The organism is Ruegeria sp. HKCCD7303 (genome assembly GCF_013111185.1).
Classification (GTDB): domain Bacteria; phylum Pseudomonadota; class Alphaproteobacteria; order Rhodobacterales; family Rhodobacteraceae; genus Ruegeria.
The window spans coordinates 226,385-339,825 of sequence record NZ_WVRE01000004.1 but is presented as its reverse complement, the minus strand read 5'-3'; the positions used below and the strand labels follow the sequence as shown (position 1 = coordinate 339,825).

General features: G+C 57.5%; 112 protein-coding genes and 1 tRNA gene (2 of these 113 running past the window's edge). 45 read left to right on the top strand and 68 right to left on the bottom strand.

Going from position 1 to position 113,441, the window contains the following annotated elements; translation table 11 throughout:
• A protein-coding gene (locus GS630_RS13505; protein WP_170388062.1) for a DUF1214 domain-containing protein crosses the window boundary here: on the top strand, window positions 1-1,163 show its 3' portion. The gene continues 826 nt to the left of window position 1, outside the view; 1,163 of the gene's 1,989 nt are visible here — the last part of the coding sequence; its start codon lies beyond the left edge, outside the window; the stop codon is at window positions 1,161-1,163.
• A 184-nt stretch (window positions 1,164-1,347) separates the two neighbouring features.
• Here GS630_RS13505 and GS630_RS13500 read toward each other — a convergent pair whose 3' ends face one another.
• Complete coding sequence (locus GS630_RS13500) at window positions 1,348-1,764, bottom strand: helix-turn-helix domain-containing protein (RefSeq protein ID WP_170343053.1); 417 nt, start codon at window positions 1,762-1,764, stop codon at window positions 1,348-1,350.
• 73 nt (window positions 1,765-1,837) lie between these two features.
• Between GS630_RS13500 and GS630_RS13495 the strand changes: the two genes are divergently transcribed.
• The 3 genes from GS630_RS13495 to GS630_RS13485 all read left to right on the top strand — a co-directional run bounded on the left by GS630_RS13495 (window position 1,838) and on the right by GS630_RS13485 (window position 3,596).
• Window positions 1,838-2,476 (top strand): cation transporter, encoded by a 639-nt coding sequence (locus GS630_RS13495; protein ID WP_170343051.1) that lies wholly within the window; start codon window positions 1,838-1,840, stop codon window positions 2,474-2,476.
• Window positions 2,477-2,541: 65 nt separating this feature from the next.
• Window positions 2,542-3,009: a DUF411 domain-containing protein gene (locus tag GS630_RS13490; RefSeq protein ID WP_170343049.1), complete on the top strand. Its 468-nt coding sequence runs from the start codon at window positions 2,542-2,544 to the stop codon at window positions 3,007-3,009.
• 41 nt (window positions 3,010-3,050) lie between these two features.
• Window positions 3,051-3,596 (top strand): cytochrome c, encoded by a 546-nt coding sequence (locus GS630_RS13485; protein ID WP_170650554.1) that lies wholly within the window; start codon window positions 3,051-3,053, stop codon window positions 3,594-3,596.
• Window positions 3,597-3,883: 287 nt separating this feature from the next.
• On the opposite strand, the gene terL is transcribed toward GS630_RS13485, so the two are convergent.
• The 3 genes from terL to GS630_RS13470 are packed head-to-tail and all read right to left on the bottom strand — an operon-like array spanning window position 3,884 to window position 7,167.
• Window positions 3,884-5,362 carry a phage terminase large subunit gene (gene terL / locus GS630_RS13480; RefSeq protein WP_171620708.1) on the bottom strand — a complete coding sequence of 493 codons (1,479 nt, stop codon included), beginning with the start codon at window positions 5,360-5,362 and terminating at the stop codon, window positions 3,884-3,886.
• Window positions 5,349-5,780, bottom strand: a complete 432-nt coding sequence (locus GS630_RS13475; protein WP_093964947.1) for a DUF5681 domain-containing protein — start codon at window positions 5,778-5,780, stop codon at window positions 5,349-5,351. The genes terL and GS630_RS13475 overlap by 14 nt, the downstream gene beginning before the upstream one ends.
• A complete protein-coding gene (locus GS630_RS13470; protein ID WP_245223230.1) occupies window positions 5,773-7,167 on the bottom strand; it encodes a DNA methyltransferase in 1,395 nt (464 codons plus the stop codon). The genes GS630_RS13475 and GS630_RS13470 overlap by 8 nt, the downstream gene beginning before the upstream one ends.
• Before the next feature lie 448 nt (window positions 7,168-7,615).
• Here GS630_RS13470 and GS630_RS22620 point away from each other — a divergent pair, with 448 nt between their 5' ends.
• The 3 genes from GS630_RS22620 to GS630_RS13455 are packed head-to-tail and all read left to right on the top strand — an operon-like array spanning window position 7,616 to window position 9,935.
• Window positions 7,616-7,846 carry a DUF3489 domain-containing protein gene (locus GS630_RS22620; protein WP_093964945.1) on the top strand — a complete coding sequence of 77 codons (231 nt, stop codon included), beginning with the start codon at window positions 7,616-7,618 and terminating at the stop codon, window positions 7,844-7,846.
• Window positions 7,843-8,259 (top strand): DUF2924 domain-containing protein, encoded by a 417-nt coding sequence (locus GS630_RS13460; protein ID WP_093964944.1) that lies wholly within the window; start codon window positions 7,843-7,845, stop codon window positions 8,257-8,259. Before GS630_RS22620 ends, GS630_RS13460 begins: the two co-directional genes overlap by 4 nt.
• Window positions 8,256-9,935, top strand: a complete 1,680-nt coding sequence (locus GS630_RS13455) for a recombinase family protein (protein ID WP_093964943.1) — start codon at window positions 8,256-8,258, stop codon at window positions 9,933-9,935. The genes GS630_RS13460 and GS630_RS13455 overlap by 4 nt, the downstream gene beginning before the upstream one ends.
• A gap of 375 nt (window positions 9,936-10,310) precedes the next feature.
• Here the strand turns inward: GS630_RS13455 and GS630_RS13450 are convergent.
• Window positions 10,311-10,400: transfer RNA gene (locus GS630_RS13450), tRNA-Ser, on the bottom strand.
• Between the two features lie 202 nt (window positions 10,401-10,602).
• Here GS630_RS13450 and GS630_RS22615 point away from each other — a divergent pair.
• From GS630_RS22615 to GS630_RS13410, 8 genes are all read left to right on the top strand, one after another.
• Entirely contained in the window at window positions 10,603-11,907 is a 1,305-nt protein-coding gene (locus GS630_RS22615) for an SPOR domain-containing protein (RefSeq protein WP_171712057.1), read from the top strand.
• 16 nt (window positions 11,908-11,923) lie between these two features.
• On the top strand, window positions 11,924-13,090 hold the full coding sequence (locus GS630_RS13440) for a D-alanyl-D-alanine carboxypeptidase family protein (protein ID WP_171092109.1): 1,167 nt from the start codon (window positions 11,924-11,926) through the stop codon (window positions 13,088-13,090).
• Window positions 13,087-13,713, top strand: a complete 627-nt coding sequence (gene tmk / locus GS630_RS13435; protein WP_171620704.1) for a dTMP kinase — start codon at window positions 13,087-13,089, stop codon at window positions 13,711-13,713. Before GS630_RS13440 ends, tmk begins: the two co-directional genes overlap by 4 nt.
• A 3-nt stretch (window positions 13,714-13,716) precedes the next feature.
• Complete coding sequence (locus tag GS630_RS13430) at window positions 13,717-14,838, top strand: DNA polymerase III subunit delta' (RefSeq protein WP_171620702.1); 1,122 nt, start codon at window positions 13,717-13,719, stop codon at window positions 14,836-14,838.
• A complete protein-coding gene (locus GS630_RS13425; RefSeq protein ID WP_171175095.1) occupies window positions 14,835-15,641 on the top strand; it encodes a TatD family hydrolase in 807 nt (268 codons plus the stop codon). Before GS630_RS13430 ends, GS630_RS13425 begins: the two co-directional genes overlap by 4 nt.
• Entirely contained in the window at window positions 15,638-16,435 is a 798-nt protein-coding gene (locus tag GS630_RS13420) for an MBL fold metallo-hydrolase (protein ID WP_171620700.1), read from the top strand. The genes GS630_RS13425 and GS630_RS13420 overlap by 4 nt, the downstream gene beginning before the upstream one ends.
• A 54-nt stretch (window positions 16,436-16,489) precedes the next feature.
• Complete coding sequence (locus tag GS630_RS13415; protein ID WP_171175100.1) at window positions 16,490-17,422, top strand: AEC family transporter; 933 nt, start codon at window positions 16,490-16,492, stop codon at window positions 17,420-17,422.
• Between the two features lie 61 nt (window positions 17,423-17,483).
• Entirely contained in the window at window positions 17,484-18,182 is a 699-nt protein-coding gene (locus GS630_RS13410) for a CbiX/SirB N-terminal domain-containing protein (protein ID WP_171620698.1), read from the top strand.
• A gap of 3 nt (window positions 18,183-18,185) precedes the next feature.
• Here the strand turns inward: GS630_RS13410 and GS630_RS13405 are convergent, their stop codons facing one another.
• From GS630_RS13405 to GS630_RS13385, 5 genes are all read right to left on the bottom strand, one after another.
• Complete coding sequence (locus GS630_RS13405; protein ID WP_171175111.1) at window positions 18,186-19,178, bottom strand: GGDEF domain-containing protein; 993 nt, start codon at window positions 19,176-19,178, stop codon at window positions 18,186-18,188.
• Window positions 19,175-19,762, bottom strand: coding sequence for a heme NO-binding domain-containing protein (locus tag GS630_RS13400; RefSeq protein WP_171237301.1), 588 nt, complete (start codon window positions 19,760-19,762; stop codon window positions 19,175-19,177). Before GS630_RS13400 ends, GS630_RS13405 begins: the two co-directional genes overlap by 4 nt.
• Window positions 19,763-19,880: 118 nt before the next feature.
• The gene (locus GS630_RS13395; RefSeq protein ID WP_171175116.1) at window positions 19,881-21,440 is read right to left on the bottom strand and encodes a trimethylamine methyltransferase family protein; all 1,560 of its coding nucleotides are present in this window, start codon (window positions 21,438-21,440) and stop codon (window positions 19,881-19,883) included.
• Between the two features lie 109 nt (window positions 21,441-21,549).
• Complete coding sequence (locus GS630_RS13390; protein WP_171620695.1) at window positions 21,550-22,251, bottom strand: HAD family hydrolase; 702 nt, start codon at window positions 22,249-22,251, stop codon at window positions 21,550-21,552.
• A gap of 24 nt (window positions 22,252-22,275) precedes the next feature.
• Window positions 22,276-22,560, bottom strand: coding sequence for a DUF3572 domain-containing protein (locus GS630_RS13385; protein WP_171175120.1), 285 nt, complete (start codon window positions 22,558-22,560; stop codon window positions 22,276-22,278).
• An 88-nt stretch (window positions 22,561-22,648) separates the two neighbouring features.
• Between GS630_RS13385 and GS630_RS13380 the strand changes: the two genes are divergently transcribed.
• A complete protein-coding gene (locus GS630_RS13380) occupies window positions 22,649-24,049 on the top strand; it encodes a diguanylate cyclase (protein ID WP_171620693.1) in 1,401 nt (466 codons plus the stop codon).
• Window positions 24,050-24,055: 6 nt separating this feature from the next.
• On the opposite strand, the gene GS630_RS13375 is transcribed toward GS630_RS13380, so the two are convergent.
• The 4 genes from GS630_RS13375 to GS630_RS13360 are packed head-to-tail and all read right to left on the bottom strand — an operon-like array spanning window position 24,056 to window position 25,963.
• Entirely contained in the window at window positions 24,056-24,529 is a 474-nt protein-coding gene (locus GS630_RS13375; RefSeq protein WP_171620691.1) for a periplasmic heavy metal sensor, read from the bottom strand.
• Entirely contained in the window at window positions 24,526-24,879 is a 354-nt protein-coding gene (locus tag GS630_RS13370) for a hypothetical protein (RefSeq protein ID WP_253285902.1), read from the bottom strand. The genes GS630_RS13375 and GS630_RS13370 overlap by 4 nt, the downstream gene beginning before the upstream one ends.
• The gene (locus GS630_RS13365) at window positions 24,869-25,486 is read right to left on the bottom strand and encodes an RNA polymerase sigma factor (RefSeq protein WP_171620687.1); all 618 of its coding nucleotides are present in this window, start codon (window positions 25,484-25,486) and stop codon (window positions 24,869-24,871) included. Before GS630_RS13365 ends, GS630_RS13370 begins: the two co-directional genes overlap by 11 nt.
• Window positions 25,487-25,492: 6 nt before the next feature.
• A complete protein-coding gene (locus GS630_RS13360; protein WP_171175136.1) occupies window positions 25,493-25,963 on the bottom strand; it encodes an EF-hand domain-containing protein in 471 nt (156 codons plus the stop codon).
• A gap of 220 nt (window positions 25,964-26,183) precedes the next feature.
• Here GS630_RS13360 and GS630_RS13355 point away from each other — a divergent pair, with 220 nt between their 5' ends.
• Both GS630_RS13355 and GS630_RS13350 read left to right on the top strand, forming a co-directional pair.
• Window positions 26,184-26,582, top strand: coding sequence for a DUF983 domain-containing protein (locus tag GS630_RS13355; RefSeq protein WP_171175139.1), 399 nt, complete (start codon window positions 26,184-26,186; stop codon window positions 26,580-26,582).
• Between the two features lie 25 nt (window positions 26,583-26,607).
• Window positions 26,608-27,309: an NUDIX hydrolase gene (locus GS630_RS13350; protein ID WP_171175141.1), complete on the top strand. Its 702-nt coding sequence runs from the start codon at window positions 26,608-26,610 to the stop codon at window positions 27,307-27,309.
• Between the two features lie 10 nt (window positions 27,310-27,319).
• Here the strand turns inward: GS630_RS13350 and GS630_RS13345 are convergent, their stop codons facing one another.
• From GS630_RS13345 to GS630_RS13195, 32 genes are all read right to left on the bottom strand, one after another.
• The gene (locus tag GS630_RS13345) at window positions 27,320-28,987 is read right to left on the bottom strand and encodes a ribonuclease J (RefSeq protein ID WP_171175143.1); all 1,668 of its coding nucleotides are present in this window, start codon (window positions 28,985-28,987) and stop codon (window positions 27,320-27,322) included.
• On the bottom strand, window positions 28,984-29,763 hold the full coding sequence (locus GS630_RS13340; protein WP_171620685.1) for a type III pantothenate kinase: 780 nt from the start codon (window positions 29,761-29,763) through the stop codon (window positions 28,984-28,986). The genes GS630_RS13345 and GS630_RS13340 overlap by 4 nt, the downstream gene beginning before the upstream one ends.
• 12 nt (window positions 29,764-29,775) lie before the next feature.
• The gene (locus GS630_RS13335) at window positions 29,776-30,525 is read right to left on the bottom strand and encodes a biotin--[acetyl-CoA-carboxylase] ligase (protein WP_171175147.1); all 750 of its coding nucleotides are present in this window, start codon (window positions 30,523-30,525) and stop codon (window positions 29,776-29,778) included.
• Between the two features lie 54 nt (window positions 30,526-30,579).
• The gene (gene nuoN, locus GS630_RS13330) at window positions 30,580-32,022 is read right to left on the bottom strand and encodes an NADH-quinone oxidoreductase subunit NuoN (RefSeq protein WP_171620683.1); all 1,443 of its coding nucleotides are present in this window, start codon (window positions 32,020-32,022) and stop codon (window positions 30,580-30,582) included.
• 15 nt (window positions 32,023-32,037) lie between these two features.
• The gene (locus tag GS630_RS13325; protein ID WP_171620681.1) at window positions 32,038-33,582 is read right to left on the bottom strand and encodes an NADH-quinone oxidoreductase subunit M; all 1,545 of its coding nucleotides are present in this window, start codon (window positions 33,580-33,582) and stop codon (window positions 32,038-32,040) included.
• The gene (gene nuoL / locus GS630_RS13320) at window positions 33,582-35,759 is read right to left on the bottom strand and encodes an NADH-quinone oxidoreductase subunit L (RefSeq protein ID WP_171620679.1); all 2,178 of its coding nucleotides are present in this window, start codon (window positions 35,757-35,759) and stop codon (window positions 33,582-33,584) included. The genes GS630_RS13325 and nuoL overlap by 1 nt, the downstream gene beginning before the upstream one ends.
• Before the next feature lie 7 nt (window positions 35,760-35,766).
• Complete coding sequence (gene nuoK / locus GS630_RS13315) at window positions 35,767-36,072, bottom strand: NADH-quinone oxidoreductase subunit NuoK (protein WP_005984024.1); 306 nt, start codon at window positions 36,070-36,072, stop codon at window positions 35,767-35,769.
• A 4-nt stretch (window positions 36,073-36,076) separates the two neighbouring features.
• Window positions 36,077-36,679 carry an NADH-quinone oxidoreductase subunit J gene (locus GS630_RS13310; protein WP_170615376.1) on the bottom strand — a complete coding sequence of 201 codons (603 nt, stop codon included), beginning with the start codon at window positions 36,677-36,679 and terminating at the stop codon, window positions 36,077-36,079.
• Window positions 36,676-37,086, bottom strand: a complete 411-nt coding sequence (locus GS630_RS13305) for a carboxymuconolactone decarboxylase family protein (RefSeq protein WP_171175155.1) — start codon at window positions 37,084-37,086, stop codon at window positions 36,676-36,678. The genes GS630_RS13310 and GS630_RS13305 overlap by 4 nt, the downstream gene beginning before the upstream one ends.
• Window positions 37,083-37,577 carry an NADH-quinone oxidoreductase subunit NuoI gene (gene nuoI / locus GS630_RS13300; protein ID WP_170343788.1) on the bottom strand — a complete coding sequence of 165 codons (495 nt, stop codon included), beginning with the start codon at window positions 37,575-37,577 and terminating at the stop codon, window positions 37,083-37,085. Before nuoI ends, GS630_RS13305 begins: the two co-directional genes overlap by 4 nt.
• 1 nt (window position 37,578) lies before the next feature.
• Entirely contained in the window at window positions 37,579-38,616 is a 1,038-nt protein-coding gene (nuoH, locus tag GS630_RS13295) for an NADH-quinone oxidoreductase subunit NuoH (RefSeq protein WP_171175157.1), read from the bottom strand.
• 204 nt (window positions 38,617-38,820) lie between these two features.
• Window positions 38,821-40,842 (bottom strand): NADH-quinone oxidoreductase subunit NuoG, encoded by a 2,022-nt coding sequence (gene nuoG, locus GS630_RS13290; protein WP_171175161.1) that lies wholly within the window; start codon window positions 40,840-40,842, stop codon window positions 38,821-38,823.
• Window positions 40,843-40,845: 3 nt separating this feature from the next.
• Complete coding sequence (locus tag GS630_RS13285; protein ID WP_245223228.1) at window positions 40,846-41,250, bottom strand: DUF5333 domain-containing protein; 405 nt, start codon at window positions 41,248-41,250, stop codon at window positions 40,846-40,848.
• A gap of 101 nt (window positions 41,251-41,351) precedes the next feature.
• Window positions 41,352-41,702 (bottom strand): hypothetical protein, encoded by a 351-nt coding sequence (locus GS630_RS13280; protein WP_171175163.1) that lies wholly within the window; start codon window positions 41,700-41,702, stop codon window positions 41,352-41,354.
• A 37-nt stretch (window positions 41,703-41,739) separates the two neighbouring features.
• Window positions 41,740-42,156 carry an MAPEG family protein gene (locus GS630_RS13275; RefSeq protein WP_171092171.1) on the bottom strand — a complete coding sequence of 139 codons (417 nt, stop codon included), beginning with the start codon at window positions 42,154-42,156 and terminating at the stop codon, window positions 41,740-41,742.
• Between the two features lie 5 nt (window positions 42,157-42,161).
• Window positions 42,162-43,460, bottom strand: coding sequence for an NADH-quinone oxidoreductase subunit NuoF (nuoF, locus tag GS630_RS13270; RefSeq protein ID WP_170400329.1), 1,299 nt, complete (start codon window positions 43,458-43,460; stop codon window positions 42,162-42,164).
• Between the two features lie 12 nt (window positions 43,461-43,472).
• Complete coding sequence (locus tag GS630_RS13265) at window positions 43,473-43,694, bottom strand: DUF5337 domain-containing protein (RefSeq protein ID WP_171092174.1); 222 nt, start codon at window positions 43,692-43,694, stop codon at window positions 43,473-43,475.
• A 30-nt stretch (window positions 43,695-43,724) separates the two neighbouring features.
• Window positions 43,725-44,843 carry an NADH-quinone oxidoreductase subunit NuoE gene (gene nuoE, locus GS630_RS13260; protein ID WP_171620677.1) on the bottom strand — a complete coding sequence of 373 codons (1,119 nt, stop codon included), beginning with the start codon at window positions 44,841-44,843 and terminating at the stop codon, window positions 43,725-43,727.
• 39 nt (window positions 44,844-44,882) lie between these two features.
• On the bottom strand, window positions 44,883-45,512 hold the full coding sequence (locus tag GS630_RS13255) for a hypothetical protein (RefSeq protein ID WP_171712055.1): 630 nt from the start codon (window positions 45,510-45,512) through the stop codon (window positions 44,883-44,885).
• A complete protein-coding gene (locus GS630_RS13250; protein ID WP_171237288.1) occupies window positions 45,512-46,735 on the bottom strand; it encodes an NADH-quinone oxidoreductase subunit D in 1,224 nt (407 codons plus the stop codon). Before GS630_RS13250 ends, GS630_RS13255 begins: the two co-directional genes overlap by 1 nt.
• On the bottom strand, window positions 46,735-46,860 hold the full coding sequence (locus tag GS630_RS22520) for a hypothetical protein (protein ID WP_256368700.1): 126 nt from the start codon (window positions 46,858-46,860) through the stop codon (window positions 46,735-46,737). Before GS630_RS22520 ends, GS630_RS13250 begins: the two co-directional genes overlap by 1 nt.
• Before the next feature lies 1 nt (window position 46,861).
• Entirely contained in the window at window positions 46,862-47,038 is a 177-nt protein-coding gene (locus tag GS630_RS13245) for a hypothetical protein (protein WP_170422563.1), read from the bottom strand.
• 2 nt (window positions 47,039-47,040) lie between these two features.
• Entirely contained in the window at window positions 47,041-47,643 is a 603-nt protein-coding gene (locus GS630_RS13240) for an NADH-quinone oxidoreductase subunit C (protein WP_171175171.1), read from the bottom strand.
• Window positions 47,644-47,654: 11 nt separating this feature from the next.
• Window positions 47,655-48,188: an NADH-quinone oxidoreductase subunit B family protein gene (locus GS630_RS13235; RefSeq protein ID WP_171175173.1), complete on the bottom strand. Its 534-nt coding sequence runs from the start codon at window positions 48,186-48,188 to the stop codon at window positions 47,655-47,657.
• Window positions 48,179-48,544: an NADH-quinone oxidoreductase subunit A gene (locus GS630_RS13230; RefSeq protein WP_050602775.1), complete on the bottom strand. Its 366-nt coding sequence runs from the start codon at window positions 48,542-48,544 to the stop codon at window positions 48,179-48,181. Before GS630_RS13230 ends, GS630_RS13235 begins: the two co-directional genes overlap by 10 nt.
• A gap of 192 nt (window positions 48,545-48,736) precedes the next feature.
• On the bottom strand, window positions 48,737-49,519 hold the full coding sequence (locus tag GS630_RS13225; protein WP_171620673.1) for a crotonase/enoyl-CoA hydratase family protein: 783 nt from the start codon (window positions 49,517-49,519) through the stop codon (window positions 48,737-48,739).
• A 1-nt stretch (window position 49,520) separates the two neighbouring features.
• Window positions 49,521-50,372, bottom strand: coding sequence for a hydroxymethylglutaryl-CoA lyase (locus GS630_RS13220; RefSeq protein ID WP_171237286.1), 852 nt, complete (start codon window positions 50,370-50,372; stop codon window positions 49,521-49,523).
• 78 nt (window positions 50,373-50,450) lie between these two features.
• Window positions 50,451-52,382: an acetyl/propionyl/methylcrotonyl-CoA carboxylase subunit alpha gene (locus GS630_RS13215; protein ID WP_171712053.1), complete on the bottom strand. Its 1,932-nt coding sequence runs from the start codon at window positions 52,380-52,382 to the stop codon at window positions 50,451-50,453.
• A 3-nt stretch (window positions 52,383-52,385) separates the two neighbouring features.
• Window positions 52,386-52,811: an ASCH domain-containing protein gene (locus tag GS630_RS13210; RefSeq protein ID WP_171620669.1), complete on the bottom strand. Its 426-nt coding sequence runs from the start codon at window positions 52,809-52,811 to the stop codon at window positions 52,386-52,388.
• A gap of 1 nt (window position 52,812) precedes the next feature.
• The gene (locus GS630_RS13205; RefSeq protein ID WP_171620667.1) at window positions 52,813-54,420 is read right to left on the bottom strand and encodes a carboxyl transferase domain-containing protein; all 1,608 of its coding nucleotides are present in this window, start codon (window positions 54,418-54,420) and stop codon (window positions 52,813-52,815) included.
• Window positions 54,421-54,422: 2 nt separating this feature from the next.
• Window positions 54,423-54,791: a hypothetical protein gene (locus tag GS630_RS13200; protein WP_171620665.1), complete on the bottom strand. Its 369-nt coding sequence runs from the start codon at window positions 54,789-54,791 to the stop codon at window positions 54,423-54,425.
• Window positions 54,784-56,313 carry an AMP-binding protein gene (locus GS630_RS13195; RefSeq protein ID WP_171620663.1) on the bottom strand — a complete coding sequence of 510 codons (1,530 nt, stop codon included), beginning with the start codon at window positions 56,311-56,313 and terminating at the stop codon, window positions 54,784-54,786. Before GS630_RS13195 ends, GS630_RS13200 begins: the two co-directional genes overlap by 8 nt.
• Before the next feature lie 136 nt (window positions 56,314-56,449).
• Between GS630_RS13195 and GS630_RS13190 the strand changes: the two genes are divergently transcribed.
• Window positions 56,450-57,052 (top strand): OmpW family protein, encoded by a 603-nt coding sequence (locus GS630_RS13190; protein ID WP_171175189.1) that lies wholly within the window; start codon window positions 56,450-56,452, stop codon window positions 57,050-57,052.
• A gap of 50 nt (window positions 57,053-57,102) precedes the next feature.
• Here the strand turns inward: GS630_RS13190 and GS630_RS13185 are convergent, their stop codons facing one another.
• The 3 genes from GS630_RS13185 to GS630_RS13175 all read right to left on the bottom strand — a co-directional run bounded on the left by GS630_RS13185 (window position 57,103) and on the right by GS630_RS13175 (window position 60,326).
• Window positions 57,103-58,266, bottom strand: a complete 1,164-nt coding sequence (locus GS630_RS13185) for an isovaleryl-CoA dehydrogenase (RefSeq protein ID WP_171175191.1) — start codon at window positions 58,264-58,266, stop codon at window positions 57,103-57,105.
• Between the two features lie 158 nt (window positions 58,267-58,424).
• The gene (locus GS630_RS13180; RefSeq protein WP_171175193.1) at window positions 58,425-59,615 is read right to left on the bottom strand and encodes a DegT/DnrJ/EryC1/StrS aminotransferase family protein; all 1,191 of its coding nucleotides are present in this window, start codon (window positions 59,613-59,615) and stop codon (window positions 58,425-58,427) included.
• Between the two features lie 39 nt (window positions 59,616-59,654).
• Window positions 59,655-60,326: an HAD-IA family hydrolase gene (locus GS630_RS13175; protein ID WP_171237278.1), complete on the bottom strand. Its 672-nt coding sequence runs from the start codon at window positions 60,324-60,326 to the stop codon at window positions 59,655-59,657.
• Between the two features lie 134 nt (window positions 60,327-60,460).
• Between GS630_RS13175 and glmU the strand changes: the two genes are divergently transcribed.
• The 4 genes from glmU to GS630_RS13155 are packed head-to-tail and all read left to right on the top strand — an operon-like array spanning window position 60,461 to window position 64,892.
• Window positions 60,461-61,813 carry a bifunctional UDP-N-acetylglucosamine diphosphorylase/glucosamine-1-phosphate N-acetyltransferase GlmU gene (glmU, locus tag GS630_RS13170; RefSeq protein WP_171175198.1) on the top strand — a complete coding sequence of 451 codons (1,353 nt, stop codon included), beginning with the start codon at window positions 60,461-60,463 and terminating at the stop codon, window positions 61,811-61,813.
• A gap of 3 nt (window positions 61,814-61,816) precedes the next feature.
• Window positions 61,817-63,640, top strand: a complete 1,824-nt coding sequence (glmS, locus tag GS630_RS13165; protein ID WP_171175200.1) for a glutamine--fructose-6-phosphate transaminase (isomerizing) — start codon at window positions 61,817-61,819, stop codon at window positions 63,638-63,640.
• Window positions 63,637-64,206 (top strand): GNAT family N-acetyltransferase, encoded by a 570-nt coding sequence (locus GS630_RS13160; RefSeq protein ID WP_171620661.1) that lies wholly within the window; start codon window positions 63,637-63,639, stop codon window positions 64,204-64,206. Before glmS ends, GS630_RS13160 begins: the two co-directional genes overlap by 4 nt.
• Window positions 64,203-64,892, top strand: coding sequence for a DNA alkylation repair protein (locus tag GS630_RS13155; protein ID WP_171175204.1), 690 nt, complete (start codon window positions 64,203-64,205; stop codon window positions 64,890-64,892). Before GS630_RS13160 ends, GS630_RS13155 begins: the two co-directional genes overlap by 4 nt.
• Here GS630_RS13155 and GS630_RS13150 read toward each other — a convergent pair.
• A complete protein-coding gene (locus tag GS630_RS13150; RefSeq protein WP_171712051.1) occupies window positions 64,880-65,311 on the bottom strand; it encodes a hypothetical protein in 432 nt (143 codons plus the stop codon). The genes GS630_RS13155 and GS630_RS13150 overlap by 13 nt on opposite strands.
• 91 nt (window positions 65,312-65,402) lie before the next feature.
• On the opposite strand from GS630_RS13150, the gene moaA reads away from it, so the two are divergent.
• Both moaA and GS630_RS13140 read left to right on the top strand, forming a co-directional pair.
• Window positions 65,403-66,410 (top strand): GTP 3',8-cyclase MoaA, encoded by a 1,008-nt coding sequence (moaA, locus tag GS630_RS13145; RefSeq protein WP_171620747.1) that lies wholly within the window; start codon window positions 65,403-65,405, stop codon window positions 66,408-66,410.
• A 1-nt stretch (window position 66,411) separates the two neighbouring features.
• Window positions 66,412-67,734 (top strand): 3-deoxy-D-manno-octulosonic acid transferase, encoded by a 1,323-nt coding sequence (locus tag GS630_RS13140; RefSeq protein ID WP_171620659.1) that lies wholly within the window; start codon window positions 66,412-66,414, stop codon window positions 67,732-67,734.
• A 42-nt stretch (window positions 67,735-67,776) separates the two neighbouring features.
• On the opposite strand, the gene GS630_RS13135 is transcribed toward GS630_RS13140, so the two are convergent.
• Genes GS630_RS13135 through GS630_RS13115 form a run of 5 tightly spaced genes read right to left on the bottom strand, consistent with a single transcriptional unit; the run spans window position 67,777 to window position 74,339 of the window.
• A complete protein-coding gene (locus GS630_RS13135; protein ID WP_171620657.1) occupies window positions 67,777-68,940 on the bottom strand; it encodes a M20 aminoacylase family protein in 1,164 nt (387 codons plus the stop codon).
• A gap of 17 nt (window positions 68,941-68,957) precedes the next feature.
• Window positions 68,958-70,121 carry a M20 aminoacylase family protein gene (locus GS630_RS13130; protein ID WP_171620655.1) on the bottom strand — a complete coding sequence of 388 codons (1,164 nt, stop codon included), beginning with the start codon at window positions 70,119-70,121 and terminating at the stop codon, window positions 68,958-68,960.
• Window positions 70,122-70,136: 15 nt separating this feature from the next.
• Window positions 70,137-71,303: a M20 aminoacylase family protein gene (locus GS630_RS13125; RefSeq protein ID WP_171620653.1), complete on the bottom strand. Its 1,167-nt coding sequence runs from the start codon at window positions 71,301-71,303 to the stop codon at window positions 70,137-70,139.
• Between the two features lie 43 nt (window positions 71,304-71,346).
• Complete coding sequence (gene argE / locus GS630_RS13120; RefSeq protein ID WP_171235556.1) at window positions 71,347-72,513, bottom strand: acetylornithine deacetylase; 1,167 nt, start codon at window positions 72,511-72,513, stop codon at window positions 71,347-71,349.
• A gap of 5 nt (window positions 72,514-72,518) precedes the next feature.
• Window positions 72,519-74,339 (bottom strand): ABC transporter ATP-binding protein, encoded by a 1,821-nt coding sequence (locus GS630_RS13115; protein WP_171175217.1) that lies wholly within the window; start codon window positions 74,337-74,339, stop codon window positions 72,519-72,521.
• A 284-nt stretch (window positions 74,340-74,623) separates the two neighbouring features.
• On the opposite strand from GS630_RS13115, the gene GS630_RS13110 reads away from it, so the two are divergent.
• The 3 genes from GS630_RS13110 (at window position 74,624) to GS630_RS13100 (ending at window position 78,405) form a co-directional block, all read left to right on the top strand.
• On the top strand, window positions 74,624-76,330 hold the full coding sequence (locus tag GS630_RS13110) for a peptide ABC transporter substrate-binding protein (RefSeq protein ID WP_171235555.1): 1,707 nt from the start codon (window positions 74,624-74,626) through the stop codon (window positions 76,328-76,330).
• A 94-nt stretch (window positions 76,331-76,424) separates the two neighbouring features.
• Window positions 76,425-77,432: an ABC transporter permease gene (locus tag GS630_RS13105; RefSeq protein ID WP_170375080.1), complete on the top strand. Its 1,008-nt coding sequence runs from the start codon at window positions 76,425-76,427 to the stop codon at window positions 77,430-77,432.
• A complete protein-coding gene (locus GS630_RS13100) occupies window positions 77,425-78,405 on the top strand; it encodes an ABC transporter permease (RefSeq protein WP_171620651.1) in 981 nt (326 codons plus the stop codon). The genes GS630_RS13105 and GS630_RS13100 overlap by 8 nt, the downstream gene beginning before the upstream one ends.
• A gap of 6 nt (window positions 78,406-78,411) precedes the next feature.
• On the opposite strand, the gene GS630_RS13095 is transcribed toward GS630_RS13100, so the two are convergent.
• The 6 genes from GS630_RS13095 to GS630_RS13070 form a co-directional block, all read right to left on the bottom strand.
• The gene (locus GS630_RS13095; RefSeq protein ID WP_171620649.1) at window positions 78,412-79,509 is read right to left on the bottom strand and encodes an MFS transporter; all 1,098 of its coding nucleotides are present in this window, start codon (window positions 79,507-79,509) and stop codon (window positions 78,412-78,414) included.
• 108 nt (window positions 79,510-79,617) lie between these two features.
• On the bottom strand, window positions 79,618-80,895 hold the full coding sequence (locus tag GS630_RS13090; protein WP_171620647.1) for a DUF3422 family protein: 1,278 nt from the start codon (window positions 80,893-80,895) through the stop codon (window positions 79,618-79,620).
• Window positions 80,896-81,002: 107 nt separating this feature from the next.
• A complete protein-coding gene (locus GS630_RS13085; protein WP_171235551.1) occupies window positions 81,003-81,359 on the bottom strand; it encodes a VOC family protein in 357 nt (118 codons plus the stop codon).
• A 148-nt stretch (window positions 81,360-81,507) separates the two neighbouring features.
• Window positions 81,508-82,959 carry an NAD(P)(+) transhydrogenase (Re/Si-specific) subunit beta gene (locus GS630_RS13080; RefSeq protein WP_171237267.1) on the bottom strand — a complete coding sequence of 484 codons (1,452 nt, stop codon included), beginning with the start codon at window positions 82,957-82,959 and terminating at the stop codon, window positions 81,508-81,510.
• A 13-nt stretch (window positions 82,960-82,972) separates the two neighbouring features.
• On the bottom strand, window positions 82,973-84,544 hold the full coding sequence (locus GS630_RS13075) for a Re/Si-specific NAD(P)(+) transhydrogenase subunit alpha (protein ID WP_171175231.1): 1,572 nt from the start codon (window positions 84,542-84,544) through the stop codon (window positions 82,973-82,975).
• Window positions 84,545-84,671: 127 nt separating this feature from the next.
• Window positions 84,672-85,121 carry an isoprenylcysteine carboxylmethyltransferase family protein gene (locus GS630_RS13070; protein ID WP_171175233.1) on the bottom strand — a complete coding sequence of 150 codons (450 nt, stop codon included), beginning with the start codon at window positions 85,119-85,121 and terminating at the stop codon, window positions 84,672-84,674.
• 174 nt (window positions 85,122-85,295) lie between these two features.
• On the opposite strand from GS630_RS13070, the gene kynU reads away from it, so the two are divergent.
• A complete protein-coding gene (gene kynU / locus GS630_RS13065) occupies window positions 85,296-86,489 on the top strand; it encodes a kynureninase (protein ID WP_171175235.1) in 1,194 nt (397 codons plus the stop codon).
• On the opposite strand, the gene GS630_RS13060 is transcribed toward kynU, so the two are convergent.
• Entirely contained in the window at window positions 86,482-87,060 is a 579-nt protein-coding gene (locus GS630_RS13060) for a TetR/AcrR family transcriptional regulator (protein WP_171620645.1), read from the bottom strand. The genes kynU and GS630_RS13060 overlap by 8 nt on opposite strands.
• 99 nt (window positions 87,061-87,159) lie before the next feature.
• Between GS630_RS13060 and GS630_RS13055 the strand changes: the two genes are divergently transcribed.
• Together GS630_RS13055 and GS630_RS13050 are read left to right on the top strand one after the other, a co-directional pair.
• Window positions 87,160-87,624, top strand: a complete 465-nt coding sequence (locus GS630_RS13055; protein ID WP_171620643.1) for a (2Fe-2S)-binding protein — start codon at window positions 87,160-87,162, stop codon at window positions 87,622-87,624.
• Window positions 87,625-87,627: 3 nt separating this feature from the next.
• Complete coding sequence (locus GS630_RS13050) at window positions 87,628-89,868, top strand: xanthine dehydrogenase family protein molybdopterin-binding subunit (protein ID WP_171620641.1); 2,241 nt, start codon at window positions 87,628-87,630, stop codon at window positions 89,866-89,868.
• A gap of 45 nt (window positions 89,869-89,913) precedes the next feature.
• Here the strand turns inward: GS630_RS13050 and GS630_RS13045 are convergent, their stop codons facing one another.
• The 3 genes from GS630_RS13045 to GS630_RS13035 form a co-directional block, all read right to left on the bottom strand.
• Entirely contained in the window at window positions 89,914-90,687 is a 774-nt protein-coding gene (locus tag GS630_RS13045) for a gamma-glutamyl-gamma-aminobutyrate hydrolase family protein (protein WP_171175243.1), read from the bottom strand.
• Window positions 90,688-90,906: 219 nt separating this feature from the next.
• Window positions 90,907-91,332: a heme-binding protein gene (locus GS630_RS13040; protein ID WP_171235546.1), complete on the bottom strand. Its 426-nt coding sequence runs from the start codon at window positions 91,330-91,332 to the stop codon at window positions 90,907-90,909.
• 79 nt (window positions 91,333-91,411) lie between these two features.
• Window positions 91,412-93,547, bottom strand: coding sequence for a malate synthase G (locus GS630_RS13035; RefSeq protein WP_171175247.1), 2,136 nt, complete (start codon window positions 93,545-93,547; stop codon window positions 91,412-91,414).
• Window positions 93,548-93,756: 209 nt separating this feature from the next.
• On the opposite strand from GS630_RS13035, the gene pepN reads away from it, so the two are divergent.
• The 7 genes from pepN to GS630_RS13000 all read left to right on the top strand — a co-directional run bounded on the left by pepN (window position 93,757) and on the right by GS630_RS13000 (window position 103,024).
• Complete coding sequence (gene pepN / locus GS630_RS13030) at window positions 93,757-96,309, top strand: aminopeptidase N (RefSeq protein ID WP_171620639.1); 2,553 nt, start codon at window positions 93,757-93,759, stop codon at window positions 96,307-96,309.
• Window positions 96,306-96,734, top strand: a complete 429-nt coding sequence (locus GS630_RS13025; protein ID WP_171175252.1) for a hypothetical protein — start codon at window positions 96,306-96,308, stop codon at window positions 96,732-96,734. The genes pepN and GS630_RS13025 overlap by 4 nt, the downstream gene beginning before the upstream one ends.
• Before the next feature lie 129 nt (window positions 96,735-96,863).
• Complete coding sequence (locus GS630_RS13020) at window positions 96,864-98,123, top strand: hypothetical protein (RefSeq protein ID WP_171620637.1); 1,260 nt, start codon at window positions 96,864-96,866, stop codon at window positions 98,121-98,123.
• An 81-nt stretch (window positions 98,124-98,204) separates the two neighbouring features.
• Window positions 98,205-99,716 carry an Asp-tRNA(Asn)/Glu-tRNA(Gln) amidotransferase subunit GatB gene (gatB, locus tag GS630_RS13015; RefSeq protein WP_171175256.1) on the top strand — a complete coding sequence of 504 codons (1,512 nt, stop codon included), beginning with the start codon at window positions 98,205-98,207 and terminating at the stop codon, window positions 99,714-99,716.
• A gap of 148 nt (window positions 99,717-99,864) precedes the next feature.
• The gene (gene pepT, locus GS630_RS13010; RefSeq protein WP_171712049.1) at window positions 99,865-101,121 is read left to right on the top strand and encodes a peptidase T; all 1,257 of its coding nucleotides are present in this window, start codon (window positions 99,865-99,867) and stop codon (window positions 101,119-101,121) included.
• 80 nt (window positions 101,122-101,201) lie between these two features.
• Window positions 101,202-101,621 carry a DUF4177 domain-containing protein gene (locus tag GS630_RS13005; RefSeq protein ID WP_171620633.1) on the top strand — a complete coding sequence of 140 codons (420 nt, stop codon included), beginning with the start codon at window positions 101,202-101,204 and terminating at the stop codon, window positions 101,619-101,621.
• Window positions 101,622-101,947: 326 nt separating this feature from the next.
• Window positions 101,948-103,024 carry a PLP-dependent cysteine synthase family protein gene (locus GS630_RS13000; RefSeq protein WP_171175263.1) on the top strand — a complete coding sequence of 359 codons (1,077 nt, stop codon included), beginning with the start codon at window positions 101,948-101,950 and terminating at the stop codon, window positions 103,022-103,024.
• Window positions 103,025-103,036: 12 nt separating this feature from the next.
• Here GS630_RS13000 and GS630_RS12995 read toward each other — a convergent pair whose 3' ends face one another.
• Complete coding sequence (locus tag GS630_RS12995; protein ID WP_171175265.1) at window positions 103,037-103,291, bottom strand: BolA family transcriptional regulator; 255 nt, start codon at window positions 103,289-103,291, stop codon at window positions 103,037-103,039.
• A 108-nt stretch (window positions 103,292-103,399) separates the two neighbouring features.
• Between GS630_RS12995 and GS630_RS12990 the strand changes: the two genes are divergently transcribed.
• The gene (locus tag GS630_RS12990; RefSeq protein ID WP_171175272.1) at window positions 103,400-104,026 is read left to right on the top strand and encodes a J domain-containing protein; all 627 of its coding nucleotides are present in this window, start codon (window positions 103,400-103,402) and stop codon (window positions 104,024-104,026) included.
• A 137-nt stretch (window positions 104,027-104,163) separates the two neighbouring features.
• Window positions 104,164-104,712: a hypothetical protein gene (locus GS630_RS12985; protein WP_171175275.1), complete on the top strand. Its 549-nt coding sequence runs from the start codon at window positions 104,164-104,166 to the stop codon at window positions 104,710-104,712.
• A gap of 166 nt (window positions 104,713-104,878) precedes the next feature.
• Here GS630_RS12985 and GS630_RS12980 read toward each other — a convergent pair whose 3' ends face one another.
• Window positions 104,879-105,712, bottom strand: a complete 834-nt coding sequence (locus GS630_RS12980) for a Hint domain-containing protein (RefSeq protein WP_171235538.1) — start codon at window positions 105,710-105,712, stop codon at window positions 104,879-104,881.
• Window positions 105,713-106,091: 379 nt separating this feature from the next.
• Here GS630_RS12980 and cobS point away from each other — a divergent pair, with 379 nt between their 5' ends.
• From cobS to GS630_RS12960, 4 genes are all read left to right on the top strand, one after another.
• Window positions 106,092-107,078 (top strand): cobaltochelatase subunit CobS, encoded by a 987-nt coding sequence (cobS, locus tag GS630_RS12975; protein ID WP_171175278.1) that lies wholly within the window; start codon window positions 106,092-106,094, stop codon window positions 107,076-107,078.
• 123 nt (window positions 107,079-107,201) lie between these two features.
• Window positions 107,202-109,079 (top strand): cobaltochelatase subunit CobT, encoded by a 1,878-nt coding sequence (gene cobT / locus GS630_RS12970; RefSeq protein ID WP_171235537.1) that lies wholly within the window; start codon window positions 107,202-107,204, stop codon window positions 109,077-109,079.
• A gap of 138 nt (window positions 109,080-109,217) precedes the next feature.
• Window positions 109,218-111,008: an aminopeptidase P family protein gene (locus GS630_RS12965; protein WP_171620629.1), complete on the top strand. Its 1,791-nt coding sequence runs from the start codon at window positions 109,218-109,220 to the stop codon at window positions 111,006-111,008.
• A 63-nt stretch (window positions 111,009-111,071) separates the two neighbouring features.
• Window positions 111,072-111,413, top strand: a complete 342-nt coding sequence (locus GS630_RS12960) for a DUF427 domain-containing protein (RefSeq protein ID WP_171175282.1) — start codon at window positions 111,072-111,074, stop codon at window positions 111,411-111,413.
• Between the two features lie 194 nt (window positions 111,414-111,607).
• Here GS630_RS12960 and GS630_RS12955 read toward each other — a convergent pair whose 3' ends face one another.
• The gene (locus GS630_RS12955) at window positions 111,608-112,906 is read right to left on the bottom strand and encodes a TAXI family TRAP transporter solute-binding subunit (RefSeq protein WP_171712046.1); all 1,299 of its coding nucleotides are present in this window, start codon (window positions 112,904-112,906) and stop codon (window positions 111,608-111,610) included.
• Between the two features lie 329 nt (window positions 112,907-113,235).
• Between GS630_RS12955 and GS630_RS12950 the strand changes: the two genes are divergently transcribed.
• Window positions 113,236-113,441, top strand: the 5' portion of a protein-coding gene (locus GS630_RS12950) for a DUF3179 domain-containing protein (RefSeq protein WP_171712044.1). 1,162 nt of this gene lie beyond the right edge of the window; the window shows 206 of its 1,368 coding nt (coding positions 1-206); it begins with the start codon at window positions 113,236-113,238; the stop codon falls past the right edge of the window.

The following is a 113,441-nucleotide window of genomic DNA, read 5'->3' as shown; positions in this document are numbered from 1 at the left end:
TCTGGCTGACGCCTAATACAACGACTATTTACGTTGGTTCCAACGTTGATATCTCCGAAGGTCCTATGGTCATAGAGGTGCCCGCTGGCATGTTGGGCCTGTTGGACGACGCAGGGTTCGACTACGTCGCAGACATTGGCGCGCTTGGTGCAGACAAAGGCGAAGGCGGGAAATACCTGTTGATGCATCACGACGATGAAACTGCAGTGCCAGAAGGATATTTTGAACTTCGTACAAGAACAAATGAACACTGGTTGCTGCTGCGTCGCTCCCCCGGGGCAGATGGTGACACAACAGGACCAGTTGCAGAGATCAAGGCAGGGCTGAACATCTATCCGCTCAGCGCAGCCGACAATCCGCCATCGGAGAACTTCATCAATATCTCCGGCGTTCAGCACAACACAGTCCATGCCAACAACGAAGACTTCTTCGAGGAGATTCATGTAGCCTTGGATAACAATCCGGTCGGCGCTTTTGATCCAGAAATTGTTGGGACATTTGCTTCCATTGGCATCAAAAAAGGCGAACCGTTCGAACCGGACGCCAGAATGAAGGGAATCTTCAAAGAAGCAGCAGCCATCGCAAACGCGACAGCGCGTGCGATCACATATGCCTCACGGGATCCGGGGGTGTACTTCTATGAAGATCGACAATGGAACTCGCCGTTCCAACGCCAGAGCTATCTGTTCCTTGAGGATGGCGCGCGTATTCTGGATGATCGGACATACTTCTTTTACATGGCGACAGGTATCACACCTGCAATGACTGCGCCGCCGGTTGGCACCGGGTCGGTGTATGCAATGACGGCCCGCGACAAAGATGGGGAGTATCTGGATGGTTCAAAGACCTATAAGGTAACGCTTCCCGCGCCGGTCCCTGCCAAGAACTTTGCGTCATTCATGCTCTATAGTGGGCAGACTCGTTCGATCTTGGAAACAGACCAACAATCCGGAGGGATCGACTCCAACCGGCCCGGAATAAAGCCGAACGACGATGGTAGCTTCAGCATCTATTTTGGACCGGAAGCGCCGGAAGGTTGGGAAAACAACTGGGCGCAAACAGTTCCCGGTCGAAGCTTCAATGTTATGATGCGCCTTTACGGGCCGCTTGAACCATGGTTCGACAAAAGCTGGCGGCCCGGTGATTTGGAACTCGTGGAGTAGTCTTGGAAGTTTAGGCTAGACGAGCAAATGTCTTATGGCGAACATGGACGCTCCAAGAAATTGGGGCGTCTCCAAAACCGGCCGCTTTGGGCTCGAAGCAGTCGTTCGCCGTGCGGTACAGCAATGACCGCTCTGCGGACGAAGCTGCCGATTATGATCACTTAATTGATGTCCGCTTTTGGGATCAGTGATCTTGATCACACAGGTCGTGGTCTGCAAGCGAAGCCAAGACATAACAGTCTTCTACTACGCCACGACCGTCGCATCCTTGAGCAATACGCTTCAGTTCATTCTCCAGCGCCTTTAGCCTTTTGATCTTCGCTCGCACTTCGGACAACTGACCTTCGGCAATCTTGGTGGCGGCTTCGCATGACCGGTCCGGATGATTTTGCAACTCGATCAGCGAAGAAATCGCTTCTATGGAGAAGCCAAGATCACGCGCATGACGGATGAAGCTCAGGCGTTCCAGACCCTCATTTGTGTAACGCCTCTGGTTGCCAGCTGTACGTTCCGGCTCTGCCAGCAGCCCCATTTCTTCGTAGTAGCGGATGGTCGGAACTTTGACTTTCGTGCGCTTTGAAAGCTCTCCGATGGAAAACATGAAAATACCTCTTGAACCTCTAGTCACTAGAGGCACTACACTATGATCAAGACAGATTCAAAAAGGCTTTCCAATGTCAGGATGTTGTGGGCATGACGCCAAGTTCGATGGCGTGTCAGATGATTACAAAAGGCGGCTATGGATCGTCATTGCGTTGAACGCGACGATGTTCGTAGTCGAGATGACCGCTGGTCACTACGCAAAGTCACAGGCGCTTCAGGCTGATGCTCTCGACTTCCTCGGCGACGCACTGACCTATGGTATCTCGCTCGCTGTGATCGGTGCCTCAGTTCGCGCCCGCACCAATGCAGCTTTGGCCAAAGGGGTGAGCTTGCTTTTGATGGGCCTTTGGGTATTCGGATCGACCGTATACCGCGTCTTCTATGTCGGCGTCCCTGAAGCTGAGATCATGGGCATAATCGGAGCTCTTGCACTGGCTACAAACCTTGCCAGTGTGTTGTTGCTTGTCAGCTACAAAGACGGCGATGCCAATGTCCGCTCTGTCTGGCTCTGTTCGCGGAACGATGCCATCGGCAATGTGGCCGTTATGTTTGCGGCCTTGGGCGTCTGGGGAACGGCAAGCGGTTGGCCAGATCTGATTGTCGCAGCGATCATGGCAACGCTGTTTCTTTCTTCTGCTTTCCAGATCGTGCGCCAAGCGCTCGCCGAGCGCCGGGAAGTTGGAGAACATCAGCATGCTTACCGGGGATGAAGACAACCTATCACGAATGATGCGAAATTTGCTCAATTGAGTCGCAAGTAAAGAGGACTCTCACTATGCACCTGAAACGCCGCCAAATACTGACTTACGCCGCAGGCTTCGCCAGCACAGCACCATTTGCCACGTTTGCGCAAAACACACCTTCCATCCATGTTCTCAAGGATCCGAATTGCGGCTGTTGCAGTGCTTGGATCGATATCCTTCGGCAGGAAGGCTTTCGCGTTACCGAGGAGCGCAGCTTTGGAACACTGCTCGTCCGCCACAAATTGGACAACGGCATTCCCGAAAAAATGATCTCCTGCCATACAGGCGAGATCGATGGCTACATGATCGAGGGGCACGTACCGGTTGCCGACATTCGTCGTCTGTTGGAGGAGCGACCTAGCGCCATTGGACTTGCTGTTCCTGGGATGCCTTTCGGTTCGCCTGGGATGGGGCCGGAAGATCGTCGTGAGGCTTACGATGTGTTTTTGTTCCGTCGGGACGGCGCTACCGAGGTATTCACGAGTTACGAAGCGGCCTGAGGCGACAGTCATCGAGCGGAAACAGTACGAAGGAGGAGAAGATGACACGGAGTCGATTACGCATTCTTGCCTTAGGCGTTTTGTCTATCACTATCGCCGGAGTGGCCATTGCCCAACAGCATCGAGGAGACTGGTGGGGTCATGGGCCAATGGGACCGGGCCACATGTGGTCTGAACGCATGGATGGCTGGGGACATGGCAACATGGGACCGGGCCAGCAGCAACGCATGCAGCGACACTGGACATACATGAACGAGGGTGTGCCCGCAGCCTATCGCGGGGCTCGGAGCACCATTCGTGCAACGCCCAGCAATGTTTCGGAGGGCAGGACGCTATACACGGAAAACTGCGCAAGCTGTCATGGAGCAGAGGGCTTGGGCGACGGTGAAGCCGGACGTTCGCTCGTGCCCTCTCCCGCCCTCCTTCGATGGTTCGTTCAGATGCCTATGTCGGGGGACGAGTATCTTCTTTGGACAATTTCCGAGGGCGGCGAACGCTTCGGAACAGACATGCCAGCCTTCAAGGAAGTGCTGAGTGAAGAAGACATCTGGAAGATCATCGCCTACATGCGCGCGGGGTTCCCTTGAACTGTCATCAATCTGCTGGTCGTCAAAGAGATTTTTTGCTGTCGATACGCCACGACAATTCTCAGCGGACATAAATCTATCAACGCGCCATTCTGATAAGTTTCACGGAAGCAGACCTTTAAGTAAGTCGCAGCACTAGCAGGTTAGGGCTCAAAGCCGTCATCCGACGGCATTAGCGATTAGACCGGTTTGTGGTTGCGAGCGGTCATTGGGGCCGCTCTCAGGATTGGTCCGACATCGGCCCTCCCAGTACTATTCAACGAGTTTTCAAGCTCAACTCCGAGATCCTACCGTCGCCTGACCCTCTCTCGATTACGCTCCCGACGTTCGATGTTGATCCGGTGGTCGCGGCCCAATGCCCGGTAGAAGCCCGGTCCCTTGGACCAGTTCAGAAAGTGGGCAAAGCTGTCGACCTGATCGTCGTTGCGTCCGCGTGGAAAGGACTGAAGCTCCCGTTTGAATACCGGCAGCCAGGGTGCATCTGCAGGCAGATAAACCTTGCCCTCTTCGACAGGACCGCAAGCGGACTGGAACCGGGTTTCCTTGTCCTTGTCGGGTTTAATGCGTTCGTAGCGCCGACGGTCATCACGAAACAATTCGTCCAAAAGAGGTTTGCCGGAGGCCGCATCTTCGATCAGGACACGATCGGGATCCCAACGGCCGACAAGTTGCAGTGCCTTGGCTTTCAGGTCTGGGTAGTCTACCTGCCCGCGCCAGACGTCGATAAGATGCCACGCATTTTCGCGGAACCCCCAGGTTGTACAGACAGAGAAATCAGACCGGGGGTCTGCCGACATGCCCGTATCCCAGCTCTGAACCACCAGTTGGAACCAGCGGCGATCTTCGATGGTCTCGTAGGTGCCAAACCACTCCCAGCGCAAGGGCGACCCGTCGGGAGCAATGGGGTTCTGCTGATACTGGCAATTGAACACGGCCGCGCCCATTTCGCGACGCTTGGTATCCAGCGTTTGCTGATCCAAACGGGACGGGCACAGGAGATCACCCGGTTTGCGGCGCATGACCCTTCCACGCCCAAGAGGAACCACCTCGTGGCCTTCTGCGATGGCAGGCAGATTCAGATGCCGGTAGGTCCCGCGTTCGAGCAGATAACCCGGCGGATCCATCTCGTGCAACCGTTGCGCAACCATAACCACACGCCCTTCGGCCGGATTGTCGAAGCGCGACAACAAGGTCCCCTCAATGAACTCCTGCGCCTTGACCAGCTCGGCTTCGGAGCCGGCATCTCCGGCTTTCAGCAGGTCATCGATGATGATGTAATCGGCGCCATGACCGGTGACAGAACTTCCAATGGAGACAGCCTTACGGCTGCCTCCCTTTGTGGTGCGGATTTCTTCTGAGGTGTTGCCCTTTTTAGCCAAGACCGTTTCAGGGAACATTTCCCGGTACCAGCGCGCAGACATGATCCGACGACAATCTTCGGAATGTTTGCGCGCCAGATCCAACCCATAGCTGGCAACGATGATCTTGGCGCTGGGGTTATGACCGAAAAGATAAGCGACATATGCAACGGCCACGGTGACCGATTTCAGGCAACGTGGCGGGATGTTGATGATCAGTCGCTTGTTTTCGCCTCGACGGACATTGTCCAACTCATGGCACATGGCCCGCACATGCCAGGCCGGATCAAAGCTGCGGTCAGTTCCCTGGTGCAGCGTGCCAAACACACGCCAAACGAAGGGAAAGAAATTGTCCCGGCAAACCTCGCGAGCGGCTTGCACGACGATTTTTGGATCAGGAGTCGTCATCTTCCGCCTCCTCGTTTTCCAGATCACCGTCACCGTCCAGTTGGCTGGAAAAGAAATCCCGGAGGATGTCGTAGTCGACAGCGTCGGGCTCAACCGTACGGACGCTTTCTTGCGCGTCCAATTCACTTGCGTTGAACAGATCTGTGTCCAGCTTAAGCAGCGCCATCAACAATTTCGTGTCGCCCTTCAACGCGCCTGCCGTGAACCGCTTGGCAATTGCCTCAGCCTTGGAAATCCGGATTTCGTGGCTGCCTTCGCGAACCGTAATCTTGGTTTCCAATTCACGTTTCAAGCTGGCATTCACCCCCTTGGCACCTTTCGGCCGCCCTTTCGGATTGCCGGATCGGCCTTTTTTGAATTGGGTCGCTTTGGGCGGTTTGCCGTAGCCGACCTCATACTCTTTCGTATCGTCAGACATGACCCACCTCCTGTTCTGAAGTGGTATCGTTGGCCGCAAAACGCGCATCGAACGTCTGGCCTGTTACCGCGTGCACGGCGCTATCACCGGTCATCTCCTGCCAACGGCGGATGGCCACATCGACATAAGCCGGGTCGAGCTCAATAAGCCGCGCTTGGCGCCCGGTTTTCTCAGCTGCCAGCAGAGTCGCGCCGGACCCGCCAAAGGCGTCCAGCACGACATCGCCGCGGTGGCTCACATCCATGATGGCATCTGCAACCAGAGCTGTCGGCTTCACCGTGGGATGATCCGCGAGATCCGCCTCGCGCCCTGCCCCAAAGCTGTTCACACCGGCGTAATCCCAGACGTTGGTCCGGTTGCGCCCGTGTTTGCCCAGCTCGACGTTGTTGATGTGCGGCGCACCAGGCTTCTTGAAAATGCAAATCAGCTCATGCTTTGAGCGATAAAGGCTGCCCATGCCTCCGTTCGTCTTGTTCCAGACGCAGAGATTGATGAGGTCCAATCCAGCTGCTTTGCCCGCCGTAATCAGTTCTTCGATATGACGCCAGTCCATGCAGATCATCGCGATGCCTCCGTTCGGCAGGCAGTCAAACAACTGCGTGATCGCGCCTGAAAGAAAGCCGCGGAACTCGCTATCCGTCATTTCTCCCGACGCCATGGCAAACTCGCGGTGTTCGGCGCTATTGCCGGACCGCACATGCCCATTGACAGGCACGTTGTAAGGCGGATCGGTGAAGACTATCTGCGGGGTCTCGCCTTCCAGCAAGGTGTCGTAGCTCTGGGCTTGAAGGGCGTCCCCGCAGAAAATGCGATGATCTCCGAGAACCCAGAGGTCGCCCGGCTCCGTGACTACGGGTGCCGCAGGGTCCGGCGTCTCAACAGTTTCCGCTACAGATACCGTCACCTCACCGACGCTGTCGATAATGATGTCGATCTCCGGTGTTTCGAACCCTGTGATGTCCAGATCAAAGTTCAACTCGCCATCAAGGCTGAGGTCCATCAGCTCGGCAAATTCGATCTGCAACGCCGCTTCATTCCAGTCCGACAATTCCGCCAGCTTATTGTCCGCAATGCGCAGAGCGCGCACTTCCGCTTCTGACAAATGATCCGCGACAACAGTCGGTACGGAATTCAACCCCAGGGCCTTAGCGGCCTCATAGCGGCCATGACCCGCGATGATTGTGCCCGAACCATCCAACAGGATCGGAGTGACAAAGCCAAACTGGGCCACCGATGCTTTCAGTTTGTCGACATTCTTGGCCGCGTGCACGCGGTTGTTGTTGGCGTAGGGCTTGATCTGGCTGATCTGGGATTGGATAACTTTTTCGGCCATCCAGATAGGCGTATTGGACGCCCGAACGTCGCTGTGTGTGTTTTTGGCAGGCATAACCGCCTCCTTTTGCGTGACGCCGCGCGGACGTCGAGATGGAGGGATCGCGCTGGAAAATCGGAGAGAGCACAAATCGCAACTCCCCGGACCAATCGATCCGAGACGTTGCTCCTTTGAATGCTCTCTGCGGAAACCTGTGTTTCCAATGAGTGCTGCCTGCGGGAGCAGTTTCCCGCCCTGATAGTCCGGGCGATTAGGTCGAATGTAGGTGCCATCAATACGAGACGCAACCCCCCAAACTAAAAGTAACCAATTAAGATTGTTGACGAATAATCGGGGGTACGCCAGCAACGCCCTTCAAAACACACGCCTCAAGTAATCGCTTCAGAAAGAGCTGGACTGTTGCCGTCAACCACGCATCACTGAACCCACGCCCGAGCCATTCGGGCGCTCCTCGGTACCGGGGTTCGGCATCTAGCCAGCCCCAAATCAGAGGAGACAATACATGTCCAAGCGGAAGCAAACCAAAATTGACAAAGTGCAACACTTGTTGCGCCGCCCGAGCGGCGCCAGCCTTGAGGCGCTCTGCAAAGCAACGGGATGGCAGCCTCATTCGGTCCGAGCAGCTCTAAGCGGTCTGCGGAAAAAAGGCGTCACAATTGAACGGCGGACATCCGACAAACCAAATGGACCATCCACATATCATCTGGCGGCGGGAACTGGAGAAGCGTCATGACCAAGACGAGCGATGTCGCCGATCTCGCCGCCATGGGTCGATCGGATCTGGTCACGCTTTGGCAGCAACTGTTTGATCAACCCGCCCCCGCCATGCTCAGCCAACCCTTTCTGCGCCGCTTTATCGCCTTTGAGATGCAGTCCCGCCGTCATGGCAGGCTACCCCGCCAGGTCAAAGCCACGCTGGAAAAGGGCTCTGGGAAGAAACCCCGGCCTACATGCCCTGCCCTAAAACCCGGCGGGCGCCTGCTACGCGAGTGGAATAGTGTGACCCATGTAGTCGACGTTACAGAAGACGGCTTCACTTGGAACGGTCGGTCCTATCGCTCACTCTCGGCCATCGCCCGAGAGATTACCGGCGCGCATTGGTCAGGGCCGCGTTTCTTTGGGCTCACCGGCAAGGCGGCCAAATGAGCCCGCGCCGTAAAATCCGATGCGCCATCTACACGCGCAAGTCCTCAGAAGATGGTCTGGATCAGGACTTCAATTCGCTGGATGCGCAATATGAGGCCTGCGCGGCCTATGTCGCAAGCCAGCGACATGAAGGCTGGACCCTGTTGTCCGGGCGCTACGATGACGGTGGCCTGTCGGGCGGCACCCTAGAGCGACCCGCCCTTCAGCGCCTTCTTGAAGAGATCGATGCCGGGCGTATTGACATGGTGGTGGTCTACAAGATTGACCGGCTGACCCGGTCGCTTGCCGACTTCTCTAAGCTGGTCGACCGGCTGGAACAGGCAAACTGTTCTTTTGTGTCCGTCACGCAGGCCTTCAATACCTCATCTTCCATGGGCCGGTTAACGCTGAATGTGCTGTTGTCCTTTGCTCAGTTTGAACGGGAAGTCACCGCCGAACGTATTCGCGACAAGATTGCAGCGTCGAAGAAGAAGGGGCTTTGGATGGGTGGCAACCTGCCTCTGGGCTATGATCGCCACCCCGATCCGAAGGCAAGAACGCTGGTGGTGAATGAAGAGGAGGCCAGAACGGTCCGGCATCTCTTTGGGCTTTATGACGAGCTTGGTTGCCTGCGCAAAGTAGAAGAACGGGCAACGGCAGAAGACCTGCGGTCAAAACGGGTTGTTCGGACAGATGGCAGTGTGAAGGGGGATTGTCCGCTGTCACGGGGTCAAATCTATTACCTGCTGCGCAATCCGGTCTATCTCGGAAAAATCCGCCACAAGGATAAGATCTGGGACGGACAACATCCGGCGATCATCGATCAGGACATCTGGGACCGGGTGCAGGAAAAAATGCGACAGGCCTCCAACCGCTCGCGGGCACGCGGCGACTCCGATGCGCGCCAACACTCCACTGACCCCGGGGCCTGGCTCACCGGTCTGCTGTATGACGAAACTGGTGATCGGTTGACGCCGACCCACACCACGCGCAAAGGCCGACGGTTGCGCTACTATATCTCCAATCGACTGATCTCAGGCGGCAAGGATATCTCTGGCTGGCGACTGCCCGGCCCAGCGCTGGAAAACGCGGTCATTGATGTCATCGTCAGACATTTGCAAGACGCCGCCGCGGCGCACCAAGTACTGGCGCAGCCGGAGGCCGGGTCAGCCGAGGCAGTTCAGACTTCAGTTGCGGATTTAGTAACCCGGCTTCTAGGCCATGGCTGTCAGATCGGCGCTGCTCTTCTGGCCAAAGGCAAACTTGCACGAGGACAGATCGACCTCGAATTTAACCCCAAAACTCTGGCAAGCGCACTTGGCATCGCGGCCGATCATCTGCACCCGGATCTCACCCACGTCACCGCATCTTTCGATCTGTGCCGCCGCGGCGTCGAGGCCAAGGTCATCGCCGGAGACATGGCACCCCAACCTGATCCCCACCTCCGGTCCATGCTGATCCGCGCCCATGGCTGGGCCCGTGATCTGAAGGCCGGAGTTCAACTGATGGAGATTGCCCGCCGCGAAAGCGTCCCTGACGCCTTCATCCGCACCCGTGCTCAGCTCGCCTTTCTCTCACCAAAGATTCAAACGGCGATTCTCGACGGGAGCCAGCCGCCCGAACTCACACTCAAGCGTCTGGTCAGCGTGACCCACCCACTTGAATGGTCCGAACAGGAACGCCTGTTCGGCTTCTGACATCTCCAGCTCCTGCGTCCCTGATACAGACTTCGCCCTCCCTGATCCGGCGGAACAATTCCCTGTTCGCACGAGGAAATTCCCTGTTCCACCTTTTAGGGAATTTGCAACATAAACCTCTGAGAAACATACAGTTCTGATAGAAGAAATGACGGAAGTCAGTCCCGGTTTGCGAATATTCCCTGTAAATTGCAGGTTATCAGGGAAATCCAGCCCAAAGCGACCCCGCTAAAATGCGACACTGAGACTCGCGCCTGAATTGTCCTCTGAATGTACGGTTTGCTTCGTCTCTGATTGAAAGCGCATGCGCCAACGCGCGGGAATTGCGTAACAATTCCGGATCAGAAAATACAACTGAAGTGAGACAGGTATGAGTGGCGGGGAGACAGGGATTCGAACCCTGGGGACGCTCTCACGCCCAACGGTTTTCAAGACCGCCGCATTCGACCACTCTGCCACCTCCCCGTTGAAGGCAGGGTCTAAGGCCAAGTTTGATCAGAGGCAAGTCGAAAACGGGAAATCTTGCCGAAGACTTTTCAGCGGTCTTTCCATGACACTTCAGCCACGTTATGATCGGCGTGAAAGACCGCAACAGGCTGGCATCCAGAACCAGCAGATCGGCAGCGGGGTTCGGAAAACGAAACCCCTTCAGGCAAGGGATAAGCAGATGAAGCGAGCGATCGAGACACGCCCGGGGCCCAAGAGGCTGGCGTTTCTAGCGTTATCTTTAACGATTTTGGCCGGATGTGAAGAGGCCTTGGGAACCGCGGAAACAGCGGAAAAGCCCGACGAGAATGAGAGCAAAATCGAGCTTTTTCCCCAAACGACCAGTGAGTCGCAACGCGATGTCGAAGCGCCCAACGTGTTCGGTGTGACCGAAGCGGGGCTTTGGGACGGGCGGCCCTCGCTGGGTGGGATTTGGGTTGCGCATCCAGACGTGACCCAACCCGAGCGCGTGGTGATCAAAAACACGGCCAACAACAAATCGGTAACTGGAGCCCTGTTCCGTCGCGAACGCAACTTGCCTGGCCCGGCGCTTCAGGTTTCGTCCGCGGCAGCTGAACAGCTTGGATTGTTGGCCGGTGCCCCCACAAAACTTAGTGTTGTGGCGTTGCGTCGTGAAAAGATAGAAGAACCCCCAGCTGACGAGACCCCACAGGCCGAAGATTCCGCAGAAGAAACCGTCACAGCCTCGGCCGATACGGCAACCGATGGCCAAAGCACAGGTGATCCTGAAAAGCCTGCCAAACGCAAGTGGTGGCAGAAGAAAGAAACCGCTGTGGCCGCGGCAGGTACAACGGCTGTTGTCGCGAGTGCCGCCGGCACAGAAGATGACGCCGCAGCAGACGCAGATACCACCAGCGACTCCGCTGAGGCTTCAACATCAGCGAGTGAACAGACAGAAACCCCGGCTGAGAAACCTGCCAAACGGAAATGGTGGCAGAAGAAAGCACCAGCCGCAGCCGCTGCGGGAACCGCTGTGGCAGCGGCGGATGCAGCCACGGATGGCGCAGAAGTAACAGCCGAAGCTGCAGCTTCTGTGTCCTCTCCGGCCTTGTCGGATGCGCCGGTCGAAGCCCCGGCAGAGAAACCCGCCAAGCGGAAATGGTGGCAAAAGAAAGATCCAGCCGCGATAACTGAAACACCACTGGATCCGATTGATGGCGCAGCCGCCGCTATTGATGCGACCGAAGCGACCCCAGCAGCAGCGGCAGCCACCACAACCGCGACTACACAACTGAGCAAACCATTTGTTCAGATTGGAACCTTCAGCGTCGAGGAGAACGCGAACTCCGCTGCTCAAAAAGTGCGCAGGAACGGCATGTCCGCAGTTGTTCGGGAACTGAAAACAGCAAATAACACCGTCTGGCGGGTGCTGGTTGGACCTGCCGCAACCCGGGCCGAACGCAAAGCCATTCAGAAGGACGTAAAAGACCTTGGCTTCAAAGACGCGTTCACCGTATCCGACTGAAACAGGGAGACGCAGCATGTTAGCCTCGATGCGCACATCCGTTCTGGCCATGGGGATTGCCCTCATGGGCCTGCCCGCACACGCTTTTGATACTACAGCCCGCGCGGCTTATGTGATTGATCAGACCACCGGCACTGTTCTTCTGTCAAAAGACGCCGACCAGCCCCTGCCGCCCGCGTCGATGTCTAAGCTGATGACGCTCTATGTGGCGTTTGAAGCCCTGCGGGACGGGCGCTTGACGCTAAACGAAACCCTGCCTGTGTCTGAACACGCGATGAGCTATGGCGGCTCGACCATGTTCCTGAACACTCAGGATCGGGTCACGGTCGAAGACCTGCTGCGCGGCATCATCGTTTTGTCGGGCAACGATGCCTGCGTCGTTATCGCCGAAGCACTTAGCCCCGACGGAACCGAGGCCGGGTTTGCGCGGTACATGACCCAACGCGCGCAGCAGATGGGCATGAACAATTCCAATTTTGCCAACTCAAACGGCTGGCCTGCCGCCGGTCATATGATGTCAGTGCATGATCTGGCCGTTCTTGCGGATCGCTTGATTTCGGACTTCCCCGAATATTACCCTCTTTTCGCCGAGGAAGTTTTTGAATTCGACGGCCGCGCGCCGTCAAATGCCCGCAATCGCAACCCGCTGCTGAAGCTGGATATCGGCGCGGATGGTTTGAAAACCGGCCACACGCAAGAGGCCGGCTATGGCCTTGTCGGTTCTGCCAAACAGGGTGATCGGCGCGTTATCTTCGTGCTAACCGGCCTCGACACCACCGGCCAGCGTGCAGAGGAGGCTGAGGCCGTGGTTAACTGGTCGTTTCGAAATTTTGTCGAGAGGACAGTTGCCAACGCGGAAACGCCGATAGCCGAAGCCCAACTGTGGATGGGTGAGAAAAAGACCGTCGGGCTTGTGGCCGAAGGTGATCTGAACGTGCTCTTCCCGGTTCTGGGCACCCAAAATGTCGAGGCCGAAGTTGTGTATGACGGCCCAATCAACGCGCCAGTCCAAAAAGGACAGCAACTGGCTGAACTGGTGATCAAGCCCGAAGGGCTGCCTGAAATCCGACGCCCGCTGGTGGCTGCTGAGGACGTAGCTGTTGGCGGCTTTGTCGTGCGGATGTTGACGGTTGGCGGCATCGTATTGAAAGACGTGATCAACAACCCGCTGGAGTCGATGTGACGAAAACGGGGTTATTTCTGACCTTCGAAGGCATTGACGGATCAGGCAAGTCGACCCAAGCGCGGATGCTGGCGGATCAATTACGCCTGCAGGGCCATGAAGTCGTGTTGACGCGCGAACCCGGCGGCTCTCCGGGGGCCGAGGAAATTCGCCGGCTTGTTTTGGAGGGCGATCCGGATCGGTGGTCGGCCGAGACAGAGTTGCTGTTGTTCACTGCGGCCCGCCGTGACCACCTGGAGCGTACCATCGAACCCGCCCTTGCGGCGGGGAAGGTAGTGATCTGCGACCGTTTCGCAGACAGCACGCGCATGTATCAGGGCTTGTCACGCGGCGACCTGCGCAGTCTGGTAGACCAATTGCACAACCTGATGATCGGGCGCGAGCCGGATATGACGCTGCTGATCGATATGGATCCGGAAACGGGCTTGTCGCGCGCTAAAGGCAGGCAAGGCACCGAAGAGCGGTTTGAAGATTTCGGCCCCGATCTGCAAAAGAAAATGCGCGCAGGCTTTTTGGCGCTGGCTGACGAATTCTCGGACCGGTTTCGCGTTGTAGATGGCAACAGAGACGTGGACAGCGTAGCGCAGGATGTGACAGATATCGTTCAAGCAGCTTTGCGGTAAACGATGAGTGACGACACCCCTTCCCCGGATCAGGTGCCGGGTGCACCGCATCCGCGCGAAACCGCGCGGCTTTTTGGCCAGGACGCAGCCGAACAGGCGTTTCTGACGGCCTACAATTCCGACAGGCTGCATCACGGTTGGTTGCTGACCGGGCCGCGCGGCGTCGGCAAAGCAACGCTGGCGTGGCGGATCGCGCGATTTTTGCTGGCCACACCCCCGGCAGATGACGGCGGCTTGTTCGGAGCACCTCCTCCGCCCGAAACGCTCGGCATTGATCCCGATCACCCCGTGGCGCACCGAATACAGTCCGGGGCTGAGCCCGGGCTGGCCACTATCACCCGGTCACTCAACGAGCAGGGGCGATTACGCGGCGAGATTGTCGTGGATGATGTCCGCAAGCTAGGAAAATTCTTTGGTCTGTCTTCTGCCGATGGAGGCCGCCGCGTGGTCATCGTCGACTCTGCGGATGAAATGAACGTCAGTGCTGCCAACGCGCTGTTGAAGATGCTGGAAGAGCCGCCTGCGCGCACCACACTTTTGCTCGTATCGCACCAACCTTCGCGCCTGCTGCCAACCATCCGGTCGCGCTGCCGCACGCTGCGCCTTGGCCCACTGAGTCCGCAGGACATGCAAACCGCCCTGTCGCAAACCGGAACAGAAGTTCCCGCCCAGACTGAACACCTGGCCGCACTTGCGGCAGGATCAGTTGGGGATGCTGTGCGGTTAATCAATCTTGGCGGTCTGGACATTTATGCCGAGCTGGTCGCCATTCTGGGTACCCTGCCCCGTATGGACCGGCAACGCGCACTGGCGTTGGCCGAAGCCGCAGCACAACGCGGTGCCGCTGATCGTTTCGAGTTGTTGCTAACGCTAATCGACGTCGCCTTGTCACGGCTGGCCCTAACTGGGGCGACCGGCACACCACCCGTACCCGAAGCGGCCCCAAACGAAGGTGAAACGCTGATGCGTCTTTCGGCTTCCCCCGATCAAGCCCGCCGCTGGGCAGAAGTCGCCGCGACAATCACAGCACGCGCACGGCATGGTCAGGCGGTGAACCTTGACCCTGCCGCTCTGGTCCTAGATACGGTGTTCAAGATACAGGAAACCGCCGGTCAGAACAGATGAGCGACACCCCCCAGATTACCGACAGCCACTGCCATCTGGACTTCCCGGATTTCGACGGCCAGTTGGACGAGATCATCACGCGCGCAGCCGAGGCTGGCGTGACCCGTATGGTCACGATTTGCACCAAGCTACGCAACGAACCCAGCGTACGCGCGATTGCCGAGGCCTTTGCGCCCGTCTTCTATGCCGCAGGCACGCACCCGATGAGTGCGGCGGATGAGCCGATAGCGTCGGTCGACGAACTGGTTGCCTTGGCCCAGCATCCGAAATTCGTCGGTATTGGAGAGTCTGGTCTGGACTACCACTATACCGCTGACAGTGCGGAAGTGCAGAAACAATCCTTGCGCATCCATATCGAAGCGGCCCAGCGCACTGGCCTGCCCCTGATCATTCACGCCCGCGCAGCGGATGATGACATGGCCCGAATTCTGGCAGAGGAGTATCGCAACGCACCCTATTCCTGCGTTATGCACTGTTTCTCTTCTTCTGCCGAATTGGCCAAGGCCGCGCTGGATCTGGGCTTTTACCTGTCCATGTCCGGCATCACCGCCTTCCCCAAAAGCCAGGAGTTGCGCGATATTTTCGCAACTGCACCGGTAGACCGCATTCTGGTGGAAACAGACGCGCCCTATCTGGCCCCCCCACCCTATCGCGGCAAACGTAACGAACCCGCCTACACCGCCCACACTGCCCGGAAAGGGGCTGAGGTTTTCGGCATGGACTATGCCGCTTTTGCAGCTCAGACACAGGCCAATTTTGACCGCTTGTTCACCAAGGCCGCGCTGTATAAGGCCGCTGCATGACCGGGACGCGCTTTACTATTCTGGGCTGCGGTTCCTCGGGCGGCGTTCCACGGCTGGGCGGACAATGGGGTGATTGTGATCCCGAGAATCCGAAAAACGTGCGCCGCCGCTGCTCGCTGCTGATTGAACGCGAGGGTCCGGATGGAACGACCTCGGTTCTGGTCGATACCACGCCGGATATGCGCAGTCAGTTGCTGGACACGGGCACCGGGCGGTTGGACGGTGTGGTCTATACCCATTCACACGCGGACCATGTGCACGGGATCGACGACTTGCGCATGATCGTGTTCAATATGAAAACGCGCGTGCCGGTCTGGGCAGACGGTGACACACAGAACGCGTTGCTGGGCCGTTTCGGATACGCCTTCATTCAGCCCGAAGGATCCCCTTATCCTCCGATCCTGGACCTCAAATCCATTGATGGCCCGTTCGACATCGATGGTCCCGGAGGACCCATTTCACTGCGCCCGTTCAAAGTGAACCACGGTTCGATCGACTCTCTTGGCTTCCGCATCGGCCAGCTTGCCTATCTGCCGGATGTCGCAGAGATTTACGACGACGCCTGGCCCGAGATGGAAGGGCTGGACTGCCTGATCATCGACGCCCTTCGCCGCTCCCCGCACCCGACCCACGCGCATCTGGAAAAGACACTGGGTTGGATCGACAAGCTGCAACCGAAACGCGCGGTGCTAACCAACATGCATATCGACCTCGACTATGCCACGGTTGACGCTGAAACTCCGGACTACATCACCCCCGCTTTTGATGGGATGGTGATCCATCAGGCGCACTAGACCCCTGCCCCGCGCCATCGCAATACCGCAATACGCGCGCCGCATGGGGGCCATATGCTTCAGAGCCTGATCGATGTCATTCTTCCGGTCTTTCTGGTGATCGGTGCCGGGTACACGGCAACTCGGACAGGCTATTTCAAACAAGAGCATGTCGATGGGTTGATGAAATTCACCCAAGGCTTTGCGATCCCCTGCCTGCTTTTTCTGGCCATCGCACACCTGGACCTTAGCGCCAGTTTCGACCCCCGGCTGCTGGCGAGTTTCTATTCCGCTGCAGCGTTGTGCTTCACCGTGGGCCTCTTTGGAGCACGGATCATTTTTGGCCGAGACTGGGAAGACTGCGTCGCCATTGGCTTTTGTTGCTTGTTCTCCAACTCGGTCCTGCTGGGCCTGCCGATTACCGAGCGTGCCTATGGCCCCGAGAACCTGACAGGCAACTACGCGATTATCGCCTTCCATTCTCCGTTTTGTTACGGCGTTGGGATCACGGTGATGGAGGTCGTGCGCAATCGCGGCAACGGCGGTGTACATATGGCACGCTCGGTTCTGTCCGCAATGTTCAAGAACGCATTGATCCTGGGAATTGCGCTTGGTTTCCTGGTCAACCTGACAGGTTTGGTCATCCCTGCGGTGGTCGACGAAGCCCTTGGGCTTGTCACCCGCGCGGCTTTACCGGGCGCGTTGTTTGCTTTGGGCGGGGTCTTGGTCAAATACAAACCGGAAGGCGATCTGCGTACCATTGGTTTCGTTTGCTGCATCTCGCTGATGGTCCACCCCAGCCTAGTGTGGTTATTCGGAGCATCTACTGGCCTCCCACAGGATCTGTTCCGATCGGGTGTGTTGAATGCTGCAATGGCGCCGGGCTTTAACGCCTATATCTTTGCCAATATGTATGGCCGCGCCAAACGTGTTGCCGCTTCATCCGTCCTGATCGGAACAGCGACGTCCATTCTGACCGTCTGGCTTTGGCTGACCCTTCTGGGTTAACTGTGGTGTTGACTTCAGGTCGTGCCGTAACACTTATCGCAGAAAACAGCGGGAGTACCGAATGTCACACGCCATTATTGTCGCCCATGGCCAGCCTTCCGAACCGGATCCGGCAGAAGCGGCACTGGCTGCTTTTGCAGCCAAGGTCGACGCGTTGACAAGCTCTGTGACCGTGCATTCGGCAACACTTGCTAAACCCGGCGCGCTAGAGGCGCAACTGGACGGCCTACCCGAAAACACAGTGATCTATCCGCTTTTCATGGCAAAGGGTTGGTTTGTGACCAGTGCCTTGCCGAAACGGGTCGGGGACCACGCCGCGCGAATTCTTGACCCTTTGGGCATTGATCCGGATCTGCCCACGCTTACTGCGCAGGCGTTGCATGCAAAACTGCGGGAACGGAATTGGAAAGCTTCGACAACTGACCTGGTGATCGCGGCGCACGGGTCAGGCCGCAGCCGCAACCCTTCGGCGGTGGCCAACGAATTTGCAAGACAGCTTGGCACGCAAGTTGCCTTCCAATCCATCCGCGTTGGTTTTGTCGAAGAAGCGCCCTCGATTGCCGAGGCAGCACACGATGCGTCAGATCAGGCGATTTGCCTGCCGTTCTTTGCCTGTACCGGCGGGCATGTCCTAGAGGACGTCCCCGATGAGCTGGCGCGCGCCAAGTTTAACGGAACCGTTATGCCCGTCGTCGGGGAGCTTGCACCCATCCAGCACCAAATTGCAAAGAAGGTGACTGAGGCGTTCGCGTCAGTCTAACGCTCAGGGTCGCGCGTTGGTCAGTGTCGAATACAAACGATGACAGGACCGACCGTCGCGTTTCGCTTGGTACAACGCTAAATCAGCGGCATGCAGAATATCCGCCGCTTTAAGCACTTGGAACTGAGTGGACAAAGCTGTGCCAATACTGGCCGACACACTGCATTTCTGGTTTTGAAAAAGCATCGGTTCGTTCAAACGCTGGATGAGGCGGCCTGCAATTGCCTCCAACGTGTCTTCCCGCGTCAGGCCTTTGAAAACGATAACAAATTCGTCTCCTCCGACACGGGCAACCGTATCGTCATCGCGCGTTTCCTCAAGCATGATGCGGGCCGCTTGCTGCAAGACAAAATCACCTGCCGCATGGCCCAGCCTGTCATTCACGGATTTGAAGAAATCAAGATCCAGATGCATCAGAGCAAAAGCCGAATTTGCAGAGATCATATGTGCCAGCACGTGATCCATGGCCCTACGGTTTTTTAATCCGGTTAGTGTGTCGGTGTAAGCCTGCTCTTCAGCCGCCAGCATAGCGCCTTGAAGCCTCAGGTTTAGCGACCTCGACGCCTCCATTGCGGCAGATTTGGCCTCGACCAGATAAAGTAATTCAATCGCAAGGTCGGTACCTGAGAAATCCGCACTTGTCAGCGCGTAGTCCCGCACCGCATCCAGAATTGAAATTCCGAATGACAGGTTGATGACAGCGCCACCAGAATGCGGCAATGGGGCGACCAACCCCTTGAGAGCAGTTCGGGGCTCATCATGGAATTTCAGGTGAAGTTTCGCCCTGGCCATCGACATCAATGCCGGAATGGTTGTGACTGTTCTGGGACGGATCAGTTCAAAAACGTCCAGAAACCCTTGGCCCACCAGCTGCAAGTCTGGTCTCAGTTTTTGCAGGGTTGGACCGGCTTGTTGAATACACCCGTTTTGGTCCACCAACAGAAACATCGGGCAAAGCGTTTCCAGCAGACTGACAAGCTCGCGAGGATCTGTCATCCGGTCCGAGCCCCCAAATCAAAATGCCGCCCTTCTGCAAAAGCGCTTTCAACCAGCATTATGGAAATGACTTCGCTGTCTTGCTGTTGTCCCTCATGAGACAACATAACCAACGCCCCGTAGTCGTCGGCCATGGCACGCAGAACACCGACCATCACGCTGGAATAACCAGACAAACCCGGGAAGCAAAACAGTTGGTATTCTGTTGTCGAAAGCTCTCTCAATTCAAGGGCCGGTAGGGTCAAATCGGACACTGCCAACCGCACCCAGTCAGCCAGATCGTCAAGGGAATGAAGAAACTCCACATAACTGACGCCACCAAATCTAAGCAGACGGCGCAACCCTTCCATATTCGGGTGGGACACAAGGTAAGTCCCCACATCCTCAAGAATTTCCGCCCTAGGTCGGTTCAGTTCACCGCTGAGCGCGTCCAATACTCTAGCCGTTACGTCATCGTCATAGACAAGCATGGCTTCGAATTCGACAAATCCAAGCTGCGCAGCCTCGGCCACGCGCACCCAATAGGGTTGCCCATAGGTTGCGCAGACAAAAGACTGTATCGCCCGATTGATCAGACCATGCATTGGAAACCCCAATTTGGTGTTCCCTGCACTCTGGGCTGAAAAGTCTTAACAAATAGCCAAAATCCACCCTAAGTTGTAGCGAATTCAATCGGGTATCACTTCGACACTTGCTGCCTGATCAGAAATCTGTCGGCGCGCCGCCCTCAGCTTTGCGACGCTCAACAAAGGCAGCCAATTCCTCGCGAATGGCTTCATCCATCGGCGGTGCCTCAAAGCTCGAGATGATCTCCTTGAACATGTGATGGGCGCGTTCAGCCGTCCAGATGCCGCCAGCGACCTCCCACCCTTCATAGTTTTTCCAATCACTCAGAAAGGGTTGATAGAATGCAGTGGTATAACGGTCCTGCGTGTGCTGAATGCCGAAGAAATGACCGTCATTGCCAACTGCGCGGATCGCATCAAGCGCGATCTCGTCGGGACCGGTAGCCGTCAATTCTGGGTTCATATAGCGTTGAATTTGTTGCAGGATTTCACAATCCATGATGAACTTTTCCGGGCTTGCTATCAGGCCGCCTTCCAGCCATCCAGCCGCATGATAGACCATATTGGTGCCCGATTGAACGGACGCCCAAAGCGAGTTCGAGGTTTCCCAAATAGACTGTCCATCGGGCACGTTTGCGGCACAAACGCCCGAAGACCGCATCGGCAAGCCATAGAAGCGCGCCATCTGTCCGGTCATCTGGGTCGAGCGCATGTACTCTGGTGTTCCAAAAGCCGGCGCGCCGGATTTCATATCCACATTCGACGTAAAAGTTCCGATGACGCAGGGAATCCCCGGGCGCACATATTGGAACAAGGCGATCGCACACAGCGCTTCGGCCAATGACTGGGCCACAGCACCTGCCATTGTCACCGGTGCCATCGCCCCGGCCAGAGTAAAGGGTGTCACCACAATCGCCTGCCCGCGCCGTGCCAGCCGAAGGCAGCCATCGATCATCGGATGATCATGCTTTAGCGGCGAAGTCGAGTTGATGTTGGTGTACACGCGCGGGGTGGCCTCGAACTCTTCGTGGCTCAGGCCGCCAGCGATGCGCACCATTTCCATCACGTCCTCGACACGTTCCTTACCCAAAGAATAGGCATGCATGGCTTTGTCGGTCAGCGTCAGCTTGTCATAAAGCACGTCCAGATGCCGTATGCTGGCGTGGATATCGACTGGTTCAACCGGGTATCCACCCGCGAAATGGATGCAGTTGAAGTACTGCGTCAGTTTCAGAAGATTCCGGCACATCTCGCGGTTTCCGGGCACCTTCTTTCCGATTTCCATGTCCCAATAATTCGGCGGCGACGAGACATTGCCGAACAGCATGTTCTTTCCACCGATCTCGATCTTGCGATCCGGATTACGTGGCGTGATGGAAAATTGACTCGGGGCTTTCGCAATCATCTCCATGACAAAGTCGCGCCCCATGCGCACATTGTCACCTTCGATGGTGCAACCCGCCTTACGCAGGATGCCTATTGCCTCTTCGTTGTAAAATTCGATCCCGATCTCTTCAAGGATACGCATGGCCCCTTCATGGATCGCTTCGATCCCGGCCTGGTCCAACGGTTCTGTCGGACGGTCGATATTGACCGGCGGGTTCCAAGGCATCTGGTCAATCACCGCACTTCCTCTGCGTGCGGCAGCCCCTGCGCGTCCTCCGCCGCGACGCTTGCGTGTTGGTGTCTCGCCCATCGTTGCCTCCGTTCCTGCGTTAAACAAGCAAGCCCATGAGACACGATTCTCGCCGCTCCGTCTGCGACAGGAAATGTCGGTTTTTTATCTCAGATGGTCGATTGCCAGCTTAACCCAATTGGTTTTTCACTAGCCATTCGGGTATATGTCCAATGTCCGGCAAGACCACATCTGCCATTGGGGCCAGCACTTCTGCCTCGGCCAGACCTGTCAAAACCCCTATGGTTGTCATCCCCGCGGCACGCCCTGCTTGCAGGTCATGGAGGCTGTCCCCCACCATCGCAACCCGCGAAGGGTCAACGCCGACATGCGCAGCAAAGGCCAATAGCTGTCCGGGCCCCGGCTTAAATCCATGGCCGCTGTCATATCCAGCTATGAAATCGAAATGTTCGCTGATCCCTGCCGATTCCAGATGCTGCATCGCAGGATGTTCACTGTCATTGGTTGCAACCCCCAGCTTCAGCCCTGCCTTATGCAAGCCCTCTAGAAACGGGACCAGCGGAACAGCCGGGGACTGAGGGGCTGCGGCGGCTTCGGCATTCATCACATCCACGATCTCTTGAACGGTCATGGTATCCACATGTGCAGCCAACACATCGGCGATTTCTTCGACAGTCGCGGCGATCACGATACTGTCTTCGGCATATCGCTCTTGCTCAAGATCATAACCGATAAGGCGCCCAAGCCCGGCGGCTCGTTCTTTGTCACCATCTGTCAAGCGCAGCAGTAAACTGCGGCCAAAGCCACCCCATGTGTTGGCAAAATCAAACAGCGTGCCATCTTTATCGAAGACGATTGCATCTATCGGCATCAGGTGCTCCAGCGGAAGAGGATTTCAGGTCCAATGAATGTCAGCGCCGCCGGATAAAACCGCTCTTGCCTGGGCAGGCAGATCATAGGCGATCGCATTGGCGTCACAAAACGCCATGACCCACGAATCGTCAAGCACCAGAAAGTCCATTACCGACGCCAGAAAATCCGGGTCCCCGGCGCGATCGCGCACATCTTCGATTGATGCACCCGTCGAACCCAGAAACACCGGCAAAAGCTCGTCATTTCCAACCAGCCAGCCCAGAGCCGTCAGGGCGAGTGTTTCCGCGGAATCAGATGATATTGGCATAAACTGTGCTCAGATCCAGTCATGGAAAGGGTTTGTTAACCAGACTCATAAACACTTTGTTCACGCATGCAATCAACGGTGAACGACTATGTCTGTGCAGGGAACCATCCTTGTCCTCGACGGGGTATCAACCAATCGCATCATGTTGAAAGTTCAACTGACTGCGGCTTGGTACCACGTGGTACAGGGGGAAAAAATAGATGGATTGCTGTCGCTTGTGCGTCGAACGCAACCTGATCTGGTACTGACAGCGCAGACCTTGCCGGACGGAACGGCTGCGGATGTCAAAAAGGTCATAGCAACAGTTCCCGGGCTGGAGGATGTGCCGGTTGTTGCAATTGCCGCGCAAAACGACAGGGACGCACGGTTGCGTGCCCTGAAAGATGGGCTGGACGATGTATTGACCCATCCCTTCAAGGATGCCTTGCTGCTGGCGCGTATCCGAAGCTTGCTGCGCGCACACGCAATCAGACAGGACCTGCAGGTTGGCACTGGCGCGCAACCCATTGGGTTCGGTGAGCCCGCACCAGCGATTATCCGCCCGCCCAAATCCGCAAAGGTGAGTGTTCTGACACACGCCGTGCAAACTGGCGTGCTGTGGCAAAAGGCGTTGAGCGATCAGCGCAAACACACATTGTCCTGGCACTTGCAGTCGAACCTTCAAGGCTTCCTGTCCGGAGCTGTCCCAGATGCTATCGTGGTCGAACTGGGCCCGCATCCTTCCGATCTGAATATTCTGGCGGATCTCAGATCGCGGGGTGTCACGCGTAATACCGTCTTGATCGGAGTGCTAAAAGACAACGACGCTGTTCAGGCATCCGAAGCCTTGGATCGGGGTGCGGATGCCGTGTGCCTGGGTGGGTTCTGTGCGCAGGAAATCCAGCTTCGATTGGACAACCAGATCGCGCGCAAGGCCCGTCTGGACCACATGCGAATATCGCTAAAAAAGGGGCTTGCCGATTCCTGGGTCGACCCGCTGACGGGGCTGCACAATCGCCGGTTTGCCATGCGCGCGCTGGACCAGATCGCACGTGAATCCGCTCGAACCAAACGCGGCTTTGCGGTCATGCTGGCTGACCTCGATCACTTCAAGACGATTAATGACGACCACGGTCACGCCAGCGGGGATCACGTTCTTACGCAGGCCGCAGAGCGCTTGCGCAGCGCTCTTGGTCCAAGGGGGTTTGTCGCCCGCATAGGTGGAGAGGAGTTCATGATTGGAGTGCCGGATGTGTCACCCAAACAAGCGGTGCGGCTCGCTGAAACTCTCTGCGGCAGTATCTGTAGCGCGCCGTTTCAACTTTCTGAACAGGGACCAGAGGTCAACGTGACAGTCAGTATCGGGCTAAAAATGTCTCCGGACGCGTTCCCTGGTCGGGACAGCCTCACTCCGCATGTAGAGACCCTGATTCAATCCGCTGACAAAGCGTTGTATTCGGCGAAAAAAGCCGGACGCAATCAGGTGAGCATCCGGCAAAGCGCAGCCTGACGCCGGTCAGTCCTTTTTCTTGTGTTTATGCGGGCCACGCTTGACGACATCTTGCAATCGATCTGCATAGGCCTGCCTTTCCTCATCGCTCATGGCGGTGACGCGGATCAGCCATTGCGCTTGCAGTGCCCCTTGCAGGTTGGCCGTGGCCTGCGCCTGCTGTTGCAGCAGAGTTTCGACGGCATTCGGGTCAAAAGGCACGGCGCGCAATGCCTGGCTCATCGCCTCAAAATCCTGCGTGCGGCCCTTAGAACCTTTCTTGTGCAAGTCCCCCAATTCACTCCGCATCGCCTTGCGGTCGTCTTTTGGCAACGCCCGGTACAAGGCCGGGCCAAATCCCGGCGGCACCTTGGCGTGATCCCCCCCTTTCAGGCGCAACACAGTTCCTACAGCGACGCCAATGATCAACAGGTTCAGAGCCAGAGACACAACCAGGACAATGGGCATCCACCGGCGTTTGGGTTTGGAATCAGCGTTCATTCCGTGGTCTCCAGAAAACTCGTGTCATAGCCAAGGTCGGCCACAAGAAAGGCCGTCTCTTGCGTTGTCAGCAGGTTGGCGGGATCGGGCAAAAAGGCAGGCGCGGAAAACCCGATCCAGACACCGGCCGCGCTGGCCGCAACAAGGCCACTCAACCCCTGCCAGCCACCCAGATTGCGCACCAGCCTGTCCCACAACGCAGGCCCCGGTTGTGGCGCGGGTTTCATGCGGCCCAAGCGCACCGCCTCTGCATCCGTTTGGATGCGCACGGCCAGATCGTCTGGCAAAGCCGGCCGTTGTCGCCGCGCTTGTGCAAACAAATGATCCAGTTCCAGATCGTCATCCGCCATTGTCATACCCCAGTTCTTCGCGCCGTCCCGCCAGAATAGCGGCCAGACTTCGTTTGCCCCGCGCCGTCAGGCTTTCAACCGCTTCCACGGAAATGCCCATGATCCCGGCAATTTCGGGGTTGGGCAACTCTTCAATATGGCGCAACACCACTGCTTGCCGCTGCCGTTCGGGCAACTCGGCCAAAGCGACCTGCAACGCATCCTTGCGCGCCTCATCCTGCATCCGGTCAACTACGCTGGCTTCACCATCTTCGGGCTCAGGAACATCCGACAGCCTGTCCGGTGTCTTCTTGCGCCGTATGTCCACGCACAGATTCAAAGTCACCCGGTACAGCCAGGTCGAGACTTTGGCTTGGCCCGACACCCAGTCCGGTGCCATTTGCCACAGCCGCATCATCGCCTCTTGCGTCACATCTTCCGCCTCGGCCCGATTGCCCAACATTCGTAACGCGACCGAGTAACACCGTGGCCCCAGACGGTCAGTAAGAACCCGTGCGGCTTCGGCATTGCCATCGGCGAAGCGCCCCAGCAACTCATCGTCGCTGAGGGTGCCCGCGCTGCACATCGCACCGCAGGCGTCTTGTGGGTAGGAGGTCAGATCCTCCATCCTGCATCAGCTATCGTCTGCGTCCGAGTTTTGATGCTTTTTCTTGTGGTGCCGTCCCATCTTGTCTTTGGCATCGGCAAATTCCTGTTCCGAGATCCCGCCGCTGTTATCAGCGTCCATCCGATCAAACATCTTGTCAGCCCGGCGGGGTTTCGGCAACTCGTCCTGGCTGAGAAACCCGTCTTTGTTCGCATCATTTTTTTCGAACATCTTGGCGACGCGGTCACTTGCCTTTTTCTGTGCAGCAGCTTGCATCTCGTCAAGGCTCAGCTGGCCATCACCGTCGGTATCCGCTTGCGTGAAACGCGCGGTGCGGTGGGCCTCCATCTCTTGCTGTGTCACCTGACCGTCGCCATCGGCGTCGAGTTCCTGAAAGGACACAGGCTCGCGTCCGCCTTTTCCGGCAGCCAGAACCGATGTGCCTGTGACAGCAACTGCGGACAAAACAATAGCCGTGATGAATGTCGCGTTTTTCATTTCGTTTTTCCCGTGTTGAAGCGGCCCCAGTGCCGCTGCTCATACCAATTCAAACGCGGGGCATCGAAAATTCCGTCGCAGAAAAATGCATTTTTTTGAAAGTGAATTCAGAAGCGATTTCTGCGCATTGGGTATCGGGCGTTGCAAAGCGACGCACCCCCCTTTCAAATCTGCCCGTTCAGGCGCATTATCCGGCAAAGATTAATGCGCGAGTTATATTATGACGGATCAGACGATCAACACCGCGACCGAGACAGAGCGTGAAACATGGCCCGCCCTTGTTAAAGGGTTTCGGTGCAAATGCCCCAACTGTGGCGAAGGCAAGCTGTTGCACAGCTATCTCAAGGTCAATGATAGCTGCGCGAAATGCGGGCAGGAGCTGTTTCATCATCGCGCCGATGACGGGCCAGCCTATCTGACGATTCTACTTGTTGGTCACCTGCTGGCGCCTGCCCTGCACGTGTCCTACGTCCATTGGCGGCCAGACCCCTGGACCATGGCCATCGGTTTCTCAATCGGTTGCGTTGCTCTGTCGCTGTACCTGCTGCCCCGTTTGAAAGGCGCCGTTGTCGCGTATCAGTGGGCCCGCCGTATGCACGGTTTCGGAACATCGAATTGAACCTGCCGGGCCAGGTGGCGTAGACATGACAGCAGACAAGACCGCCATCCGTGACGCCGCAACTGTCATCGTTTTGCGGGACAGATGGACCAATCCATCGATCCTTATGGGGCAACGCGGGTCCAAAGCCGTGTTCATGCCGAACAAGTTTGTGTTCCCTGGCGGTGCCGTTGATCCGGCGGATTCAGCAGTGCCCCTGGCGACCAAGCTGCCCGATCTGTGCCGTGACCGTTTGGCTGAACAGGCCGAGTCCGGATTGCAACACGCGCTGGCCGCCGCTGCCATTCGCGAGCTCTGGGAGGAAACGGGCCTTGTTCTGGGCCAGCCGGGCGCATGGCCGGGGCACGCACCTGACGACTGGCAAAGCTTTTCCGACATGGGATACGTGCCATCTGCAGCTGCATTGCAGTTCGTTTTCCGCGCGGTGACACCACCCGGTCGCCCTCGCCGGTTTGACGCACGGTTCTTTTTGGTCGACGCGGAAGCCTTGCAAGGTGATCTGGACGATTTCAGTCGCGCCTCAGACGAGCTGTCGCACCTGCAATGGGTGCAACTGGACCGCGCGCGAGATTTGGACCTGCCCTTCATAACCGAGGTTGTTCTTGCCGAAGTAGCGGCCCGGGTTACATCCCCCGAGCCTCCAGTGTCCGTTCCGTTTTACAAGAATGACGAAGAAGCCAACCTGTTCCTGCGCCTCAGGGGTTACCCGATGCCGGAACACGACTGACGGTACCGGGTCACCGCATCCGGCTGACAACCACCGTCACTTCGGGCTTCTTACCGATTTCCGCTTTCGCGGTCTGACGAACAATCCGGCGCATCTCGTCTTCCAGTTTGTCGTCGTCGCGCAGGGTTTTGGCCGCAGCCCGCATCAGGAATTGATTCAGGTCCTCCTCCAGAACCTCCACCACAGCCGCGCGCGAAGTTCCGATCTCGGGCAGGCCCATGGTATCGCACCAAGGTTCACCCAGCGGTTCGTCTTCCTCGTCCAAAACCACGGTGACCGTGACATGGCCGTTCAATGCCATGCGGATACGATCCCGCACCACGCCGTCCAACGCACCGATCTTGACCGACCCGTCCAGATATGTGCGCCCGGTTTCGACATAGTCGACAACAGCCGGGGCGTTGCCACTGAGATCCAGCATGGTGCCATTCACCGCCAGCACACCGGTTCTGCCGCCATTCTCGGCAAGTTTGACATGTTCGCGCAGGTGACGGTGTTCACCGTGCATGGGAATAATGACCTGCGGGTCAATCAGCGCATGGACCTTCTCAAGATCAGGCCGGTTGGCGTGGCCTGACACGTGATAAAGACCCGAGCTGTCATCCACCACATCCACGCCCTTTTCGCTGAGCTGGTTCATGATGAAGATCACGCCCCGCTCATTGCCCGGAATGGTTTTAGAAGAAAACAGAAACAGGTCGCCCTCGGCCAGTTCCAGACCTCGGTATTTACCACGGGCCAGCTGGGCGCTGGCGGCACGGCGCTCGCCTTGGCTGCCGGTTACGATCAGCATCAGATTCTGACGCGGAAGATCCAACGCCTCTTCCGCGCTGATCACCTTTGGGAAATCCGACAGGATGCCAGTTTCGGTTGCGGCCTCGATCATCCGGCGCATGGCGCGGCCCAACAGAACAACCGATCGCCCTGCCCGCTGACCCGCTTCGGCCAGTGTTTTGACCCGCGCAACATTTGAGGCAAACGTGGTCGCCACGACCATGCCTTCGGCGTTTTCAACCAGTTTGGTGATTTCCGGCCCAACTTCGGATTCCGAACGGCCGGGATGGGCCGAAAACACGTTTGTACTGTCGCAGATCAGGGCTTTGACACCGGGTTTGGCCACTTCGGTCCAAAGGTCTGGGTCGAAAGCCTCGCCCACGACCGGATTCTCGTCCAGCTTGAAGTCACCGGAATGCACCACTCGTCCTGCAGGCGTGTCGATGACCAAAGCCGCGCTTTCAGGGATCGAGTGCGATACAGGCAGAAACCCAATTGTGAAAGGACCAACCGAGACCTGTTCAGGCCAGGCAGATACGGTCGTCACCGCCTCGGTTGGGTGCGCGTGTTCTTCCATCTTGCGGCGTGCAATGTTGGCCGTGAACGCGCGGGCATAAATCGGGGCACCCAAGGCTTCATAGCAATGCGCCACCGCGCCAACATGGTCCTCATGCGCGTGAGTGATAAAGACGCCGTCCAGCTGATCCGCACGCTCTTTCAACCAAGAAATATCTGCATAAATCAGGTCAACACCGGGTGTTGTGTCCATGTCCGGAAAGGTGACGCCCAGATCGACAAGGATCAGGCGCTCCTGTCCCGGTTTACCATAACCGTACACATAGGCATTCATGCCAATTTCACCCGCGCCACCCAGCGGCAGGTAGATCAATCTTTCACTGCTCATGCGGAGCTATTATCCTTGTTATAGCGATGGATCACGGTCAATCCGTGCATCGTCAGATCATCTTCGATTGCGTCAAACCCTACGTCGGCCTGATCGAACAAAGGGGCTAGCCCTCCTGTTCCGACAACTTTCATCGGCATTCCGTATTCGTTTTTGATCCGGGCGATCAGGCCTTCGATCAGGCCGGAATAGCCCCAATACACGCCAGATTGGATACATCCAACCGTATTCGTCCCGATCACTTTATCCGGTCGGGTAATGTCGATATGCGGAAGCGCGGCCGCCCCTTGATGCAGAGCTTCAAGGCTCAGGTTCACACCGGGCGCAATAATTCCCCCGACATAGGCCCCATCGGCTGCAACCACATCAAAGTTCGTTGCAGTGCCAAAATCCACCACGACCACGTTTCCGCCGTGCCGGTCAAACGCGCCCACTGCATTGGCCAGCCGGTCAGGCCCGGGTACGGTTCCCTCATCCACACGAGGGGGCACAGGTAACAGACAGTCAGGCTTGCCAACCACCAGCGGGCGGCACCCAAAGAAGCGATCCGCAAAAATGCGCAGATTGAACACCACACGCGGCACAGTCGAGGCGATGATGACATCCGTTATGACCGCCTCAATGCCATAGTGTTTCACCAGCGTCGAATACCATGTGAAATATGCATCCGCCGTACGCGCATGGTGGGTCGACGTGCGCAGGGTGCACAGAAACTTCTCGCCGTCCCAGATCGAGAAAACGGTGTTGGTGTTGCCGCAATCAATGGCCAGAAGCATTTAACGCCCCTTTCAGAAATACACGTCTGCCGCGGGAATGCTCACGCGGCCCTTGGCGGTGTTTAAGACAAGGTTGCCGCTTGCGTCCACTGTTTCGAATGTTCCTACCGTCTCTGACGTTCCGGTACGTGCGGTGATAACCTCTCCCAACCGGGCCGCGCGGGCCAACCAAGCAGTACGGATCGGTTCGAACCCATAAGTGGTAAATTGGGTTTCGTAAGTGGCAAAGGCGCCTGCAAGCTCGGTCAGAAAATCCTCTGGCGAGACGTGCGTCCCGGTTTCTGACAGCAGTGAAACAGGCCGCATCGCACCAGGTTCGACCGCATCCGCATCCGGTGCATTGGCCAGGTTTACCCCGATACCGATCGCCAGATGCGCCACACCGTGCCCCTGCCCGGTGCTTTCCAGCAAGATACCGGCAAGCTTACCGCCATTCAGCAGGACATCATTGGGCCACTTCAGCGACAGCCCGGCCGTTCTTCCGGTTACGGCGACACAGGCGTCGAACAGGGCCAGCGCGGCCACAAAACTGCGCAATGCCGCCTGTTCCGGCGCGCCTTGCGGACGCATCAGCAACGTCGCGGCCAGATTGCCCATAGGATTAGCCCAGGCCCGTCCACGCCGTCCGCGGGCTGCTGTCTGATGATGTGCCATGATCCAGACAGGACCACGGGCATTGGGCGCGATCCGCGCCGCCTCGTTCAGGGTGCTATCGACTTCCTGCACCTCGTGCAGACCGTAGCCTTGGGGCCATTTACTCATATCAAAAAGGCTCGGTCACGTGACCGAGCCCCTCCTTTCGAATGTTCAAGACGTTCAGTTGACAAGCGTCGCCGCAGCAGCTGCTGCTGCGCCCTCGACACCGAACTGATAGAAGATGCCGACCAGCATCAACGCCGCAGATCCCATCAAAGCCACCCACAGAACGGGCGTCGATCGGGTCTCGATTGGCTCTTCGTTTTCAGCCCCGAAATACATGTAGAACACGATCCGCAGGTAGTAGAACGCACCAATGACGGACGCGATGGCCGAGACGATCACAAGGCCGGTCAACCCTGCGCTTACACCCGCTTGCCACACCCCAAACTTGGCAAAAAAGCCCAGCATCGGCGGCACACCGGCCAGCGAGAACATCAGGATCAAAACGGCAAGGGCCTTGCCCGGATCGCGCTTGGAATACTGGCGCAATGCGTCAATATCGGTTATCGGTTTTCCGTCACGTTCCATCATCAGGATGAAGGCAAAGGTTCCGATGTTCATGGTCACGTATATGGCCAGATACATCAGCATCGCTTTGATGCCCAACTCAGTACCTGCAGCAAGACCGATCAGCGCATAGCCCATATGGGCAATTGACGAGAATGCCATCAGACGTTTGATGTCGCGCTGGCCAATCGCGGCGACAGCACCCAGCAACATCGACAGCGCCGAAAGCAGAACGATCACCTGCTGCCAATCTTTCACAATGCCTCCGAACGCGTCATGCATCAGCCGGGCAAAAAGGGCCATGGCAGCCACTTTCGGCGCGGTCGCGAAGAAGGCAGTAATCGGCGTGGGCGAGCCTTCGTACACGTCCGGTGTCCACATGTGGAACGGCACGGCCGAGACTTTGAAAGCGAGTCCTGAGATCAGGAAGATCAGACCAAATAGCAGACCAATCGAAACGTCTCCGGCCTGAACGGTCGTGATGATGCCCGAAAAGAGCGTGGTTCCGGTGAAGCCATAAACCAGCGACGCACCATAAAGCAGCAAGCCTGAGCTGAGCGCACCCAGCACGAAATACTTCAGACCCGCTTCGGTCGACTTGGCGCTGTCACGACGCAGTGCAGCAACTACATAAAGCGATAGCGATTGCAGCTCGAGCCCCATATACAGCGACATCAGATCGCCCGCGCTGACCATCATCATCATGCCAACGGCGGCAAGTGCAACCAGCAGCGGATACTCAAAACGCAGCAGATCGCGGCGCGCCATGTATTCCTGGCTCATGACCAGTACGGCACCTGCCGAAAGCAGAATGGAAACTTTTGCAAAGCGGGCGAACCCATCATCGACGAACATACCGTTGAACGCCACATTGGTGCCTTCACCCTGGGTGGCAATCCAAATCGCCAGAAGGGCCATCAAACCGGCCGTGGTCCAGACCAGCAAAGGTGCCATGCCGTCTTTCGTCGTGTAGACAGCCCCCAGCAGCGCCGCCATCGCATAAAGCGCCAGAATGATTTCCGGCAGGATAGTTGTCAGATCAGCCTGGATCATGTCTCCAAAGCTCCCTTAGTGCGAAGCGGCCGTCTGGTTCGCAGCCTCAGCCGCGGCCAGAGCCGTGTCATAGTTCGAAATCAGTGCGGCAGTGGATTGCCCGATCACATCCGTTACCAGCGACGGGTAGACGCCCAAAAGGATGGTCATCACGATCAGTGGGGCAAAAATCAGACGTTCGCGTGAGCTCATGTCGGTCATTGCCTTCAGGCTTTCCTTGATCAGATCGCCAAAGACCACGCGACGGTACAGCCACAGCGCATAACCGGCCGAAAAGATCACACCGGTCGCGGCCACAGCCGTTACCCAAGTGTTGACCTGGAAGGCCCCCATCAGGGTCAGGAATTCACCGATGAAACCGGATGTGCCCGGCAAGCCGACATTGGCCATGGTGAAGAGCATGAAGACCAGCGCGTAGGCAGGCATCCGAATGACCAGACCGCCATAAGCCTCGATATCCCGAGTATGCATCCGGTCGTAGATCACGCCGACACACAGGAACAACGCGGCCGAGATAAACCCGTGGCTCAGCATCTGGAAGATCGCGCCATCGATGCCCTGCTGGTTTGCCGCAAAGATACCCATAGTCACAAAGCCCATATGCGCGACCGACGAGTAAGCGATCAGCTTCTTCATGTCCTCTTGCACCAGCGCCACCAGCGAGGTGTAGACAACCGCAATCGCAGACATCCAAAGCACTAGATCGGTCATCACTGCGGAACCCACAGGGAACATCGGCAGGCTGAATCGCAGGAAGCCATAGCCACCCATTTTCAACAGGATCGCCGCCAGAACGACCGACCCTGCAGTTGGGGCCTGAACGTGCGCATCCGGCAACCAGGTGTGCACCGGCCACATCGGCATCTTCACCGCAAACGACGCAAAGAAGGCCAAGAACATCAAAGTCTGCATACCGCCGACAACATAGATGCCCAGCACGCTGAAGCTTTCCGATGAGAATTGGTGGCTCATCAGCGCCTCAATATCCGTGGTGCCCGCATCTGCGTACATCGCAACCATCGCAACCAGCATCAGCACCGAGCCGAGGAAGGTGTAGAGGAAGAACTTGAAGCTGGCGTAGATGCGGTCCTTACCGCCCCAAATGCCGATGATCAGGAACATCGGGATCAGGCCTGCCTCGAAGAACAGGTAGAACAGCACCAGATCCAGCGCCATGAATACGCCTAGCATCAGGGTTTCCAGCAGCAGGAAAGCCACCATGTATTCCTTGACGCGGTCGGTCACATTCCAGCTGGCCAGAATGGTCAATGGCATGATGAAGGTGGTTAGCAGCACGAACAGAACGCTTATGCCATCAACGCCCATCTTGTACTTGAGACCCATCAGCCACTCACCCTCTTCCACCATCTGGAAGCCGGGGTTCGAAGGATCAAAACCGGTATAGATGCCAATCGACACCAGGAAGGTCACGGTTGTCGCCAGCAGAGCAATCCACTTGGCATTGCGTTGGGCCGCAGCGTCATCCCCATGCAGGAACAGGGCCAGAATACCTGCTGCAATCGCCGGGATGAACGTAACGATGGAAAGGATATTGTCCATTAGTTGGCCCCTCCGCCGATAGACATCCACGTTACAAGGGCTGCGATGCCCAGCACCATCCAGAAGGCATAGGTAAAGATGTACCCGGTCTGCGCCTTGCCTGCGAGGCGGGTAAAGAAGGGAACAACGCCCATTGCTACTCCGTTCAGGAAGCCATCAATTGTATTTCCATCGCCGCGTTTCCACAGGAAGCGACCAAGGGCGATGGTGGGTTTGACAAAGATCACGTTGTAGATCTCGTCAAAGTACCACTTGTTCTTGAGGAACAGGTACAGAGGGCGCTGGTTCTCGGCCAACCGCGCGGGCAGCGTCGTGTTCACGATGTAGAACCAATATGCCACGATAAAGCCCAGCACCATCGCAACAAAGGGCGAGACCTTAACCCATTTCGGAGCGGCGTGCGCATCGTCCAACACGTGGTTGTCCGGTGCCATATACAGCGCGCCCTCGCCCGGTTCGCCGACAAAGGCATAGTGGTGATCACCGCCATGAGCGTCTTTGTCACCGTGGCCGTCGTCTGCATGGCCCTCATCCGCATGTGTTTCAGCGCCATGACCATCATCCGCATGACCGTCATCCGAATGTGCGGCATCGTCATGCCCTTCGGCTTTACCATGATCGCTGGCCTCTGCATGCTCTGACGCTTCAGCAACCGGGATGCCATAGAATTTGCCAACCTTGTCGGCGTGGCCAAAGAAATTGCCGTACCAGATCATCCCGGCAAAAACTGCGCCCAGTGACAGAACGCCCAGCGGCACCAGCATGACCATCGGGCTTTCATGCGCGTGATCATGCGTATGTTTGTCGCCACGCGGCTCACCGTAGAAGGTCAGGAAGATCAGACGCCAGCTGTAGAACGAGGTGAACGCAGCCGCCACAACCAGCAACCAGAAGCCATAGCCCGAGCCGCCCGCATAAGCGCTCTCGATAATGGCATCCTTCGACAGGAAACCGGCAAAGCCAAATGTGGTCAGCGGAATACCAACGCCGGTGATAGCCAGCGTGCCGATCATCATCGCCCAGAAGGTATAGGGGATTTTCTTACGCAGACCGCCGTATTCAGTCATCTCCTGCTCGTGATGCATCGCATGGATCACTGACCCGGCGCCAAGGAACAACAAAGCTTTGAAGAAGGCGTGTGTGAACAGGTGGAACATCGCCGCCGAGTACATGCCCACGCCTGCAGCCACGAACATGTATCCAAGCTGAGAACAGGTCGAATACGCAATCACGCGCTTGATGTCGGTTTGCACCAGACCCACGGTGGCCGCAAAGAACGCGGTGGACGCGCCCAGTACCGTGATGAAGCCGGTTGCGCCCGGAGCAAACTCCATCAGCGGCGACATGCGGCAGACCAGGAAGACACCCGCCGTCACCATGGTCGCGGCGTGGATCAGGGCAGACACAGGAGTCGGGCCTTCCATCGCGTCCGGCAACCAGGTGTGCAGGATCAACTGAGCCGATTTACCCATGGCGCCGATGAACAGCAGCACACAGATGACCTCAATCGCAGTCCACTCACCCCACAGGAAGTGCAGCTTTTCTTCGGCCAGCGCAGGGGCGGATGCAAAGATGTCCGAGAAATTGATGCTGTCGGTCAGGAAGAAGATTGCGAAGATCCCAAGCGCAAAGCCGAAGTCACCCACCCGGTTCACGATGAACGCTTTCATCGCCGCCGCATTGGCCGAAGATTTGCGATAGTAGAAGCCGATCAACAGGTACGAAGCGACGCCTACGCCTTCCCAGCCAAAGAACATCTGCACCAGATTGTCCGCTGTCACCAGCATCAGCATGGCGAAGGTGAAGAAGGACAGATAGGCAAAGAAACGCGGTTTATAGCTTTCGCCCTCACGCCACTGCGGATCATGATCCATGTACCCGAAGGAATAGAGATGCACGAGCGCCGAAACGGTCGTCACCACGATCAGCATGATCGCAGTCAGACGGTCCAGTCGAATAGCCCAGCTTGTCGACAGCGAGCCGCTTTCGATCCAGCGCATGATCTCGATCTGCTGGGTCACCCCATCAAATGTGAAGAAAACGATCCACGACAGCAGACAGGCCAGAAACAGCAGACCCGTGGACGTCCACATGGCGGCTTTCTCGCCAATGAACTTCCAGCCAAAGCCGCAGATCAGCGCGCCCACGAGCGGGGCAAAGAGGATGGTGGTTTCCATAGTTCTCTTAGCCCTTCATCATATTGACGTCTTCAACCGCGATGGTGCCACGGTTGCGGAAGAAGCAGACCAGAATGGCCAGACCAATCGCCGCCTCGGCTGCCGCAACGGTCAGCACGAACAGCGTAAACACCTGCCCAACCAGATCGCCGAGGAAACTGGAAAACGCCACGAGGTTGATATTCACCGCCAACAGCATCAGTTCGATGCTCATCAGCAGGATGATGACGTTCTTGCGGTTCAGGAAGAGACCGAAGATGCCGATGACGAACAGCGTCGCCGCGACCGTAAGATAGTGTTCAAGTCCGATCATCGTCTCAAAGTCCCTGCCCCGGTTTCACGTCCTTCAACTCCATCGCCTTGGCCGGGTCGCGCATCATCTGGCCGACGATGTCCTGACGCTTGATGTCCTGACGGTGGCGCAGGGTCAGCACGATAGCACCGATCATCGCCACCAGCAGGATCAGGCCCGCCAGTTGGAACAGAAGGAAGTATTGATCGTAAAGGATGACGCCGAGCGCCTCGGTGTTATGGCGGTCTGCTGGAACCGGCTGGGCCAGATTGGCCGCAGCACCCTGCGCGCTGTCCCATGCGCCAAAGGCCATGACGAACTGCATCAGGATGACCAGACCGATCAGCAAGGCCAGCGGCATATAGCGCGCCATCTCGGCCTTGAGCTCGGCAAAGTCAACGTCCAGCATCATCACCACGAACAGGAAAAGAACCGCAACCGCGCCAACATAGACGATGATCAGCAGCATAGCCACGAACTCGGCCCCCAGCAGCACGAACAGCCCCGCCGCCGACAGGAAGGACAGGATCAGCCACAGCACCGAGTGCACCGGCTGGCGGCTGATCACCGTGAACAGTCCGCCGGTGATGGCGCTGATGGCAAACAGATAGAAGGCAAAGACGGTCATTGATCCTCATCCTCGTTGTCGCCCATGGCCTCTTGCGCCAGATCCAGCGCACGGGTCATGGCCGGGATGCCGGCAAAGACCGACATCTGACCGATCGTTTCCACGATCTCTTGTTTCTTGGCACCCGCTTCCAGCGCGTGGCGCACAGTTTGGCGCACGGCACTATCCGCTTGCGCGCCCTGACAGGTCAGCCCGGCCAGCGTCAGCAGCAGGCGGGTTTTGGCATCCAGCCCGTCTTTATTGACGGTGTTACCGAACATCATCTCCATGACCTCTTTGGGCATGGTCGGCCACAGCGCCTCGAACCCCTTGGGCGAGAAATTCTCCATCGCCGGGTTCATCGCCTTGGCCATGTCCTGAGCCTGCTTCATCATCAGCTCGAACGGATTTTTCGGGCTGTCACTCATCGGTACGGTGCGTCCAGTTCCAAGTTGCGGGCGATCTCGGCTTCCCAGCGTTCGCCGTTATCCAGCAGTTTTTCCTTGTCGTAGAACAGCTCTTCACGGGTCTCGGTGGCGAATTCGAAATTCGGGCCTTCGACGATGGCATCGACCGGGCAGGCCTCTTGGCAGAAACCGCAATAGATGCACTTGGTCATGTCGATGTCATAGCGCGTGGTGCGGCGGCTGCCGTCCTCGCGCGGTTCGGCGTCGATGGTGATGGCCTGCGCCGGACAAACCGCTTCGCACAGTTTGCAAGCGATACAGCGTTCTTCACCGTTGGGATAACGGCGCAGGGCGTGTTCGCCACGGAAGCGCGGGCTGAGAGGGCCCTTTTCGTGTGGATAGTTCACGGTGGCTTTCGGGGCAAAAAAGTACTTCAGCCCCAATTTCATACCGACCCAGAAGTCCTGAAGCAGGAAATACTTGGCAGCGCGGGTGTAATCGATTTGCGTCATATCAGCCTCCCACGCTCCAACGGGCAAACGCGCCCCAGAACCAGTCGAATTTTGCAGCAAAAGCCACGAAGACCACCCAAGCCAGCGAGAACGGCAGGAACACTTTCCAGCCCAAGCGCATCAGCTGGTCATACCGGTATCGAGGCGTGATCGCCTTCACCATCGCGAAGATGAAGAAGAAGAACGCCATCTTGGCGACCATCCACAGCACGCCATCCGGCAGTCCCGGGATCGGCGACAGCCAGCCGCCAAAGAACAGCAGCGTGGTCAGGGCGCACATCAGGAAGATGGCGATATATTCGCCCGCCATGAACAGCAGGAATGGCGTGGCCGAGTATTCGACCTGATAACCGGCCACCAGTTCCGATTCCGCCTCGGGCAGGTCGAACGGCGGGCGGTTAGTTTCTGCCAATGCCGAGATGAAGAACAGGAACACCATCGGGAAGTGCGGCAGCCAATACCAGCTGAAGAACCCAAACGAGCCGTCCTGCGCACGCACGATGTCGCCAAAGTTCATCGACCCGGTCGAGATGATCACACCGATGATAATCAGACCGATGGAGACTTCGTAAGAAATCATCTGCGCGGCAGAGCGCAGCGAGCCAAGGAACGGGTACTTTGAGTTCGACGCCCAACCACCCATAATCACGCCATAAACTTCCAAAGAAGACACAGCGAAAACATAGAGAATGGCAACGTTGATATCCGACAGCACCCAGCCATCGTTGAACGGAATTACAGCCCAGGCGATCATCGCCAGAACAAAGCTGGTCAGCGGCGCAAGGATAAAGACGGTCCGGTCTGCCCCAGCAGGGATGACGACCTCTTTCACCACGTATTTCAGCGCGTCGGCCACCGATTGCAGCAGGCCGTAAGCGCCTACAACGTTCGGACCTCGGCGCATCTGGACAGCGGCCCAGATCTTGCGGTCGCCGTAAACAAGGAACAAAAGCGAGATCATCACGAACGCTACAACGGCAAGCACTTGCGCTAGAATGATGATGGCTATTCCGCCTGGGGTGTTAAAGAATTCAGCCATTGGTCCTCACACCGTGGGTATTCCGTTTTCCGCCCGCGATGCAAAGGCCAGATGCCTGCGCAAAGAGCGACTGGGTCGGCGCGTTGGTGTAAACAGCATCTGCTGCTTCTGCGCTACCCTTAATCTTAAGTTTCACACACAAATCCAGCGCGGCGAACTGCCACCCGGCAGCCGCTTTTGCAAGCGATATGAAACGGTTCTGGTTCATTCCGCCGCGATCTTTTCGGCCTGACGCGCCTGGGCCTGTGCCGAAAGCTCGGCCATAAGTTGAGACGCACGGGCAATCGGGTTGGTCAGGTAGAAATCCTTGACCGCGTTGCGGAACGTGGCCTGACCCAGCGGCGCTGTGTCGAGCGGCTGGACTTCGTTTTCGATGACCTCATCGATCTGCGCCAGATGTGGCACGGCCTCGATCAGCAGGGTCCGCAATTGCGCCAGCGTGTCGAAGGGTAGTGTTGCACCCAGCTCGGCCGAAAGCGCACGCAGAATCGCCCAGTTTTCTTTGGCGCCGCCCGGTGCAAAACCAGCGCGCATGGCCAGTTGCGGGCGACCTTCGGTGTTCACGAACAGACCGTTTTCCTCGGTATAAGCCGCGCCCGGCAGGATCACGTCGGCGCGGTGCGCACCCCGGTCCCCATGGCTGCCTTGATATATGACAAACGCACCTTCACCGATCTCGACCTCATCCGCGCCGAGGTTATAGATTACGTCCGCTGCGCTGATTGGATCCATGCCACCTTCGTTGGTTGCATCTACATCCATCGCGCCCACGCGTGAGGCCGCCGTATGCAGTACGATCAACCCGCTTTCTGTATTGGTTGCAATGATTTGCGCCGCCGCCAGAACGGCCTCGCCATCTGCCTCTTGCAACGCGCCTTGCCCTACGATGACCAGCGAAGGCTTACCTTTGATGGCCTCATTGCCCCCCATGTCGACGACCTTCTGCAAGGCCGCACGATCATCGCCCATGTGATGATAGTCATAGGTCAGATCGACTGCCGGACCGACCAGAGCCACCTCGGCCCCGTGCGTCCAGGCTTTGCGGATTCGCGCGTTCAGAACAGGGGCTTCATCACGCGGGTTGGTACCGATCAACAGAATACGTTCCGCCGTATCGATATCTTCGATTGCAGCAGTTCCGGCATAGGCACCCCGATTGCCCGCAGGCAACTTGGCCCCATCGGTGCGGCATTCGACAACACCGCCCTGCCCTTCGATCATCTGCTTCAGGGCAAAGGTTGCTTCGACCGAGGTCAGATCACCTACGATCCCCGCAAGCTTTTCAGCCCCTTTCAGTGCCTCAGCAGCTTTGGTCAGCGCCTCGGGCCATGTAGCCGGGCGCAACTTGCCGTTCTCTCGGATATACGGCCGATCCAATCGCTGGCGGCGCAAGCCATCCCAGACGAAGCGGGTCTTGTCGCTGATCCACTCTTCATTCACGCCATCATGGTTGCGTGGCAAAAAGCGCATCACTTCGCGCCCTTTAGTATCTACGCGGATGTTCGATCCAAGGGCATCCATAACGTCGATGCTTTCTGTCTTGGTCAACTCCCATGGGCGGGCAGTAAAGGCGTAAGGTTTCGACGTCAGCGCCCCGACCGGGCACAGATCGATGATATTGCCCTGCAGGTTCGAATCCAGAGTCTGATTCAAGTACGAGGTGATCTCGGCATCCTCACCCCGCCCGGTCTGACCCATCTGAGCGATCCCAGCGACCTCGGTCGTGAAACGCACGCAGCGGGTGCAGCTGATGCAACGGGTCATCGCCGTGCCAACCAGCGGACCAAGATCCAGATCATCGACCGCGCGCTTCGCCTCTTTGAAGCGTGAACCCGAGACACCATAAGCCATCGCCTGATCCTGCAGGTCGCACTCACCGCCCTGGTCGCAAATCGGGCAATCCAGCGGGTGGTTGATCAGCAGGAACTCCATCACCCCTTCGCGGGCCTTTTTGACCATAGGCGAGTTGGTCTTGACCACAGGCGGCTGCCCTTCTGGCCCGGGACGCAGGTCCCGAACCTGCATCGCGCACGAGGCCGCAGGCTTCGGTGGGCCGCCAACAACCTCGACCAGACACATCCGGCAGTTCCCGGCGATCGACAAACGTTCGTGGTAACAGAAGCGCGGCACTTCTACCCCGGCTTGCTCACAAGCCTGGATCAGGGTCATCGCGCCTTCGACTTCGATTTCCTGCCCGTCGATATTGATCTTGCGGAGGTCAGACATGGTCTAGTTCGCCCTCAAATAAACGCCAATTGCGCTGTTTCTTTGGATTTCCTTCTGCCCCAGGGTGCAGAATGTGGTGGGGTTTTCATACGTCACGCCGTTTGAGGCCAGATACGCCTCGCCCTTGGCGCGCATCCGGTCTTTTTCCGCATCCGATTCCACGTAAGACCGGATTTCCGTATCCGAATACCCCAATTCGTTTGCCTTGGACCGCAGCCCCCACATCACGCTGATCGCCTTCAGTCGCCGCCCGCTGATCGAAGGGCAGAATTCCGAAATCTCGTTTGCGATGGCGATGTAGTAGAGTTCGTTGTCGATCTCTTTGACTTCCCTCAAGGGCGGCTTTGCATCTGCTGCGGCAGGGAAAGCCATCAAAGCGGCCAGAGCGACTGTTTTTGCAAATGACATGGGTTTTCCTTTCGTCTTGGACTGTCCAAGACGAAGGAATGTGCGTCTGCTAGGCAATAACGCCATGCGCGACACGTCACGATATGCAAAAACACCGGTCATCATGGCCGTTGGCAAGTTCCTGCAAATGTGAGTTGGTCGTCGGCAATGGTAAGCTGCTGCGGTTCTGTGTCTGGCCCCACTTTCCAATTGATCCGCGACGACCCGAAATTCTGGACGCAGAACTTTGTGCCCTCGTGCCGTCCAGCTTCGCGCGCACCGTCCAATGACGCCGATACACCTTTGACGACAACAGTAAACTCAGCAGGTGAGTTCTTTTTGTCGACCGCTTTGGCTTTGGTCCGAAACGCCTTGCCATCGAACAGAATACGGTCCTCTGACGGTCTGATCAGACCACAGGCAGACACACTTGCCAAAGCCAGCACAACAACAAGAGTTTTAGGGGCCTTCATACATTCCCTCATTGTTTTTTGTTCCGCCATGTCGCCATCAAAACGCCGCCACCAATGCCATAAGCCCGATCACAAACATGCAGGCCCAGCCCAGCACATACAGCACGGAGCGCAGACCGCTGTTCGGCTTGCCGATCCCTCTGAGATGCACCACCAGCATAAGTAGCCGTGCAACCAATGCGACCGACGCCAGAAGGTTGACCCAGAATGGGCTGACCCCCAGCAAAATTGCCGCCACAACAACGGTTAGAAACGCCGGGAGCGTTTCGGTCCCGTTCAGATAGGCCCGGTTCAGACGATAGGCTTGATCGCCATAATCCTGCTCGGGCGTGGCACCAGGTGCCAAGCCCTTGCCCTGCTTGGCCAACGCGGAAAACGGGGCCAGAAACAAAACGACCAATGTGAAGAACACAACGGATGCTATGGCGTGTGAATATTCAGCAAAGGCTTCCATTCGGTTTACTCCGCTGCCATCGCACCCATGCGGCCCGATTTCTGGGCCTTGATGCGGTCCTCGATCTCTTCCCGGAAGTTGCGGATCAGGCCCTGGATCGGCCAGGCGGCCGCGTCACCCAAAGCACAGATGGTATGGCCTTCGACCTGTTTGGTCACATCAAACAGCATGTCGATCTCTTCCAACTCGGCCTCGCCGCGCACCAGACGATCCATAACGCGCATCATCCAGCCGGTGCCTTCCCGGCATGGCGTGCACTGACCGCAGCTTTCGTGCTTGTAGAATTTCGACAGCCGCCAGATCGCCTTGATGATGTCCGTCGACTTGTCCATCACGATCACCGCAGCCGTACCAAGGCCCGAGCCCAGATCATTGCGCAGGTAGTCAAAATCCATGATCGCGTCGCGCATGTTTTCACCGCGCACGCAAGGAACAGACGAGCCACCCGGGATAACCGCCAACAGGTTGTCCCATCCACCGCGAATGCCACCGCAATGGGTTTCGATCAGGTCCTCGAAGGAAATCGACATCGCCTCTTCCACGACGCAAGGGTTGTTCACATGGCCCGAGATCGCAAACAGCTTTGTGCCCGCGTTGTTCTGACGGCCAAAGCCTGCGAACCAGTCCGCGCCTCGGCGCAGGATGGTCGGCACGACGGCAATCGATTCCACGTTGTTCACCGTGGTCGGGCAGCCATAGAGGCCAGCCCCTGCCGGGAACGGAGGTTTCATCCGCGGCATGCCCTTTTTGCCCTCAAGGCTTTCGATCAGCGCGGTTTCCTCACCGCAGATATAGGCGCCCGCACCGTGATGCAGGAACAGATCGAAATCCCAGCCTGAACCCGCCGCGTTTTTACCCAGCAGACCGGCGTCATAAGCCTCATCAATCGCGGCCTGTAGCGCCTCGCGCTCGCGGATGTATTCGCCGCGCAGGTAGATGTAGCAAGTATGCGCGTTCATAGCGAAAGACGCGATCAGACAGCCTTCGATCAGCGTATGCGGGTCATGGCGCATGATTTCGCGGTCTTTGCAGGTGCCGGGCTCGGATTCATCCGCGTTCACCACCAGATAAGCCGGACGACCGTCGCTTTCCTTGGGCATGAACGACCATTTCAGGCCCGTCGGAAAGCCCGCACCGCCGCGACCGCGCAAACCCGAGTCTTTCATCGTCTGAATGATCCAATCACGGCCCTTTTCGATCAGGCCAGCAGTGCCGTCCCAATGCCCGCGGGCCTGCGCGCCTTTCAGCGTGCGCTCATGCATCCCGTAGATGTTGGTAAAGATCCGGTCCTGATCCTTCAGCATCGCGTGTTACCTTCAGCTGTCCTGACGCATGCGCCAGAGTTGAAAAATGTTGATGCCCGCATAGATGAAACCCGCCAAAGCAGCGAGATCAAACAGCAGAGCGTGCCGGGTGGTCAAACCCAGCGCGGGGCCGATGAACAGGTTCATGGCAAGCCAGATCAGCATGGTCACGGCGATGACCACTCCGATGTGTCGACCCTTGCGGGCTATGGCCTGTTCCTTATCTTTGTCCATCTTTCCCTGATGCCCCGGGTGGGCATCCGCTTAGTCTTCGTAGGTGCCGTCTTCCTTGGCACGTTTGGCGAATTCGGTTTCTTCACCCGCCGCAAGCTTGGCCGCCTGTTCGATCCAGCCGTCGCGTTCGATCCGGCCCTTGAACTTCAGGCGTGCATCAACCCAGGCCACATGTTCGGGTGTCCAGGATGCGATCTGGTCGTAGTGATAGAAACCCAGCTCATTCAGCGTTTCTTCCAGCTTGGGACCAACGCCTTTCAGCAGCTTGAGGTCGTCCGGCAATCCGCCTCGGGCCTCGTTCAGCGTTCTGGGCGCGTCTTCTTTGACAGCTTCCGGCTCGGCCTTGGCTTTTGCTTCTTCCGCTTGCTTCACCGCCGGTTTCGCGGGTTCTGGTGCTTTGGGAGGCTTCGCCGCAGCCGAGGCCCTAGCCTGCTTGCCATCCTTGCCCAACCACGGCGTCAGGATCGGCACTTCGGTTCCGTCGATGCGCTTGACCGTGTCGCCCAGATCCGTCGCCAGCTCAACGCTTGCGTTGTGTTCCGGCTTTCCAGCTTCATATTCCGACAAGCTGCTCAGCCCCTTCAACGGCTCAGCCGCATAGCGCCCATTCTGCGGTCCAGGCGTCGGCACCTTGCCAGCGACCAGATCGTCGATGATCCTGCCAAAACTCTCAGCCGTCAGGTCTTCGTAGTAATCCTTGCCGATCTGGGCCATCGGAGCGTTGGTGCAGGAGCCGAGGCATTCGACCTCTTCCCAACTCAACTTGCCATCGGCAGACAGCTCATGCGGCTTGGCTGCGATCTTTTCCTTGCACACCGCAATCAGATCTTCGGCCCCGCAGATCATGCAGGAGGTCGTGCCGCAGACCTGAATATGTGCAACAGACCCAACCGGTTGCAGTTGGAACATGAAATAGAACGAAGCGACCTCGAGCACGCGGATATAGGCCATGCCCAGCATGTCGGCAACAGATTCAATCGCCGGACGGCTTAGCCAGCCCTCCTGCTCTTGCGCGCGCCAAAGCAGCGGGATGACCGCGCTGGCCTGACGGCCTTCGGGGTATTTGGTGATCTGAGCTTCGGCCCATTGCTGGTTGGCAGCGGTAAAAGCGAAGCTTTCGGGTTGATCTGAATGGAGGCGACGGAGCATCTCGGCTATCTCATGTTCTCTCTGTAACTTCGCTATGCACTAATTCGGTACCGAAGAGCTTGAATTGGGTGACCAAAAACCCTCAGCATTTTTGCTAGCTAGATTCATTCTCTCGAAGTCGCTTATCGCCAGCAAAAAGTCCGCTTTGGACAACCCCGCCTCCACGCCGACTTCGTCGAACAATCGGGCACTGTCATATCTGCCTGGAAAGTCAACTATTTTCGCAAACGCTGCGCGCAAAGCCTGGTTTCCCTTGACTTGATCTGCGGTCAACTGCGCGGCTGGATTGTATGGTAGCAATTTGAGTCCATAGATATCCTTTAGGAATTGGACCAGAATACCATCTCGGACCAGTTCCAAGACCAGCAAACGCACAGTCTGTTCTTTCAAGTCATCTTTCTCAATATCGAATTCAACATCAAATGCTGATGCTTTAAGCTTTTCGGTGAGTTGACCTATCGAAAGTAAATTATCCGATTGAGTCATAATCTCTTGGAGTTTTGCCTTGCGCCAACTGCTTATCGTCTGCTGACGCCGTTCCGCATCTAATTTCTGGGATTGTTCAACCCTTTGCAGGTAGAACTTATAGAACCCAAAAAGTGCCGCTACGATACCGAGAACAGTTGAGATTAACCTGATTTCTTCGGCATTATTTGTAAGCCAATCCATTAGCGATCAATCTCCCCAAACACTACATCCATGGTTCCGATGATGGCGGCGACGTCAGCCAATTGGTGACCTCCGGCAACGTGGTCCATGGCTTGCAGGTGCAGAAAGCCCGGCGCGCGCAGTTTGGCCCTGTAAGGCTTATTGGTGCCGTCGGCGACCAGATAGACGCCGAATTCGCCCTTGGGGGCTTCGACCGCGGCGTAGACCTCGCCTGCGGGGACATGGAAGCCTTCGGTATACAGTTTGAAGTGATGGATCAGGCTCTCCATCGAGGTCTTCATGTCTGACCGTTTCGGCGGGGTGATCTTGCCACGGGCCAGAACGTCACCCGGGCATTCACGAATCTTGGCGATGGCCTGACGGATGATCAACAGCGACTGGCGCATCTCTTCCATGCGGCAGAGATAACGGTCATAGCAGTCGCCATTTTTACCGACGGGGATCTGGAATTCGAATTCGTTATAGCATTCGTAGGGCTGCGCACGGCGCAAGTCCCAAGCCAGACCGGACCCACGGACCATCACGCCCGAGAAGCCGTATTTCTGGATGTCATCCTCGGTCACAACGCCAATATCAGCGTTGCGCTGTTTGAAGATGCGGTTTTCGGTCAGCAATCCGTCAATGTCGTCCAGAACGGCGGGGAACTCGTGGCTCCACGCCTCGATATCGTCCAGCAGTTCCGGCGGCAGGTCCTGATGGACACCGCCAGGGCGGAAATAGGCGGCGTGCAGGCGGGCTCCACAGGCGCGCTCATAGAACACCATCAGCTTTTCGCGCTCTTCAAAGCCCCAGAGCGGCGGGGTCAGAGCACCTACATCCATTGCCTGGGTGGTCACATTCAGCAGGTGATTCAGGATGCGCCCGATTTCGGAATACAAAACCCGGATCAGCGAACCCCGACGCGGTACTTCGACACCGGTCAGCTTTTCGATGGCCAAACACCAGGCATGTTCCTGGTTCATCGGCGCCACATAATCCAGACGGTCGAAATACGGCAGGTTCTGCAGATATGTCCGACTTTCCATCAGCTTTTCGGTACCACGGTGCAGCAGGCCGATATGTGGATCGCAACGTTCGACGATCTCGCCGTCCAGCTCGAGAACCAGACGCAGAACCCCGTGCGCCGCAGGGTGTTGCGGGCCGAAGTTGATGTTGAAGTTGCGGATCTTCTGTTCTCCGCTCAGCGCGTCCGTGCTGCCATCATCGTATCTTGAGCCGTCCATCAACGCCCTCGTTTCTTCTTTTTCGCCTCAGCCCGCACCCGGACCTTTTCGGCTTCGGCCGCTTTGGCAGCGGCCCCTGCAAGCAAGACGCCCAAAGCGCCCAAAACGATCAGTTCACCTATCATGTCAACGCCGCTCCATCTCTTGCAATTTCATGGCCATCATCCAAAGGAGGACAATCACGACCGGAGAGATGATGCACGCAAACGCCCAGTTCTTGTTGATCCCGAAATGCGGCAGCAGCTTGATCATCGGTACAACCGTTGCAACCACCAAAACAATCCAGATCAGGAACTCGAACATGATTAGGTCTCCTGTTTCTCATCCCCTGGCAGAATGTAGTTGGCACCTTCCCATGGGGACATGAAATCGAATTGTCGGTATTCCTGCACCAGACTGACGGGTTCGTAGACCACGCGTTTTTGCGCCTCGTCATAGCGAACCTCGGTATATCCGGTGGTCGGAAAGTCCTTGCGCAGCGGATAGCCGCGGAAACCATAGTCTGTCAGGATACGCCGCAGATCCGGGTGACCCGAGAACAGGATGCCAAACATGTCGAACACCTCACGCTCGAACCAATTGGCCGAGGGGTGAACATCGACGATCGAGGGCACCATGTCCTCCTCGCGGATCGAAACCCGCAGGCGGATGCGTTGATTCTGGTACATCGACAGGAAGTGATAGACCACATCGAACCGCTTGGCGCGTTCGGGATAATCGACACCGGTGATGTCCACCAGGGTTGAAAACTGGCAAGACCGGTCGCTTTTCAGAAATTCGATAAATTCAACCAGGTTTGACGGCGCCACATCGACATTCAGCTCTCCATGGGTGACATCCCAGGACAAGACGCAATCGGCCCGCTTCAGCTCCAGCTGTGCGCCGAGTTCTTTGAGTGCTTCGCTCATCAACTCTCTCCTCAGCGGACGATGGTGCCGGTACGGCGGATTTTGCGTTGCAGTTGCATCAGACCATACAGCAACGCCTCAGCGGTCGGAGGGCAGCCCGGCACGTAAATGTCCACAGGCACAACCCGGTCACAGCCACGTACGACCGAGTAAGAGTAGTGATAATAGCCACCGCCATTGGCGCAGGATCCCATCGAGATCACATAACGCGGCTCGGGCATCTGGTCGTAAACTTTACGAAGCGCCGGGGCCATCTTGTTGGTCAGCGTGCCTGCCACGATCATCACGTCTGACTGGCGTGGGGACGCACGCGGCGCGATACCAAACCGTTCCGCATCATAACGGGGCATCGAGGTATGCATCATTTCAACCGCGCAGCAGGCCAGACCAAAGGTCATCCAATGCAGCGACCCGGTGCGCGCCCAGTTGATGATGTCCTCGGTCGAGGTCAGCAAGAAGCCCTTATCCTGCAGCTCAGCGTTCAGGGCCTGGGTGGCGACTTCTTTGTCGACGCCAGCAATGTTTGCACCCGTCATCACTCCCATTCCAAGGCCCCCTTCTTCCACTCATAGGCAAAGCCGATGGTCAGAACACCAAGGAACACCATCATCGACCAAAATCCGACATCGCTGATGTCCTTGAAGCCGACGGCCCAAGGGAACAGGAAGGCGATTTCAAGATCGAAGATGATGAAAAGAATCGACACCAGATAGAACCGGACATCGAATTTCATCCGCGCATCGTCGAAGGCATTGAAACCACATTCATATGCGCTGACCTTTTCGGGGTCTGGATTGCGGACGGCCAGAACCACAGCAGCCAGAATCAGGACGATCCCAAGGCCAACGGCAACGGCCAGAAACACCAGAATCGGGAGGTACTCCCGCAGCAGGTCTTCCACGAATAGCTCCTTTCCTGCGCATATCCCAAAAGGGTGCGCCGTCAATTGGCGTGTTGACTGGACATTCTCTATCCCTGCGGGGTCAGGGGGTCAACCGAACACAGTGCCCCACGACATCAAACATGCGCTTGACAGCGCGGCATAGAATCGCAGTGGGGTTTCTTGCCAAGGCCAAGCGGTTCTTTGTTAAACCTACTTATTCCATGCAGGTTTTCGTTTTTCGAAGAACGCCGCAATTCCTTCACGCGCCTCTTCCGTTTCCCAGCGTTCAACCAGTTCCCCAATGGTCTGGTCTATCACAGCGTCATCAATGCGCGGGCCCAGAGTTCTGATCAGCTCTTTGGCCGAGGCAACCGCGCCGGGCGCGCATGACAGATAGGGGCGAATTTCGTCCTCTATCGCATCCGCAAGCTGTTCCGCGGACACCGTCTTTGCCAGCAAGCCCAGCTCAACAGCTTCTGCAGCATCGAACAATCGGGCCGACATAAACACTCTGCGCGCACGCGCTTCGCCCATACGGGCGATGACGTAAGGCCCGATGGTGGCAGGGATCAGGCCCAGCCGGGTTTCAGTCAGACCCATCTTGAGGCTGTCCACCCCTATTGCGATGTCGCAGACAGCAGCCATCCCAACACCGCCGCCAAAGGCGTTACCCTGTAGCGCGCCGATCAAAGGCTTGGGCAGTGTGTTCAAAGCTTGCAGCATCTCAGCCAGCTTGCGGGCCTCGGTGAAACGGGTCGCTTTATCCGCCGCCATCTGATCCTGCATCCAACCCAGATCGCCACCTGCGCAAAAGCTCTTTCCGGCTGCGGCCAGAACAACGACCCGAACGGTATCGTCCTGCCCCAATTGCTCTGCGGCCTGGGTCAGCTCGGTGATCATCTGACCAGACAAAGCGTTGTGCTTTTCTGCCCGGCTCAGGGTCAGAGTGGCTATCCCTCGTGAATCGGTCGAGATCGCGAGTGTTTCAAACATTTCAGCCCCTTAGTGCCTTTGCCATCCGCGCGGCTTCTTCAATCACATCGAGGTCCAGCCCCGTTTCATATCCTAGTCGTTGCAAATGCTCGGCGACGGCTTCAGTGGCCACATTGCCTTCGGCCCCCGGCGCATAGGGGCAACCGCCCAACCCGCCTACGGCTGCGTCGAACACACGCACGCCCAGCGCCAGCGCCGCATCGATATTGTCAATTGCGCGTCCATTGGTGTCGTGGAAATGCCCCGCCAGCCGCGTCACGGGAACCCTTTCGCGCACCGCCAAAAGCATATGTGCGACCTTGTCTGGCGTTCCCTGCCCGATCGTATCACCTAACGAGACCTCGTAGCAGCCCAGCGCAAACAACCGGTCTGCAACCTCGGCCACTTTCTCGGGCGGGGTTGGGCCGTCATACGGGCAATCGGTCACACATGAGACATAACCGCGTACCGGCAGGTCGATATGGCGCGCTGCTTCCAGAATCGGAACGAACCGCTCAATCGATTCCGCGATTGACGCGTTGACATTGGCCTTGGAAAACCCCTCGGACGCCGAGGCAAACACGGCAATCTCGTCTGCCTTGGCCGCCAGCGCATCCTCATACCCACGCATATTGGGCGTTAGCGCCGCGTAGCGGACACCATCCGCGCGGTTGATCCCGGCCAGAACTTGTGCTGACCCGGCCATCTGCGGCACCCATTTTGGTGACACAAAACTTGCGACTTCAATCCGACGGAACCCGGCACGGCTGAGGCAGTCGATCAGTGCCACTTTGTCGGCAACAGGTATCTCACGCTTTTCGTTCTGCAGCCCATCGCGCGGCCCAACTTCATAAATCTCGACCTGATCACCCATGTCTGTGCCCCTTCTGGCTGCTTTTTGTTTTCAAAACGGATGATCTGACCGTGCCACGTGTGGCGACGCGGGTACAGATCACTCTTCCTCCAACCGCACCAAGGCTGCCCCGGCTTCGACTTGAGCACCATCTTCGACCAGCACCTCGGCCACAACGCCATCGCGCGCCGCCAGCAGGGAATGCTCCATCTTCATCGCCTCAAGTATGGCCAAGCGATCACCCTCTTGCACGGCCTGACCCGCTGTCGCAAAGACCGCTTTGACCAGACCTGGCATCGGCGCCTCGATCACATTGGTATCGCCCGTAGCACTGGCATCCCGATCAAGCGGGTCGATCAGATCAAAGCTGCGGCCATAATCCTTAAACACGGTCAGGGTCGACCCACTTACAGAAACGTCTGGCATCGGCGCACCGTTCAGTGTCCAGCGATCCGAGGTCCGCTCGGCCAAGACGCGATCCTCTCCCATTTGCCAAATCTGTCGATCCGGCCCGTCGACTTGCACATCCAGATCCAAGGTTTCGCCCTCAGCGGAGAGTTGCACGGCGCGATGCAACGGAGCCCAAAGAGAGAACCCGGTTTCAAGCGCGACATTCACCAGGTCCAAGGCTGTCATCGCTGCTGCAACGACTGCCACGACCGAAGGTTCTGCTTCCTGAACCAATTCCTCAAGTTCCCGCCCGATCAGACCCGTATCCACATCGCCCGAGGCAAACCCCGCATGACGAGTCAACGCCCCCAGGAAAGCCAGGTTTGTTACGGTACCCGCAACTTTGGTTTTCTGTAAAACCCGGTGCAACGTCTCAAGCGAGACAGAGCGGGTCGGCCCGTGCACAACCACTTTGGCAATCATCGGGTCGTACCATGGGCTGATCGTATCCCCTGCCCGCACGCCACTGTCGGCGCGGCAATTGGCTGGGAATTCCAGATGCGTCAGCGTACCCGTCGCAGGCAGGAACCCTTTCGGAACATCTTCCGCATAAAGCCGTGCCTCAAACGCATGGCCCCGGATCGACAGGTCTTCCTGCTGCTTCGGCAAGCTTTCACCCGCCGCGACGCGCAATTGCCATTCGACAAGATCAACACCCGTAATCGCTTCGGTCACAGGGTGTTCCACCTGCAAGCGTGTGTTCATCTCCATGAACCAGAACCTGTCTGGGCGCAGCCCGTCCGAGGCGTCCACAATGAACTCAACCGTGCCCGCGCCTTTGTAGCCAATCGCCTCGGCGGCACGCACGCCAGCCTGCCCCATAGCCGCGCGCATCTCAGGCGTCATGCCGGGGGCCGGAGCCTCTTCGATCACCTTCTGATGTCGCCGCTGCAAAGAGCAATCGCGTTCGAACAAATGCACCGCATGGGTGCCATCGCCAAAAACCTGCACCTCAATATGGCGCGGCTTGGCGACGAACTTCTCGACCAGCACCGCATCATTGCCGAACGCGGTCTTGGCCTCACCGCGGGCGCTGTCCAGCGCTGCGGCAAAATCCTCGGGCCGTTCGACAAGCCGCATGCCCTTGCCGCCACCGCCTGCCACGGCCTTGATAAGAACCGGATAGCCTATGGTATCCGCTGCGCCCGCCAGATGCTCGGCATCCTGATTGTCACCGTGATAGCCTGGGACCACCGGAACTCCGGCCTGCTCCATCAGAACCTTGGCGGCATCTTTCAGGCCCATCTTGCGGATCGCCTCAGCCGACGGGCCAATGAATACCAACCCCGCAGCCTCAACCGCATCCACGAAATCAGGGTTTTCGGACAGAAACCCATAGCCGGGATGGATCGCCTGCGCACCAGTATCCAACGCGGCCTGAATGATCACATCGCCCTTCAGATAACTCTCGGCAGGGGCCGCACCACCGATATGAACAGCTTGATCCGCCATCTGCACATGCTTGGCCGAGGCGTCCGCGTCCGAATACACCGCAACGCAGGACACGCCTATCTTCTGAGCGGTTTCCATAACGCGGCAGGCTATCTCACCCCGGTTGGCAATCAGGATTTTGTTGAACATAGTTTACTCCTCAGACGCTAGATCTTCGATGAGGCGGAACCGTTCGCAGAGCAATTCCATCTTGGGATCAAACCCGCCATTGCGCTCAAAATACTGGCGGTGGTGCTCACGCCACCCTTCAAGGGTCTCATTTTCGCCTTCGGCCAACGCAAAATCTTCGGTCACGTCGCAATACCGACAGATCGCCACGTCGACCGTTTCGATCACCAATGCCGGGCGATCATCCCATTCCAGTGCGATATCACGTCGCCCCACGACAGGCTTCGCCGGGCTGTCTTCGGGATAGTCACGCAAAGCTCCGCAAGTCGCCGTTTTCCGACCCGTTCGCACCAGAGACAACAGCTCAGCGCTCAATTCAGCATTGTCGCCAAACTTGAAGGTTTGCGCGCCTGGATAGCGCGCCACGACATCATTCACACAAACGCTCATCTCACATCCTGAACACGCCGAAACGTGTCTCCTCAATCGGTGCATTCAGCGCCGCGCTCAGCGACAGGGCCAGAACGTCGCGCGACTTGCGCGGATCGATGATGCCGTCATCCCATAGCCTCGCCGAGGCATAGAGCGGGTGGGACTGCTCTTCGAACATCTCCAGCGTTGGGCGTTTAAACTCGGCCTCTTCCTCAGCCGACCAAGTGCCGCCCTGCCGTTCGATCCCGTCACGTTTGACGGTGGCCAGAACGCCCGCCGCCTGCTCACCGCCCATCACCGAAATGCGCGAGTTTGGCCATGTCCACAAGAACCTTGGCTGATAGGCCCGACCAGCCATGCCATAGTTCCCGGCCCCGAACGAGCCGCCCACCAGCATCGTGACCTTCGGCACCGAGGTCGTCGCCACCGCAGTCACCATCTTGGCCCCGTGCCGGGCGATACCTTCGTTTTCGTATTTCCGCCCCACCATGAAGCCGGTGATGTTCTGCAGGAACACAAGCGGCGTCTTGCGCTGCGAACACAACTCGACAAAGTGCGCGCCCTTCTGGGCGGCCTCAGAAAACAAAACGCCGTTGTTGGCAATGATCCCGACCGGACACCCTTTGACATGGGCAAATCCAGTTACCAGCGTGTCGCCAAAGCGCGGTTTGAACTCATCGAACCGAGAGCCATCGACCAAACGTGCAATCACCTCGCGGATATCATAGGGCGTGCGCAGATCAGCAGGGACGACGCCAAGAATTTCCTCAGGGTCGTACGCAGGTTCCTCCGACGTTTCAAACTGTAGGCCACGCTTAAGTTCGGCACCGCCCAACGACCCAACCGCGCGCCGGGCCAACGCAAGCGCGTGGGCGTCATCCTCGGCCAGATAATCCGCCACGCCGGACAAGCGGGTGTGGACGTCTCCCCCACCCAATTCCTCGGCACTGACGACCTCGCCCGTCGCGGCCTTAACCAGAGGTGGCCCGGCCAAAAAAATGGTGCCCTGCTCTTTCACGATGATCGTCACATCAGACATCGCGGGCACATAAGCCCCGCCCGCCGTACACGACCCCATCACCACCGCGATCTGAGCGATCCCCTTCGCGCTCATCCGCGCCTGATTATAGAAGATGCGGCCAAAATGGTCGCGGTCGGGAAAAACCTCATCCTGATTGGGCAGGTTCGCACCGCCGCTATCGACCAGATAGATGCAGGGCAGATGGTTTTCCTCAGCAATCTCCTGCGCGCGCAGGTGTTTCTTGACCGACATCGGGTAGTACGTGCCGCCCTTCACGGTGGCGTCGTTGCAGACCACCATGACCTCACGCCCCTGCACCCGGCCGATGCCCGCAATAACCCCGGCACAAGGCGCGGCATCTCCATACATCCCATGCGCCGCCGTCGCACCAATTTCCAGAAACGGAGAGCCCGCGTCTAACAGGTTCGCGACCCTGCGCCGAGGCAGCATCTTGCCCCGTGATTCATGCCGCGCGCGGGATTTCTCGCCCCCGCCCATCCGGGCCGCTTCGGCAGCAGCTGAGATTTGGGCCAGCGCGTCGAGATGAGCGGCGCGGTTTGCTTTGAAGCCCTCGGAGGCGGGCATGGCTTTTGATGTGAGTTTCATTTTTAGATATCCACCTTCAATGCCCGATTACTTATGGGCAAGACCACCACTGCGAAGTAAATTATGTAGAAGGTTACGCTCTCTGCAGAAGACGAGAGGGGCCAATTCAACAGCCCTTCAGGGTTGTTCAAATTGATACTAATCTCATCCAGTGCCACGAAAGGCAAAGGCAGCGTCATCAGAAAAAACAGTAGTAAGAAATGAAAAACCCCATTCTTGGACTTAACGCGCAGCCAAGCTTCGCAATTGCCACACCTTACAGCTGGCTCGTACTCCTCACTGCCAACCATAGTGTTCAAAACACTTAAGGGCTGCGGCACCCCATATTTGGGGTACTTTAACCCTGACAGACGCCGCAGAATCTTATTCATTGTCGGTCTCCCCCGCCGCCCGAGCCTTCAACTCTTTCCGGATCACCTTCCCCGTCACCGTCATCGGCAATTCCTCCAGAAACGCCACTTCGCGCGGATAAGAGTAATGCGCCAAACGGTCTTTGACCCAATCCTGCAACTCACGCTCTGCAGCCTGAGCCCCCGGTTTCAGCACCACATACGCCTTGACGATCTCGGTCCGCAGCGGGTCGGGCTTGCCGACCACACCTACTGTCGCCACCGCGGGATGGGTCAGCAGGCAATCCTCGATCTCGGCAGGGCCGATGCGGTATCCGGCTGAGGTAATCACGTCGTCGTCGCGACCAACAAAGCGCAGGAACTCACCCTCCCAAACGCCTCGATCTCCGGTGATCAACCAATCGCCCCGGAATTTCTCAGCCGTCGCCTCGGGCCGTTTCCAATATTCCAGCAGCATCGAGGCGGACCCGCGCCGGATCGCCACGTCGCCTTCCTCGGTCGTCGGATTGCCGTCTTCGTCGATCACCGCCACGTCATGCCCCGGCACGGGTTTGCCGATACAACCGGGCTGCACTGGGAAATCCTCGGCGCAAGAGGACACCACCATATTGCATTCGGTCTGGCCGTAGAACTCGTTGATCGTCAGACCAAACGCTTTTTGCCCCCAGGCCAGCATCTCGACCCCCAAGGGCTCGCCCCCGGACGCGACCGAGCGCAGGCCGGGAATACTCTGATCTGCCGCTTTCAGCATTCGCAAGGCCGTGGGTGGGAAGAACACGTTGCGCACTCCGCCGCGCGCGACAATATCGGCGCAGGCTTCGGGCGTGAATTTCTCAAGCCGCGCCGCGACCACGGGAATACCAAGCGCCAGGCCCGGCATTAGCACATCGAACAAACCGCCGATCCATGCCCAATCCGCCGGTGTCCACAGGCAATCGCCCTCACGCAAATGGTTATGACTGATCGAGACACCCGGCAAATGCCCGGTCAGCACACGATGCCCATGCAGCGCGCCCTTTGGGCTTCCTGTGGTACCTGAGGTATAGATCAGCACCGCTGGGTCCTCGGGACCGGTGTCGGCGAATGGAACGGGTGCGCCAGCCTCACCAATTTCTGATGCAATCAGAGCTTCGGCCAAATCGCCCAGCAGTGCAGCCCCTTCGGCATCGGTCAGCACAATTTTGGCGCCCGCATCTCCGACCCGCGACCTCAGGGCATCCTGCTTGAACAATTTAAACAGCGGGACAGAGATCGCTCCGATCTTCCAGATGGCCAGATGGGCTGCGGCGCACCAGGCGGACTGGCTCAGCAGCACGCCGACGCGGTCTCCGGGCTGCACACGGCGCAGCAGGGCGCGGGACAGATCATCCGACATATTAGCCAGCTGTCCGCAGGTGACTTGGCGTGCATCCGTACCGGTCAAATCAATCAACGCCACCTGATCATCAGCATGGCGCAGGCATTGCCACGCCATGTTCAATTGCGCAGGCACGTCCCAGCCACCCCCTGGGCGCAAACCCGGTATGCGCTCAGCGTTTAGCACCGTGAAACTCCCTTGTTTCTCTTGCACTTAACCAGATTTCATCCGGTCCCGCAGTCACCGGAATTTGATGCAGATCAGGGCGACCCGGACGCCAGTCTGCGACTCCAGTCCCATCAACAGAACCAAAGGCAAGAATATGACCAAGAAACTCGCCGCATTGACCCTGTCCACCGCCCTTGTGGCGATGGCCGCCCCTGCATTCGCCCAATCGCAAGGAGATTGGACCGTCGGCATCGGTGTGGGTTATTTGGACCCGAAATCCGACAACGGCACGATCGCTGGCGCACCTGCGACGATTGACGCAGATACACGCCCGATCTTCACCGCTGAATATTTCATCCGTGACAACCTGGGCATCGAACTGCTGGCCGCAACTCCGTTCAAACACACCATCGCCCTTGGCGGTGTTGATGCGGCCACAGTCAAGCACCTGCCGCCCACACTGTCGTTGAACTACCACTTCCCGACCAACAGCGCTTGGAAACCCTATGTGGGTGCCGGTCTGAACTATACCATCTTCTTCGATGAACAGACCGCTTTGGGCAATCTCAAGGTCGATGACTCCTTCGGTGTCTCGCTGCAGGCCGGTTTGGACTACATGGTCAGCGATAACGGCGCAGTCCGTTTGAACGTACGCTGGTTCGACATCGACTCGGACGTATCGCTGAACGGTACCAATATCGGCACCGCAGAAATCGATCCGTTCCTGGTCGGCATTTCCTACGTCCATAAATTCTAATCCCATCTCAAAAGCGCCCCGCAGTGACCTCGTCTGCGGGGCGTCTTTTCTCAGAGCATTTCGCTCATCATTTCACGGCCGATCAGCATCCGGCGAATCTCGCTAGTGCCAGCGCCGATCTCCATCAGCTTGGCATCCCGGAAAATCCGGCTGACCGGCGAATCCGACAAGAACCCGGCCCCGCCCAGCGCCTGAACCGCCTGATGCGCCTGCACCATCGCCTGTTCCGAGGCATACAGACAGCACGCCGCCGCGTCCTGACGCGTCACGTCGCCCCGATCACAGGCCTTGGCGACCTCATAAACATAAGCCCGAGCCGAGTTCATCGCCGTGTACATGTCGGCGATCTTGCCCTGCATCAACTGGAAGCTTCCGATGGGTTTGCCGAACTGTTTGCGCTCGGCCAGATAGGGCATCACTTCGTCCAGACAGGCGGCCATGATGCCGGTGCCGATCCCGGCTAGAACCACACGTTCATAGTCCAGCCCCGACATGAGCACGGCCACGCCTTTACCCTCTTCGCCCAACACGTTCTCGAACGGCACTTCAACGTCTTCAAAGATTAGTTCAGCCGTGTTCGACCCGCGCATCCCTAGCTTGTCGAAATGAGGTGAGGTCGAGAACCCTTTCATTTCCTTCTCGATCAGAAAGGCCGTGATCCCCTTTGACCCGGCATCCGGATCTGTCTTCGCATAGACCACCAGTGTATCCGCGTCCGGTCCGTTGGTGATCCAGTATTTATTGCCATTCAAACGGTAATGATCGTTCCGCTTCTCCGCCCGCAACTTCATCGACACAACGTCCGATCCAGCTGACGGTTCCGACATGGCCAGCGCGCCGACATGCTCACCCGAGATCAGGCGCGGCAGGTATTTCTGCTTCTGCTCCTCACTGCCGTTCAGCTTGATCTGGTTCACGCAGAGGTTCGAATGCGCCCCGTATGACAGGGAAACCGATGCCGAGGCACGCGCGACTTCTTCGACCGCGATCGTATGCGCCAGATAGGACATACCTGCACCGCCATATTCTTCGGGCACGGTGACGCCCAAAAGGCCAAGTTCGCCCATCTCTTTCCACAACTCATTCGGAAAAGCGTTGTTCAGGTCAATCTCAGCCGCCATGGGCTTGACCCGTTCCTGCGCCCAGCGATGCACCATTTCGCGCAGGGCATTCACATCCTCACCCAGATCGAACTTCATCGTGGCCATGAACATCTGCGTCCTCCCTCCGCGTTAATGAACAAGTGTTCAATAAATCAGTATCAGCGAATTCGTGCCCGGTCAATCTTTGTGAGCACACCAAAGCAAAACGCCGCCCAACAAGGGCGGCGTTGCAAAAGATTGAGCGTGCGCCGCAGGCGCACTCCGCATGGTTACGACAGATAGACCGCGCCCACCTCGGTCCGGATTATCCGCGCAATCATCTGGCAATCTTCCAGTGAAAACGTCAGGGGTACACGCATGTCCATGACGCCAGCCAGAACACGATCGCTTTCTGGCATACGCTCACTGTCGAAATAACGCCAACTGTCATAGCGTGATGTGAACCCGGTTGGCTCGGCCCCTCCGAACCATTTCAACTCGACCCCTCGCGCCGCACAACGGCTGATCACGTCGGCAACCCCCTCGGACGACCAGTCCAGCAGCAGAAACTGGATCGAAGATCCGACATAGGTTTCCTCCTCGGGCCGCTCAACTATGGTCAGGCCCGGCGTTCCGCGCAAACCGGTTTCGATCTCGCGATAGCGCTCATTCCAACGCTCCACCTGACGGTCCAGATCGCGCAATTGCGGGCGAAGAATTGCAGCACGCAAATTGTCCATCCGGCCAGAGACATTCGGCGTCGTGTATTTGATCCGCTCGAACACCTCGGGCCCCGGTGCGGCCAGATGGCGCTCATACAGCATGTAGGATCCCGACAGCATTGTGGCTTTGGCCGCCAACTCCTCGTCATCGGTGACAAGCAAACCGCCCTCGCCCGAATTCACGTGCTTGTAAGTCTGGCACGAATAACAGCCGATCACGCCCTGCCGCCCTGACAACTGGCCCCGCCAGGCTGCACCCATAGTATGCGCGCAGTCTTCGATCACGATCACCCCGGCGGCATCGCACATCTGCATCAGTCGGTCCATGTCGCACAGGTGGCCCCGCATATGGCTGAGCATGAGCACGCGCGCCTGATCCAGTTTGCGCTCAAGATCATCCAAATCGATGGTAAGATTTTCGGTCACGCCCACAAAGATGGCCCGCCCCCCAACCGAAGCAATCGACCCCGGCACCGGGGCCAACGTGAAGGCGTTGGTCAGGACAGGATCACCGGGCTGAACTCCAACCGCGCGAAGGGCGGTGGCCAGAGCATATCCGCCAGATGACACAGCCAGACAGTATTTCGCCCCCATCTGCGCCGCAAATTCCTGCTCCAGCAGAGCCGTTTCCCCCAATTCGCCCGCCGCCACGTTATAGCGATGCAGACGCCCGTGGCGCAGAACGGCCAGAGCCGCCTCTATCGCGTCCTCGGGAAGGGGTTCCTGCTGCGTGAAATTGCCAGTAAATGTTTCGGTCATGGTCTTTTTCTGGGGCTCCGAGTGAGTCCGGTCAAGGTTTCAGGCTGCCGCACCTATCAGATCGGGCACGAGGTCCGGCAAATCGTCGAAGTGGTGCAACAGGGCTTCGGGTTCCAATGCCGCCATGTCATCCCCTGACGGTCCGAATGTCACCAAAACAGATGGAACCCCTGCGGCTTTGGCGGTGTTGCGGTCTGTATCCGAGTCTCCGATCAGCACGCACCAATCAGGGTCGCCCCCGGCGCGACGCGCAGCTTCGCGGAGTGGCGCCGGATCAGGTTTGCGCACCGGCAGCGTGTCGGCACCGACCAATGAGGCAAAGCGGTCTCGTACACCCATGCGGTTCAGCAACAATTCGGCCAGATGTTCAGGTTTGTTGGTGCAAATGCCAACACCGTACCCCGCCTTGCTCAACATCTCGACCGCTTGCAACGCGCCGGGATAAAAACTGGTGTGGGTGTCGATGTCCTGCGCATAGGCTTCAAGCAGAACCGGGTAATAGGCGTGGACCGTATTCTCATCAAAGGCACCCACGCGTTTTAAACCGTGGGTCAACATCATGCGGCCACCGCGCAGCGCTATACCAGCATCCTGTCCATGGACCAGCACATCGCCGTGCCCCATTTCGCGAAAACAATGGTTCGCTGCGGCCAGCAAATCGCCTGACGTGTCCGCCAATGTGCCGTCCAAATCGAATATGACGGTGCGCATATCGCCTCCTTATTCGGCAGGTTTTCGCCGTGTCCTGTTTCAATCGGCAATCTTGTTTGATGGCCGAACGGCTTGCGCCTTTGCCCTCAGCGGATAAAACGGTCGGCAACAAAACACAAAGAGAAAACGATTTCATGAGCATTGCCCTTGTCATCCTTGCCGCCGGAAAAGGCACCAGGATGAATTCGGATATTCCCAAAGTCCTGCACCCCATCGCCCAAGTGCCGATGCTTGTCCACGCGATGCGCGCCGGGTCCGTTCTGTCGCCCGACCGCACCGTGATCGTCACCGGCCACGGGTCGGAAGCTGTGGCTAAGGCGGCACAGGGCGAAGACGAAGAGGCGCAGATCGCAGTTCAGGAAGAACAGCAGGGCACTGCCCACGCAGTCGCGCAGGCCCGACAAGCGCTAGAGGGGTTCGATGGCGATGTTGTCGTCCTTTATGGCGACACCCCGTTTCTGCAACCCGACACGCTGGAACGGATGATCGAGGCACGGTCGACAAACGATCTGGTCATTCTGGGGTTCGAAGCCGCCGACCCAGCACGTTATGGCCGGTTGGTGATGAAGGGCGACAGCCTGGAACGCATCGTCGAATTCAAGGACGCCACTGATGAAGAGCGTGCTGTAACCTTCTGTAATTCCGGACTTCTTGCCTGTAGCGCAAAACTATTGTTTTCGCTGATCGATGCTGTCGGAAACGACAACGCTTCCGATGAATACTACCTGACTGACGTGGTGGAAATTGCCCGCAACCGTGGTTTGGACGTGACCGCCGTCGCCTGTGACGAGTCCCAGACACTGGGGGTGAACTCGCGCACGGATCTTGCCGCCGCGGATGCCGTGTACCAGGCCCGCGCACGTGCTGAGCTTTTAGACATGGGTGTCACCTTGATGGCCCCTGAGACGGTTTATCTGGCCGCTGACACTGTGATCGGGCGCGATACAGTGATCGAACCCAATGTGGTGTTTGGTCCCGGCGTCACGGTTGAAAGCGGCGCGACGATCCGGGCGTTTTCGCATCTGGAAGGGTGCCATGTCAGTCGCGGCGCGATCATTGGGCCCTATGCCCGTTTGCGCCCCGGCGCCGAGTTGGCCGAAAACACGCGGGTTGGAAACTTCGTCGAAATCAAGAACGCTGAAATCGCCGAAGGTGCCAAGGTCAACCACCTCAGCTATATCGGCGATGCGACTGTGGGTGCTGCAACAAATATCGGCGCAGGAACAATCACCTGCAACTATGACGGCGTGATGAAGCACAAGACCACCATTGGTGAGAACGTGTTTATCGGGTCGAACACCATGCTTGTCGCCCCCGTAACCGTAGGCGACGGCGGAATGACAGCAACGGGCACTGTCGTGACCAAGAATGTGGAACCTGACGCGTTGGCTGTGGCTCGCGCCAAGCAGGAAAACAAGCCCGGATATGCGCGTAAATTGTTTGATATGTTAAAGGCGAAGAAGGCTCGCCGCGATAAAGAGGCCTGAGATATGTGTGGAATTGTAGGTGTTTTGGGGCAGCACGAGGCGGCCCCTATTCTGGTAGAGGCCCTGAAACGGCTGGAATATCGCGGCTATGACAGTGCCGGAATTGCTACTGTGAATGATGGCGCGCTGGGCCGCAGGCGCGCGGTCGGCAAGCTGGTCAACCTCAGCGACCTGTTGGTGCACGAGCCGCTGCCCGGAAAGTCCGGTATCGGTCATACCCGTTGGGCCACACACGGCGCGCCCTCGGTCAACAACGCGCATCCGCACAAAGCAGGTCCTGTGGCCGTGGTTCATAACGGCATCGTCGAAAACTACCGCGACCTAAGGGCCGAACTGGCCCAGCATGGCGTCGATTTTCAGACCGAAACGGATACCGAAACCGTTGCCTTGATGACCGAGCATCACCTCAACTCGGGCATGTCGCCGGTTGAAGCCGCATTCAAAACGATCGATCAACTCGAAGGCGCTTTTGCGTTGGCGTTTTTGTTCGACGGAGAGGACGACCTGATCGTTGCTGCCCGCAAGGGGTCGCCGCTGGCCATCGGCCACGGGGATGGTGAGATGTATGTCGGGTCTGACGCCATTGCCTTAGCGCCATTGACCAATCAGATCACGTATCTTGAAGAAGGAGACCGCGCGGTTCTGACCCGCACCTCTTTGGAAATCCGCAATGAGGCCGGTGAGCTAGCCAACCGTGAAAAGCGCAAGATCAAGCTGGATCACGCACGCGCTGACAAGGGCGAGCACAAGCACTTCATGGCCAAGGAAATTGCCGAACAGCCAATCGTCGTGGCCGAGGCTATCCGATCTTACTTGCCCACCGGCGGTGACCGCGTTGTGCTGCCGGACACCGAGCTGGATTTCACCAAGCTGGACCGTCTGACCATGGTGGCCTGCGGCACGGCTTTCTACGCCTGTCTGACCGCGAAATACTGGTTCGAACAACTGGCCAAGATGCCGGTCGAGGTCGATATCGCCAGCGAGTTCCGTTACCGCGAGCCTCCGATCACCGGGCGCACCCTGGCGCTGTTCGTCAGCCAGTCAGGAGAAACCGCCGATACGCTGGCCGCCTTGCGCTATTGCGAAGGTAAAGCTGACAAGATTGTTTCGGTTGTAAACGTGCCGGAAAGCTCGATTGCCCGCGAAAGCGATATTGCCCTGCCGATTCATGCAGGTGTTGAAATCGGCGTTGCCTCGACAAAGGCCTTTACCTGTCAGCTCAGTGTACTGCTGATGCTGGCACTCAAGGCTGCTGCTGACCGGGGCACGTTGACCGATGAAGAAATCGCCGATCATGCTGCGGCACTGCGTGGATTACCGACTATTTTGAACGCGGCGCTGGATCAGAACCGGGCGATCCGTAAAGCCGCCCAAAGGTTGTCTGAAGCCCGCGATGTGCTGTTTCTGGGCCGTGGCCTGATGTATCCGCTTGCAATGGAAGGCGCGCTGAAGCTCAAGGAAATCAGCTATATCCACGCCGAAGGTTATGCATCGGGTGAGCTGAAACATGGGCCCATTGCCCTGATCGACAAACATATGCCCGTGGTGGTCATGGCCCCGCGTGACACTGTCTTCGACAAGACCGTGTCGAACATGCAGGAAGTGATGGCCCGAAAAGGCAAAGTGATCCTGGTGTCAGATGATGACGGTATAACGGAAGCTGGTGACGGTGTTTGGAGCACCATCCGAATGCCCCACGTTCACAGCAGCCTTGCGCCTATTCTGTATTCCGTTCCCGCGCAACTGCTTGCCTATCACACGGCCGTTGCCAAAGGCACAGACGTGGATCAACCTCGCAATCTGGCCAAGTCGGTCACAGTGGAATGACCTGGCCTGCCCCTGTCACCCTTGCCGGAGATCACGTTCGGCTGGAGCCGCTGAATATTGCACATGCCGAAGCGCTGAAGGCTTCGGCGGCAGATTTGGGACAACTTTGGTATACCTCTATTCCTACTGTCAAAGGGATGGAGGCTGAAATTACCCGCCGCATCGGGTTGCACGACATGCAGCCCTTTACCGTGATGACCCCCGACCGCACTCCGGTGGGCATGACCACCTTCATGAACACGGATGAGGTCAACCGGCGTGTCGAAATCGGGTCGACCTGGATCGGGCGCGCTGTCCAGCGCACCCCGCTGAACACCGAAGCGAAGTTCTTGATGCTGCGCCACGCCTTCGAGGATCTTTCTTGCAATGCGGTCGAGTTCCGAACCCATCGGATGAACTTTCAGTCGCGACGGGCCATAGAGCGGCTCGGCGCGCAGCTGGATGGCATCCTTCGGGCCCATATGGTGATGTCCAACGGCACGCTGCGCGACACGGCAGTATATTCGATCGTTGCCGCGGAATGGCCTATAGTGCACGCGCATCTGCTCCATAAGCTGGAACAATGACAATGGACGAAGCGCTGGCCGCGCTGCAGGCCCATGCCGACCCCGAACGCGCCCAGCAGATGGCGGCCTATCACAAGACCGACCGCCCATATCTGGGCGTTGGAAACCCAGTGCTCAACGACTTGACCAAAGCGTGGCGGCAAGAGCTGGACGTATTCAAACGCGTCGACCTCGCTGGCGCACTGTGGCAAACCAATATTCACGAAGGCCGGATTGCAGCGGCCAAACTGCTGACCCAAGCCCGTATCCGCCCCGACCAAGAAGTTTGGGCCTTGCTGCAAAGTTGGTTGCCGGATTTCGACGCCTGGGCCATTGCCGATCATGCCAGCGTGGCGATGCAAAAGCGCCTGACGGCCAGCCCCGAACGGTTGGAAGAGGTTGAAGGCTGGACCCAATCCAACCACATGTGGACCCGCCGCGCGGCGATGGTTGCGACCCTGCCTTGGACCAAGCAGAACCACCCCAAGCCCGAAGACATACTGCGCCGCGACCGTATTCTAAGCTGGGCTGCCGGATATGTCCCGGATCGCGACTGGTTCATTCAGAAGTCCATAGCTTGGTGGCTGCGTGAGCTGTCCAAACATGACCCAGATCGCGTGATTGCATTTCTGGAAGAATACGGCAACGCGATGAAGCCATTTGCCCGCCGTGAAGCTGGCAAATACCTGAAGGATCAGTTGGCGTAGACCTCGACCTCGACCAGTTCATCCAGCGGCACCAACAAAGCCCGCATGGCGTCCAGCGACAACCGGCTGCCACCGCTGGCTGGGCCCGGGATCGGAACCAGAGTGATGTAAGCCTGCGACCCGGTTCTTGGCACCACAACGCGCGCCGTTACCTCGCTTTTGACCAAAGGTGTCTGCATCCATCGCCCGGGCGTGGTTGGATCACCCAGCCCGGCGATACTGGTTTTTGCCCCGGCCCAGGTGGGGCGCGCAGATACAGGCTCGGGCTCCAACACTTCTTCTGAAACCGATGTCGTGGACTCCGTTTCGGTAACGGTCTGCGCAGGCGCATCGTCTCTTCCGAAAACGCGGTCAGTCGTGGACCGGACCGCGTCGCAGCCAGCGACCAGCACGCACAGTAACAAAAGCATTTTCTTCATGCCCAAATCCTACAGCCCTGCGCGCATCTGTACCAGCGCAAAGCACAGTTCACCCTTGTCGGGACCCGGTTCCGGCTTTACCTATTACGCCATGACAGCTCCGCTTATCGACCCGTTTGCCCGCGCCATCACATATCTCCGCGTTTCAGTCACGGACCGCTGCGATTTTCGCTGCGTGTATTGCATGTCCGAGAACATGACCTTTCTGCCCAAGAAAGACCTGCTAACGCTGGAAGAGCTGGATCGGATGTGTTCGACCTTTGTGAAGATGGGTGTGGAGAAACTGCGCATCACGGGCGGAGAGCCCTTGGTCCGCCGCAATATCATGACCTTTTTCAACGCAATGACCCGTCACTTGGACAGCGGCGCGCTGAAAGAACTCACACTGACCACAAACGGTTCGCAATTGCATCGCTTCTCAGAGGACCTCTATGCCGCAGGTGTGCGGCGGGTGAATGTCTCTCTGGATACGTTGGACGATGACAAATTCGCCAAAGTCACGCGCTGGGGGCGCTTGAAACAAGTCCTGAACGGTATCGACGCCGCGCAAAAAGCAGGCTTGCGGATCAAGATCAACGCGGTCGCGTTGAAAGGTTTCAACGAACCCGAACTGCCAAAAATCACCGAGTGGTGCGCCGAACGCGACATGGACCTGACCTGGATCGAGGTCATGCCCATGGGCGACATCGGCAACGAAGACCGTCTGGATCAATATTGGTCGCTCAAGGACGTGCGTAAGGAATACGAAAACCACTATACCGTCACCGATCTGGCCGAACGCACCGGTGGCCCCGCCCGCTATGTGCGCCTTGAGGAAACAGGCCAAAAGATCGGGTTCATCACACCGCTGTCTCATAACTTTTGCGAAAGCTGCAACCGCGTGCGCCTGACCTGCACCGGTAAGCTTTATATGTGCCTGGGACAGGAAGATATGGCTGATCTGCGCGCCCCGCTGCGCGATCACCCGGACAGCGAAGAATCTCTGGAAGACGCGATCCGCGCCGCGATCAACCTAAAGCCCAAAGGTCACGATTTCGACTATTCCCGTCAGGCTGTTGATGGCCAGATGACCCGCCACATGAGCCACACAGGCGGCTGACATGCCCGGCGCAAACGACCGCCCGACGCTGCTGTACCGGTTGTACTGCGGCTTCACTGCTATGGCCCAACCCTTGGCTTGGCTTACCGTGCGCAAGAAGCTGCGCGCCGCAGATGTACCCGAAAACCGTCAGAGGGAAAGACTTGGCTACGCCAGCCTTCCCCGACCCAGCGGTCGCCTGATCTGGTTTCACGCCGCCAGCGTTGGCGAAAGCCTTTCAGTTCTCAGCTTGATCAATCGGCTGGCAGAAAGTCTGCCGGATGCCGCGTTCCTCATCACCTCTGGCACACCCACATCAGCTGCCCTGATTGCCAAACGCCTGCCTCCACGAACACGTCATCAATATCCGCCGCTGGATACTGCAGGTCCGGTGAAACGCTTCCTCGATCATTGGAGTCCAGATGCGGGCGTATTTGTCGAAAGCGAAATCTGGCCCCGTCTGATCGTGGAGAGTCATCAGCGGAATATACCACTCGCGCTCTTGAACGCACGATTGTCTGAAAAATCCGTCAAAGGCTGGAAAAAACGCCCGGACACCGCACGCTTCATCTTGTCCAGATTCAGCCTGTTCCTGACCCAGAATGACAAAACGGCAACCAATCTGGTCAACATTGGCGCAGCGCCGGACCGCGTACTACCGGGCACCAACCTCAAAGCAATGTCTGATCCGTTGCCCGTGGATCAAGCCACTTTGCAAGACATCCAAGCACAGATCGCGAACCGCCCCGTCTGGATCGCAAGCTCGACCCACGAAGGCGAAGAAGAAATCGTTCTTGCCGCACACAAGACCTTGCTCGAGCGGTGGCCCGACCTGCTCTTACTCTTGATACCCCGCCACCCCGAACGCCGAGGCGATATCGCCACGCTGATCAATGACGCTGGGATGACGGCATCTTTCCGCTCCAATAACGAAACGATCGGGGAAAACACCCAGATCTATGTGGCAGATACATTGGGAGAGACCGGAACTTGGTACGCGCTTTGTCCCATTGTTTTTCTTGGCGGTTCGCTAAAAGAAATCGGAGGTCACAATCCCTTTGAACCAGCTCAGGCCGGGGCCGCCGTGATTACTGGTCCGGGGTATTTCAACTTTGGCGAAACATTTTCCCCGCTGATCGCAACCGGTGGCGCTGTCGAAGTTCAAAACTCCACTGACCTTTCCAAGATCGTGGCGCACTGGTTGTCAGATCAAAACGCTCTGCAAGTCGCACAGGAAGCTGCACAATCTTGTGTAAACACGCAGTCAGATGCTTTGGAATCGGTCATCAATACCTTGTGTTCAGAACTTAATCTGTACACACAGGATCCTTCTTCATCTGGCTAGAAATACCTCGGGGGTGTGGGGGCAGAGCCCCCACCGCCTCCATCAAGCCGCCGGCATTCTTTGTTCAACAATCTCAGCCCACCAGCTGCATCCAGCCGGAATGGCTTCGTCGTTGAAATTGTATTCCGGGTGATGAACCATGGCCGTGTCGCCATTACCCACCAGGATATATGCGCCAGGACGTTCTTCCAGCATGAACGCAAAATCCTCGCCCCCCATGACCAAAGGCGCATCGTCGCAATCCCCGGAAACCGAACGGGCGACATCTGCGGCAAACTCCGTCTGTTCGTCGCTGTTCACCATTACCGGATAACCGCGGATATAGGTCACGTCTGCGGTGCCTCCGAAGGTCGCCGCGACTCCATTGCAAATCTCGTTGATCCGCATTTCTGCCAGATCGCGCATATCCTTGCTCATCGTCCGCACGGTTCCTTTGATCTGCACCGTCTGCGGAATCACGTTGAAGGCTTTTGACGAGGTTTCAAACGACGTCACAGACACAACCACCTGATCAATCGGGTCCGCATTGCGCGAGGAAATAGTTTGCAGCGCCAAAACCGCCTGCGCGGCCAGGACGGTCGTATCGACCGTCTCATGTGGCTTGGCCGCGTGACCACCACGTCCTTCAAAGGTGATGTCGAACTGGTCGGTCGCAGCAAAGAACGAGCCCGGACGGATCGCGAACTTGCCGACAGGCTGCCCCGGCCAGTTATGCATTCCATAGACTTCCTGAATGTTCCAGCGATCCATCATGCCGTCTTCGCACATCTCACGACCACCGCCGCCGCCTTCTTCGGCGGGCTGGAAAATCACAACAACGGTGCCATCGAAATTACGGGTTTCAGACAGGTATTTCGCCGCGCCCAGCAACATCGCTGTATGTCCATCGTGGCCACAGGCATGCATGGCCCCCGGCGTCTTTGAGGCATAATCCAGCCCGGTCGCCTCGTGGATCGGCAGCGCATCCATATCCGCGCGCAAGCCAATCACTTTGCCTTTGCTGTCCGACTTCCCCTTGATTACGCCCACAACACCTGTGCGCCCAATTCCTGTGACGACGTCATCACAACCGAACTCTTTCAACTTTTCGGCCACAACTGCGCTGGTGCGGTGGGTTTCAAACAGGATTTCCGGGTTCTCGTGCAGATCCCGTCGCCATGCTGTGATCTCATCCTGCAATTCGGCAAAGCGGTTTTTAACTGGCATATCTTCTCTCTCCTAATTCAAGCAGCCGGCATCCGGCGCTCGACCATTTCTGCAAACCACGAGCATCCGATTGGGATAATCTCGTCGTTGAAGTTGTATTCGGGGTGGTGCAACCCGGCGCTGTCACCGTTGCCCAGCACAATGAAGGCTCCGGGTCGTTCTTCAAGCATGAACGAGAAATCCTCACCGCCCATCACCATCGGCGCTTCGATACAGCTGCCTCCCACCGAAACGGCGGCTTCCTCGGCATATCCGGTCTGTGTTTCAGCATTGATCGTCACGGGTACACCGCGCGTATACTCGACATTCACAGATCCGCCGAATGTCGCGGCGATCCCCTTCGCGACCTCTTTCAGGCGCTGTTCGATCAGGTCCCGCATCTCATTGGAATGTGTCCGGACCGTGCCGCGTATCTGTGCCGATTGCGGAATCACGTTGAACGCTTTTGACGACGTCTCGACCGAAGTAACAGACAGCACGGCTTGCAGGATCGGGTCCGCGTTGCGCGACACAATCGTTTGCAACGCCACGATCAATTGCGACAACATCACAGTGGTATCAACTGTCTCATGCGGTTTTGCCGCGTGACCACCGCGCCCTTCGAGGTGGATGTCAAACTCGTCCGCCGCAGCCAGCAACGGGCCAGAACGAATGGCAAACTGCCCGGTTGGAAAACCAGGCACGTTGTGCATCGCATAGACTTCTTGAATGCCGAACCGGTCCATCAGACCGTCCTTACACATGGCTTCAGCCCCATTACCGCCTTCCTCGGCAGGCTGGAAGATTACGACCGCCGTTCCATCAAAATTGCGCGTCTCAGACAGGTATTTCGCTGCCCCCAAGACCATAGCAGTATGCCCATCGTGGCCGCAGGCATGCATCGCGCCCGGGGTATTCGAGGCATATTCCAGCCCGGTTTGTTCCTGCATCGGCAGGGCATCCATGTCCGCACGCAGCCCGATCACGCGGCCCTGCGTGTCGCTTTTGCCGCGAATAACGCCGACCACTCCGGTACGGCCGATGCCGGTTACAACCTCGTCGCAGCCGAATTCCTTCAGCTTTTCGGCGACCAACGCGCTGGTGCGGTGGGTGTCATACAGAATTTCCGGATGTTGGTGAATGTCACGCCGCCAACCTGTGATTTCATCGTGCATCTCTGCAAGGCGGTTTTTGATCGGCATGTCATTCTCCCAGATTTAAGCGACGGGCAATCGTCGTTCCACAAGCTCGGCAAACCAACTGCAGCCGGCGGGAATTGCGTCGTCATCAAAATTATACTCGGGGTGATGGCACATGGCCGTGTCCCCGTTCCCGATAAAGATGTAGGCTCCTGGCCGTTCTTCAAGCATATAGGCGAAATCTTCGGACGGCATGATCGGGTCCGTTCCGTCATTGATTTTGCCCGCGACAGCCGCCGCCGCTTCGGCCGCGTATATTGTTTCGGCCTCAGAGTTCACTGTCACAGGGTATCCCGGCTTCCAATCGACCTCGGCCTTGGCTCCAAAGGCCGACGCCGTATCCACGGCAATCCGGCGCACCCGCTCTTCCGCGATTGCGCGGTATTCAGGATCCAGCGTCCGGACGGTTCCCTGTAGACGCACGGTATGCGCAATCACGTTTGACGCTACACTGTCCGTTTCAAAGGTTCCAACTGTCAACACAACGCGTTTGATCGGGTCAACCGTGCGCGAGACCACGGATTGCAAGGCAACAACGATATGTGAAGCCACAAGCGTCGTATCCACAGCGTCATGAGGTGCGGCAGCGTGCCCGCCTTTGCCGGTTACGGTAATTTTGAACTCATCGGATGAGGCCAGCAGCGCACCGGGCCGAATGGCAAACTCACCCACAGGAAGACCGGGCATGTTGTGCATTCCGTAAACTTCCTGAATACCCCAGCGGTCCATCAGCCCGTCCTGACACATGGCCAATCCACCTGCACCGCCTTCTTCGGCTGGCTGAAAGATCAGAACCACGGTGCCGTCGAAATTGCGCGTCTCGGCCAGATATTGCGCCGCCCCCAGCAGCATTGACGTATGCCCGTCGTGCCCGCAAGCATGCATCTTGCCCGAAACAGTTGAGGCATACTCCAGCCCCGTTGCCTCTTCAATCGGGAGCGCATCCATGTCAGCCCGCAATCCGATGACGCGCCCATGTGTGTCCGAACGCCCCTTGATCACCCCTACAACACCGGTTTTGCCGATGCCGGGTGTAATTTCGTCAACGCCAAACTCTTTCAGGCGGTCCGCAACAAATGCTGCAGTTTCGTGGACGTCATACATCAGCTCGGGATGGGCGTGCAGGTGTCGGCGCCACTTGGTAATCTCGCCATGCATTTCCGCAAGTCTGTTTTTAACGGGCATCTTAAGATCTCCCTCTCGGCTGCCGTCGCCGCTTTACGTCTGATCAAGTGCTCAGCTTTTCAACCAAGCGCTGCATGAATTTGTGACCGGCTTCGAACTGCGCAACCGAGATGAACTCGTTCGGCTGATGCGCCTGCGCAATATCGCCGGGGCCACAAATAACTGCCGAATAACCAGCTTCCTGAAACTGGCCCGCCTCGGTTCCGTAGCTGACAACATGGCTGGCATTGTCGCCGGTCAAGGCACGCACCAGAGTTTCTGCCTCACCGTCCTGTTCAGGCACAAGCCCTGGAATCGAGAAGTTTTCAGACAGCTCAATACGGGCGTCCGGGTGCACTGCTTGCATCCTGGCCTCAATCGCGCGGACCTGTTGAAAATACGCATCCTGCCATTGCGCCTTGGATTCATCCGGCACGGTTCGGAAATCCATCATAAACCGGCAATCCTTGGCCGTAATGTTGTGGGCTGTGCCACCTTCGATCATCCCGACATGACATGTTGTCCACGGCGGATCAAACACCGCGGCAACCGGGGTGGGTTCTGCAGCCATGTTCTTAGCATTCTGTTGGTTCGCCCAATCGATCAGAGGCGCGGCCTCCATGATCGCGTTGACGCCTGTGTGCATGATCGAGCTATGAACTTCGAATCCCGTGATGTGGGTGTCAAAGCCGAAACCACCTTTGTGCCCCGTCACGGCCTGCATCATGGATGGTTCACCCACGATCACGGCGGATCCTTTGGGCAGAACTTCCTGCATCGCTTCGATCATGGGCGGCGCACCAGTGCAGCCGACCTCTTCATCAAAGCTGAGGGCAAGCTGCAATGGCCTCTTGACCCCAGCGTGATGTGCCTCGACAAGGGCCCAAATGGCCAGCGCATCGAAGCCCTTCATGTCGCAGGTGCCCCGGCCGAAATACTTACCGTCTTTCTCGATCACGGTGAAAGGGTCCGTATCCCACGGTTGCCCATCCACTGGCACAACATCGGTGTGACCGGATAAAACCACCGCGCCTTCTTCGTTCGGACCCACCTGCGCAAAAATCGCGGCCTTGTGCGGTTGGTCCGGGTCCGGCCACCGATGCGGTTCGATTCCGTGGCTTTGAAGATATTCCTCAACCCAATCCACCAGCGGCAGATTGGTTTCACGGCTTACGGTCGGGAAAGAGATCAGCTTGGTCATGATCTCAAGCGGCGTCAGGCGTTTTGCCATTGGTATTAGTATCCGCTATCCGTCGTTAGGATGAAGTGACCCGGCTCAACCTCTTGATAATGCGAAGGTTCAGGCTTGTGGCCAACAGGATGAATAGGAGACGGAATCGGTTTGAAATTCAGGTCCTTTTCGGACTTCCGCTTGTTCGGATCTGCAATTGGAACCGCCTTCATCAATGCCTGAGTATACGCGTGCTGCGGGTTCTCGAAGACACGTGCGCGCGGGCCAAGTTCGACGATGCGACCCAGGTACATGACCCCAACATAATGGCTGACCCGTTCAACCACAGCCATATCGTGGCTGATGAACAAATAGGACAGGCCCAGCTCGGATTGCAGTTCCATCATTAGGTTAAGTACCTGTGCCTGCACCGACACGTCGAGGGCCGAAACGGCTTCATCCGCAATAATCAGCTTTGGGTTCAGGGCAAGAGCCCGTGCAATGGCGATCCGCTGACGCTGACCGCCTGACATTTCATGCGGGAAACGACGCATGAAACTGCGGGGCAGCTGCACCTTGTCGAACAGCTGTGCGACGCGGTCTTGCAGTTCTGATCCAGATGCAACCCCATAGTTGCGCATTGGTTCAGCCACCTGATCCAGCAACTGCATTTGCGGGTTCAGCGACGCGAAGGGATCCTGAAAGATCATCTGCATGTCCAACCGCGCCTTGCGCAGCCCGGACTGATCCAGTTTCATGATGTCCACGCCATCCAGATTGACCTCACCCGCCATCGGCTCAACCAGTCGCAGGATCGAGCGCCCAGCCGAGGACTTGCCACAACCGGATTCGCCCACAAGGCTGAGTGTTTGACCTTTGTTCAGCGTGAATGAGACGTCTTCAACTGCGTGGACGTTCGAAATCGTGCGCCGCAACAACCCACCCTTGACCGGAAAACGCGTCGTCAGATTCTTGACGGTCAGCAGTACATCTTCCGTGCCGGGGATGGGGGCAATGTTTTGTCCTTCCACACCCAACAGTTTCATAGGTTCAGGCGCGGATTTCCCGCGCATCTCACCCAGCTTTGGGACCGCGGCCAGAAGGGCCTTGGTATAGTCATGCTGCGGGTTTTCGAAAATCTCTTTAACAGTGCCCTCTTCGACCTTGTTGCCGCGGAACATGACCACCACTCGGTCGGCCATCTGGGCAACGACTGCCATGTCATGGGTGATGAACATCACTGCTGTGCCGGTTTCCCGCTTGAGACGGTCCATCAAAGCCAAAATCTCGGCCTGAATGGTCACGTCCAAGGCCGTCGTTGGTTCATCCGCGATCAACAGACGCGGTTCGCACGCCATGGCCATCGCAATGACAACACGCTGACGCATACCTCCCGACAGCTCGTGCGGATACTGCTGCAAACGGCGCTCGGGTTCAGGGATCCGTACCTGGCGCAACAGTTCCAAGGCCCGTTCTTCGGCCTGGGATTTCGACATGTCCTTGTGGATTCGCAACCCTTCAGTCAACTGGCGACCGACAGTGAAAACGGGGTTCAGGGCGGTCATCGGCTCCTGAAAGATCATCCCGATCTCGTTTCCGCGAATCTGTTTCATCAGATCCTGGTCGGCTTTGGACAGGTCCATCTCTTCGCCATCACGCCGATCAAACAGCAGCTGGCCGCCTGCAATCTCGCCCCCGCCGAATTCAACCAACCGCATCAGAGACAGCGATGATACCGACTTTCCAGAGCCCGATTCGCCAACGATACAAACGGTTTCGCCCGGATTGACCTCGAACGAGACGTCCTCGACGCCGACGACAGGGCCATCCTTGGTCTGAAATTCCACCCGCAGTTTTTTGATCTGTGCAATAGGCTGATCCAGCACGCGCACGCTCCCCTGACGTTGTCATTTTTGTTCTGAGTGCCGAACGCTACGGCGGGCTACCGGGAAAAGTCAAACGCAATACACATTTTCGCGACGGCACCACTTGCATTTTTCTTAAGTTCTGTTTCGATACCCCACGTAACTGCTTTGGGGAGAGAGCGCGCTTTAAAACGTTAGCGCTATTATCGTTACCGATCAAAACCTTGCCCCAAGGCAGCAACGCCAAGTCCGCAGGCATTGCGGAAATAATCGAGACACAAACGTGTCCAATTCGGGAGTAAATTATGAAAATCAAAACCCTTTTGCTTGGTGCGATTGCGAGCACGGCAATGGCTCCGATGGCCTTTGCCGAGCGCGGATCGGACGGCAATGTCAGCATCATTTATTGGCAAGCGCCGTCGATCCTGAACCCGTTTCTATCCGGTGGTACGAAAGATGTGGAATCAGCCTCATTGGTGATTGAGCCGCTCGCGCGTTACGACCAAGACGGCAACATGGTGCCTTATCTGGCATCGGAAATCCCGACCGTGGAAAATGGTGGTGTCAGCGAAGACCTGACATCGATCACATGGAAGATCGCGCCCGGAATCACCTGGTCGGACGGTTCTCCATTCACCTCGGCTGACGTGAAATTCACTGCTGACTACTGCATGCATCCCGAAGGCGGCTGCGCGCAGGTCACCAAGTTCGAGGGCGTCACCTCGGTCGAGGCGGTGGATGACCTGACCGTCAAAGTCACATTCGACAAGCCGACCCCCTTCCCCTATGGCCCGTTCGTAGGTGGTGAAAGCCCGATCATTCAGGCGGCTCAGTTCGCGGACTGCCTTGGCGCGAAAGCCCCCGAATGCACCGACCAGAACTTTAACCCGATCGGAACCGGCCCGTTTGTTGTAACCGAGTTCAAACCGAACGACGTCATCACTTTCGCAGCCAACGACAATTATCGTGACCCGGCAAAACCTGCCTTTGCGAGCGTGACCTTCAAGGGCGGTGGCGATGCAACGGCCGCGGGTCGTGCTGTCATGGAAACGGGTGAATTCGACTACGCTTGGAACCTTCAGCTGGCGCCCGAAGTGATCGCGCAGATGCAGGAAGGCGGCAAAGGTACCCCGGTTGCAGGCTTTGGCCCGCTGGTCGAGCGTATCATGCTGAACCAGACCAACCCATCGCCCGACCTGCCAGAAGGCGAGCGTTCAACGGCTGCTCATCCGCACCCGTTCCTGCAAGATCCGGCGGTCTACAAAGCCATGTCCATGGCCATCGACCGTCCGCTTCTGGTTGAGATCGGATATGGTCAGGCCGGTAAGGTGACCTGTAACTGGGTTCCCGCCCCTGCGGCCTTCAACTCGACTTCGATGACCTGTGACACGCAGGATATCGCAGGTGCAAATGCGCTGCTGGACGAGGCCGGAATCGTTGACACCAACGGCGACGGCATTCGCGAGAAAGACGGCGTTCCGCTGAAAGTGGTTTACCAAACCTCGACCAACGCTGTCCGTCAGGACTTCCAGGCGCTGATTAAAGAATGGTGGAGCCAAATCGGCATCGAAACCGAGCTGCGCAACATCAACGCGTCGGTCTTCTTTGGTGGTGACCCGGGTTCGCCTGACACCTTCCAGAAGTTCTATGCTGACGTTGAGATGTACGCCAACACCTTCAACGGCACCGACCCGCAGTCCTATCTTGGCAACGGCCTGTGCGACAAAGCACCGAAGCCGGAAAGCCAGTGGCAGGGTGAAAACATCTCCCGCTTCTGCAACGAAGAGTTTGACGCGTTGCACGCCAAACTGGCCGAGACCGCTGGTCTGGAAGCTCGCGCCGAGATCGCGAAACAGCTGAATGACATCATGGTTCAGAATGGCGGTATGATCCCGCTGGTTCACCGTGGTCGTCTGTCGGCGCACGCGAACACCTTGGGTGGCGTTGTCCTGAACGTTTGGGACAGCGAGCTGTGGAACATTGCGGACTGGTACCGCAAAACCGGCTCCTAAGCACTGATCTTGCAAAGCCGCGCCCCGGTCGTTATCGGGGCGCGGTCATTTGCACACCACCCCAACAAGAAGACGCATATAAAGGCGCCTCTTAATGCTCAATTTCACAATCAGACGACTGGTGCTGGCCGTACCCACGCTGCTGTTCATCAGCCTCGTCATTTTCCTGCTGCTCGAGCTTGCCCCTGGCGATCCGATGGCGCAGGTCCCGCTCACCGTTCCGCCTGAAGTCAAAGAGAAGATGCGCGAGGCGCTTGGCCTTGGCCAGCCGATGCATATCCGGTTCTGGAAATGGATCGTGCAATTCTTCTGGATCGAACCGCAGGTTCTGATCGACCACATGTTTGGCACCACCTTTTCCGAAGGTGACCTGCGTGTGATTTCGTGGCAGACCCGCTCGCCGGTCATGGACATCGTCGTTCAGCGTATCCCCCAGACCCTGTGGGTTGTCGGCACCGCCTATGTGGTCGCCATCCTGATCGCTCTGCCCATCGGCATCTATTCGGCCTACCGCCAGTATTCGTGGTTCGATCAGATGGGCACATTCGTGTCGATGGTTGGTTTCTCGGTCCCGCCCTTCTTCTCGGGCGTTCTGGTGATCGTGATCTTCTCGGTCCAGCTGGGTTGGTTCCCGTCGATCTATGACACAACCCATGTGGTCAACAGCTGGGACAGCTTTGTCGTACAGCTGAAACAGATGATCATGCCGGTCATGGTTCTGGCCTTGCAGATTACCGCACAGCTCAGCCGGTTCATGCGCGCCTCGATGCTGGACAACCTCAATCAGGATTACGTCCGGACCGCACGCGCCAAGGGCCTGAGTGAATACACGGTCGTTATGGTCCACGTCCTGCGCAACTCGATGATCCCCGTGGTTACCGTGATTGCGCTGGGTATTCCGGCCATCTTCGGGGGTGCCATCATCACCGAGCAGGTGTTCAAAGTGAACGGCATCGGCCAATTGCTGATCGGCGCAATTCAGGCCAACGACCTGCCGATGGTGCAAACCCTGACCTTCATCTTTGCCGTGCTGATCGTGCTGTTCAACCTGATCGCCGATGTTCTTTACGGCATTCTGGACCCGAGGATTCGCTATGACTGATACCGACAAATCAGACACGCTGATCCCGGATGAAGGACTGGCAGCCGCATCGACCGCCGTGCCGGGCGCAGGCGCTATGGAGGAACTGGCAACCCCTCCGCGCAGCCAATGGCGCGATGTGTGGGATCAGTTCAAGACCCACAAGGGCGCGATGGTTGGTGCGATCCTGTTCCTCTTCATCGTTGCAGGCGTCTATCTGGGACCGTACCTGTGGAGCATTGATCCAACGCAAATAGACATCCGTTCGCGCAATCAGGGGCCAAGCTGGGCACATCCGTTTGGAACCGACCAGTTGGGTCGAGATATTCTGGCGCGCATGATGTCAGGCGGGCAGACCTCGGTTTCGGTGGGCATCACGGCAATGCTTCTGGCGCTTTTCCTAGGGTCGTTTATCGGTGTCTTGGCCGGGTTCTTCAAACGGCTTGACGGACCGCTGATGCGCCTGACGGACCTGTTCCTGGCCCTGCCCCTGCTGCCACTGCTGTTGGTCATGATGCTTCTGTTCCGCGAGCCTTTATCGGCTGCCTTTGGGTTGGAGCGCGGAATTTTCATCCTGATTGTCTGCGCCATCGGCATCACCTCTTGGATGCCAACCGCCCGGATCGTGCGGGGCGACGTGCTGGCCATCAAGGAACGAGAATTCGTTCTGGCGGCGCGCTCTATCGGCACCAGCAACAGCCAAATCATCACGCGGCATATCCTGCCGAACGTGCTGTCACCGATCATGGTGTCTGCGACGCTTGGGATTGCCACGGCGATCATTACCGAAAGCGCGCTGTCCTTCCTTGGATTGGGCTTCCCGCCCGACTTTCCAACCTGGGGCCGCCTACTGTTCGACGGGGTAGACTATCTGCAGCAGTACCCTGAGCGTGTGTTCTGGCCCGGACTGGCAATCTCGTTGACCGTGCTCAGCGTGAATTACCTGGGCGATGGCCTACGCGACGCGCTGGATCCGCGAATTCGCGGACGTTAAGCAAACTCAGTCGGCGCGCCTGAGCGCGCCGGCCAAAACTATGATCAGGGCCGCCAGCGGCAGCAACACTGAAAACGCCAAACGCAAGCCAAACAGTTCGGCCAAAAACCCGATCAATGGCGGTCCGATCAACAGCCCCCCATATCCCAAAGTGGCAACACTGGCGATGGCCTGCCCCGGCGGCACATCCGGGTCACTTGCAGCCCGGCTGAACGCCAGCGGCATAATCACGGCATAGCCTACACCCATCAGTGCAAAACCGGCCAATGCGGGCAGAGGTGTCACTGCTGATACCACAGCAAACACGCCAACTGCAGCGCATAACCCGCCAAATCGCGCCGTGGCAACCGGGCCGAAGCGTGTAATGACAACTGCGCCCGCCAGGCGAAAGGCCACCATTGTTACTGAGAAAACGGCGTAGCCCAAGGCCGCAACACTTTCGGTCGCATTCGTAATGTCGCGCAAATAGATCGCGCTCCAATCCGCGACAGCGCCTTCCCCCAGGGCTCCGCACAATGCGGTAAACCCAACCAAAACCAATATACCGGACGGCAGAGCAAACACGGATCCCTGCCCGCGCTCTGAACGTTTTGAAGTCCAACGCACCCAGGAAGAGGCGAGCGCAAAGGCCACGACGAGTCCTCCCGCCAGCAGGAAGTGCGCAAGAACACTCAGCCCCATCTGAACAGCAACATATCCGCTCAGCGCGCCAAGGCCCGCGCCCAGACTCCACATCGCATGGAAAGAGGACATTACAGGTTTGTCAAAGGTCTGTTCAACCTCAGCCGCCCAAGCGTTCATTGCCACGTCCATAGAGCCGTGGAAGGCACCAAAGATGAACAGGAAGACCGCCAACCCCCAAAATCCACCGGCCATGGCTAGCAGGATTAGCGACAGAGTATAAAGCACCGCAATGACACGGGTAATGGCAACAGCCCCGAACCGATCCGTGAGCCGCCCGGTGATGGGGAAAGAACAAACAGCACCAGCCGCCATGAACAGCAGCCCATAACCCAGTTCCTCATGCGACAGACCCAACCTGTCGCGCACAGCAGGGATGCGCGAGGCCCATATTCCGAACAGTGCCCCATTCAGGATAAACATGGCGGCAACCGCTCGCCATGCTGCAATTATGGTAATCACCGAAAACCCTCGCGTCGCTCGCCAAACGTCCCCTGTTCTACAGGTCCGGCCGAATTTGGCAATTGACGCTCAACCAAGCCGCTTGCGGATCCGTCGAATTGCGAACCAGACTCCGGCCACCACCGGGACCGTTACCGCCGCCGTCAGCATACCCTTGCTGATCCCCGACGCCGTTAGCGGATACAAAAGATAGCTTACCAAAGAAACCGCGTAGTAGCTGATTGCAACAACGGACAGGCCTTCGACAGTGTGTTGCAGCCGTAACGCCAGATCCGCCCGACGGTCCATGCTTTCCAACAACGCTTGGTTCTGCGCACTGCGTTCCACATCCACCCTGGTCCGCAACAACTCGCCAGCTCGGATGGCCCTGTCGGACAATGCCTGAAGGCGGCGTTCGGTGGACTTAACTGTCCGGATCGCAGGATCATAGCGCCGCATCATAAAATCGGCAAAGTTCTGACCGCCCTGGAACCGCTCTTCTCGCAACACTTCGATCCGCTGATTGACAATAGCTTCGTAAGCACCCGTGGCTCCGAACCTGAACGAACACCAGGCGGACAGTGTTTCGAGTTCAATCGACGTCGACAAAAGATCCTGCAGCAGCGCGTCAGGCTGAGCCGAGTTATCGGTCATCTGTCCCAGCAATTGTGTCAACTGTCCATCCAACTCTCCGATACGCGGCATCAACTGCTTGACACGCGCGAAGCCCAACATGGACATCGCCTTGTAGGTCTCAATTTCGCAGAGGCGTTGGACAATTCGTCCCGTACGGCGCCGACCGGTACCTTCAGCCACAAACAAAGCAAAACGCATGTGACCTGCCGGATCGATGCGAAAATCGCTGGCGCAAACAGCGGCATCGTCCAACACCCTGGCCACGGCCAGGCTTTCAGGCTCGAACCAATCCAGCAATTTGGACTTAATCACATCGTCACTTTCGCGCTCTACGACACGAACCATCGCAGATGTGACCCTTTGGCCCGGACTGGCCATCAGCCAATCGGGTGGAAAGACTTCGAAATCGGCCGGATTGAACGCACGGTCGCTCACGTTCTGAGCGATTGCCGTGTAGGTGACAAACTCTGTGTGTTGCTCCCATTTCAGCCAATGTCGACCGATCTGTCCGGCGTAATGCGTGGCATCAGGCTGAGGGTGCTGCGCGCCATGGCGATCCAGAAGATTGATCAAATGGGCCAAATCCTCGCGCCGATCACGGGCGACGGCAGCCTCCGGTTTTTTGATCGCCAGAAAGGCCACCGTACACGGCATCGAAGCGACAGGAAACGGTCGCGCATGCAATTCATTGGCCAACGCATATCGAAGGGGATGGTCGTCTATCGGTGTCATTCAGGGCTCCGCCTCGTCACGCGCACTATACGATACATATGACTTTCTTCAATTCTCTTTTTGTTTCATATACTTACAGGGATACAAAGGTATACAAGCCGGCTATCTCATTGATTTGGTTGCCACAGCTCGATCGGGTTGCCCTCGGGATCGTGGATGCGTGCGAATTTCCCAACCTCGCTGTCCCAATCCGGATGCGTTTCAACGGCGATTCCAGCCGCCTCCAGTTGCCGAGTCATGGCCGCCAGATCATCGACACGGAAGTTGATCATCCATTGCTGATCTTCCCGCCCGAAATACTCGGTGTCCTGCGCAAACGGAGCAAAGACAGTATAGCCTTCGCGTTGTTTCCAAGGCACGGGATTGTAATGATCGACGCCCAGGTGTTCCGCGTACCACGCACTCAAAGCTTCTGGATCGCGTGCCCGAAAGAACACGCCCCCTATGCCATTCACCTTCTGCATCACAAACCTCCTGACCAAGCCATTTTATCACAATCCGCTGCTTCATCTGGCTAAAAATACCTTGGAGGTCAGGAGGCAAAGCCTCCTGCAATACAAAAAAGAAAAGGGCGCCCAAAGGCGCCCTTTGCAATTGGATTAAGCCTTTTGATCAGTCGATCATGGGCAGCAGCTTGTCGAGCGACTGTTTTGCGTCACCGTAGAACATGCGGGTGTTCTCTTTGAAGAACAGCGGGTTTTCGATACCGGAATACCCGGTGCCCTGACCACGTTTCGACACAAACACCTGCTTGGCCTTCCAGCACTCCAGAACCGGCATGCCAGCAATGGGGCTGTTTGGATCTTCTTGTGCGGCCGGGTTCACGATGTCGTTCGAACCGATGACGATGGCCACATCCGTTTCAGGGAAGTCCTCGTTGATCTCGTCCATCTCAAGTACGATGTCATATGGCACTTTCGCCTCGGCCAGCAGAACGTTCATGTGACCCGGAAGACGACCCGCAACAGGGTGGATCGCAAAGCGCACGTTCTTGCCCTTGGCGCGCAGCTTGCGAACAAGCTCGCTGACTGACTGCTGCGCCTGCGCCACGGCCATACCGTAACCCGGGATGATGATAACGCTGTCCGCATCGTTCAAAGCCGCAGCCACACCATCAGCCTCGATAGCCACCTGCTCGCCTTCGACCTCCATCTGCGGGCCCGAGCTGCCGCCAAAGCCGCCCAAGATCACGCTGACGAAATGCCGGTTCATCGCCTTACACATGATGTAAGACAGGATCGCACCGGACGAGCCCACCAGCGCACCGACGACGATCAGAAGGTCGTTGCCCAGGCTGAAGCCGATCGCGGCAGCCGCCCAGCCCGAATAGCTGTTCAGCATTGACACAACCACCGGCATGTCGGCCCCGCCGATGCCCATGATCAGGTGATAGCCGATGAACAGTGCCGCCAGGGTCATCAAAAACAGCGGGAGGAAGCCACCGGTGCTGGTATACCAGAACAGGCAGATCAGCGAGAGACCCGCAGCCGCCGCGTTCAATGCATGACCGCCGGGCAGTTTGGTCGCCGCCGACGTTACCTTACCCGCCAGTTTGCCATAGGCCACAACCGAACCGGTAAAGGTGATCGCACCGATGAAGATACCCAGGAACAGTTCCACGTGCAGGATTGCAAGTTCCGCCGGGGTTTTCTTGGCAATCAGCTTGGCGAATGCCCCCAGATCGGACAGGTCCGCATCTTTGGCGCTGTCAACGATGGCCATTACCTGCGCCACGTTGCCGATTTCAAAATGCGCATTAAAGCCCACAAAGACCGCCGCAAGACCGACCAGCGAGTGCATTGCTGCCACCAGTTGCGGCATTTCGGTCATCTGGACGCGTTGCGCCACGTATTGACCGATCAGACCGCCGCCAATGATCAGCAGGATCGACAGCAGCCACAGGCCGGAACCAGGGCCAACCAGAGTGGCAAAGACCGCCAGCGCCATACCGACGATGCCGTACCAGACCGCGCGCTTAGCGCTTTCTTGGTTCGACAGACCACCCAGCGACAGGATGAACAGAACAGCCGCAACAACGTAAGCGGCAGTAGTGAAGCCAATCATCTACCCGGCCTCCTTAAGATTTCTGGAACATGGCGAGCATGCGCCGGGTTACGAGGAAGCCGCCGAAGATGTTGATCCCGGCCATGAAGACAGACAGCGCCGCCAGCAGGATGACCAGGAACGACCCCGACCCGATCTGCATCAAGGCTCCGACGATGATAATCGACGAGATTGCGTTTGTGATCGCCATCAGCGGAGTGTGCAAGCTGTGTGCTACGCCCCAGATTACCTGGAAACCTACAAATACGGCCAACACGAACACGATAAAGTGCTGCATGAAGCTGGCCGGGGCCACCAGCCCCACCAGCAGCATCAGTGCGCCGCCAACACCCAGCAGGGTGAACTGCTGTTTGGTCTGTGCCTTGAAGGCCGCGATCTCTTGCGCTTTTTTCTCTTCCGGGGTCAGTTCTTTGACTTCCGGCTTCTTCTGCGCCGCAATCGCCTGCACCTTGGGCGGCGGCGGCGGGAACGTGATCTCACCCTCATGGGTCACGGTCGCGCCGCGGATCACGTCATCTTCCATGTCGTGATTGATCTGACCGTCCTTCTCAGGCGTCAGGTCGGTCATCATGTGGCGGATGTTGGTGGCGTACAGAGACGAAGACTGCGCCGCCATCCGGCTGGGGAAGTCGGTATAGCCGATGATGGTCACGCCATTGTCGGTCACGACCTTCTCGTCCGGCACGGTGCCTTCGACGTTGCCGCCACGCTCGGCTGCTAGGTCAACGATGACCGAACCCGGCTTCATCGCTTTGACCATATCCTCCAGCCACAGCTTCGGCGCCGGGCGGTTCGGGATCAAGGCGGTGGTGATGACGATGTCCATTTCCGGCGCAAGCTCACGGAACTTGGCAAGCTGCGCGTTGCGGAATTCCTCTGATTGAACTGAGGCATAACCACCGGTCGCCGCACCGTCCTGCTGTTCTTCCTCGAAGTCCAGATAGACGAATTCAGCCCCCATGGATTCGACCTGTTCGGCCACTTCCGGGCGCACGTCGAACGCATAGGTGATCGCGCCAAGTGAGGTCGAGGTCCCGATGGCCGCCAGACCCGCCACGCCCGCGCCCACGATCAAAACCTTGGCAGGCGGCACTTTACCGGCAGCCGTTACCTGACCGGTGAAGAAACGTCCAAAGTTGTTGCCTGCCTCGATCACCGCGCGGTAGCCCGCGATATTGGCCATCGAAGACAGCGCATCCATCTTCTGCGCGCGCGAGATACGCGGAACCATCTCCATCGCGATGACGTTGGCACCTTTGGATTTGGCCAGCTCCATCCCCTCTTCGTTCCCGGCTGGGTTGAAGAATGAAATCAGCGTCTTGCCTTTGGTCAGACGCTTCATCTCGGTCTCGGTTGGGATGCGAACCTTTGCGACGATGTCCGAGTTCTTCCACAAAGACGCGGCGGTTTTGACGACCTCGACACCGACCGCCTCATAAGCCGCATCCGAGAACCCGGCAGCGGCACCCGCGCCTTTCTCGATGGCGCAGTCATAGCCCAGTTTCTGCAACTGCACAGCGGAGTCCGGCGTCATCGCGACCCGGTTCTCGCCATCCAATATTTCCTTCGGTGTGCCTATTTTCACTGGCAATCCCCCTATTTCTAAGGCCGAGCAGGTCCTCGGGTATGATTCGTTAAGAAAAGATGTATCTTGCGCAACTTTATTTCGCAAGCGCAGCATCCGTTACGTAGTGTCATGGAGGTGCCCACTCCTAAACCCAGCGACGCGTTTTGCGTTCATATCGGGCGAAATCCGCGCGGAAGGTGCGGCGCAACCGGTCCTCTTCTGGCACAATGAACCGACGCTCCAGTACCCAGACAAAGATGGGCACCAGCACCAGCGAGAAGATTGCATCAAACCGAAGGATCAGACCGGTTAGGATCAGAACGTCACCCAGATAGATCGGATTGCGGCTGCGCCTGTAAATGCCCGACTGTACCATGGCACTGGGCGTTTCATGTGGAATCACAGTGGTCTGATGCCGGCGAAACTCAAAAACCGCAAGAACCGCAAGAAGAACGCCGCCGCCGATCAAGACACCGCTGATTAGGTCGGTCAGCCCACCGTCCAACGACAGGCCAAGCCCCATGTATCGGCCCTGTAGCCAAGCCAGCAGGACAAAGCCCGCAAGCCACACAGGGGGAACATCGATCCAGCGCATAGTCTGTCCTTCGTGGGTGACGCCACGTAAGGATACGTGTCGTTTCTGGGCGCTGTCCTACCGTTTTCAGGTCAGAATAGCAAAACCCACGATGTCGCATCAGTGGACAGGCTGCTGCGGATCAGATACGCCGGTGGGTAAACAGCGACAGATAAACACAAAAAACGAGCTTTCATGACCGATTTCGCAGCAACCAAAGCCATGTTCGACCTGCCCGAGGGTGTGATCTATCTGGATGGCAACTCTCTGGGCCCCCTGCCTAAATCAGCGACCTCGCGTGTGCAGGATATGCTGACAGATGAATGGGGTCAGATGTTGATCACCGGGTGGAACAAGGCGGGCTGGATGGGGCTGCCCACTGGGCTGGGCGATCGCATCGGCCGCTTGATCGGTGCCGAACAAGGCAGCGTCGTCACAGGCGACACCCTGTCGATCAAGGTGTATCAGGCTGTGGCTGCCGCGCTTGAACTCAATCCGTCCCGAAAGGTTGTGCTGTCAGATAACGGCAACTTCCCGTCAGACCTGTACATGGCGGATGGCCTGCTACGCTCGCTGGGCGAAGACTATGAGCTGCGCATTGTAGACCCAGAGGATGTGGCAGAAGCAATCACAGAAGAGGTCGCGGTTTTGATGCTGACCGAAGTCGATTACCGCTCGGGCCGGATGCATGACATGAAAGCGCTGACCGAACTTGCACATGCAAACGGCGTGATAACGGTCTGGGATCTTGCGCATTCCGCCGGTGCAATTCCCGTTGATCTGGAAGGTTGCAATGCCGACTTTGCTGTAGGCTGCACATATAAATACCTCAACGGCGGCCCTGGCGCACCGGCCTTTATCTATGTCGCACCTCGACTGGCTGAAACGGTGCGTCCGGCCCTGTCTGGTTGGCTGGGGCACGAAGCCCCCTTTGCGTTTGATCTGGATTATCGCCCCGGCAGCGGGATCGAACGGATGCGCGTGGGCACGCCACCCGTGATCCAAATGACGGCTTTAGCCGCGGCCATGGACATCTGGGACATGGCCGAAATGGCAGATGTCCGAGCAAAGTCCATTGAATTGACTGAGCTCTTCATAACCCGCGTCGAAGCCGCCTGCCCCGAACTGCAACTGGCCAGCCCAAGAACGCCAGAGGTGCGTGGCAGCCAGGTCTCATTCCGCTTCACAGAAGGCTACGCTGCGATGCAGGCCCTGATCGCACGGGGTGTAATTGGCGATTTCCGTGCGCCAGATATCATGCGCTTTGGTTTTACGCCGCTTTACATCGACGAGGCCGACGTAATCCGAGCAACCGAGATTATGGCCGATGTGATGCAGAACAAGTTGTGGGACGCGCCGGAATACAAGATCCGCCAGCGCGTTACCTGACCTCAAGCCCAGCACCGAAAAGGGCGGCAACCTGCGCCACCTGCTGTTCATAGACTTCGGCCCCGGCGCCGATCAGCTTTAGCCCCTTGAGCGTGGTGGTGATCGTCCGACCGGTCTCTGCCGCGTCCGTCTGAAGGCGAACCCGTCCCTCCTGCTCCTGTTGCGTCAGCCAAACCGCATAAAGCCCTGCCAGTTTAGCCTCACCCGCAGCGATAATTTCAGAAGACAGGGATTTGGTGTTGTCCAGCATCTCGAGCCCGTGTGGAGAGGCCAGGATTTTAGCCATCCCGTCCGTCTGCGCCTGCACCGCACGCGTCAAAACCTCGGGCACCGACCCTTGCGTCGCCAGTGCTTCGGCGACCGCAACGCTTTTTTCGGCGTAGTACAATTCGGTCAGCTTGCTGACGATCGCCTCTTTGTTCTTGTAGTGCAGATAGACCGCTGGCCGCGACATCCCCGCCCCACGCGCAATATCGTCCATCGAAGTCTTTCGATACCCGTAGGTGGAAAAGGCTTGAAACGCCGAGTTCAGGATCGCCTTTTGCCGTGAATCGTCATTCGTGTCTTTCATAACCGAAGCACTGACATTTTTTGTTTAAATTGTCAATTGACAGCATGACACTTTTCGCTAAATATGTCAGAAACCAGCCACAGCAAGAAGAGGTGCGCCATGACGACGGCCCTTAAGATCAATGGAAAGCAACATCAGGTAGACCTGCCTGATGACGTCCCCCTGCTCTGGGTTCTGCGGGATGAGGTCGGATTGACCGGCACTAAATTCGGCTGCGGCGTTGCCGCCTGCGGAGCATGCACCGTTCATATCGACGGCGAGGCCGTGCGGTCCTGTCAGGTCGCGTTGTCGGATGTTTGGGGTGACGTGACCACAATTGAAGGCATCGGAGCACCAGACACCCTAGCCGCCATCCAGCAAGCTTGGGTCGATCATCAGGTTGCGCAATGCGGATATTGCCAGTCTGGACAGATCATGCAGGCCACTGCCTTGCTGGCAGAAAACCCGGCACCTACCGATGCAGACATCGATGAAGCAATGCAGGGCAACCTTTGCCGCTGTGGCACTTACCCCCGCATCCGGGCCGCAATCCACGACGCAGCGTCCAAGCTGAAGGAGGCATAAGCTATGGGTAAAGTTGGCAAAATCCTCCGTCGCACGTTCCTGATCGGCTCTGCTGCAATTGTTGGCGGTGTGGCCTTTGGCGCATATTACGTCACCCGCCCAGCCGCCAATCCGCTAAAACCCGGTGAAGGTCAGGCCGCGCTGAACCCGTTCGTATTGATCGATCAAAATGGCGTCACCCTGTTCGCCCCCCGCGCTGAAATGGGTCAGGGCGTGAAAACCACTTGGGCCGCGCTGATTGCCGAGGAACTGGACGTCGACCTGGATCAGATCACCGTTCTGCATGGCCCGGCGGCAGCGGCCTATTACAACTCCGCCCTGGTGGGCGAAGGACTGCCCAACAAGGGTTATGACATCTCGAATTTCCAGCACAATTTGGGTGAAGCACTGGGCGTTTTGGGCAAGACGCTGAGCCTGCAGGTCACTGGTGGTTCGACCTCGATGAAAGACGGGTTCGAGCGGATGCGGCAAGCTGGTGCTTCGGCGCGCGAAACGCTGAAACGCGCAGCCGCAGATCGGTTAGGCGTTGATCCTTTAGAGCTGCAAACAGCCTCGGGCCACGTTATTGCGCCCAACGGCGACAAGATTGCCTATTCCGAGCTTGCCGAGGATGCAGCTGGATTGGAACCGGTCGAAGTGCCTTTGCGCGATCCGTCCGAGTGGCGCTATCTGGGCCGGACCCAACCGCGTCTGGACATGGTTGGCAAGGTGACCGGCACGGCCGAGTTCGGCGTTGATGTCCGCCTGCCGGGCATGAAATTCGCGGCCGTACGCATGAACCCCAAATTGGGCGGCGCGATGAATGGCTTTGATGACGGTGCCGCCCAATCCATGCCAGGGGTCGAGAAGATTGTCGATCTGGGTACAGGTGTGGCCGTGATCGCCAACAACACCTGGTTGGCAAACCAAGCGGTTGAGGCCATCGACGTTGACTGGGGCGACGCGCCCTATCCACCGGAAACCGACGGTATCTTTGCCAAGATAGCCGAGGCGTTTGACGACGCGCCGAATTCGACCATGCGCGACGACGGCGATGTCAGCGTGACGCCCGAGGGCGCGACGGAAATCACCGCCGAATACCAAGTGCCCTATCTGGCCCACGCCACGATGGAGCCGATGAATGCCACCGCACTGTATACCGGAAATGCAGTGGAGCTGTGGTGCGGCAATCAGGCCCCGACCCTGATTCAGTTCCGCGTTGCGAACACCGCCAATCTGGACACCGAGGCAGTGCAGATTCACACCACCTATCTGGGTGGCGGTTTTGGCCGCCGGGGTGAGTTGGATTTTGGTGAGATCGCCACAAAGGTTGCCATGACCATGCCCGGCACGCCGGTTCAGACGACCTGGAGCCGCGAAGAAGACATGCGCCATGATTATTACCGCCCCGGCGCAATCGCTCGGATGCGTGGTGCAGTGCACGACGGCAAAGCTGTGCTGATCGACGGAAAGGTGGCGGCGCAATCTCCGACCCAGCAGGCAGTCGAGCGCTACACCGGCTTCCCCGGTGGCGGCCCTGATAAGGTGCTGGTCGAAGGATTCTTCAACCAGCCCTATGCAGTGCCAAACTATCGCATGAGTGGTCATATCGCGGATCTGGCCGTCCCGGTGGGCTTCTGGCGCTCGGTCGGTAACAGCCACAATGGCTTTTTCCATGAGACATTCATGGATGAAATGGCCCATGCCGCAGGGCGCGACCCGCTGGAGTTTCGACTTGAGTTGATGAAGTCCGAACACGCCCCCTCTTCCGGGTGTCTTGAAGCGGTGAAAGAGATGTCGGGCTGGACCGGCCAGACGCCTGAAGGCGTAGGCCGCGGCGTCGCCTTTACCTACAGCTTTGGCACACCCGTAGCACAAGTGATCGAGGTCGTCGACGAAGACGGCACCATCCGCATCAACAAGGCGTGGATCGCCTGCGACATGGGGCTTGCGCTGGACCCTGACAACGTCAAAGCGCAGATGTTCGGCGGCATGATCTATGGCCTGTCCGCCGCGTGCTATGGCGAAATCACCTTTGCAGATGGTGAAGCTGAACAGTTCAACTTCCCCGACTATGACGCCATTCGCATGCACACGGCCCCGCAGGTCGAGGTGCGCGTTCTCGAGACCAACCGCCACATGGGTGGCGCAGGAGAGCCCGGCACGCCCCCCTCAATGCCCGCGCTCGGAAATGCCCTGTTTGATCTGACCGGAGAACGCGCCCGCAGCCTGCCGCTGATCAACCAGTTCAACCTGCTGGTTTGATCACAAAACGTCGGCTCGCCGCCCCCTAGGCGCGCCGGCGTAAAACTACGCAGTTTTCTGGAACACCTGCGCACCCTTGGACCAGGCTTGCACTGCTGCACCAAAAGCCTCGAACAGAGGGCGCGACACCGGGTCGTTGATGGCATCCCATTCGGGGTGCCACTGAACGGACAGCGTAAAGCCAGGCGCGTCCTTGATATAGATCGCCTCGGGCGTGCCGTCGGGCGCGTGACCGTCAATGACGACGCGCTCGCCAATGGTCTTGATGCCCTGCCCGTGCAGCGTGTTGGTCATGACCTCGACCGCACCAAACAGGTCATGGAACACGCCGCCCTCATCCAGTGTCACAACATGCCGCAGCGCAAATTTCTCTTCCAGCGTACCGTCGGGCGGCATTCGATGGTTCATGCGCCCCGGCAAATCCCGGATCTCGGGATAAAGCGTTCCACCCATCGCCACATTGACCTCTTGAAACCCGCGGCAGATGCCCAGAAACGGTTGTCCACGTTCCACACAGGCGCGAACCAGCGGCAGAGTGATGGCGTCGCGTGCCCGGTCGAACTCTCCATGCGCTTCGGTTTCAGGTTCGCCGTATTCTTCCGGATGCACATTAGGGCGACCGCCGGTCAGCAGAAAGCCGTCGCAGACCTCCAGCAACTCATCGACCGTCACATAGCGCGGATCCGCCGGGATCAGCAGCGGCAGACATCCTGACACATTGGCAACCGCGTCCGAGTTCATCGTCCCGCCGGCATGGGTCGGGTATTGGTCATTCATGAGGTACGAGTTGCCGATGATACCGACGACAGGACGAGACATTCCGCTTTCCTTGTTTTTTCAGCGCTTAACAGGGAAGCTAGCGGCAGCCTCTCAGACGTGCAAGAATACACGCCCTGCATGACAGCGCAGGGACGTGTTCAGGGGTGCACAATACAATCCCTCAAAAGATACTTTAGACAGAATTATTTCCCAATAATTTCCCTCAATCGGGAAATTATTCAAAAGTTTTGGCATTGGCAGGACAAACCAAGCGGAGACTTAAATCTCACCGACTAAACCGGCTGCCTCAATTCCAGCCATTGCAGCCACTGCATCATTGTCCGAGGTGTCTCCTGTCACGCCGACAGCGCCGATCACGGCGCCTTTTCGGTCGCGCAGCAGAACACCGCCCGGCACCGGCACAACCTGCCCACCATAAACGCCATTCACCGCAGCCATGAAATAGGCCTGCGCCTCGGCGCGCTGCATCTGCGCAGTCCCGGCCATGCCCAACATGACCGAGCCATAGGCCTTGCCATGCGCAATCGCGAAACGACCCGGGGCGGCACCGTCTTCGCGTTCGAAGGCGATGACATGACCGCCCGCATCGAGAACCACGGCAGACAGAGGTTTCAACTCCATCTCGCGCCCCTTCTCAAGAGCCTTACGAATGATGGTGCGCGCTTTGCGCAAAGAAATAGCCATCTCTGATCCCTTTCATTTGGATAAAATCTTCTTTGGAAAACAAGGCGTAGATACTACCCCTTGCCCCGACCCAAACCGTTTACGCCTGGCTTGCCTTCAACTCCAGACGACGGGCGTGCAGAACCGGCTCAGTATAGCCCGAAGGCTGCACCCGCCCCTTGAACACCAGATCGCAGGCTGCCTGAAAGGCGATGCCGTCAAAGCTTGGTGCCATAGGCGTATAGCTGGGGTCGCTGTCGTTCTGACGATCCACAACAGCGGCCATTTTCTGCATCGCGGCCATTACCTGTGCTTCGTCCACGATGCCATGGTGCAGCCAATTGGCCAGCGCCTGAGACGAAATCCGGCAGGTTGCGCGGTCTTCCATGAGGCCGATGTCGTTGATGTCCGGCACCTTGGAGCAGCCCACGCCCTGATCGACCCAGCGCACCACATAGCCGAGAATGCCCTGAGCGTTGTTTTCGACCTCACGAGTGATTTCATCGTCGCCTAAATTCCGACCATCCAGCAGTGGAATGGTCAGCAGGTCATCCAGCGTACCGCGCGCACCTCCGGCAGCCAGTTCATCCTGGCGCGCAAGCACATCAACCTTGTGATAATGCGTCGCGTGCAGCGTCGCGGCGGTTGGCGACGGCACCCAGGCGCAGGTTGCGCCAGACATCGGGTGCCCGATCTTGGCGTCCAGCATGTCGCCCATGCGATCCGGCATTGCCCACATGCCCTTGCCAATCTGTGCCTTGCCTTTCAAGCCGCAGGCCAGACCGATGTCGACATTGCGGTCCTCGTAAGACGCAATCCAAGGCGTGTTCTTGATATCGCCTTTGGGCAGCATCGGACCGGCTTCCATCGAGGTATGAATCTCATCCCCGGTCCGGTCCAAAAACCCGGTGTTGATAAAAGCCACACGTGATTTAGCCGCCCGAATGCACTCCATCAGGTTGACTGATGTGCGCCGTTCCTCATCCATAATACCCAGTTTTACGGTATTGCGGGGCAAGCCAAGAATGTCTTCGACCATGTCGAAAATCTCGACCGAGAACGCAACTTCCTTGGGCCCGTGCATCTTGGGCTTTACGACGTAGACCGAACCTTCGACCGAGTTACCGCCTTCGCGCTTCAGATCGTGCATGGCGATCAAAGTGGTGCACAGTGCATCCATCAGCCCTTCACCGATCTCGCGCCCCTCTGCGTCCAGCACAGCCGGGTTGGTCATCAGGTGGCCTACATTGCGCACCAGCATCAGCGACCGTCCTTTCAGCGTAGCCTGACCGCCTGACGGTGTAGTGAAGCTCAGGTCGTCAGCCAGCTTGCGGGTGAACGTGGTGCCGCCTTTTGTCACCTCTTCGGTCAGGTCGCCTTTCATCAGACCCAGCCAATTGCCATAGGCCACCACCTTGTCGGCGGCATCGACACAGGCGACCGAGTCCTCGCAATCCATGATCGTCGACAACGCTGATTCAAGCCGGACGTCTGCGATTCCGGCGGGGTCGGTTGCACCAATGGTGCTTGAAGGGTCAACCATGATCTGAATGTGCAGACCATTGTTTATCAGCAGTACGAATTCCGGCGTGTCCGCCGCACCACCGAATCCGGCAAATTGCGTGGGGTTGGCCAGGGCCGGCACAATCCCTTTGTCCTTTACAGTCAGGCTGGACACATCCGCCCAAGACCCAGATGCCAACGGCACAACATCGTCCAGAAAGGCTTTGGCCCACGCGATCACACGCGCGCCACGCGCGGCGTCATAGCTACCTCCTGTCGGCAAATCACCCATAGCGTCGGTTCCATAAAGCGCGTCGTACAGACTGCCCCAACGGGCATTGGCAGCATTCAAGGCAAAACGGGCATTTGTGATCGGCACCACAAGCTGCGGTCCTGGGGTCAGGGCGATCTCGGGGTCGACATTTTCCGTTTCGATCTGGAAGCGATCCTTTTCTGGAACCAGATAACCGATCTCTTTCAGGAAAGCCTGATATTCGGCCGGGTCGATTTCCTGCCCCCTGCGGGCCATATGCCAGCCATCGACACGGCTTTGAATCTCGGACCGTTTCGCCAGAAGGTCGCGGTTCTTCGGCCCAAGCTCATTCACCATCCGTGCCAGACCTGCCCAGAACTGCTGAGGAGACACATCCGTACCTGGAAGCGCCTGCGTCTCTATAAACTCTGCCAATATCGGATCGATCTGCAGCCCGCTCAGAGTCTGTCTGCCAGTCATGTTACCGCTCTCCCACAATTGTGTGCCACTGTATGCTTTGATGCATTTAGGCGGAAAGTTTCCGATAGGCAACTTTTGACGCGCGGTTTGCAATGTTTGGTTTTCCCGGAGGCTGCTTCAAAATCACCAAGCGAATGAAGCGGGCCAGTTGCAGCCCCTGACCGAAGCCCCTAACGTCGCGCCAAACCCGTACGGATACGAGGCCCCAGATGCGCGACGCTGCACCCACAACAATTTACCTGAAAGACTACACGCCGTTTGGCTATCTGGTGGACAGCGTGCACCTGACTTTTGACCTTGCAGACCACGCCACCCGCGTCACATCCCGCATCGCTTTCCGCCCAAACCTCGATGCCACGGAGCGGACCTTCTTTCTGCACGGGGAAGACCTCGCGCTGATCAGCGCCTCGATCAACGGCGCTGAAGTCACGCCGGATGTGACAGACAAGGGCCTGACAGTCGACGTACCGGATGAACCCTTCATCTGGGAGGCCGAAGTCGAGATCGATCCCGGCAATAACACCGCGCTGGAAGGGCTTTACATGTCGAACGGCATGTACTGCACGCAATGCGAGGCAGAGGGGTTTCGCAAAATCACCTATTACCCCGACCGCCCGGACGTGATGTCCACCTTTACCGTGCGTATCAACGGCGACCTTCCGGTATTGTTGTCCAACGGCAACCCGTCGGGCAAGGGTGAAGGCTGGGCCGAATGGACCGACCCATGGCCCAAACCGGCCTATCTGTTTGCACTGGTCGCAGGAGACCTGATCGCCCACCCCGGCCAATTCACCACCAAGTCGGGCCGCGACGTGGAATTGAACCTGTGGGTTCGTCCCGGCGATGAAGGCAAATGCGCGTTTGGCATGGAAGCCTTGAAAAAATCGATGAAATGGGACGAAGACGTCTATGGCCGCGAATACGATCTAGACGTATTCAACATTGTCGCCGTGGACGATTTCAACATGGGCGCGATGGAAAACAAGGGTCTGAACATCTTTAACTCGTCGGCTGTTCTGGCCAGCCCCGAAACCTCGACCGATGCGAACTTCGAACGCATCGAAGCAATCATCGCGCATGAATATTTCCACAACTGGACCGGAAACCGCATCACCTGCCGCGACTGGTTTCAGCTGTGTCTGAAAGAAGGGCTGACAGTATTCCGCGATGCGCAGTTCACATCCGACATGCGCTCGGCGCCGGTGAAACGCATTCACGACGCCATAGACCTGCGCGCGCGCCAGTTCCCCGAAGACAACGGCCCCCTATCACACCCGGTTCGCCCCGAGAGCTTTCAGGAGATCAACAACTTCTACACCGCGACCGTCTATGAGAAAGGTGCCGAAGTAATCGGAATGCTGAAACGCTTGGTCGGGGATGACGCCTATGCCAAAGCGCTGGATCTGTATTTTGAGCGCCATGACGGCCAAGCCTGCACCATCGAGGACTGGATCAAGGTCTTTGAAGACACCACCGGCCGCGATCTGACTCAATTCCAGAGCTGGTACAGCCAATCGGGCACGCCACGCGTCACCGTTTCAGAAAACTGGGCGGACGGCATTTATACCCTGACGTTGAATCAGCGCACCGAGCCGACGCCGGGACAGAATGAAAAGCAGCCTCAGGTAATCCCGGTTGCCGTGGGCCTGTTGGGGGCCAACGGGGATGAGGTCCGCCAAACCGAAGTGTTGGAACTGACTGAAGCTGAGCAAAGCTTTCAATTCACCGGGCTCGCCGCAAAACCCACACCGTCGATCCTGCGTGATTTCTCAGCGCCGGTTATTCTTGAGCATGATGTCAGCAACGCCGAGCGCGCTTTTCTGCTGGCTCACGATACAGATCCGTTTAACCGCTGGCAGGCTGGGCGGTCTTTGGCGCAAGATACTTTGCTGCGAATGATCCTGGATGATGCCGCACCAGATGCCGATTACCTTGATGGGTTGCTGGCTGTGCTGCGCGACGTGGATTTGGATCCAGCGTACCGGGCCTTGATGCTGGGGCTACCGACGCAATCGGAACTGGCGGCAAGCCTTTTTGAACGCGGCCATACCCCCGATCCGATGATGATCTGGACGGCAATTGAGACGCTGCGGCAGGCAACAGCCCAGCATGTACAGGATCTGTTGCCCCGGCTACACAGCGAAGCCTTGGTGGATGGCCCCTATGCGCCGGACGCTGCGCAATCCGGCAAGCGCGCCCTTGGCAGCGCCGCGCTGGCGCTGACCACCCGACTGGATGGCGGAGCAATGGCGGCTGAGGCGTATGGCAATGCAGATAACATGACCCTGCAACTGACCGCCTTGTCCTGCCTGCTGCGCGCACGCAAAGGTGAGGCCGAATTGGCCGCGTTCTACAGACAGTGGCAGCATGACCGTCTTGTCATGGACAAGTGGTTTGGTTTGCAGGTGGCAATGGCCGGGCCCGAGGCAACACCCGGTGTGGCACAATCTCTGACGCAGCACGCTGACTTCAACTGGAAGAACCCCAATCGCTTCCGCGCAGTAGTGGGCGCACTGGCCATGAACCACGCCGGGTTCCATCAGCCTGACGGGGCAGGCTATGCCCTGCTGGCCGATTGGCTGATCCGACTGGATCCGGTGAACCCACAAACCACTGCACGGATGTGTTCTGCATTTCAAACGTGGAAACGGTATGACGCAGATCGACAGGAACTAATGCGCGCGCAGCTTTCTCGCGTTGCCGAAACCCCAAACCTGTCGCGTGACACCAGCGAAATGGTGTCGCGCATCCTTGGCGCATGACTGACTACTCTTTTGCCCGACAGAACCGGAGCACACGCACCTTGGTCATCCTGGCCAGCGTTTATGCAGGTTTGATGACTCTGGTCCTGTTGTTTGACGCAGCGTGGTGGATCGTGTGGCTGCTGGCACTGGCCACCCTGCCCGCAGTTTGGGATGTGGTTCAGAACACGCGCGCAGGCGTTCAGATCGACCAGACCGCCATTCGCTGGTTCACTGGCAAGCGCCAGGGTGAAATCATGCTGAACGACATTGATTTCTTTCGTTTTGACACCCGCTGGGACTTTTCCGTGCGCGTCTCGATCGTCTTGGAATCGGGCAAGCGAATCCGTTTACCGGACGAGTCGCTCCCGCCGCACCGAGAACTGGAACCCGTTCTGACACAGGCTGGTTTTCGCGTAGAGCGCCATCATTTCACTGTTTTCTGAAACACTGGCCCCTTGATCGCCGGATTGGACACTAAAGTCGAAAACTGTTAAGCATTTGACTTGATCTGAGCCCAATATCTCGCCAGATTTATAAGCAGTTCAGTGTTTTTACAGTTTTCGAGTTTTGCCATGTTTCGGTCGTTTAGGGCGTTGTTTGCCCAGAAATCAGCCTCATCTGCCCCAACCGCACCAGATTTGTGCGCAACGCAGTCTGCTTTGGCTGCTGCTTTGCCGGATCAAGGACAACTCAACATTCCTGTTGCGCGAACAGGTGATGAAAACCTGATCGGACATTCCACAATCGAGCACGGCCGTCACCTTGCCAGACAAGATCGTTGGGAAGATCTTTCCAAGGAGATGCGCGCGGCGGATCAGGATCGTGCTGCCGTGTCGGACGGAATGCCGATTGCCGACCTTCTGGCATTTGGGGCCAGATCGGATGTGGTGCTGGCTGCGGAACATGCGCTGACGGATGGAAAGGCCATTTCGGACTATGACCTGTTGGGAGGTATATCTGAGCTTGAAGGCGAAATGGCAGACTTTCCCGATGATCCGATGATCGCTACTGTCGTGGCCCTTGCCCATATCGATCTGGCCTGGGCGTGGCGCGGAACCGCCTCGGACGCGGCACTGCCGCCGTTGCACCGATCGCGCTGTGCGGCGCATTTCGACCGGGCCGCGTCGATCTTGCCCAAATGCCGGGCTGATGCCCCGGACAGCCCGCTGATTGCTGCGGCAAGCTGCGCGCTTTTGGCCGGTCAGCGCAGATCCAGTGCGCGTGTGTCAGACGAATACGAGCGTCTGATCACGCTGGATCCGCGCAACCAACGGCACATGCGTGCCATGGGCAGCCATCTGTTGCCCCGGTGGTTCGGAAGCTACGATGAATTGGAATTGCAAGCGATGCGCACTGCGGCTCGGACCCAGGGCGTATGGGGTGCTGGCGGCTACACTTGGGTCCAATTCGACGCCATTGCATTGGATGAAGAAGCCTGTGCGCGTGTCGATACCGAGTATTTCCTGGACGGTTTGCGCGACATCGTGCGACTGCGGCCCGACCAGCAAATGATCAATATGCTCTCGGCCTATTGTGCAATCACCATCCAGAACGGACGAGGACTGAACGAACAAGCCGACCAGTTCCGAGCACAGATGCGCGAGACCGCCAACTGGTTGATCCGCGACCACTTGACCGAGTTGCATCCCATGATCTGGGCCCACGCGACCGCAGGGTTCAACAACTCTGTCCGCATCAACTCGCCCGAGCGGTTTGCCGCGCGGGGTCAGCGGGATGCATTGCGGGCAATCTCGGATCTGTTCCGGGACGAATTGCGTAGCGGTATGGATGTGACCTTCACACCAACGGGCCTACAGTTTTCCCAGAACTGAACGCGTCAGGATTCCCCCTTGCCCCTAGGCCCTGCCGGGCCTAATACGCAGGCTTAGACTTCTGCGGAAATGAGGCGCGCCATGCTCGATCTGACATACGAAATGCCCAAACCCAAGACCATTGCCGGGGCCAAGCACGACTGGGAACTGGTGATCGGGATGGAGGTGCACGCTCAGGTTTCGTCCAATGCCAAGCTGTTTTCTGGTGCGTCGACCCAATTCGGGGCCGAACCGAACTCGAACGTGGCCTTCGTCGACGCGGCGATGCCGGGAATGCTGCCTGTGATCAACGAATATTGTGTTGAACAGGCTGTGCGCACCGGGCTGGGCCTGAAGGCGGACATCAACTTGAAATCGGCGTTCGACCGCAAGAACTATTTCTACCCCGACCTGCCGCAGGGCTATCAGATTTCGCAGCTGTACCACCCCATCGTGGGCGAAGGTGAAGTGCTGGTTGAAATGGGTGACGGCACCGCGCGCATGGTTCGCATCGAACGCATTCACATGGAGCAGGATGCGGGTAAATCGATCCACGACATGGACCCGCATATGTCCTTTGTTGACCTGAACCGGACCGGCGTTTGCCTGATGGAGATTGTCAGCCGCCCCGATATTCGCGGGCCGGAAGAGGCCGCCGCCTATATCGCCAAACTGCGCCAGATCATGCGTTACTTGGGCACCTGCGATGGCAACATGCAGAACGGCAACCTGCGCGCCGACGTGAACGTATCGATCTGTTTGCCGGGTGCCTATGAGAAGTATCAGGAAACGCAGGATTTCTCGCATCTTGGCACGCGGTGTGAGATCAAGAACATGAACTCGATGCGCTTTATCCAGCAAGCGATCGAGGTCGAAGCCCGCCGCCAGATCGCCATCGTCGAAGGGGGCGGTGAGGTCGAACAGGAAACCCGCCTGTATGACCCGGACAAGGGCGAGACCCGCTCGATGCGGTCCAAGGAAGAGGCGCACGATTATCGTTACTTCCCCGACCCTGATCTGCTGCCGCTGGAAATCGAACAAGCGTGGGTCGACGACATCGCCGCGAAGCTGCCCGAACTGCCCGACGAGAAGAAGGCACGTTTTATCAGCGAATTCGGCCTGACCGACTATGACGCATCGGTTCTGACCGCCGAAGTGGAATCGGCTGCGTATTTCGAAGAGGTCGCCAAGGGCCGTAACGGGAAACTGGCTGCGAACTGGGTCATCAACGAACTGTTCGGCCGGTTGAAAAAAGAAGACCACGACATCACCGACTCGCCGGTTTCTCCGGCGCAGTTGGGTGGGATCATCGATCTGATTTCGTCGGATGCCATTTCGGGCAAGATCGCCAAGGACCTTTTCGAGATCGTCTATACCGAAGGCGGTGATCCGGCGCAGATCGTCGAAGACCGCGGCATGAAGCAGGTGACCGATACCGGCGCCATCGAAGCTGCTCTGGATGAAATCATTGCCGCCAACCCGGCGCAGGTTGAAAAGGCCAAAGTGAACCCGAAGCTGGCGGGCTGGTTTGTCGGTCAGGTCATGAAGGCGACCGGAGGCAAGGCGAACCCGAAGGCCGTGAACGAACTGGTCAGCAAAAAGCTTGGGTCGTAACCCGTTTTATGTGTACAGGTCTGCCAGCGGCAACGCGTGGATTTGTACACATCGTATTCTCACGAAATCTTAAGACTGGGGGGGCAAGCCATCGGCTTGACTTCCCCCTGTTCGCGCTCTTTCTTCGCCTCCAGAGAGGTTAGGTATCATGCAGAACAGATTTGATCAGGAACTCGAAGACCGGCTGGTGCGATACGCGGCCATTGACAGTCAGAGTGACGAGACTTCCCCTACAACCCCAAGCACGCAAATCCAGTTCGACATGCTGAACCTGTTGCGCAACGAGCTGGCCCAGATCGGCGCGCAGGATATCGAGATCACAGGCGATAGCGTGGTGGTTGCAACCATTCCCGGAAACGCTCAGGGGCCGACAGTGGGCTTTTTGGCGCATGTGGATACGGCCCCACAGTTCAACGCCACAGGCGTCAAGCCACGTGTCATCAAGGGATACAATGGCGGTGACATCTCATTCCCCGACGATCCTGATCTGGTTCTGTCGCCGGAAGAAAACCCCTATTTGGCCGAGAAAATTGGGCATGACCTGATCACCGCTTCAGGCACGACCCTGCTGGGTGCGGATGACAAGGCGGGCGTGTCGATCCTGATGACCATGGCGCGGCACCTGATCGAAAACCCGGATATTCCGCACGGACCGATCCGCATCGCCTTTACCCCGGATGAAGAGATCGGGCGCGGTGTAACCGAACAGCTGCCCAAGGATCTGGGCGCGGATTTCGCCTATACTCTGGACGGTCAGGAAGTGGGTGAGATCGAATATGAAAGCTTCTCAGCCGACCGTGCGGTGATCAAGATCGAAGGCGTTTCGATCCATCCCGGTTTAGCGAAAGACAAAATGGTGAACGCTGCACATCTGGCTGCAAAGATCGTTCAAACGCTGCCTCAGGCCACCATGACCCCGGAAACCACCGATGGGCGCGAAGGGTTCATCCATGTCACCGACATGAATGGCGGCTCTTCCGAGATGGAGATCAAACTGATCCTGCGTGATTTCGAGCTGGACGCACTGGAAGCCCAGCGCAACATCGTGCGTCAGGTGTGTGCCGCCGTACAGGCCACCGAACCACGCGCGACCATCACCTGCGAGATCAGCCATCAGTATCGCAATATGCGCTATTGGCTGGAAAACGACATGACGCCAGTCGATCTGGCCCGGGATGCCTGTCGCGAGTTGGGGATCGAACCTCTGTCCGTCCCGATCCGTGGCGGCACCGACGGGTCGCGCCTGACCGAGTTCGGCACCCCCTGCCCCAATCTGTTCACTGGGATGCAGTGTATTCACGGGCCGATGGAATGGATTTCGGTGCAGGACATGGCGCTGGCGACCGAACTGTGCCTGTCGGTTGTGACCAAGGCAGCACAGACTGGTGGCAATCATCAGGGCTGAAATCCGCCGGTTGGGCAACGGCTCTTTCCCTCGGGGATCAGCGTGTTAGTTTATCGCGAACAGGTGTTTAGGAACAGTTGATGCAGCGCTACGAATACAAGGTGATCCCCGCCCCACAAAAAGGTGTCAAAGCCAAGGGCGTCAAAACGGCTGAGGGTCGCTTTGCGGTCTCGGTTGAACAGGTCCTGAACCAAATGGGTCAGGACGGCTGGGAATACCAACGCGCCGAATTGCTGCCCAGCGAGGAACGCGCGGGCCTGACCGGATCGACCACAAACTGGCGCAACGTGCTGGTGTTCCGGCGCGTGGTGGAAGAAGAAGTTGACGCACCTGAAATCGGCACAGCACTAGATATGGACAGCACCCCGTTGGCCCAGCCAGTACAGGGCCCTGACGAGGTTCAAGCGCCGAAACCGATTGCGGCGGAAGCGGATGAACCGCCCTTGTCTTTGAAACGGTCTGATGAAACACCCGAGGCCGGTGAAATCTCAAAAACCTAATCTTTGTAGCAGGGATTGGTGTCTTTATCAGGCCCCTTGACTGCCTGCTATATTGAGAAACCTCTAAGTCTTTTAAATTTACCACCCCTTCAATAAGGATTTTTTTTCGCAACCAGCGTCTAGATTTATCCCTTGATGGATCCAGCCCGCTTCGATCGCGAATGATCAGAACAGACGCTTTTCAACGCGTATTCTCGCCCGAAAAAGAACGGAAGTACTAAAAAATGGCAGCGACTTGAACACAAGCGGTACACGCCATTTGAAAAAGGGATACGCCCCCCGAAAATCTATGGCATGTTAACTGAATAACCGGGAGGGACATCAAAATGGCTATTCGGCAAACGCAAGGGCGGGCACGCCTTTATGACAGCATTCTCGATACCGTGGGCGACACGCCTTGCATCCGGGTCAATCGGATCGTGCCAGAACATGTAACCGTCTATGTGAAGTTCGAAGCGTTCAATCCCGCCGGTTCGGTCAAGGACAGGCTAGCGCTGAATATCATCGAAGCAGCGGAACGCGACGGGCGATTGAAACCGGGTCAGACAGTTGTCGAGGCAACCTCGGGCAATACCGGCATCGGCCTTGCCATGGTTTGCGCGGCCAAGGGCTATCCGCTGGTTGTAACGATGGCAGAAAGTTTCTCGGTCGAGCGGCGCAAGCTGATGCGCTTTCTGGGGGCCAAGGTGGTTCTGACCCCCAAGGCGCAGAAAGGGTTTGGTATGTACACCAAGGCCAAGGAACTGGCCGAGGAAAACGGGTGGTTTCTGGCCAGCCAGTTCGAAACCTCTGCCAATGCCGATATCCATGAGAACACGACCGCGCGGGAAGTTCTTGCAGATTTCGAAGGGCAGCGACTGGATTACTGGGTGACCGGATACGGAACCGGCGGTACGGTTTCCGGTGTATCTCGCGTCCTGCGGAAGGAACGGCCGGAGACAAAGATCATCCTGACCGAACCAGCCAACGCCGCAATTGTGTCATCGGGGTACACCAACACCCGCAACGAGGATCATCAGCCGACCGAGAGCCACCCGAATTTCGAACCGCACCCGATTCAGGGATGGACGCCGGACTTCATTCCCTGGGTCCTGCAGGAAGCCATAGACAACGAATATTACGACGAACTGACCCCTGTGCCCGGACCCGAAGGGATCGCGTGGTCACGCCGACTTGCCTCGGAAGAAGGTATTTTTACCGGAATCTCGGGCGGGTCGACCTTTGCTGTCGCAATGAAGATGGCCGAATCCGCGCCAGAGGGATCCGTTTTTCTGGTCATGCTGCCGGACACTGGCGAGCGTTATTTGTCGACCCCTTTGTTCGAAGGCATCGAAGACGACATGACAGAAGAAGAATATGCGATTTCGGCGTCAACGCCCTCAGCGCAGATGAGCGCAGACTGACGTTCTGCGCGTTCAGGTATCGATATCCAGTGCCAGCGCGTGAATGCGGGGCACGATATCGCCCAAGGCTTTGTGAACCGCACGATGACGGGCGACACGATTTTGCCCTTCGAAGGCGGCGGCGCGAATGCGGACGTTGAAGTGGCTTTCACCACCATCCTGATAGCCCGCGTGGCCGCGGTGGCTTTCGCTGTCATCGATCACCTCAAGCTCGCGCGGGTCAAAGGCAGCTTGCAGGCAGGTTCGGATCTCGTCAGTCACGCTCATTTTTTCGCTCAGCGGTAAAAATTTTACCGCCCCCCTCTTCTACTTTCGGCTGCTTAGATTAAACTGCTGCCTCCGAGTCGAAAAGATGCGTTCGTGAGGATTGAGAGCATGGCGAAGTCAGACCCCTTCGGATTTGATATGTCCGTTTCCAGCGCCAAGAAAAAGAACCCGCGCGGGCGCCGGGGCATGTCAGGCGCGTCCGAGACGTCAGTCCGGATCTGTGATCATGAGGGCTGCAACGAGCCGGGCAAGTTCCGCGCACCCAAGGCACCGGATGTGCTGGATGATTTCTTCTGGTTCTGCCAGCAGCATGTGCGCGAATATAACCAAAAGTGGAACTTCTTCGACGGTACCACCGAGGCCGAACTGAACGCGCAGCGATCAAAGGACAAAGTGTGGGAACGTGAGACCAAGCCGATGGGCGACCCCGAGGCCCGTGCCTGGGCCCGTCTGGGCATTGAGGACCCGCATCAGGTGCTGGGTGCCAACAGCACGCAGAACAAAGGCCGCACTTCGGGTGGTGGTGGCCGGCGCCTGCCCCCCACCGAACGCCGAGCAATCGAGATTCTGGAAGCCAATGACAGCTGGTCCAAGGCAGAGGTGCGCAAGGCCTACAAGAAGTTGATCAAGGTTTTGCACCCGGACATGAATGGCGGTGATCGCTCGCAAGAAGAACAGCTGCAAGAGGTCGTCTGGGCCTGGGACCAGATCAAGGACAGCCGGAACTTCAAATAAATCTGCGACCCGACAGCTGTGGCTTTGTGTGTACACTGCCCGGCCCGATTGCGATCAAGCTCACTGGAAACCTTGTTCAATTCCCGCAATAGTGGTGGAGTTTGAACACGGGTATTAACGGAGCAGCCGCTGTGCGTATGCCATACCTCCTTTTGCTTTTTTCGCTGGGCGTTTATTTCGCGGCCCCGTTTCTTCCGCCTGAATTCGCGTTCGCCCGAGAACTGAGCCTGCTATTCATTGTCATCAGCCTGATTTGGGGGCTGCGCGCGTGGCTCAGGTGGCGCAAAGCAAACACATGGATCATCGTGGACGGGTCCAACGTGATCCATTGGAAAGAGGGTAAGCCGGATCTGGGCACATTGCGGCTGGTGCTGTCGGCGCTGAAGACGGCCGGGTTCAAACCGGGTGTCGTATTCGATGCAAATGTCGGCTATAAGCTCGACGGCGAATACATGAACGACCGGGCGCTGAGCCGCGCTTTGGGTCTGCGTACCAAGCAGGTCATGATCGCACCCAAAGGAACGCCGGCGGATCCTTTGATTTTACAAGCGTCGCGGGACAGCAAGGCACGCATTATCACAAATGACCGGTTTCGGGATTGGGTGGACGAGTTTCCGGATGTTTTGAAAGCGGATCGCCTCGTGAAAGGCGGCTTTCGTAACGATGAGCTTTGGTTTTCGCTATGAGTAGGTGACCGTCGTTTCAAAGCTAAAGTTTGCGCGCGGTGCTGTGACGTACTTTATGTGGCGCCCTCATTTCAAATTGATGGTAGTCGATCTAGAGAAGCAAACTTTGCACTAACTTGCTTGACCGCGGTGTAGATCAGTAAATGGCAGGGCTTTCTCCGCAAGCTTAACTTATTATTACAAGTGCTTCCCAACGCTTCAAGCAACTCAGGCGAGTTTGTGAGGGCACTGTCGAGCGATCACTTAATTCCGAAAATAGCGTTAGCAACTCTTTTACGTCTTCGCGGTGGAAGGATTTCAGCGCTATATCACCCAGAAATAAACTTTCAGTTGGCAAACCGTTGGACATCAGTATTGCGTGGCGACAGCAAGCAATGTGGTAGTACGTGACTGGCTCATTGAAATGAACCTGACGAATGGTTTTGTCGTTCACCAGATGGATTGCTGCGGCAAAGACTCTAGGCTCTCCGTACAGAAGTTCTGCGCGCCATCCTTCCAGAACAATTCTGTGTTGCGGAGATACGTACAAATCGCGGTGAGGAATGCCTTCTCCCAACGCTCCCTTTTGGATACAAACGGGGTGCAATTGAGGGTTGCGCCTCAAATCCTCCGCGCTCAGGGTCTTTTCTCCAATCCACTCAATGGGCAGCAGATCACCACTGGAAAGGCGCACTTTATCCCCAACTGACAGTTCCTCGACAGCGCAATACCCTTTTTCGGTCGCTATCATAGTGCCCTTCACGAAACACGGCACAGTTCCAGCCGGAAGCGCGACGGTCGCTATAAGAGAGTCGTTATTCCCATTACCAGGACCCGTAGACGCGAATATTTCGACGGTCAGCTGCGTGTTGGGAGGAATGACGACACCGGGGGTGAGGTCAACAGTTAAAACCCCGCTCGACGAAATCGAAACAGAATAATCTGAAGGGTTCAATCCCCCTGTCCCCGTAACAACAACATTCCATGAAGCTCCGGCCTTGGTCGCGGTGTATTGTTGCATAACCGAAGACGACCCAGTGGGGATTGCGATCGAAGAGGGGCCTAGAATTGTTAGCGCCATTGGAGCTTTTTTCCGTTAGCCAACACCGAGAGCCGATTATGCATCAACATATCGTCGATTTAACCCATTTTATTTTATTATTGCAATGTTGATATGTTTCGTGGCTTTACGGCTGCGCGCCTCAAAGGCAAAACGTCCCTTTTTTTGGTTTGAGCCGTAAGTCACGAGCCTCGGCGCGCTATGCCGATAAGGCCAGTTTCAAAGAAACATCCCCTCAGCGTTTCCGCGCTGCCTCTTTCCCTTGCCCTTGCCCGCAATATGTTGCACCACACACGGGTTCAGACCCAGCAAGACGGGCCACAGGATAAGGACAAGACGAATGGCTGACGGATCGATCGACGTAAACGCGAAACCCACCGAAGATATCTCGGTCCGCGACGTATTCGGCATTGATACGGAAATGAAGGTCAAAGGCTTTGCCGAGGCCACAGACCGCGTCCCGGCCATCGACCCTACCTATAAGTTTGATCCTGAAACGACCTTGGCGATCTTGGCGGGCTTTTCCCACAACCGTCGTGTAATGATCCAGGGCTATCACGGCACTGGCAAATCGACCCATATCGAACAGGTTGCAGCGCGTTTGAACTGGCCTGCTGTGCGTGTGAACCTGGATAGCCATATCAGCCGGATCGACCTAATCGGCAAAGACGCAATCAAGCTGCGTGACGGCAAGCAGGTGACTGAATTCCACGAAGGTATCCTGCCCTGGGCGCTGCGCAATCCGGTCGCCATCGTGTTCGACGAATATGATGCGGGTCGCGCGGACGTGATGTTCGTAATCCAGCGTGTTCTGGAGCATGACGGCAAGCTGACCTTGCTGGACCAGAACGAGATCATCACGCCGAACCCGAACTTCCGCCTGTTTGCCACCGCCAACACCGTTGGTCTGGGCGATACTACGGGCCTCTATCACGGCACACAGCAGATCAACCAAGCCCAGATGGACCGTTGGTCACTGGTCTCGACACTGAACTACCTCAGCCACGATGCCGAAACGATGATCGTGCTGTCGAAAGCGCCGCACTATAACACGGCTGAAGGTCGCAAAACCGTTAGTCAGATGGTCACTGTGGCCGACCTGACCCGGACTGCGTTTATGAATGGCGATCTGTCGACTGTCATGAGCCCCCGTACGGTAATCAACTGGGCACAGAACGCCGAGATTTTCCGCGATGTCGGCTATGCTTTCCGCCTGTCCTTCCTGAACAAGTGTGACGAGCTGGAGCGTCAGACCGTAGCCGAGTTCTATCAGCGCTGCTTCGACGAAGAGCTGCCGGAAAGCGCGGCAAGCGTAAGCTTGGGGTAATCCGCTGGAGTTCGCCCGTTAACGGGCGCAATGCCTCCGGCGGAGGTATTTTTAGCCAGATGAAGGCGGATCCGGTTTCTCTGTCGGTAGAAATCGGATCTGCAATGTGAAAGGCTTGGGGACATGGCACAGAAGAACGACAACCCTGCTGATCCGTTCAAGAAGGCTTTGGCCGAGGCAACCAAGGTCATGGCCGATGACCCCGAGCTGTCCGTAACCTATACGGTTGATCCTTCGGGCATGTCCGGCGAGGCGATGCGTTTGCCTCAGGTTTCGCGCCGGATGACGCGCGAAGAGGTGCTTCTGGCACGCGGCACAGCCGACGCTCTGGCCTTGCAGCGCAAATATCACGACGATGCCACTCATGCGCGCTATGCGCCTCCGGGGGATATGGCGCGTGACCTCTATGAGGCGATGGAGACCGCCCGCTGCGAAGCGATGGGCGCACGGGATATGCCCGGCACCGCCAGCAATATTGACGTCAAGATCGGACATGAGGCGATCCGGCGCGGCTATGACCAATGCAAGCAGCCTGCCGATGCACCTCTGGCTGTGGCAGCAGGCTATCTGATCCGGCACTTGGCCACCGGGCGCGATCTGCCGCCTGCGGCCGAGAACATCATGAACCTTTGGCGCGGTTTCATCGAGGAACAGGCCGGAGGCACGTTGGAGAATCTGGACGAGATTCTTTCGGACCAAGCCGAGTTTGCCAAATTTGCCCGTCAGGTGATCAAGGATCTGGGCTATGGCGATCAGCTTGGGGATGACCCCGATGAGCTGGATGAAGAACAGGAAGATCAGGCCGAGGAAGACGCCGAGGAACAGCCCGATCCCGACAGTACCGGTCAGGATGACCAGGACGAGCAGGACGCCGATGCGACCCCTGAGCAAAGCCAGGAAGAGCAGCAGGATCAATCTCAGGCTCAGGTCTCGATGGACGAGATGGCCGAGGATGAGTTGGGCGATGAGGCGGAGATGCCTGAAGGGGAAGCGCCGCTGGAGCCGCCTGCACCGCCTCCTGCATCTGAAGCTGACCCGGATTACCGCGTATATCTGGACACTCATGATGAAGAGATCGCAGCCGAGGATCTGGCAGAACCAGCGGAATTGGAACGGTTGCGGGCCTATCTGGATCAGCAGCTCGAACCTTTGAAAGGGGCGGTTTCACGTCTGGCTAACAAACTGCAGCGCCGCCTTCAGGCACAACAGAACCGATCTTGGGAGTTCGACCGCGAAGAAGGCATTCTGGATGCCGGTCGCCTGGCGCGTGTTGTGGCGAACCCGACCACGCCGCTGAGTTTCAAGGTCGAGAAAGATACCGAATTCCGTGACACCGTGGTGACGCTGCTGTTGGACAACTCGGGATCAATGCGCGGGCGTCCAATTTCCATAGCGGCAATCTGCGCGGATGTACTGGCGCGGACGCTGGAGCGCTGCAATGTGAAGGTCGAGATTCTGGGCTTTACCACGCGGGCGTGGAAAGGTGGTCAGGCGCGTGAAGCGTGGTTGAACGATGGTCGACCGCAGCAACCCGGACGCCTGAATGACCTTCGACACATCATCTACAAGGGCGCGGATGCGCCCTGGCGGCGCGCACGACCAAATCTGGGCCTGATGATGAAAGAGGGGCTTCTGAAGGAAAACATCGACGGTGAGGCCTTGGAATGGGCGCATCGTAGGATGCTGGCGCGGCGCGAGGCGCGCAAGATCCTTATGGTCATTTCGGATGGTGCTCCGGTCGATGATTCCACGCTGAGCGTGAATCCGGCCAACTATCTTGAAAAGCATCTGCGCGACGTGATCGCCATGGTCGAAAAGCGCAAGATGGTCGAGCTGTTGGCAATCGGGATCGGTCATGACGTGACCCGCTATTATGACCGCGCCGTGACAATCACCGATGTGGAGCAGTTGGCAGGTGCGATGACCGAACAACTGGCGGCCCTGTTCGACAGTGATCCGCGTGCACGGGCGCGTGTGATGGGGATGCGAAAGGCCAGCTGAGGCTGGCTTTGCCTCCGGGCGGGCGTGTTTTTCCAAAAGATGAAGCGCCAATGGGCCATCAGGTACCGGGACGCTGATCTGGACATTTTTCCAATTGCCCCTCAGGGTCTGCCGGAAACGCAGCGAATGAGGCCCTTCATGTTCCAATCCTTTCAAGTGACTGCTCGCCCGGAACAGGGCCCTCCGCGACTTGCAGCTCTGCGGGATGAGATCGCACAGACAGGTTTGGACGGGTTTCTTATCCCGCGCGCGGACGCACATCAGGGGGAGTACGTAGCGCCACATGATGAACGTTTGGCTTGGTTGACAGGCTTTACGGGCTCGGCCGGTTTTTGCGTCGCCCTGCGCGATGTCGCGGGAGTGTTTATTGACGGTCGGTATCGTACACAGGTCAAGGCGCAAGTGGCCGAGGATTTCACGCCGGTGCCCTGGCCCGAGATCAGTCTGAGCACTTGGTTGAAAGAGCAACTGCCAGATGGCGGCAAAGTTGGGTTTGACCCCTGGCTGCACGCGGTAGGGCAGATTTCTAGCACGATGCGCGAATTAGACGGCACAGGTATCGAACTGGTACGGTGTGACAACCTTGTGGACCGGATCTGGGCAGATCAGCCCACCCCGCCGATGAACCCTGTCAAGTTGCATCCGATTGAGTTCGCCGGGGAATCGGCCGACAGCAAGATTTCTCGTCTGGCCGCGGGGTTGCATCGGGACGGGAGCCTAGCGTCAGTGACCACTCTGCCAGACTCGATCATGTGGCTGCTGAACATTCGCGGGTCGGACATTGCCTATAACCCCGTGGCCCATGGGTTTGCTGTGCTGCACGCAGTTGGCAGGGTTGATCTGTTCATGGCAGAGGAAAAGCTGGCGGAGGTTCGCGATCACCTGGGATCAAACGTCGCTATCCATGACCCGCGCACCTTCCTGGATGCTGTAGCGGCATTGAAAGGACCGGTGCAGGTGGATGACGCCACGCTGCCTCAGATCGTGGCGGATGCGTTGGGCGACGCCATGACAGAGGGTGGCGATCCTTGCGCCCTGCCCAAGGCTTGCAAAAACCCTGCCGAAATCGCTGGCAGCGCCGAGGCGCATTTGCGCGATGCAGTGGCTGTGATTGAGACCTTGTGCTGGTTGGACGGACAGACCCCTGGCAGCGTGACTGAAACGCAAGTGGTCACGCGTCTGGAAGAGAACCGGCGCAAGGACAATGCGCTTCAGGATATCTCGTTCGACACCATCGCAGGGACCGGGCCGAACGGTGCGATCATGCATTACCGTGTGACCGAAGAAACTGATAGCCGTTTGGAAAACGGTCATATTCTGGTGTTGGACAGCGGCGGACAATATCTTGACGGCACCACCGATATCACGCGAACCATTGCCATCGGTAACGTCGGCGCAGACGAGAAAATCTGTTTCACACGTGTGCTGAAAGGCATGATCGCCATGTCGATGCTGCGCTGGCCCGCTGGGCTTGCGGGCCGGGACATAGAATGCGTGGCCCGCACACCGCTATGGGCTGCGGGTCAAGACTTCAATCATGGGGTCGGCCATGGGGTCGGTGCGTATCTGAGTGTGCACGAGGGACCCCAACGCCTTTCAAAAGTAAGCCATGTACCGCTCAAGCCCGGTATGATCCTATCGAACGAGCCCGGATATTATCGCGAAGGTGCCTTTGGCATCCGCATTGAAAACCTTGTCGTGGTAGAAGAGGCACCAGCCCTGCCCGGCAGCGACGCAGAGCGCGCAATGCTGAACTGGCGCACCCTGACCTTTGTGCCGATTGACCGCAGGTTGATCCTGGTGGATATGTTGACGCCTGATGAACGCGACTGGCTGAATGCCTATCACCGCGACGTGGCGGAAAAGATCCGCCCAAGGCTGGGACATGACGCGCAACTGTGGTTGGATGCCGCAACAGCACCGGTCTGACACAGGACTGTTACATAGAACGGGCAGAGGAGAGGCCCAAATACGACGAGGGAAGGAATAGGAATGACTAAGATCACGATCCAAAAAGCGCCGGGCAAATGGAGCGTCCGCTCGGGCGGTGCGATTCTGGGCGAGACGAATAACGCTCTGGAACTGCACGAAGGCGACAAGGATCCGGTGATTTACTTCCCGCGTGGCGATATCGCGATGGCGTTCTTGGATAAGACCGACAAGGTGACCCATTGCCCCCTCAAGGGCGACGCGACGCATTTCTCAATCGTCAACAAGTCATCTGTGACTGAAAACGCGGTCTGGAGCTATGAGGACCCGATCCCGGACGTGGCCGAAATCAAGGGCCATTTGGCGTTTTATCCGGTCGATTCCGTGAAGGTTGAACAGATTTAGAATAGCCCGCTGAGCGACGCGAGGTGCCAGCGGTCGAATGCTGGCTTTAGGGATGACTTCGGCGGGAGACTAGCTGACTTTGACCAGATTCCGGCATCCGGAAAGCAGACTATGTCACGCAAAATCACCCGACGATGCTTTCAGAATCCTTTGTTAGCGCCGAGAAATCTGAACCTGTGCGACAAATCAAACGATCAAGGGCTTTCGCTTCGCGCGACCGGATCGGATTCTTGTTCAGCAGCGCTGCGGCGCGTGATCTCTTGTCGAATTAAGCCTATATGCAGTCGCGCGTCATACGCACCTTGACGGTAAGCAAGCGGCAAGTTGAGATTGGCAATGTTTGCATCCAGCTCTTCGATACTTTTCGCCACCGCGTCTAAATCGCTTTGTGTCCGGGCTTGTGCCAATTCTTCTTCCAGCGCTGCAATCCGCTGATAAAACCGCCACACGCGACGTTTCTGAAACCACACATACCCAGATGGAACGATCCGCAAAAGCGGTGCAAGGAACAGCAAGGGCAATAGTAATAGAAGAACACGGCCAAACTGAGCAGCAATCCAATAAGGTAAAACGGCATGCAAAAAATTTGGGCCGGTATTTATCAATTCTTCAGCAACTTTGTTTAACGGAGCGGGCGGAGACTCGGTTTTTGGGTATTCGCTTGCACCTTGCAGAATGCCGGGCTGACCATGGATGATCTTTGCAGCAGCAACCAAACGATCTGCAACTGCCGGATGCAGATCAGGGCCGCCAATCATTGACGCTCTCAATGCCAAAATCTTTACGTCTTCTGGGGGTCTTGGCGGGTCAAGGGTGATCGACCCGGCAGGCACGGTCACCGAACTTGCCCCTTCTAGCTTCAGTGCAAGCGCATCGACTAAAGTCATAGGGACGAATTCTATATTGGCGTCAAAAATCGCGTCCATGAGATAAGGCGCATCAAGAGGCGCGACAAACAATGCGGCATCGGCTTTGCCGGTGTAGAGCGCATCGATGGCATCCAAGCCACCTGCATCCACTAGCGTGATGCCGGTATCTTTATGCCCCGCCGCTTCTATCAGGGCGATCGCAGCCGCACGGGTTCCGGACCCCTCTGTGCCTGCTGCAAGTCGGATGCCGTCCCATTCCCCTGCATTGCCGCCAATTGGGCCGGGTTTTCCTTGAAACACCACCATTGGTTCAAGAAAAATGGCACCCAATGATTGCAAGCCGCTTTCCTGAGGAAGATCCAGACCACCTTGAACAAACGCGACGTCGACTTCACCGGAAACAAGTTTTTCGATGTTTTCTACAGAACCTGCGGTCTCAACCAAATCGATTTGAATGTCGTCGCGTGCAAGTTCTGCTTTGTATAGTTGCCCAATCTGCCAATAGCCCCCTCCGTTAACTCCGGCCGCAAGCCTAATGCTACTGGGTGGTTTCAATCCAAGAATCAAAAACGCAATCAACCCAACAAACAGAATGGGAAGAAGAACAAAGATGAGTACGCGCATGAATTCTCACACTCAGATGATCCGAACTGCTCCTTAAACCTCGCTTGTCCGCATTCTCCGCGTCAACGAAAATCAATCTAACTGAGCAGCGAATGACACGTTGGCCCCAAAGCCTGACGGCTATTTGGCTAAATACAAAACAGCACCTGTTGTTGCACTAAAGCCAATTTGCCCGGTGGCTTAATATGAAAAAACTCATCAATCAAAGAAGATGGTACCAGCTTGAACTTAGCCAGGAGGCTTGCAACTGGATCCACCTCACACATCTGTGGAATGCATGTGAGCTGCAGAACGGGCACACTGGCCACCGGATATCGTCGGAGGCTTTCATGTCGATTTCACGTCGCAGTTTTGCAGGGATGATCGGGGCTGGTGCGTTCGCCCCCATTGCAGTGTGGGCGCAAGAGGATCCTGTGCTTGAGGCATTGCGCAGCACACTAGATGGGCGCCGCACCTCGTTTGAGGCGCAGATGGCTTACCTCAGGGATCGCGGCCAACTGGACGTTGTTCCTGGGTTGTTGACCGCGATGCGCTA

Excerpts from the sequence above, each read along its gene's own strand:
- nuoG (WP_171175161.1), bottom strand. The coding sequence starts at position 40,842 with ATGTCTGACCTCCGCAAGATCAATATCGACGGGCAGGAAATCGAAGTC.
- GS630_RS13220 (WP_171237286.1), bottom strand. The coding sequence starts at position 50,372 with ATGGGTGATCAGGTCGAGATTTATGAAGTTGGGCCGCGCGATGGGCTG.
- GS630_RS13360 (WP_171175136.1), bottom strand. The coding sequence starts at position 25,963 with ATGAAAAACGCGACATTCATCACGGCTATTGTTTTGTCCGCAGTTGCT.
- GS630_RS13350 (WP_171175141.1), top strand. The coding sequence starts at position 26,608 with ATGACAGCAGACAAGACCGCCATCCGTGACGCCGCAACTGTCATCGTT.
- GS630_RS13055 (WP_171620643.1), top strand. The coding sequence starts at position 87,160 with ATGACGACGGCCCTTAAGATCAATGGAAAGCAACATCAGGTAGACCTG.
- GS630_RS13125 (WP_171620653.1), bottom strand. The coding sequence starts at position 71,303 with ATGCCCGTTAAAAACAGACTTGCGGAAATGCATGGCGAGATTACCAAG.
- GS630_RS22620 (WP_093964945.1), top strand. The coding sequence starts at position 7,616 with ATGTCCAAGCGGAAGCAAACCAAAATTGACAAAGTGCAACACTTGTTG.
- cobT (WP_171235537.1), top strand. The coding sequence starts at position 107,202 with ATGGCACAGAAGAACGACAACCCTGCTGATCCGTTCAAGAAGGCTTTG.
- GS630_RS13420 (WP_171620700.1), top strand. The coding sequence starts at position 15,638 with ATGACCGGGACGCGCTTTACTATTCTGGGCTGCGGTTCCTCGGGCGGC.
- cobS (WP_171175278.1), top strand. The coding sequence starts at position 106,092 with ATGGCTGACGGATCGATCGACGTAAACGCGAAACCCACCGAAGATATC.
- GS630_RS13405 (WP_171175111.1), bottom strand. The coding sequence starts at position 19,178 with ATGACAGATCCTCGCGAGCTTGTCAGTCTGCTGGAAACGCTTTGCCCG.
- GS630_RS13225 (WP_171620673.1), bottom strand. The coding sequence starts at position 49,519 with ATGTTTGAAACACTCGCGATCTCGACCGATTCACGAGGGATAGCCACT.
- nuoF (WP_170400329.1), bottom strand. The coding sequence starts at position 43,460 with ATGCTGAAGGATCAGGACCGGATCTTTACCAACATCTACGGGATGCAT.
- GS630_RS13135 (WP_171620657.1), bottom strand. The coding sequence starts at position 68,940 with ATGCCAGTTAAAAACCGCTTTGCCGAATTGCAGGATGAGATCACAGCA.
- GS630_RS13025 (WP_171175252.1), top strand. The coding sequence starts at position 96,306 with ATGACTGACTACTCTTTTGCCCGACAGAACCGGAGCACACGCACCTTG.
- GS630_RS13460 (WP_093964944.1), top strand. The coding sequence starts at position 7,843 with ATGACCAAGACGAGCGATGTCGCCGATCTCGCCGCCATGGGTCGATCG.
- GS630_RS13455 (WP_093964943.1), top strand. The coding sequence starts at position 8,256 with ATGAGCCCGCGCCGTAAAATCCGATGCGCCATCTACACGCGCAAGTCC.
- nuoK (WP_005984024.1), bottom strand. The coding sequence starts at position 36,072 with ATGATCGGACTTGAACACTATCTTACGGTCGCGGCGACGCTGTTCGTC.
- GS630_RS13190 (WP_171175189.1), top strand. The coding sequence starts at position 56,450 with ATGACCAAGAAACTCGCCGCATTGACCCTGTCCACCGCCCTTGTGGCG.
- GS630_RS13310 (WP_170615376.1), bottom strand. The coding sequence starts at position 36,679 with ATGACCGTCTTTGCCTTCTATCTGTTTGCCATCAGCGCCATCACCGGC.
- GS630_RS13100 (WP_171620651.1), top strand. The coding sequence starts at position 77,425 with ATGACTGATACCGACAAATCAGACACGCTGATCCCGGATGAAGGACTG.
- nuoH (WP_171175157.1), bottom strand. The coding sequence starts at position 38,616 with ATGGCTGAATTCTTTAACACCCCAGGCGGAATAGCCATCATCATTCTA.
- GS630_RS13495 (WP_170343051.1), top strand. The coding sequence starts at position 1,838 with ATGTCAGGATGTTGTGGGCATGACGCCAAGTTCGATGGCGTGTCAGAT.
- GS630_RS13415 (WP_171175100.1), top strand. The coding sequence starts at position 16,490 with ATGCTTCAGAGCCTGATCGATGTCATTCTTCCGGTCTTTCTGGTGATC.
- GS630_RS13200 (WP_171620665.1), bottom strand. The coding sequence starts at position 54,791 with ATGAATAAGATTCTGCGGCGTCTGTCAGGGTTAAAGTACCCCAAATAT.
- GS630_RS13130 (WP_171620655.1), bottom strand. The coding sequence starts at position 70,121 with ATGCCGATCAAAAACCGCCTTGCAGAGATGCACGATGAAATCACAGGT.
- GS630_RS13155 (WP_171175204.1), top strand. The coding sequence starts at position 64,203 with ATGACAATGGACGAAGCGCTGGCCGCGCTGCAGGCCCATGCCGACCCC.
- GS630_RS13385 (WP_171175120.1), bottom strand. The coding sequence starts at position 22,560 with ATGCCAATATCATCTGATTCCGCGGAAACACTCGCCCTGACGGCTCTG.
- GS630_RS13490 (WP_170343049.1), top strand. The coding sequence starts at position 2,542 with ATGCACCTGAAACGCCGCCAAATACTGACTTACGCCGCAGGCTTCGCC.
- argE (WP_171235556.1), bottom strand. The coding sequence starts at position 72,513 with ATGGCAAAACGCCTGACGCCGCTTGAGATCATGACCAAGCTGATCTCT.
- GS630_RS13355 (WP_171175139.1), top strand. The coding sequence starts at position 26,184 with ATGACGGATCAGACGATCAACACCGCGACCGAGACAGAGCGTGAAACA.
- nuoI (WP_170343788.1), bottom strand. The coding sequence starts at position 37,577 with ATGACGCAAATCGATTACACCCGCGCTGCCAAGTATTTCCTGCTTCAG.
- GS630_RS13110 (WP_171235555.1), top strand. The coding sequence starts at position 74,624 with ATGAAAATCAAAACCCTTTTGCTTGGTGCGATTGCGAGCACGGCAATG.
- GS630_RS13375 (WP_171620691.1), bottom strand. The coding sequence starts at position 24,529 with ATGAACGCTGATTCCAAACCCAAACGCCGGTGGATGCCCATTGTCCTG.
- GS630_RS13370 (WP_253285902.1), bottom strand. The coding sequence starts at position 24,879 with ATGGCGGATGACGATCTGGAACTGGATCATTTGTTTGCACAAGCGCGG.
- gatB (WP_171175256.1), top strand. The coding sequence starts at position 98,205 with ATGCTCGATCTGACATACGAAATGCCCAAACCCAAGACCATTGCCGGG.
- GS630_RS12990 (WP_171175272.1), top strand. The coding sequence starts at position 103,400 with ATGGCGAAGTCAGACCCCTTCGGATTTGATATGTCCGTTTCCAGCGCC.
- GS630_RS13185 (WP_171175191.1), bottom strand. The coding sequence starts at position 58,266 with ATGTTCATGGCCACGATGAAGTTCGATCTGGGTGAGGATGTGAATGCC.
- GS630_RS13140 (WP_171620659.1), top strand. The coding sequence starts at position 66,412 with ATGCCCGGCGCAAACGACCGCCCGACGCTGCTGTACCGGTTGTACTGC.
- GS630_RS22520 (WP_256368700.1), bottom strand. The coding sequence starts at position 46,860 with ATGATAGGTGAACTGATCGTTTTGGGCGCTTTGGGCGTCTTGCTTGCA.
- GS630_RS12995 (WP_171175265.1), bottom strand. The coding sequence starts at position 103,291 with ATGAGCGTGACTGACGAGATCCGAACCTGCCTGCAAGCTGCCTTTGAC.
- GS630_RS13070 (WP_171175233.1), bottom strand. The coding sequence starts at position 85,121 with ATGCGCTGGATCGATGTTCCCCCTGTGTGGCTTGCGGGCTTTGTCCTG.
- GS630_RS13285 (WP_245223228.1), bottom strand. The coding sequence starts at position 41,250 with ATGTCATTTGCAAAAACAGTCGCTCTGGCCGCTTTGATGGCTTTCCCT.
- GS630_RS12965 (WP_171620629.1), top strand. The coding sequence starts at position 109,218 with ATGTTCCAATCCTTTCAAGTGACTGCTCGCCCGGAACAGGGCCCTCCG.
- GS630_RS13500 (WP_170343053.1), bottom strand. The coding sequence starts at position 1,764 with ATGTTTTCCATCGGAGAGCTTTCAAAGCGCACGAAAGTCAAAGTTCCG.
- GS630_RS13255 (WP_171712055.1), bottom strand. The coding sequence starts at position 45,512 with ATGGATTGGCTTACAAATAATGCCGAAGAAATCAGGTTAATCTCAACT.
- GS630_RS13265 (WP_171092174.1), bottom strand. The coding sequence starts at position 43,694 with ATGGACAAAGATAAGGAACAGGCCATAGCCCGCAAGGGTCGACACATC.
- GS630_RS13080 (WP_171237267.1), bottom strand. The coding sequence starts at position 82,959 with ATGATTGGCTTCACTACTGCCGCTTACGTTGTTGCGGCTGTTCTGTTC.
- GS630_RS12960 (WP_171175282.1), top strand. The coding sequence starts at position 111,072 with ATGACTAAGATCACGATCCAAAAAGCGCCGGGCAAATGGAGCGTCCGC.
- GS630_RS13345 (WP_171175143.1), bottom strand. The coding sequence starts at position 28,987 with ATGAGCAGTGAAAGATTGATCTACCTGCCGCTGGGTGGCGCGGGTGAA.
- GS630_RS13175 (WP_171237278.1), bottom strand. The coding sequence starts at position 60,326 with ATGCGCACCGTCATATTCGATTTGGACGGCACATTGGCGGACACGTCA.
- pepN (WP_171620639.1), top strand. The coding sequence starts at position 93,757 with ATGCGCGACGCTGCACCCACAACAATTTACCTGAAAGACTACACGCCG.
- GS630_RS13005 (WP_171620633.1), top strand. The coding sequence starts at position 101,202 with ATGCAGCGCTACGAATACAAGGTGATCCCCGCCCCACAAAAAGGTGTC.
- GS630_RS13020 (WP_171620637.1), top strand. The coding sequence starts at position 96,864 with ATGTTTCGGTCGTTTAGGGCGTTGTTTGCCCAGAAATCAGCCTCATCT.
- GS630_RS13395 (WP_171175116.1), bottom strand. The coding sequence starts at position 21,440 with ATGGGCGAGACACCAACACGCAAGCGTCGCGGCGGAGGACGCGCAGGG.
- nuoN (WP_171620683.1), bottom strand. The coding sequence starts at position 32,022 with ATGATCCAGGCTGATCTGACAACTATCCTGCCGGAAATCATTCTGGCG.
- GS630_RS13240 (WP_171175171.1), bottom strand. The coding sequence starts at position 47,643 with ATGAGCGAAGCACTCAAAGAACTCGGCGCACAGCTGGAGCTGAAGCGG.
- GS630_RS12985 (WP_171175275.1), top strand. The coding sequence starts at position 104,164 with ATGCCATACCTCCTTTTGCTTTTTTCGCTGGGCGTTTATTTCGCGGCC.
- GS630_RS13085 (WP_171235551.1), bottom strand. The coding sequence starts at position 81,359 with ATGCAGAAGGTGAATGGCATAGGGGGCGTGTTCTTTCGGGCACGCGAT.
- GS630_RS13275 (WP_171092171.1), bottom strand. The coding sequence starts at position 42,156 with ATGGAAGCCTTTGCTGAATATTCACACGCCATAGCATCCGTTGTGTTC.
- GS630_RS12955 (WP_171712046.1), bottom strand. The coding sequence starts at position 112,906 with ATGCGCGTACTCATCTTTGTTCTTCTTCCCATTCTGTTTGTTGGGTTG.
- GS630_RS13380 (WP_171620693.1), top strand. The coding sequence starts at position 22,649 with ATGTCTGTGCAGGGAACCATCCTTGTCCTCGACGGGGTATCAACCAAT.
- GS630_RS13160 (WP_171620661.1), top strand. The coding sequence starts at position 63,637 with ATGACCTGGCCTGCCCCTGTCACCCTTGCCGGAGATCACGTTCGGCTG.
- GS630_RS13105 (WP_170375080.1), top strand. The coding sequence starts at position 76,425 with ATGCTCAATTTCACAATCAGACGACTGGTGCTGGCCGTACCCACGCTG.
- GS630_RS13390 (WP_171620695.1), bottom strand. The coding sequence starts at position 22,251 with ATGCCGATAGATGCAATCGTCTTCGATAAAGATGGCACGCTGTTTGAT.
- moaA (WP_171620747.1), top strand. The coding sequence starts at position 65,403 with ATGACAGCTCCGCTTATCGACCCGTTTGCCCGCGCCATCACATATCTC.
- GS630_RS13475 (WP_093964947.1), bottom strand. The coding sequence starts at position 5,780 with ATGTCTGACGATACGAAAGAGTATGAGGTCGGCTACGGCAAACCGCCC.
- nuoL (WP_171620679.1), bottom strand. The coding sequence starts at position 35,759 with ATGGAAACCACCATCCTCTTTGCCCCGCTCGTGGGCGCGCTGATCTGC.
- GS630_RS13095 (WP_171620649.1), bottom strand. The coding sequence starts at position 79,509 with ATGTTTATCCTGAATGGGGCACTGTTCGGAATATGGGCCTCGCGCATC.
- GS630_RS13335 (WP_171175147.1), bottom strand. The coding sequence starts at position 30,525 with ATGAGTAAATGGCCCCAAGGCTACGGTCTGCACGAGGTGCAGGAAGTC.
- glmU (WP_171175198.1), top strand. The coding sequence starts at position 60,461 with ATGAGCATTGCCCTTGTCATCCTTGCCGCCGGAAAAGGCACCAGGATG.
- glmS (WP_171175200.1), top strand. The coding sequence starts at position 61,817 with ATGTGTGGAATTGTAGGTGTTTTGGGGCAGCACGAGGCGGCCCCTATT.
- GS630_RS13305 (WP_171175155.1), bottom strand. The coding sequence starts at position 37,086 with ATGAGTGACAGCCCGAAAAATCCGTTCGAGCTGATGATGAAGCAGGCT.
- GS630_RS13215 (WP_171712053.1), bottom strand. The coding sequence starts at position 52,382 with ATGTTCAACAAAATCCTGATTGCCAACCGGGGTGAGATAGCCTGCCGC.
- GS630_RS13245 (WP_170422563.1), bottom strand. The coding sequence starts at position 47,038 with ATGTTCGAGTTCCTGATCTGGATTGTTTTGGTGGTTGCAACGGTTGTA.
- kynU (WP_171175235.1), top strand. The coding sequence starts at position 85,296 with ATGACCGATTTCGCAGCAACCAAAGCCATGTTCGACCTGCCCGAGGGT.
- GS630_RS13045 (WP_171175243.1), bottom strand. The coding sequence starts at position 90,687 with ATGTCTCGTCCTGTCGTCGGTATCATCGGCAACTCGTACCTCATGAAT.
- terL (WP_171620708.1), bottom strand. The coding sequence starts at position 5,362 with ATGACGACTCCTGATCCAAAAATCGTCGTGCAAGCCGCTCGCGAGGTT.
- GS630_RS13250 (WP_171237288.1), bottom strand. The coding sequence starts at position 46,735 with ATGGACGGCTCAAGATACGATGATGGCAGCACGGACGCGCTGAGCGGA.
- GS630_RS13040 (WP_171235546.1), bottom strand. The coding sequence starts at position 91,332 with ATGGCTATTTCTTTGCGCAAAGCGCGCACCATCATTCGTAAGGCTCTT.
- GS630_RS22615 (WP_171712057.1), top strand. The coding sequence starts at position 10,603 with ATGAAGCGAGCGATCGAGACACGCCCGGGGCCCAAGAGGCTGGCGTTT.
- GS630_RS13235 (WP_171175173.1), bottom strand. The coding sequence starts at position 48,188 with ATGGGAGTGATGACGGGTGCAAACATTGCTGGCGTCGACAAAGAAGTC.
- GS630_RS13340 (WP_171620685.1), bottom strand. The coding sequence starts at position 29,763 with ATGCTTCTGGCCATTGATTGCGGCAACACCAACACCGTTTTCTCGATC.
- pepT (WP_171712049.1), top strand. The coding sequence starts at position 99,865 with ATGCAGAACAGATTTGATCAGGAACTCGAAGACCGGCTGGTGCGATAC.
- GS630_RS13440 (WP_171092109.1), top strand. The coding sequence starts at position 11,924 with ATGTTAGCCTCGATGCGCACATCCGTTCTGGCCATGGGGATTGCCCTC.
- GS630_RS13470 (WP_245223230.1), bottom strand. The coding sequence starts at position 7,167 with ATGCCTGCCAAAAACACACACAGCGACGTTCGGGCGTCCAATACGCCT.
- GS630_RS13365 (WP_171620687.1), bottom strand. The coding sequence starts at position 25,486 with ATGGAGGATCTGACCTCCTACCCACAAGACGCCTGCGGTGCGATGTGC.
- GS630_RS13400 (WP_171237301.1), bottom strand. The coding sequence starts at position 19,762 with ATGCATGGTCTGATCAATCGGGCGATACAGTCTTTTGTCTGCGCAACC.
- GS630_RS13180 (WP_171175193.1), bottom strand. The coding sequence starts at position 59,615 with ATGACCGAAACATTTACTGGCAATTTCACGCAGCAGGAACCCCTTCCC.
- GS630_RS13325 (WP_171620681.1), bottom strand. The coding sequence starts at position 33,582 with ATGGACAATATCCTTTCCATCGTTACGTTCATCCCGGCGATTGCAGCA.
- GS630_RS13205 (WP_171620667.1), bottom strand. The coding sequence starts at position 54,420 with ATGAAACTCACATCAAAAGCCATGCCCGCCTCCGAGGGCTTCAAAGCA.
- nuoE (WP_171620677.1), bottom strand. The coding sequence starts at position 44,843 with ATGCTCCGTCGCCTCCATTCAGATCAACCCGAAAGCTTCGCTTTTACC.
- GS630_RS13050 (WP_171620641.1), top strand. The coding sequence starts at position 87,628 with ATGGGTAAAGTTGGCAAAATCCTCCGTCGCACGTTCCTGATCGGCTCT.
- GS630_RS13485 (WP_170650554.1), top strand. The coding sequence starts at position 3,051 with ATGACACGGAGTCGATTACGCATTCTTGCCTTAGGCGTTTTGTCTATC.
- GS630_RS13090 (WP_171620647.1), bottom strand. The coding sequence starts at position 80,895 with ATGACACCGATAGACGACCATCCCCTTCGATATGCGTTGGCCAATGAA.
- GS630_RS13000 (WP_171175263.1), top strand. The coding sequence starts at position 101,948 with ATGGCTATTCGGCAAACGCAAGGGCGGGCACGCCTTTATGACAGCATT.
- GS630_RS12980 (WP_171235538.1), bottom strand. The coding sequence starts at position 105,712 with ATGCAACAATACACCGCGACCAAGGCCGGAGCTTCATGGAATGTTGTT.
- GS630_RS13280 (WP_171175163.1), bottom strand. The coding sequence starts at position 41,702 with ATGAAGGCCCCTAAAACTCTTGTTGTTGTGCTGGCTTTGGCAAGTGTG.
- GS630_RS13060 (WP_171620645.1), bottom strand. The coding sequence starts at position 87,060 with ATGAAAGACACGAATGACGATTCACGGCAAAAGGCGATCCTGAACTCG.
- GS630_RS13035 (WP_171175247.1), bottom strand. The coding sequence starts at position 93,547 with ATGACTGGCAGACAGACTCTGAGCGGGCTGCAGATCGATCCGATATTG.
- GS630_RS13430 (WP_171620702.1), top strand. The coding sequence starts at position 13,717 with ATGAGTGACGACACCCCTTCCCCGGATCAGGTGCCGGGTGCACCGCAT.
- GS630_RS13150 (WP_171712051.1), bottom strand. The coding sequence starts at position 65,311 with ATGAAGAAAATGCTTTTGTTACTGTGCGTGCTGGTCGCTGGCTGCGAC.
- GS630_RS13210 (WP_171620669.1), bottom strand. The coding sequence starts at position 52,811 with ATGAGCGTTTGTGTGAATGATGTCGTGGCGCGCTATCCAGGCGCGCAA.
- GS630_RS13425 (WP_171175095.1), top strand. The coding sequence starts at position 14,835 with ATGAGCGACACCCCCCAGATTACCGACAGCCACTGCCATCTGGACTTC.
- GS630_RS13410 (WP_171620698.1), top strand. The coding sequence starts at position 17,484 with ATGTCACACGCCATTATTGTCGCCCATGGCCAGCCTTCCGAACCGGAT.